We start from the raw sequence: 115343 nt of genomic DNA, 5'->3' as shown, positions 1-115343 counted from the left end.
GCTCAGGCAGCCGGCGCATCGCATCTGCTCGTAGGGACGCATGCGCTGATTCAGGAGGGGGTCGATTTTGCCCGGCTGGGCCTGGCGATCGTTGATGAACAGCACCGTTTTGGTGTGGCGCAGCGGCTCGAACTACGCAAGAAAGGCGCGAATCCACATCAGCTCATGATGTCGGCAACACCGATTCCGCGTACCCTGGCGATGAGCTATTACGCCGATCTCGATGTTTCCGTGCTCGACGAGATGCCGCCGGGGCGGCGCCTGGTGACCACCAAACTGGTATCTGATGCACGGCGCGATGAGGTCATTGAACGCGTCCGTACGGTGATTGACGCAGGGCGGCAGGTATATTGGGTGTGTCCTCTGATCGAAGAGTCGGAGAAAATCGACCTGCAAGCAGCGCTCGATACGTATATGACGCTGACGCAGGCGTTACCCGAATGCCGTGTCGGCCTTGTGCACGGCCGCCTCAAAGGCGATGAAAAAGCCGCCATGATGGCCGCTTTTGTTGCCCGTGATATCGACATTCTGGTGGCGACGACAGTGATCGAGGTCGGTGTCGACGTGCCCAATGCCAGTCTGATGGTCATCGAACATGCCGAACGCTTCGGCCTGTCGCAGTTGCACCAGTTGCGTGGTCGGGTCGGGCGTGGCGCGCATGACTCGGTGTGCGTGTTGCTGTATCAAAAACCGTTGTCGCCGACAGCGCGGGAGCGTCTAAAAGTCATTTATGAAAACAATGACGGTTTTGAAATTGCCCGACAGGATCTGCGTCTGCGTGGGCCGGGCGAGTTTGTCGGCAGTCGCCAATCTGGGCTGCCGCTGCTGCGTTACGCCGATCTTGAGGCGGATATCGACCTCATTGAAATGGCGCGGACGGTGGCGGAGCAGTTGCTAAACGAAGCGCCTGCGCGTGCACAGCGCCATTTGCAGCGCTGGTTGGGCGGCCGCGAAGAAATGCTCAAGGTTTAGTGAGAATCACATCATGTCCAGTGAATTTTCCCGGTTATGCGAACGTTTCTTCCGCTATATGCGGCTGATGCGCCTGGATCGCCCCATTGGAATTTTGCTATTGCTTTGGCCGACGCTCTGGGCGCTGTGGCTTTCCGCGCATGGCTGGCCGGATGGGCGGGTACTGTGGGTTTTCCTGCTGGGCACTGTACTGATGCGCTCGGCCGGCTGTGTAATGAACGATTTGGCTGACCGTGATTTTGACCCGTATGTTGCGCGTACCAAAAATCGTCCGCTGGCTACCGGCGAAGTTTCGACCAAAGAGGCATGCATCCTCAGTCTTGCCCTGGTTTTTCTCGCCTTTTGCCTGGTGCTGGCGTTACGCAACTGGCACTTGCTCGGCTGGTCGGTGATCGCCCTGTTTCTCGCCGCCACCTACCCGCTGACCAAACGCTTCCTGGCCATTCCGCAGGCGTATCTTGGCATTGCGTTTGGCTTTGGCATTCCGATGGCCTTTATTGCGCAACATGGCGCAGTGCCTCCAATCGCCTGGGAACTTCTGTTAGCCAATGTGTTCTGGGCGATAGCCTACGATACGGAATACGCCATGGTTGATCGTCCTGACGACCTCAAGATCGGCATCCGTACCTCAGCAATTACTTTCGGCCGTTTTGACGTGGCGGCTGTCATGATTTGCTACGCCCTGACGCTCGGGCTGATCGGCTGGGTGGGCATTCAAGCCGAGATGGGCGGGGCGTTCTATACCGGTCTCGCCATTGCTGCGGCCATTGCCGTCTACCACTTTACGCTGATTCGCGGGCGCGAGCCGGCTAAGTGTTTCCAGGCCTTTATGCACAATAACTGGCTGGGACTGAGCATTTTCATCGGGATTGTTGTGGATTTCTCGCTTTCTGGCGGATGAATGGCGCATCTTGGGCGCGCGCGTTTTTATTTTTTACCTTTTCTGCCTGCCAATAAAAAAGCCCGCTAGACGCGGGCTTTTGCATGTGGATGAAATATCCGGCGGGCGCTTGAACTGCAAAAATTGACCATGCCCCCATGATGTGAAGCGCTTACTCTTCCAGCAGGCTGCGCAGCATCCAGGCTGTTTTTTCGTGAACGTCAAGGCGTTGGGTCAGCAGATCGGTGGTCGGCTGGTCGTTGGCTTCGGTGACCAGCGGCAACAGGTCGCGCGCCGTGCGAGCCGTGGCTTCCTGCGCGGCAACGAGGAGGGCGACCATTTCCATCGCCTTCGGTGTGCCGACGGCGCCCGGAATCGTGCTGAGCTTCTTGTACTCGTCATAGCTGCCCGGCGCGATGACGCCCAGCGCGCGGATGCGTTCTGCAATGACATCCAGTGCATTCCATTGTTCGGTGTATTGATCCATGAACATGGTATGCAGGGTGTTGAACATCGGTCCGGTGACATTCCAGTGGAAATTGTGCGTCATCAGATACAGCGTAAAGCTGTCAGCCAGCAGTTTGGACAGCCCCTTGGCAATGGCGATGCGATGTTCTTCGGAAATGCCGATGTCGATCTTGCGTACGTCGATTTTCGTGTCTTTCATTACAGTCTCCTGAACAGTGATGGAAAATGTCCGATCTATCTATTGCCACAGGCGTGGCAGCGTGACGCTATCGGGCGGTTTGCTTTGATCGGAAAGCATGTGCGCAGTGTACGTTCTCACCTGCCATAAATCCAATTGAAAGTGGCAATGTGTTTGATAGCGAAGGTTTATCAGGCAGCCTGGCCTATAATTCATTCGCTTTTCTATGGACCCGACCTGTCATGCATGATCACGACCTTCGCGATTTCATCACGCGCCTGGAAGGCATGGGCGAACTCAAACGTATCCGTGCAGAAATCGATCCCTATCTGGAAATGACAGAAATTTGCGACAGGGTATTGCGTGCGGGCGGCCCGGCCATTCTGTTTGAAAAGCCCAAAGGACATGACATTCCTGTGCTCGGCAACCTGTTCGGCACGCCGCGCCGCGTGGCGCTTGGCATGGGCGCGCAATCCACCGCCGCCTTACGCGAAGTCGGCCGGCTGCTGGCTTATCTCAAAGAGCCGGCGCCGCCTGCGGGGCTGAAGGATGCCTGGAAAAAATGGCCGATATTGAAGCAGGCGCTCCATATGGCGCCCAAGATTCGCACATCGGCGCCTTGCCAGGAGATTATCCGGGAAGGCCAGACAGTCGATCTCTCGTGCTTGCCGATCCAGCATTGCTGGCCAGGCGATGCGGCGCCGCTGGTGACCTGGGGGCTGACGGTGACGCGCAGCCCGCAGGGCTTGCCAACCTCGAAATCGCGCCAGAACCTGGGCATTTACCGGCAGCAGGTGATCGGGCGCAACAAGCTCATCATGCGCTGGCTGGCGCATCGCGGCGGCGCACTCGACTTTCGTGACCATTGTCTGGCGCATCCTGGCCAGCCCTTCCCGGTCGCCGTTGCGCTGGGATGCGACCCGGCAACGATTCTTGGCGCGGTGACGCCGGTTCCCGACACCTTGTCCGAATACCAGTTTGCCGGCCTGCTGCGTGGTGCGCGTACCGAGCTGGTCAATTGCCTTGGCGACTTGCAGGTCAAGGCGGGGCTACAGGTGCCCGCCGCGGCGGAGATCGTGCTGGAGGGCGTTATCCAGCCGGACGAAACGGCGCTGGAAGGCCCTTTCGGCGATCATACCGGCTACTACAACGAACAATCGATGTTTCCGGTTTTTACCGTCGAGCGCCTCACAATGCGTAAAAATCCGATTTATCACAGCACCTACACGGGCAAGCCGCCCGATGAGCCGGCCATGCTGGCCGTGGCGCTCAATGAAGTGTTCGTCCCGATTCTGCAAAAACAGTATCCCGAAATCGCCGATTTCTACCTGCCGCCGGAAGGCTGCTCGTACCGGCTGGCGGTGGTCAGCATCCGCAAACAGTATCCCGGTCACGCCCGCCGCATCATGTTCGGTATCTGGAGCTTTCTGCGTCAGTTCATGTACACCAAGTTCATTATCGTCGTCGATGACGACATAAACATCCGTGACTGGAAAGAGGTCATCTGGGCGATGACGACACGCGTCGATGCGGCGCGCGATACCCTGATCACCGAGAATACGCCGATCGACGCGCTTGATTTTGCATCGCCGGTGGCGGGCCTCGGCAGCAAGATGGGCATCGACGCCACCCATAAATGGGCGGGGGAGACAACCCGCGAATGGGGGCGTCCGCTGGTCATGGACGAGGCAGTCAAGCGGCGCGTCGATGCGCTCTGGGATTCCCTCGGTCTATAGTTTTGGCTGCTGGCGTTTGGCGAATGCCAATCACTCGAGGCCGTTTGCGGGCATGATTGAGGGGATTCAAACCTGCGTCTTTTCAAGGCCGCGTCTGTAACGTGATCGTTGTGGCCTCACATTGATGCCATTACCGACAATAAAAATGATATTGCTTAAATTACTCAAATACCTGCTGATATTCGGCATGCTCCTTGCCGGTGCCGTGTATGCCTTTATCCGTTTTCATCCCGTGTTCGGCGGCACGCCCGATGCGGCGAGCATGGCAAAAATCCGCGCCAGCCCAGCGTTTGACGGTGAGCGGTTCAACAATCTGGAACCGACGGTACTGCTGACCGCCGACCACAAACCTTCATTGATCGATTGGGTGGTGTCGATGATGACGGCACCCGCCGATAAAAACCCACAACAGCCATTGCCGTCCGAACCATTCGATGCCACGCAGCTACAGGACGGAAAATTCGTCTGGTTTGGGCATTCCACCCTACTGTTTCAGACGGCGGGGCAACGCATCCTGACCGACCCGGTGTACTACCGCGCCTCCCCCGTGCCCTTCTTCGGCGGCAAGCCCTTTGCCGCAGTGCATACGCCGCATATTGCGGACCTGCCGGCCATCGATGCGGTGCTGCTCTCCCATGACCATTACGATCATCTCGACTATTACACCATCAAGGAAATCAAGGACAAAGCCGCGCATTTTTACGTTCCGCTGGGCGTCAAGGCGCACCTGCAACGCTGGGGCGTGGCCGATGCAAAAATTACCGAACTCGACTGGTACGAAAGTGCCAAGCTAGGCGACGTAAGCTTCACGCTCGCCCCGGCGCGCCATTTCAGCGGCCGTAAGCTGGACAACCGCTTTTCCACCCTGTGGGGAGCGTGGGTGATCAAATCGCCCGATCTCTCGCTGTTCTTCGGCGCGGACGGTGGGTACGGCCGCCATTTTGCCGACATTGCCAGGCGTTATGCACCGTTTGATCTGGTAATGCTGGAAAATGGTTCCTACAACCAGGACTGGGCGCAGGTTCATGAGATGCCGGAAGAAACGGTCCGGGCGGCGCGCGACTTGGGCGTCACTCGATTGATGCCGATACATTGGGCGAAATTCGACCTCGCCTACCACCCCTGGACGGAACCGATCGAACGCCTGGAAAAAGCCAGCGCAAATGCGCCCTATACCCTGATTACGCCCAAGATCGGCCAGGTCTTCGACCTACAGAATCCACCGCAGGAACGATGGTGGAAACAGGTGAAATGAGGCTGTCCAAAAAGATCGCCGCAACAAACGGCCGAGCGTGTTCCCGATGCCGCTATATGCCGCTATGTGCAGGGTTTGCCGGCACCGTGCCGTCTGCCTTGACAGGGTGGTGTGTGGGTGTGTCGCCTGCTCCGTTCGCACGCTTACGCCGTCGTGCTCGGCTTCTTCCGGAAAATTGCGAAAAACGCGCGGATGCCCCGCCAGATTTTGGGCAGCAGCCAAAGCAGAAGAAGGATAAAAAGGCCGAGCAGAATCAGGAAAAGAATCGGGTGTGCCACAGCGATCCATAATCCCGAGGCCGTCAGGACATCTTCGCCGAGCGAAGCCGTGACGTTGGAAAACGGTTCGGGTGACGTATTGATCAGCGCACGGCCGCCGGCCTTGGCGGCAAAGGTGCCGGCCGTCAGCGTGCCGCCGAGCAGCCCAGCGGCGACCATCAGCGCTGGGTCGTGTTCGCCCATGGCCAGTGCGGCCAGCAGCGCCCCGGCCGGGATGCGGATAAAGCCCTGGAGAGCATCCCAGAACGAATCGACGGCAGGCACCTTGTCGGCGAGAAATTCGATGCACAGCAAAACGCCGGAAAGGCCGATGATCCACGGATTTTCGAGCACGCTGAGCGTCGCGGGCAGTTGCAGATAGCCAAGCCGCCCCAACAAACCCGCCAGAAAAACTACGGCATATAAGCGCATGCCGCTGGCCCAGGCCATGCCGCCAGCGAGCGCTAAGGATTGAAGGATATCCATGTCGGGAAATGCGGATGAGGAAAAAGCCGCCTATCAACGGGGGAACGGACGCCCTGCGGGGGAATGAGCATTGTACGGAAAAGTACGGAAAAGAAATGATCACCAGATATTGCGGGAGGAATCATTCCAGTGCCGCCGGCGATCCCATTTTATTTTTGGCGGATCTTGCCGTAAATCACCAGCAGGACGATGGCGGCAATAACCGAGGCAATGAACCCCGCGCCCTCGCCGGCCTGATACCAGCCAAGTGCCTGGCCGACGACGCCGGCGGTAAACGCACCGCCGATGCCGAGCAGCACGGTCATGATGAACCCCATGTTTTCCTTGCCTGGATGCAGCAGCTTGGCGATAAGACCGATGATGAAACCGAGAATGATCGTCCAGATGATACCCATGAGATAACCTCCAGAAATAACGGCGATTGCGGGTGATTCAGCGTTGAAGCGCCGTCAGGTTGAATGTGCGAAGCGCGCAACGCACAGGGGAAGAGGGAAAGTCTCGTGCAGAATCAAGTTCGCTTTCAGTCGTCGATGACCACGCTGGTGTAGACCTCCTGCACGTCGTCCAGGCTTTCCAGCGCATCGAGCAGCTTTTGCATTTTGACGGCCTCTTCGCCGCTCAGTTCAGTTTCGTTTTCCGCCTTCATCGTGACCTGGCCGAATTCCGCCGTAAACCCGGCTGCCTCCAGTGCATCCTTAACCGCTATGTAATCGTTTGGCAGCGTGATGATTTCGATGGAGCCGTCATCGTTGGTGATCACATCATCCGCGCCGGCTTCGATCGCAGCGTCCATCAGCTTCGATTCATCGACGCCGGGCGCAAACAGCAATTGGCCACAATGCTTGAACTGGAAGGCCACACAGCCGTCCGTGCCCATGTTGCCGCCGTGCTTGGTAAAGGCGTGGCGCACATCGGCCACGGTGCGCGTCCTGTTATCCGTCAGACAGTCGACCATAATTGCCGCGCCGCCGATGCCGTAACCTTCGTAGCGAATTTCCACATACTCGACGCCTTCCAGCTCGCCTGTGCCTTTTTTGATCGCGTTTTCGATCTTGTCCTTCGGCATGTTGCAGGCCTTGGCCTTGTCGACGGCCAGCCGCAGGCGCGGGTTGAATCCGGGGTCGCCGCCGCCCATCTTGGCGGCGACGGTAATCTCTTTGGCGACCTTGGAAAAGGCGGCGCCGCGTTTTTCATCCTGGCGTCCCTTGCGGTGCTGGATGTTGGCCCATTTGGAATGTCCGGCCATGCTGTATTCTCCGACGTACAGTTGCGCGCGATGGGGCTTGCCTACCGGCGCGATGCATTGGTTGATTGAGGGTTGATAAATGCTTGATAATCAGGGCAGCTATTTTATCATTCCCGTATTTGCATTGATTGCTCGCCTGCTTTGGCGGATTTCCGGGCATTGCTGATTGATTATTTTCGACTGGAGTTTGTTATGGCTGAACCGCTTGTTGTCGCCCGCCACGGGCAAACCGATCTTGCCCTGCTGCCGGCGTTAGCCAATCGCCACGGCCTGATTACCGGCGCGACAGGCACGGGCAAAACCGTGACCTTGCAGGTCTTGGCCGAGCGCTTTTCCTCCATCGGCGTGCCGGTGTTCATGGCCGACGTCAAAGGTGACCTGTCCGGCCTGGCCGCGCCGGGCGCAGACAGCGACAAGCTCAAGCAGCGCCTGCAATCCCTGGGCATCAACGACTGGGCGCCGGAACGGTTTCCTGTCACCTTCTGGGACGTCACCGGCGAGCAGGGGCACCCGGTGCGGGCGACGGTTTCCGACATGGGGCCAGTTCTTTTCTCCCGCCTGCTCAAGCTCAACGACATCCAGTCGGGGGTTCTGCAACTCGTCTTCAAAATCGCCGACGACCAGGGGCTGCTCCTGCTCGACCTCAAGGATTTGCGGGCGATGGTGCAGCACGTCGGCGATTGCGCCAAAGAGTACACCACCGAATACGGCAACGTCTCGGCCGCCTCCATCGGCGCCATCCAGCGCGGCCTGCTGGCGCTGGAACAGCAGGGCGGCGAGCGCTTCTTCGGCGAACCGATGCTCGATATTGCCGATCTGATGCAGACCGACGGCGCACAAAACGGCAAAGGCGTCATCAACATCCTCGCCGCAGACAAACTGATGGCCTCGCCTGCGGTGTACTCGACCTTCCTGCTTTGGCTGCTCTCCGAACTGTTTGAAAGCCTGCCGGAAGTTGGCGACCCGGAAAAACCGCGGATGGTCTTCTTCTTTGACGAAGCCCACCTCCTCTTCAACGACGCGCCGCCCGCGCTGCTGGAGAAAATCGAACAAGTCGTGCGCCTGGTGCGCTCGAAAGGCGTCGGCATCTACTTCGTGACACAAAACCCGCTCGACATCCCCGACAAGGTACTCGGCCAGCTCGGCAACCGCGTACAGCACGCACTGCGCGCCTTCACCCCGCGCGACCAGAAAGCCGTCGCTACGGCAGCGCAGACGCTGCGGCCAAACCCAGCCTTCGACGCGGCCGCAGTGATCACCGAACTGGGCGTGGGCGAAGCACTCATCTCCTTCCTGGACGAAAAAGGGCGGCCGCACATCGTCGAGCGCGCCTTCATCCTGCCGCCGGCCTCGCGCATTGGCCCCTTGACAGCTGCGGAACGGCAAGCGGTCATCCAGGCCTCACTGGTCTATGGCGTGTACGAAAAAACGGTAGACCGCGAATCGGCCTTTGAAAAGCTCAAAAACGCCGCCCAGGCAGCGCCGCAGGCCGGGCAACCGACGGCGGGCGCCGCATCGGGCGGCTACGGTCAAAAGCAAGTCGCCACGCCGGCGCAGAATGCGGGCGGGCAAACGACCGGGCAGGCGGGCGACGGCGGCGGCCTGCTCGGCAGCCTGGGCGACATCTTCGGCAGCAAAACCGGGCCGCGCGGCGGCCACCGCGAAGGCATCGCCGAATCCCTGGCCAAGAGCGCCGCGCGCGCCATCGGCTCGCAGGTCGGCCGCGAAATCATCCGCGGCGTCCTCGGCTCAATCCTCGGCGGCTCAAAGCGGCGCTAAACCGGCGGGCCTTGGCTGTATATTTAAAAGGCAGTGGTCATGTCAGGCGTTGGCGCGCCGCAATCCTTGGCGACAGTTCCCGACGACGGTAAGCGTCGGCGGCGCTAAACCGGCAGGTCGGCAGTCCGCGTGTTTCGGGTATTCCAGCAAAGGGCGCCTGAAACCCGCATGAATAGGGAAACGTAGCGATGCCTACCCGCCAGCCCAGTGTTGACGCGGGCTTCAGAGGTGCCTGCCTGCAAACGCCGTAAATACACGGGCTGCAGCGGCATATGCCCGAAAACGCCCTAAATACGCGGGCCTTAGGGGTATGTCTAAGAACGTGTTCATAGTCTCTGCTGTAAAGTATCGTTATGAACAGAAAAGCCTACCCAAGCGATATAAGTCGCACACAATTTGCTACTCTTCTTCCTCTTTTGGAAAGTGCTCGCAGACGCACAGCACCGCGCAAAGTGGACTTGTACGATGTCTTTTGTGCCATTCTCTATCTTCTACGCAACGGCTGTGCCTGGCGTGCCTTACCGGGCGATTTTCCCAAATGGCGCACCGTTCATTCCTACTTCCAAAGATGGAGTGAGCCCCGGGAAAGTGGCATCAGTCTCTTTGAGGAAGCGTTAAAAAAAATCAGGTGGCCGCAGCACGTCGCAAGCAGGGGCGCCATGAAGCAACCACTTTCCTGATTATTGATGCGCAGAGCGTGAAGAACACGGATACCGCCATGGAAAAAGGCTACGATGCGGGCAAGAAGGTTAGCGGTATCAAGCGACATATAGCGGTTGACACGCAAGGTTTGCCGCATGCCCTTGCGGTAACGACGGCGGATGTTACGGATAGAAAAGGCGGCCTGGTGGCATTGGAACGTGACAGAGATAATCTTGGTGCGGTACAAAAAGTCCTTGCCGACGGAGGTTACACGGGTCAGGCATTTGCTTCGTCGGTACAGGAGTTGATTGGTGCGGAAGTAGAGATTGCCAAACGAAACGAATTGCAGCGTTTTGCGGTATTGCCAAAGCGATGGGTAGTAGAGCGCAGTTTTTCCTGGTTGGAAAAGAACAGACGGCTTTGGAAAAACTGCGAGCGTAAGTTGAGTACCAGTCTGCAAATGGTAGTTTTGGCTTTCTTGGGAATCCTGCTACGAAGACTATGAACACGTTCTAAGGCGCGTAGCGCCGCCCTCGTCAAAAAATGCGCGCAGAAGGACGCTGCCGCCTGCTACGAAATGGCGATGCGCTACCAATTCGGCAAGCAGGGCGTCATGCGCAACCGCCTCAAAGCGCAAGGCTATTTCGACAATGCCTGTGCGTTGGCAAACGGGGCGCTGAAAGAAGCCGCCTGCCTGCGCAATGCCGCCGCGCTCGAATCCTTCGCCAGCGGCGAATGCCGCAGCCTGGTCATCTACGACGCGCTCTGTGAGGGTGGATCGCCGCGCGCGTGCCAGAACCTGGACAGAATGAAACGCGACGGCTGGCACCCCAAAGAGCAATGCAGCGATGCGGTGGTTACAAAATTCGGCGACGGCACAGCCAGGAGGGATTAAAAAGGGGTGCCCGCAAACCCGCGTGGATAGGGCATCTCTGGGCATCTCCGGGCAACTCCTCGCAAACCCGCATGGATAAAGGATCTCCGGGGGCCACTTCTGAAACGCCCTGTTTATAAGGGTTTCCGGGCGCCTCCTCTGAGATGCCCGAAATACGCGGGCTTCAGGGCATCCCTTTGGCGATGCGCTGACTACACGCGCGGGCGGGGTGCCGCGGATTACCGGCGAAGTGGCGTAAAATTCGACTCCTTGCCAAGGTCCTGGTTTCTCTTCGCTTTCTGACTTTTTATGCAATTTTCTGACCGTTTCGACGTGATCGTGGTCGGCGGCGGCCATGCCGGCGCCGAGGCGGCGCTTGCCAGTGCGCGCATGGGAGTGAAAACGCTGCTGCTGACGCACAATCTCGATACGCTTGGCGCGATGAGCTGTAATCCGGCGATTGGCGGCATCGGCAAGGGGCATCTTGTCAAGGAGGTCGACGCACTCGACGGCGCTATGGCCGCCGCAACGGATGAGGCGGGCATCCAGTTTCGCATTCTCAATGCCTCGAAAGGGCCAGCGGTGCGCGCCACGCGTGCGCAGGCCGATCGCATCCTGTACCGGCAGGCGATCCGCACGCGGCTGGAAAGCCAGCTAAATCTCACCCTGTTTGCGCAGGCATGTGATGACCTGATCGTCGAAAGCGGATGCGTCACCGGCGTGGTGACGCAGGATGGCATTCGCTTTGCCGCGCGCGCCGTGGTGCTGACGGCCGGCACTTTCCTCAATGGCAAGATCCACGTCGGCCTGTCGCATTCGCCGGGCGGGCGTATGGGCGATCCGCCGGCCAATGCGCTGGCGGCGCGGTTGCGCGAGTTGCAGCTGCCCGTCGGGCGGCTGAAGACCGGCACGCCGCCGCGCCTGGACGCAAAGACCATCGACTTTTCAGCGCTGGCCGAGCAGCACTCGGACGAGCCGCTGCCCGTGTTTTCCTTCCTCGGCCGGGCGGAGCAGCACCCGCGCCAAATGCCCTGCTGGGTGACGAATACCAATGCACGCACGCACGAGATCATTCGCAGCGGTCTCGACCGATCGCCGATGTACACTGGCGTCATTGAAGGCGTCGGGCCGCGTTACTGCCCGTCGATCGAAGACAAAATCCATCGGTTTGCGGCCAAGGAAAGCCATAATGTCTTTCTTGAGCCGGAAGGGCTGACGACGTGCGAAGTCTATCCAAACGGAATTTCAACGAGCCTGCCGTTTGACATACAGCTGGCGCTGGTGCGCTCGATGAAAGGGCTGGAGAACTGCCATATCCTGCGCCCCGGTTATGCCATCGAGTACGATTATTTCGACCCAACCGGCCTGAAGACCTCGCTGGAAACCCGAGCCATCAACAACTTGTTTTTTGCCGGCCAGATCAACGGCACGACGGGCTACGAGGAGGCAGCGGCGCAGGGCTTGCTGGCGGGGGCGAATGCGGCCCTGCGGGCGCAGGGAAAAGACGGCTGGTCGCCGCGTCGTGATGAGGCGTATCTCGGCGTGCTCGTCGATGATCTCGTTACGCGCGGCGTTTCCGAACCGTACCGTATGTTTACCAGCCGTGCCGAATACCGGCTGTCTCTGCGCGAGGATAACGCCGACCTGCGTTTGACCGAGCAGGGGCGGCGGCTTGGGCTGGTCGGAGATGTCCGCTGGGCTGCCTTTTGCGTCAAGCAGGAGGCCATCGCGCGCGAGCTGGCGCGCCTGCGCGCGACCTGGGCGCACCCGGCCAAGGTTGATCAGACGCGCGTCGAGCGTCTGCTGGGGCAGCCGATTGAGCGTGAATATACGCTCTATGACCTATTGCGCCGCCCGGGCGTCAATCATGCCGGGCTGATGTCGCTTGGCATCGGCGCGGAAGCGGTCACGGACGATCCGCAGGTGATCGAGCAGATCGAGATTCAGGCCAGATATCAGGGGTATATCAACCGGCAGGCCGAGGAAGTGGCGCGCAGCCTCGATCAGGAAACAATGCCCCTGCCCGAGGATCTCGATTACGAGACCGTTGGTGGGCTGTCTGCCGAAGTGCGCCAGATCCTGATCCGGCGGCGGCCGCAGACCATCGGCCAGGCCTCGCGTATGCAGGGCATCACGCCGGCGGCAATTTCTATTTTGTTGGTACATCTCAAACGTCTGGCGTCCATCGCGGCATCTGACGCCGCGTGTGCGCGGTCATGACGCCGGCGGCATCGCTTGCCGAAGGGCTGCGTGCATTGACGATCGACGTGCCCGCCTGCGCGCAGGAGAAGCTGCTGGCATATCTGGCGCTGCTCGACAAGTGGAACCGCACGTACAGCCTGACCGCGCTGCGTGCGGCGGACAAGGCAGTCAGCCATCATTTGCTCGATTCGCTGGCTATTCTGCCTTTTCTACCGCTCCCGGCGGACGGATGCTTGCTCGATGTGGGCAGTGGCGGCGGCATGCCGGGAATCCCGCTGGCGATTGCCTGCCCGGCGCGATCCGTTATGCTGCTCGACAGCAATGGCAAAAAAGCGGCCTTTCTCCGGCAGGCGGTGATTGAACTGGGGTTGCCCAATGTGGCGGTTCACGCCGGGCGGGTTGAACAGTATCATCCACAGCACGGCTTCGCTGTAATCGTTTCGCGCGCTTTTGCCAGCCTGGCCGATTTTGTCGCGCTATCGGCGCCTCTGCTGGCGCCGGGTGGAGCCTGGCTGGCGATGAAAGGCGCTTGTCCGCAGGCGGAAATCGCTCGCCTGCCGGCGGGCGTGGGCGTCGATGCCGTGCATCGGCTGACGGTGCCGGGCGTCGAGGGTGAGCGGCATCTGCTCGTCCTGCGCAAAACCTTGGATGAACCGCCGCAGGCGGATTCGGAGAAATGAATTGGCAAGAATACTGGCAGTAACCAACCAGAAAGGCGGTGTCGGCAAGACGACGACGGCGGTGAATCTTTCGGCGTGTCTGGCAGCGTTGGGTCAGCGCGTGCTGATGATCGACCTTGACCCGCAAGGCAACGGCACGACGGGCTGCGGTATCATCAAGCGTGAGGCGTTGCCGACGGTGTATCAACTGCTGATCGGCCGTTCGACGTTGGCGCAGGCGCGCCTGAAGACCGATTTTGGCTTTGATATTCTGCCCGCCAACCGTGAGCTGGCCGGCGCGGAAGTTGACCTGATCGATATGGCGGGCCGCGAGTACCGGCTGCGTGACGCCCTGGCGCCGGCGTTGGGCGATTATGATTTCATCCTGATGGATTGCCCGCCAGCGCTGAATATGCTGACCGTGAATGGATTGACCGCTGCCGATGCGGTCATGATTCCGATGCAGTGCGAATATTATGCGCTGGAAGGCTTGACCGACCTTGTGGCGACGCTGAAAAAAGTGCGCGTGCATCTCAATGCACGGCTGGAGATCGAAGGGCTGCTGCGCACCATGTTCGATCCGCGCTCGACGCTGACGCAGCAGGTATCAGGCGAACTGGTCGAGCATTTCGGCGACAAGGTGTATCGCACGATCATCCCGCGCAATGTACGGCTGGCGGAAGCGCCGTCCTATGGCAAGCCGGTGATCGCATTCGATCGTCTGTCGAAAGGGGCGCAGGCATACTCGGCGCTGGCGCAGGAGCTGCTGGATCGTCAGGCGGCGATGGGCGCCACGACAGAATTGGCGGGGGCGTCTGGACAACCGGCGAAAGGAAGATTGGTATGAAAAAGAGGGAAAAAGGACTCGGCCGCGGCCTGGATGCTTTGCTGGCGGGGGATCGCGGCGTCGGGCAGGAGCAACAGCGCGCCCTGCCGGTTGCCTGTTTGCAGGCAGGGAAATATCAGCCGCGCACGCATATGGACGCAGCCTCGCTCGAGGAGCTGGCGGCCTCGATCCGCGCCCAGGGGTTGATGCAGCCGATTCTCGTGCGGCCGCTCGGTGACACCGGCGATCGTTACGAAATTGTTGCCGGCGAACGGCGCTGGCGGGCGGCGCAGCTTGCCGGCCTGACTGAGGTCCCGACGCTGATCCGTGAAATTCCGGATGAGTCGGCGCTGGCAATGGCGCTGATCGAGAACATTCAACGCGAGAATCTCAACCCGCTTGAGGAAGCGCAGGGTTTGCAGCGTCTGGTCGATGAATTTTCCATGACACACCAGCAAGCGGCCGATGCTGTTGGCCGTTCGCGCCCGGCGGCGTCGAACCTGCTGCGCTTATTGCAGCTCGCCAAACCCGTACAGGCGCTGCTGATGGCGGGGCGGCTCGACATGGGGCATGCGCGTGCGCTGTTGCCATTGCCCGCTGACGTACAGATACAGTTGGCGCAGCGCATTGTGCAGAAAGCTTTGTCCGTGCGTGAAGCGGAGCGGCTGGCGCAGCAAACGCTGAAACCGCCCAAAGTGCCGACTGACGCGCGGCCGGACCGTGATCTGTTGCGCTTGCAGGAGGAGCTGGCTGATCTGCTGGGCGCACCGGTGGAAATTCGCACCAACAAAAAGGGCGCCGGCCGTATACAGATTGGCTTTGGCAATCTGGATCAACTGGAAGGTATTCTTCAGAAACTGAAATGATGGGCAGGGCTTTCCCCCGGTAATCCGCCTTAACCCCGAATGCTTGCGGCGTGAGGGGTACGGTTTGGCGTAGTGTGAAACAGCGCCGCCATTTTTGTGGAATTTGCCAAACCGCGAATGTGGGTATCGGAAAACCGCAGTAGTTTGTTTTTTTAGGCTATGTTATAAAGCCGCCTGTTACAAACAGCGGGCGATCATCCTGTCGTCCTAGGCAAGCGTATCGGGGATATGGCGAATGACCGATGGGTGCAAACTTTTGGGAATAAGCCATGTTTAGGTTCATCCTGACGCAAGCTGCCGTCGTTGTCATCACCGCTATTGTCATGGGCGTATTCTTTGGCTGGCGGAGTGCTGTATCGGCGGGAATAGGCGGGGGTATCTGCGTGTTGCCGAACTTTCTTTTTGCCCTGCATCTGAAGTTCACGGCACACAGGTTCGCTACAGGCGGGGCGGCGGGTTTCTTTATTGGCGAGTTCGTCAAGGTTGCGCTAACGCTCGGTTTGTTGGCTGTAGCAATAAAAAAATACGCCGATCTGCATTGGCCTTCACTGTTGGTCGGTATGGTGCTTGCTTTGCAGGCGGGGTTATTGGGTTTCTGGAAAAAGTCCTGATATGGCGACAGGTCATGAGGTAGCTGCTGGCAATCCGCCCAGTGCGGGAGATTATGTTTTGCACCACCTGGGGAATTTCAATTCTGCCGGGCATCCGCAAACTGCCATCGTCGATTTCAGTATCTTCAATTACGATACCTTTTTCTTCTCACTTGTGCTGGGGGCGGCTGCCTGCCTGGTGATGTGGCTGATTGCCCGCAAAGCCCGTTCAGGTGCGCCGGGACGCGCGCAAGCGGCGTTGGAAATCTTGGTCGAGATGGTTGATGGGCAGACCAAGATGATTGTGCATAATGAACAGTCGCGTCGATTTGTCGGGCCGTTGGCGCTGACTGTTTTTATATGGGTTTTCCTGATGAATTCGATGGATTTCCTGCCGGTCGATCTGTTGCCGACACTGTGGCAGAAAATCTCTGGGAATGACCATGCCTATCTGCGCGTGGTGCCGACGGCCGACCTGAGCGGCGCGATTGGTTTGTCGGCGGGCGTTCTGCTGATCTGTTTTTTCTACAACATCAAAATTAAGGGGCTGGGCGGCTGGGTGCATGAACTATTTACTGCGCCATTCGGTAACAGCCCTCTGTTTTATCTGCCTAATTTTGCTATGCAATGCGTTGAGTTCGCCGCTAAAACCATTTCGCACGGCATGCGGTTGTTCGGCAATATGTACGCGGGCGAGCTGCTGTTTCTGCTGATTGCGCTGATGGGCATGTTCGCCCCCGCCATGTCTACGTCAGGCGGCATCATGATGTGGTTGGGGCATGTGATCATCGGTTCGTTCTGGGCGCTTTTCCATATCTTCATCGTTGTGTTGCAGGCATTCATCTTCATGATGATGGCGTTGGTTTATGTTGGGCAGGCGCACGAAAGCCATTAACGGATCGGAGTTTGTTTGGGCAGTAAGTTTTTTGATCGTCAATCCTATCTTGAGGAGTAATTCATGGAACAAGTCTATGCATATGTCGCTATCGCTTGCGGTATGATCATCAGTCTGGGTGCGCTTGCGGCCTGCTTTGGAATCAGCTTGATGGGCGGGAAGTATCTGGAAGCCTCGGCCCGTCAACCCGAGCTGATGAATGATCTGCAAGTCAAGGTGTTCATCCTTGCTGGTCTGATCGATGCGGCGTTCATCATTGGCACGGGCGTTTCCGCCTGGTTCGCTGTCTCGACCTTCCTCAAGTAAAGGATTCGTCCCGGTTTCCCACCGATTTGGGAGACTTCGTCTACTTTGCTTATGGAAAGGTACCTGACGTGTATCTGAACTCTACTTTATTTGCACAGATCGCGGTTTTCATCGTTCTCGCGCTGTTTACGATGAAGTTCGTCTGGCCGCCGATTGCCAAGGTGCTTGACGAGCGGGCGGCGAAAATTGCCGAAGGGCTGGCGGCCGCAGAGCAGAGTCGCAACGCTCTTAAGTCTGCTGAAAAACGTTCTGCCGAAACGGTGCGCGCTGGGCAGGAAAAAGTGGCCGAACTACTGCTGCAGGCGGAAAATCAGTCGCAGCGGATCATCGAAGCGGCCAAGGCGCAGGCGCAGATTGAGGCCGAGAAAATTATTCTCGGCGCCAAAGCCGAAATCGAGCAGGAGGCCTTACGTGCCCGCGAGGCCTTGCGCGAGCGAGTGGCCGATCTGGCCGTGGCGGGCGCTGAGAAGATTCTGCGCCGTGAAATCAACGCTGGCATACATGCTGATCTGCTTGCCCAGATCAGGCGGGATTTCTGATGGTTGAGGCGATCACTATTGCCCGGCCTTATGCCCAGGCGGTATTTCGGCTGGCCAAGGATACCAGGGCGCTAGATGCCTGGTCGGCGCGCCTCCGGCGTTTGGCCGAAATTGCCCAGGACCCACAGATGGCTCGGGCGATCGATAATCCGAAATTTTCACCGACGCAGCTTGCCGAGCTGTTTGTTTCGCTTTCCGGTGAGCCGGGCAATGTTGAACTGGCCAATTTTGTTGGCATGCTGGCAGAAAACGAGCGTTTCGGCATGCTTCCCGATATTTGGGCAGCGTATGAACAAGCCAAGATGGCGGATGCGGGTGTCAAGATTGCGCTTATTAGCAGCGCTTATCCACTTGACGATGCGCAATTGAAAAATTTGACCGGGGAGTTCGAGGCGCATTTCGGTGTTCGTCTGGAAGCACAGGTTTCTGTCGATCCAAATCTGATTGCCGGCGTCAAGGTGACTGTCGGTGATCAGGTTCTCGACCTCTCCGTGCGCGGCAAGCTGGATGCGATGGCCGCAGCGCTCAAGAATTAGGAGAAATGCATGCAATTGAATCCTTCCGAGATCAGTGAACTGATCAAGAGCAAGATTCAGAATCTGGATATGGGTTCCGAAACGCGGACGCAAGGAACCGTTGTTTCGGTGACCGATGGTATCTGCCGGATCCACGGGCTGGCTGATGTCATGCAAGGTGAAATGCTTGAGTTTCCTGGCGGCACTTTCGGCATGGCGCTCAACCTGGAACGCGATTCTGTCGGCGCAGTGGTGCTTGGTGAATACGAGCAGATTTCTGAAGGCGATGCCGTGCGCACGACCGGGCGCATTCTTGAAGTGCCGGTTGGCCCGGAACTTCTGGGTCGTGTGGTTAATTCACTGGGCCAGCCAATTGACGGCAAGGGGCCGGTGAATGCCAAACTGACTGACAAGATCGAAAAAGTTGCGCCGGGCGTCATCTGGCGCAAATCGGTATCGCAGCCGGTTCAAACGGGCCTGAAGTCGATCGACTCGATGGTGCCGATTGGCCGGGGGCAGCGCGAACTCATCATCGGTGACCGGCAAACCGGTAAGACGGCGGTGGCGGTCGATACGATCATTAACCAAAAGGGCAAGGATCTGTTCTGCGTCTATGTGGCGGTCGGGCAAAAAGCCTCCACGGTAGCCAACGTCGTGCGCAAGCTCGAAGAGCACGGCGCCATGGAATACACTATCGTTGTTGCGGCCACGGCCTCGGAATCGGCGGCGCTGCAATACATTGCCCCCTATGCGGGCTGTACGATGGGCGAATATTTCCGCGATCGCGGACAGGATGCGCTGATCATCTACGACGATCTGACCAAACAGGCCTGGGCATATCGCCAGGTCTCTTTGCTGTTACGTCGCCCGCCGGGGCGCGAAGCCTATCCGGGCGACGTGTTTTATCTGCATTCGCGCCTGCTTGAACGCGCCGCGCGTGTCAATGAGGAATACGTCGAGCACTTTACCCAAGGCGAAGTCAAGGGGAAGACCGGCTCGCTGACGGCGCTGCCAATTATCGAAACGCAGGCGGGCGACGTTTCTGCGTTCGTGCCGACCAATGTGATTTCGATTACCGACGGCCAGATTTTCCTGGATACTGACCTGTTCAACTCGGGTGTGCGTCCGGCTATTGACGCCGGGATTTCCGTGTCGCGGGTGGGTGGCGCAGCGCAGACCAAAGTCATCAAAAAATTGGGCGGCGGCGTGCGTCTGGCCCTGGCGCAGTACCGCGAACTGGCGGCTTTTGCACAGTTCGCCTCTGACTTGGATGAGGCCACTCGCAAGCAGCTCGATCGTGGCCGTATGGTGACTGAGCTGATGAAGCAACCGCAGTATTCACCCATGTCTGTTTCGGAGATGGCCATCACGCTGCACGCTGTCAATCAAGGGTTCTTCGATGATGTGGACGTCAAGAAAGCGCTAGAGATTGAAAAACAGATGCATGCTTTCATCAAGCAGAATTACGGCGATCTGGTCGATGCCATCGAAACCCGGAAAGACCTTGATGCCGAGGCCGAGAAGGCTTTGACTGACGCGATCGGCGCATTCAAGGCTTCCATCGCCTGAGCGGGGAATCGATATGGCGAGCGGCAAGGAAATCCGCAACAAGATCAAAAGCGTCGAAAGCACACGCAAGATCACCAAGGCGATGGAGATGGTCGCCGCTTCGAAAATGCGTAAGGCGCAGGATCGCATGCGGGCGGCACGTCCCTATGGCGAGAAGATTCGGCGCGTGGCCGGTAATCTTTCCAATGCGTTGACCGAATACAGCCATCCTTTTCTTGAACCGAGGGAGACGGTCAACAACGTCGGCCTGATTGTGGTGACCTCCGACAAGGGACTGTGTGGCGGCCTAAACACCAACGTTCTGCGCTTGGCGCTGAGTCGGATGAAAACCTGGGATGCCGAGGGCAAACGCCTGCAGGTTTCGGCGATCGGCAACAAAGGTTTCAATTTTATGATGCGTGCCGGCGCCAATATCGTTTCACACTTGATCGGCCTGGGTGATACGCCGCGCCTGGAAGCGTTGATCGGTCCGGCCAAGGTGATGATCGACGCCTATCTGAACGGCGAGGTCGATGTCGTTTATATCGCCTACACGCGCTTCATTAATACGATGAAACAGGAGCCGGTCGTCGAACAGCTACTCCCGTTGTCGGGTGATCTGGCAGAGGGGAGCGGAAGCGGGGCGTTGTGGGATTATCTTTATGAGCCGAATCCGGAAGAAGTCGTCGATACCCTGCTATTGCGCTATGTCGAAGCGCTGCTCTATCAGTCGGTTGCCGAAAACATGGCCTCCGAACAAAGTGCGCGCATGGTGGCGATGAAATCGGCGTCCGACAACGCCAAGAGCGTGATAGGCGAACTCCGGCTGATGTATAACAAAGCGCGTCAGGCGGCAATTACCAAGGAGCTTTCGGAGATCGTCGGCGGCGCTGCAGCCGTCTGATCGCAGGCCGATCGTACACAAACCGGTTTATTGATTGAGGACAAGACGATGAGTCAAGGAAAGATTGTTCAGTGCATCGGCGCCGTGGTCGACATCCAGTTTCCGCGCAATGCCATTCCCAAAGTTTATGACGCGCTCGAACTCGATAAATCCGAGGAACACGCGGGCTGTGAGGCTGACCTGGTCTTCGAGGTGCAACAGCAGCTTGGTGATGATGTGGTGCGCACGATTGCACTGGGGTCATCTGACGGTCTGCGCCGTGGCATGAAAGTCAACGCAACTGGCGCACCTATCTCGGTGCCGGTGGGTGAAGCGACGATCGGCCGTATTGTCAACGTGCTGGGCCGCCCGATCGACGAAGCGGGGCCGATTGCGACGGAAGAGCGGCGTTCCATTCACCAGCCCGCACCGAAATTCGACGAGTTGTCGCCTTCGGTCGAGTTGCTCGAAACAGGCATCAAGGTCATCGACCTCGTTTGCCCGTTTGCTAAAGGCGGTAAGGTTGGCCTGTTTGGCGGCGCGGGCGTCGGCAAGACGGTCAACATGATGGAGTTGATCAACAATATCGCCAAACAGCACTCCGGTCTGTCGGTATTTGCCGGTGTCGGTGAGCGCACCCGCGAGGGCAACGACTTCTATCACGAAATGAAGGATTCGAACGTGCTCGACAAAGTGGCGATGGTCTTCGGCCAGATGAACGAGCCGCCCGGAAACCGCCTGCGCGTTGCGCTGACCGGTCTGACCATGGCCGAACGTTTCCGCGACGACGGTCGTGACATCTTGTTCTTTGTTGACAACATTTATCGTTATACGCTGGCCGGGGTCGAAGTCTCGGCGCTGCTTGGGCGGATGCCTTCAGCAGTCGGCTACCAGCCGACGCTGGCCGAAGAAATGGGGCGTTTGCAGGAGCGCATCACCTCGACCAAGGTCGGTTCGATCACCTCGATTCAGGCGGTGTATGTGCCTGCTGATGACTTGACCGACCCGTCACCGGCGACGACTTTCCTCCACCTTGATTCGACGGTCGTGCTTTCGCGCGATATCGCCGCACTCGGCATCTATCCCGCTGTCGATCCGCTTGATTCGACTTCGCGTCAGCTCGATCCACAAGTCGTCGGCGAGGAGCATTACAAGGTTGCGCGTGCCGTACAAATGACCTTGCAGCGTTATAAGGAACTGCGCGATATCATCGCCATTCTCGGGATGGACGAACTGTCGCCGGATGACAAGCAGACCGTTTACCGCGCACGCAAAATTCAGCGTTTCCTGTCACAACCGTTCCATGTAGCCGAAGTCTTTACCAATGCGCCGGGCAAGTATGTACCGCTCAAGGATACGATTCGCGGCTTTAAGATGATTGTCGAGGGGGAATGCGACAATATTCCCGAACAGGCCTTCTATATGGTGGGCAGTATCGAAGAAGCGCTTGAAAAGGCCAAGACGCTGTAAGGCAAGAAGCGACTATTCAAGGAGCGATCACTTATGTCATCACAAAGGCTTCATGTCGATGTCGTCAGCGCCGAAGAGCAGATTTTTTCGGGTGAGGCCGAATTCGCCGTTTTTCCCGGCGTGCAGGGCGAGATCGGCGTTTATCCGCGGCATACGCCGCTGTTGACGCACCTGAAGTCGGGGACTATCCGCCTCAAACTTCCGGACCGGAAAACGCCAGAACTGGTCTATGTCTCCGGCGGCATTCTCGAAATCCAGCCGGAGCTGGTGACGGTGCTGGCGGATACGGCCATTCGCGCGCGCGATCTGGATGAGGCCAAAGCCATTGCGGCTCGGCAGAACGCCGAAGCGTTGGCTGAAACACGGCAGACCAACGTTAATTACGCAGCGGCGGAAGCTGAGCTGATGCAATCGGTCGCCCGCCTGAAAGATATTTCAAAGCTTACCGGCAAGCGCCGCAGCGGGTACTCGTAGCATACAATGCGGGCTGTTTTCTGCGCGTATATAGGGACAAGCCTGACCCAACCCGGATATCGAATATCACATAGCAGATAAACAGATATCTACCCGTGCAGTATTCTGAAAATGTAAAGCCCCTTACTGGTTGCGTAAGGGGCTTTCGTTTTTAATTAAACTTTTCTGTACCGTTCATCATTTCTCAAATGTGATGGAATGCCGCAGCCCGTTTTCCTGCTGCGGTTTTCTGCTACAGCCTTTTGCCTTGCCGCAACTGGAGCAGGCGCAGCCCTTCTTGATAAAGAATTTGCGCCACAAATAGAGGCAGGCAATGGCAGCGATGGCGATCAGTATTCCCCACTCCGTCCAGTCCAATGTGGTTTCTGCGCTTAGATCAATCGAGGGTGTCATGGTGATTTTTCTCTCGGGTATCAAATGTCAAATCGACCTGCCCGCAAACCCCCGTAAATCATGGGCTAGCGAACAGGAGGCTTATCAATGTTCATCCATGCCGTTTCATGAAGAATATTCCGGTTGTCCCAGATGAACGCCAAAAGGCCGGCGGTATAGCCCGACGATCAGCAACAGCGCCAGACCAATGAAATACACCGCCGAGAAGGCCTGGATGCCGCTCAAGCCCAGCGCACTGCCTAAAGTATAGACGCCGCTGGCAACGAGCAGCCCCAGCGTGGTGGGGAAAATCATGGAAAACAGCATCCATTTGTAGGAGCCCGTCTGCACGCGAATCATGATGGTCGTTGCCAGGCAGGGCGGGTAGAGGGCAAAAAACAAAATCAGCGCAACGGCGGTGAGTGCATCGTAGCCATGAGCCTTCTGTTCTTCACCCATGCGCTCTTCCAGCGTGCGATTTTCTTCGTCATCCTGGCCGAACAGTACGCCCAGTGTTGCCACGCTACTCTCACGCGCCGAAAAGGAGCTAAGGAGGGCAACATTGATTTTCCAGTCAAAATTGGCAAATCGCGTGACGCTTTCCAGGCTGCGCCCGACGCGCCCCAGAATACTGTTTTGAATGCGGATTTCCTTCATTTCGCGGCGCATGTCTTTGCGGGCATCGTCCAGCTTTTTCAGGTTGCGCGCGGCCTTTTTAGCCATTACATCCCCGCCGCGTTGTAGGAAAGGATAGAAACCGGGATATTTGGCCGCGTAATCCTGGTCAAGCTGTTTGGCCGCTTTCGGGCCGGAGACATTGAGTTTCTGCGCGCGGTAGCTGTTATAGACATTGACCAGATCAATCAGTTTTTTCTGATCATCGACAGCGGCCAGGTGCGGATTGCCTTGCATGCCTTTGTAGAACGCGGCAATGGCTGCTTCGGCCCTGCCGCGGTACTCTGCATCCTGCTGCGGAGTGAGACCAGGAAATTGCAGCAGAATGTACACCACCGTGGCGACGGCAACGACGATCGTGCCCACTTTCTTGATATACAGCCAGGTGCGATCAAATGCACGGCGCAACACGCTCTTGATGCCTGGCAGATGATAATGGGGCAGCTCCATGACGAAAGGTGCTGTCTCCATGTTGCGTAGCACCGAGACCGTGAGCAGCTTGGAAACGAGCAGCGCAATGATGATGGTGATGGTGGAAATGTAGAACAGAATCAGTCCCTTGTCTTCCGCAAAATAAATGTTGACGAGTAAGACATACAGCGGCACTTTGGCCAGACAGTTCATAAAAGGTACGGTAAGAATGGTGGCCATGCGCGCGCGCGTATCGGGAATGCCTTTGGTCGCCATGACGCCGGGCACGGCGCAGCCGCCGGCGAATACGCCCGCCAGTATCAGCGGTAACGTGGACTGGCCGTGCATCCCAAAGCGGTGCAGGATGCGATCGAGGATAAAGGCGATGCGCGCCATGTAGCCGCTGTCTTCCAGAATAGCGATGAGTGCAAACAGAATCAGGAAGATAGGCACGTAATTGAGCAGGGTATTCGCCGAATCGACCATCCATAGCCCCATCGAGCGTAATTGCGGATCGACCAGAAAGCCGGCGTCAGGCAGGATCGACGCCACCAGGTTGCGCAGACCGGCGAGAAGCGGCCAGGTGATTTTAGTCAGCTCATAACCCTGTACGATGGAAAGCTGGTAGATCAGCCAGATCGTCAGGATCAAAAATACGGGCGCAAATATGCGGTTCAGCAAAACCCTGTCCAGCCGTTCGGTGAAACCGATCTTGTTCGGCGTGTGCTGCTCCACCGCCGCTGTACAGGCGGCTTCGGCCGCTTCATGGCGGAGGCGGAGTGCGGCATCGGCAAACGATTGCCCGGTGCTTTGCGTGTATTCTGTCGATAAGGCATCCGCGCCTTTTTTCAGGTTTTGCCATACTTCCGGCAAGGCCTGATGTGCGGCATTGGCCAGGCTTTCATCATTTTCCAGCGTCAATACCGCTGCCCATCGGCGCGGATAGCCAGGCAACAATTCTGGGTGCTGCGCCCAAGCCTCCGTTTGCGCGTGGACGGCGCCTTCCCATTCGCCATAGGGAAAAGACGGCGCAATTTGATTCCCTGTGGAAATTTCAGCAATCTTGTTACGCAGCGCCTCGATACCCTGCCCTTTGCTACCGATGGTTGCAATCACGGGAATGCCCAGGTGCGCTTGCAGCTTGTCCGCATGGACGGCCAGCCCCAGCTGCTGCGCTACATCGACCATATTCAGCGCCAGCACAATCGGACGGTTGAGTTCCATGAGCTGGAAGGTCAGATGCAGGCTGCGTTCCAAATTGGCCGCATCAACGACATTGATGATGACGTCCGGCGCTTCGCCAAGCAGAAAGTCCCGGGCGACGCGTTCTTCCGGGGAAAATGAAGTCAGCGCATAAGCGCCCGGCAGATCCACGACTTCTACGCGCTGTCCGTCATGGCGGTAGAAGCCGCTTTTTTTGTCGACGGTCACGCCTGGATAATTGGCAATGTGTTGCTGCAAGCCGGTCAGGGCATTGAACAACGTGGATTTTCCTGAGTTTTGCTGGCCGGCCAGAGCGACGAGCAGCCTGTCTTTCTTTTCCATCATTTTATAAAGCTACGGCCTCGATCAGATCCGCTTCCGATCGGCGCAGAGAGACAAAAGAATTCCCCACGCGGATTTCAATGGGGTCGTTCAGTGGGGCGACACGCAGCAGCGTGATTTCGGCATCAGGAAAGATGCCCAGATCCATGAGCCGGCGACGCATGATGCCGCTGCCGCCCACCGTATGGATACGGCAACGTTGCCCTGCGGGCAAATGGGATAAAGTTTGCCACGGAGCATGAGCCGCGCCCTCGCACCCGGATTGGGTTGTGGAGCGGTCGTCTGCAAAACCGGCGGGCGTTTCGTCGGATCGTTCCGTCATGTAAGCCTCGTCAAAAACCAAAAACCTCCGCATTGCTGGCAATGCGGAGGTTCGCATCGGGAATCGCACTGCCTGTCCCGGCCGGAAAACGGTTGGCCGAGACGATGCTGCTTACCTTATTCCATTTTGTCGGCACGGATCCAGATAACCGCATCCTGGCTGAGTGCCTTGCCTTTGTATTCTTTTTGCGGTCCGGCGCCCAGCGCGGCAAAGCCCCAGAAACCTTCCTTGGGAATACCGAACGTAAATACGCCGTTAGCATCGGTTATGGCAACCAACGCGCCTCCCTTGGCCGAAGCTGATTTCTTGGAAGACGGACGGTTAGCCTTCACGTCAGGCGGAGCTGCGAGATATTCGATCTCGATTTCCACGCCAGCAGCCGGTTTGCCCTCCATCAGCACCTGTCCTGAAAATGTGGAGCCGACCAGTACATTGGTGGGTTTGTTGAGCGGCACAATCTCGACCGGTAAACCAACGGGTTTTTCCCAACCAGAAGGAATGCCGCCCTTATTCACATAAGACTTGGTGATTTGCTGGATGTAGGTATCCTCACTTTTTTCATAGTAAGGCGCCGGTTGCAAAACGAAGAGGTAATCTCCGTTACGGCGAATGTTAACCTCCGCCTCAAAGGCTTTGGCCCGGTTGTCTTTTCCCGCAAAGGAAATTGGTTTCAATGCCTTGGACAGATCGACCTTTTCACCTTTAAAAACGTAGAAAAACTGTTCGGGTTGTTCCATATCCATGGCATGGCCGTTCTCCATCGGATGCCAGAATATCAGTTTGACGGGAATGTTTTTCGGCTTGTCGAGATTGACTTCCGGCGTATATACCAATTGGAAATGGGCATGCGCCGCACTTGCAGACAACGCCAACAGCAAGGCTGAAGAAAGGGAGGCCAGAAATTTTTGGCTCATAACGCACTCCTAAGAAATCATTAAACCTATCGATTATTAGTTGATCTTTTCACCAGGGATAGTGATTTGATGCCCTTCACCGCCGTCGAACTGTACAGAATACTTGCCGGCTGGCTTTTTGAACGTGAACATGCTGTTTTTATCCATTTTGCCCTGCAACACGACCTTACCGCTGGCGTCCATGACATTCATCTTGACACCTGCGGCGGAAGAACCGTCCGAAAAGCCGCCTTCGCATTCCACCGTGCCGTCGCCGTTATCGCTGCAATTGCACAATGGCGTATGGGCCAGTGCCGTACCTGCCCACAAGCATCCGGCAATCAGTAAAGCAGACGTTCCCAATTTGTATGTCTTCATTGCAATTTCTCCTTTGAGTAAGGCAGGCGGCGCATTATTTTTGTGGCGTCGGTACTGCCGGTGACATCTGATAATTCCCTGAACAGGCCGCAGAGCGCCTGAAACAGACGGCAAAATAATACTCTTAGATAATGATATTTACTAGTATCAGCTGTGGGTGTTCATTGTGCGTGGATGCCAGGCGCCTCCAGCATTCCGGCATCTGGGGCGCATATATTCGGCATGGACGGAGTTTGTCCTGACGGTACGGGAGGGTCTGAATGGGCAGTCTTGTGATCGATTCATGCAACGCCAGGTTGCGACCAGACACCCTGTGCGACTAATTGCGCGCTGGCGGCTTCCGCCCAGCCGCGGTTGGCGGCCGGGTTGGCCGGGCTGGGATGCAGGATTTTACCGATGCGCAGCGGCATGCCCTGAAGCGCAGTTCTGGCGCGGGCTTCGGCAAAGCTGCCGACGCCGATGACCCACGCCGGCGCCAAGGCCGTGACGACTTTGCGTAGGTGCGCATCACAAGCAGCGTAGAGTGGCGTGGTTTCCGTGTTCGGCAACTTGTCCGGCGTCAGATTACGGCCCTGGTCGAAAAAAGCAAGCGGACAATAATTGGCGACAAAATGCTCGGCGAAAAAGGCTTCGGCCGTGCCGAAACGAGTACGGAACAGCCCCCATAAGCGGTGGCCGCTGACCTCGGCGCGCCGGCAGGTAAACCCTTCGATCGGGCGCTTGGGGTTCTCGCGCTGTGGTTTGCCGACGGGGGCGTCGATGCCCAGCCAGTCACGCACGGCGGCGATTTCTCCAAAAGGTACGCCGCATTGCACCATGCCGAAAGGGCCGGGATTCATGCCGAGAAAGATGGCCTGCTTGGTTCCGTTACCAAAACGGCGCAGGTAAGTTTCGTGCGGCGCCCAGGCGTAATCGAGCGGGTTGTAGACATGTGAGACGGGGGGCGAGAAAGTGAGCCGGCCGACGTCGGCCGAGAGCGTTTGTGCCGCCGCAATCAGACGTGCGGCAATCGAAATGCTATCCATGACGAGAATCTTGTGCGGTGCCCGCCGATGAATTTTGCGAAAGCGTGATGAGCGGTACTTTCATCCGCCAGGTCATGACGACGCCGGGCAGTGCGATGACTACTGAAAACAGATAGAACGCCTGCCAGCCGATGCTTTCCGTCAAAACACCGGCGACCGGGCTGACATAGATACGCCCAACAGCGGCCAGTGCGGAGAGCAGGGCATAGTGGGTGGCAGTGAAGCGGCTGTTGCACAGCGCCATCAACAGGGCGACCAGCGCCACCGTGCCCATGCCGCCGGTGATGTTCTCAACGGCGATGACGGTGAGCAGCAGAAAGTCAAGGGAAGCGCTTTCGCGCAGTGAAACGAAGACCCAATCGAACGGCGGTACGGCAACGCTGCCCCAGGCGCCCTTGCCGAGTACGGCAATCAGATAAAAGCCGAAGTTCGAGACCAATTGCAGAATACCGAACAGGAGCAGCGCTCGATAAAGGCGCAGGCGCAGCATCAGCGCGCCGCCGACGATCGCGCCAAAAATCGTCAGCCAGATGCCGATGATCTTGTTGGCGATGCCGACCTCGGCTTGCGAGAACGCCAGCCCTTTAATCAGAAAGGCCGTCGTAAGGCTGCCGGCAAAGGCATCTCCCAGCTTGTAGAGAACGATCAGCAGCAGAAACGAGGCGGCGCCTGGCTGTGCGAAATAACTGGACAATGAGGCGTTGAGCGTTTCAAAGCGCGCCAGGCGGGCGAACCACCAGGCCAGCGGCAACGCGGCGGCGATCTCGGCCAGAACGAAAAGTAACTGAATCCAGTGATTGCCGCTGCCCGGATCGAATCCGAGTAAAGATAGCAGGCCGCGGGCCAGATAGTAGCCGGAAAAGACGCCGACTAGCATTGCCGCGAATCCGGCGATTTCCCTGACAGGGCTGGAGGCCAGCGGTTTCGATTCGCTGCGCACCGGCGGCAATAAAAACAGCGAGAGCGCGGCGGAGATGCCCATGATCGTTCCCATCAGTGCATAGACGCGCGGCCAGGACGACCACTGGTCGGCCCAGATCAGCGCGATGCCGCCGGAAACGATCATCGCCAGGCGATAGCCAAAAACGTGCAGTGAAGCGCCGAGGCCGTGTTCAGCCTTGTCGTTGAGCGCATCGGCACGGTAGGCATCGACGACGATATCCTGCGAAGCCGAGAGAAACGCGAGCAGTACGGCCCATTGGGCAAAAAGCGTCGGCTGCCGGCTGGGCGAGAGGCCGGACATGATCAATAACGTCAGCGCCAGGCCGCCCTGCGTGAGCGCCAGCCAGCCGCGCCGCCGACCAAGCCAGGGCGGCTCGAAGCGATCCATCAGCGGCGCCCAGAGAAACTTGAAGGTGTAGGGGGCGCCGATGAGACCAAAGAAGCCGATCGTTGCGATATCGACGCCGTCAACAGCCAGCCAGGCCTGTAAGGCCTGACCGGTCAGCGCCAGCGGCAACCCGGAAGCGAAACCGAGGAAAAGCACCGCCGCCAGACGATGGCTTCGACCCAGGAAATGCATCGGACTATGCCCGGCCGAGCCGGTAAAAAGCCAGGCTGCCGTTCAGGTTCGGATCGTCGATGACGGGCTGGCCGTTGTCATCAAAGGCGCGGCGTTCGCGGATTTCGATATCCAGCCGGCTGCACAGCGCCTCAAAATCGGCAATCGTGAAGAAGCGGACGTTCGGCGTGTCGTACCATTCATAAGGCAGATCCTCGGATACTGGCACGTGGCCGCGGACAATGGCCTCGCGGTTAATCCGATAGGCAAAATTCGGAAAACTGACCACGGCCTCACGCGCCACGCGCAGCATTTCGTTCAGGATGCGCTCGGTTTCCAGCATGGTCTGCAGGGCCTGCGAAATGATGGCGTGATCGAATGATTGGTCTTCAAAACTGGACAGTCCCTGGTCGATATTCATCTGAATGACGTCGATGCCGTTGCGGATGCAGGCCAGCACCTTATCGGGGGCGATTTCGACGCCGTAGCCGCTGATTTTGCGCGTCTCGCGCAGGTAGCGCAGCAGGTTGCCATCGCCGCAGCCGAGGTCAAGCACACGCTCGCCGGCGGGAATCCAGTCGGCAATGACGGCAAAATCGAAGCGTTCGCGTTCGTGCTTGCTAAGTTGGTTGAGATTCATACCGCAATATTCTCCAGGTACGCGCGCAGCACGGCGTGATAATGCGCATCGTTGAGCAGGAAGGAATCATGCCCGGCGACGCAGTCGATTTCCGCATACGCCACACGGCGCCGGTTCTTGAGCAACGCAAAGACGATTTCGCGCGAACGTGCGGGCGAGAAGCGCCAGTCGGTCGAAAAGCTGACGACGAGGAAATCCGCACGCACGCGCACCAATGCAGCCGCCAGATCACCGCCGTAGGCATAGGCCGGGTCAAAATAATCGAGCGTCTTGGTCGTCATCAGGTAAGTGTTGGCGTCGAAAAAACCCGCAAATTTGTCGCCTTGATAGCGCAGATAGGATTCGATTTCGAAGTCGACATCATAATTGTAGGTATGCTGGTCATAGCGCATCTGGCGGCCGAATTTCTCATTCATCTGATCGTCCGACAAATAGGTAATGTGACCGATCATGCGTGCCAGCCGCAGGCCGCGTTCCGGCACGACGCCGTATTCAGCGTAGTGGCCGTCATGGAAATCCGGGTCGGAGAGAATCGCCTGGCGGGCGATTTCGTTGAAAGCGATGTTTTGCGCCGAGAGTTTTGGCGCCGAGGCAATGGCGATAGCGTGACGGATGCGCTCGGGAAACTGCAGCGACCACTCAAGAGCCTGCATGCCGCCGAGGCTGCCACCGATGACGGCCGCCCAGGCCTCGATCCCTAGATGGTCGGCCAGGCGTGCTTGCGCGGCTACCCAGTCTTCCACCATCACCAGCGGGAAATCGGCGCCGTAGTGCTTTCCGGTTTCCGGATTACGCGAGAGCGGCCCGGTCGAACCAAAACAGCCGCCCAGATTGTTGACGCCAACAACGAAAAATTTTCGCGTGTCAAGTGGCTTGCCCGGGCCGACGAGATTGTCCCACCAGCCGAGATTTTTCGGGTTGTCGCTGGCGATACCTGCAACATGGTGGTTGCCGGAAAGTGCATGGCAGACCAGCACCGCGTTGCTGCGCGCGGCGTTGAGCGTGCCATAGGTTTCGAAAACGAGTTCGAAGCCGGGTAACTGCGCGCCGCTTTTCAGCGTCAGCGGCACATCGGAATAAAAGCGTTGCGGCGCTACGACGCCGACGGAATTATCTGCAATCATCGTATGCGTATCGTGCATGTTGTACAGAGCGTACCAAAATAAATAACGCCCAACCGGCTTGGCAATGTCCGGAAGAAGCCGGACAAACACCTGATAAGCGGGCTGGGCGAATACGCTTTAGCCGAATTTATCGAGCGCCCGCAAGCTGATCCTCAAATCGGCGCTGGCTGGAAAATTAATGGCGCCGCGGGAAAATGTCAAGAAACCGTCGATGCGTATAAGACTCGCTGAGTGTTGCCGGGTTCCGGCAGCTTGGATATTAGATATGCACGCCAGAACAAAGCGGATGCTTCAGAATTGTGAATAATCGAAATACGCAGAAAAGAGTTAAGTCATCTAAACACGCCGTGCCAGGCGATGCCGATCGTGTGTGTGGGAATGGTATTTGACAGCACAAAGAGTTGACTTGCCAGCTAGGGAGCACGTGTTTTTATTGACTAGCCTGTTTGCCCGGGGGATAGTTCCGGACGGGATCAGTATTCTTAAATAGCAGACAGGGAGGTCGGTTATGAATGAGATCCTTGGCGGTATTTGCTATGCCCAATCCGGCGCCAGATCAGACCATGCTGACTGGCAATCTCTACAAAGCCACGAGTACAAAGTCGGCGAGATGGCGGCTGCCTTTGCTGCTGCCTTCGGTGCGGAACAAATTGCCCGCTACACCGGGCAGCTGCATGACCTTGGTAAATACACACCGGAATTCAATGCGCGTTTACACGGCGGTCCGCGTGTTGATCATGCTACTGCTGGTGCAAAAATCGCCTTTGAACGCTGGGGAAAAATCGCCATCGGCAAACTGATGGCATTTTGCATTGCGGGGCACCATGCCGGATTAGCAAATGGAAACGGTGAAGGTGATAACCGCCGCACGTTAAAGCAGCGTTTGGCTTTGCAATTCGGCGCAGATATTCCCGCTCTCGATAACCTGTGGCAACAAGAAATCAAGCTCCCCAAAAACCTGTCTGCACCGCCACTTAAAGCCGATGCGCATCATCCTTTTTTCTCCTACGCCTTCTTCACCCACATGTTCTATTCCTTCCTAGTGGATGCCCATTACTTTGATACTGAAATGTTTGTATAAGACTGGAAAACAAGTCGATTATGTGTAAAAGCTATCAAAACTATTTTGTATAGTGCTGTTGCATCTGTTTTTAGGATGTTGGTAATTATTGGAATAGTAAATCTTGGAGAGATATCTTGAATACTAACTACATCGCTCATATCCGTAAAACAGACAAACAGCCGCAACTCCTGCAAACCCATCTAACGGAAACGGCTGCTATTGCCAAAGCTTTAGCAAGCAAGCTAGGTTTGGGGCCGGTAGGTGAACTCCTTGGTTTAATGCATGACTTTGGCAAATATTCCCAAGATTTCCAAGACTATATCAAAAGCGTATCCGGTATTAATCCCGATACGGACGATTATGTTTTGCCCAATGGTAAAAAAATCGACCACTCTACCGCTGGTGCACAATGGGTTTACCGCGAATTGAGAAAATTCGGTGCGGCGCAGGGCATTGGCGAATTGTTTGGGCAAATACTGGGTTTGTGCATTGCATCGCACCACGGCGAAGGCTTGATTGACTGTTTGGACAATGTAGGCAACGCCGTATGGAAAAAGCGGTTTGAAAAGGTTGATGCACTGACGCATTTGGAGGAATGCAAGCAATATGCCGATAAAGCTGTTCTGCAAAAAGCACATGAATTGGCAGGGGGAAATCTGGTTCGCGGCCTGCGGAATGCGGTGGAGCCGATTCTTTCCGACTCAACGACCAACAGCAAAATCAAAGAATTTTATCTCGGCTGTCTGACCCGTTTCCTGTTTAGCTGCCTGATTGATGCCGACCGTATTAATAGTTCGGATTTTGAACGGGAAGCGCAAAAAGAAGCCCGCCGTTTGACCGAAAAACCAGATTGGCAACCGGCGATTGATAAATTGGAGACGCATTTGGCGGGCTTTGAAAACCGTTATCCTATTGACGAAATCCGCCGCAAAATTTCAGACGAATGCTTAAAAAGAGCGGTTGATTCTCAAGGCATTTATACACTCACAGTGCCGACCGGCGGCGGTAAAACATTGGCTAGTCTGCGCTACGCTTTACATCATGCGAAAAAGCACAATCTCGACCGCATTATCTACATCATTCCCTATACTTCCATCATCGACCAAAACGCGGAAGAAGTTCGTAAAATTTATTGTTTAGATTTGAAAGAAGATGACAATGGTGAATTTCATTCATGTAGAGAATGTTCAGAATGTGAGAAGTGGGTGCTCGAACACCATTCCAATTTAGAACCTGAAAAACAAAGCTGGCAGGACAAACTGCTGTCCGAAAACTGGGATAAGCCTATTGTGTTTACCACAATGGTGCAGTTCTTGGATGCCTGGTTTGGCGGCGGTACGCGCGGCGCACGCCATATCCACCCGATGACAAATAGCGTCTTGATTTTTGACGAAATCCAAACCCTGCCCGTGAAATGCGTGCATTTGTTTTGCAATGTGCTGAACTGGTTGACAGCATTCGGAAAAAGCACGGCGGTTTTGTGCACGGCGACGCAGCCTTTGCTTGGCGAATCGGGTTTGCGGAATTTCCCAGAAGGAAAAAGGGAAAGCATTGCCACACACGGTTTGTTAAGGCTACCTGAAAACGCCGAAATCATGGGCAAGCATCAGGATTTGGACAAATTATTTGCCGATTTATCGCGCGTGGAAATCCGATTCAACGAAAAAGCAGGCGGCTGGAATGTGGAAGAAGCAGGCGTGTTTTTGCTGGAACAGTTTCAGACGACCCCAAGCTGCCTATTTATCGTCAATACCAAAAAATGGGCGCAAGAGCTTTATCAATATTGCCAAAGGCAGAACGTGCCGCCCGAGGCCTTGTTTCATTTAAGTACCAACCAATGCGCGGCGCACCGCAAAGCGATTTTTGACACCATCAAAGCTCGTCTGGAAAACAAACAATCCGTTATCTGCATCAGCACCCAGTTGATTGAAGCCGGTGTGGATATTTCCATGGCTTGCGTGATTCGTGCCTTAGGCGGATTGGACAGCATTGCCCAAGCAGCAGGACGCTGCAACCGGCACGGCGAGAAAGAAGGCAAAGGGCCGGTTTGGGTGTTGAATTTGCAAGAGCAAGATTTTTCGCGGATATTGCCCGATATTCAGGCAGGCAAAACCCATGCCGAACGCGTGTTTTGCGATTTTGCCGGACAGGATATTTTGCAGCCAGAAGCGATGAAGCGATATTTTGAATACTATTTTTACCAGCGCAGCGATGAAATGTCGTATTCCGTCAAAAACAGCGCAACGGGTTCACTGCTGGATTGGTTGAGCGATAACGCGCTGAATCCTTATGGCGAAAAAAACAATAAAAGAAGCAAACCGTTGCCGTTGCTGATGCAATCCTTCAAAAGTGCAGGACGTGCCTTTCAAGCCATTGAGGCACCAACTCGTGCTGTGATTGTGCCGTATGGCGAAGGAGTGGAATTGATTGCCAAACTCTGTGGCGCATGGAATCCGAAAGAGATGTACCGCGCTTTGCAAAAGGCTCAGCGTTACAGCGTGAATGTTTTCCCAAAAGTTTGGGAACAATTACAAGATGAAGATGCGATTTATGAAACTATTAAAGGTTCGGGCATTTATTATCTAGATGAATGTCATTACAACAATGAATTCGGCTTGTCTTTAGATAAGACAAGCGAAATGACTTGCTATATATCTTAAGGAGCAATATGGACAGCAAAATCAGTTTCCGCGTATGGGGGCGGCAAGCCTTGTTTACCGACCCCGTTACCAAAATCGGCGGCGAAAAATTCAGCTACCAAGTGCCGACATACGAAGCCATTAAAGGTATCATTAAAAGCATCTATTGGAAACCTACGTTGATTTGGCATATCGACCGCATCCGCGTGATGAAACCCATCCGGACCCAAAGCAAATCCACTAAACCTCTGGACTGGAACGGCGGCAACACTTTGGCGATTTACACCTTTTTGCAGGACGTGGAATACCAAGTGGAAGCCCATTTTGAATGGAATGAGCATTGGGAAGAATTGGCAGGCGACCGCAATTTCGGCAAACACATCGCCATTGCCAGAAGAATGTTGGAACGCGGTGGGCGGCAGGATATTTTTCTCGGCACGCGCGATTGCCAAGGCTATGTCGAGCCTTGCGAGTTTGGCAGCCCAAGTCGAGATGGAAAAGCAGGCTTTTACGATGAAATCGACAACTTGGATTTCGGTTTAATGTTCCATAGTTTTGGCTATCCCGAAGAAACAGGAAAGCCCGAATTGGTCAGCCGTTTTTGGATGGCAAATATGAAAAACGGCGTGATTGAATTTCCCAGTGTAAACGAAAGTGCAGGCTGCCTGAAAACCCGGTTTATCCGCAAAATGCAGCCTGAAAAACCGTTCAAACGCGGCGAAAACGTCAAGCCTGTGGAAGATGAAGCCAAGGAGCTGGGATTATGAGCTGGATGCAGAAACTTTATCGGACTTATGAAAGCATTTTGGAACAGGGTGTTACCGATGATACTGAGCCACTGACACCGGTCGGGCATACCATCCAAAACGCGCACATCGTCATCGTGATTGACGGACAAGGCAATTTTCAGACGGCACGCGTTATGCCGCCAAAAACGGCGATTCTGCTGCCTGCCACCGAGTCGTCTGAAAACCGAACCAGCGGCGAAGCCCCGCATCCACTTGCCGACAAAATTCAATATGTCGCCAGGGATTACGTCGATTACGGCGGCGAAAAGAAAGCCTATTTTGATGGCTACCTAAAACAACTCAAAGCATGGTGCGAATCGCCTTTTGCCCATCCTAAAGTGCAGGCTGTGTTGAACTATGTTGCTAAGGGGCGGGTAGTTGCCGATTTGGTGGAAGCTGGCATATTTCAGCTCGATTCCGGTAACAAAGTGCTGAACAAATGGGAAGCCGAAGGCGATGCACCGTCGATTTTCTCAGCGTTGCCCAAAACCAAAGGCGAAATCGAATTCGGTTCGGCATTGGTTTGCTGGCAAGTGGAAATTGCGGGCGACGTACACAGCCAAACTTGGACGGACAAAACCATACAGCAATCTTGGGCGGATTACGCCGCTTCGGAAAAAGCCGAAAAAGGTTTTTGCTTGGTGCAGGGCGAAGAAGCCGTCATTTCCACCATGCACCCCGCCAAACTGCGCCACACGGGCGACAAAGCCAAGCTGATTTCTTCCAACGATACGGCGGGCTACACCTTTCGCGGACGTTTTGCCACCGCCGAAGAAGCCGCCAGCGTATCGGCAGACGTGTCCGCCAAGGCGCACAGCGCGCTGCGTTGGTTGATTTCCCGCCAAGGCATCCGAAACGGCGACCAAGTTACCGTCGCATGGGCAATCAGCGGCAAACCCGTTCCGTCGCCGATGAAAGACATTTCCAGCGAAATTGATTGGGATAATCTGGATCTAAGTGCGGTTGAAAATCCCGATGAATTTTCATCGCAAGCATCGTCTGAACAGCCATCCCTTGATTGGTCTATAAATATCGGGCGTGCTGCTGCGCAAATCATCAAAAAGAAACTGCATGGCTATCAGGCAGAATTGAAAGCCCACGAACAAATTTCCCTGATTATGCTCGATTCTGCCACGCCAGGGCGTATGGCACTGACCTATTACCAAGAATTTCTGCCTACTGACTATTTCGCCAATTTAGACGCGTGGATTGACGATTTCTCTTGGTATCAGCGTTACAGCATTGAAATTCCAAACGGCAAGAAAATCGACAAGCGCACCCAATGGCGCTTCATTCCGCCGTCGCCTTACAGCATTGCCGATGCCGTGTACGGCAAATCCCTATCCGACACGCTCAAAAAACAACTTTACGCCCGCCTTCTGCCTGTTATCGCAGGCGGAACATCCGTGCCGATTCCTGGAGATTTGGTGCGTCAAAGTTTTCAGGCAGCCTGCAATCCTAATGGCTGCGAAAACTGGGAATGGCAAAGAAATATCGGCGTTGCCTGTGCCCTATACAAAGGCTGGCGCGCTCGTCATCACGATTTATCACAACGGAGAACTTACCCTATGAGTTTGGATACCCAGAACCGCTCGCGCGATTACTTATACGGCAGATTGCTTGCCGTTGCCGAAAACACCGAATCCTACGCCTTGTATTTGGCGGGCGAAAAACGCGCCACCACCGCCGAACGCTATATGCAGCGTTTCGCTGAACATCCGTTTGCCACATGGCGCAATATTGAGCTGGCGTTGAAACCCTATCAAGAACGCCTGCGCAATAACGGCAAAGATACCGGCGCACAGGCAATCAGCGAAATTATGGAATTATTTGCCATCGATGATTTCACCTGCGACGACAAATTAAGCGGCGAATTTCTCTTGGGCTACCACTGCCAAAAAATGGAAATCGCTCGCCGTATTGCCGAGCTTTCCGCCAACAAATCCAAAACCCACGAATAACCCATTTAAAGGAAAACTAAGATGAGCTTAACCAAAAAAATCGACTTTGCCTTAATCCTGAAAGTTACCAATGCCAATCCTAACGGCGACCCCTTAAACGGCAACCGCCCGCGTGCCGATTTCCAAGGCTTTGGCGAAATGACCGACGTATGCCTGAAACGTAAAATCCGCGACCGCCTGCAAGACAGTGGCGAGAGCATTTTTGTGCAATCGGACGAAAAGAAAACCGACGGCATGACCAGCCTGGCCAACCGTGCCAAAGACAAAGATGTCGGCTTGGGGGCGGATGCTTTTAATGCCAAAAAAGCCAACAAAGACGACACCGCCAAAAAAGCCTGCGAAAAATGGCTGGATGTACGCAGCTTCGGACAGGTCTTCGCATTCAGCGGCGACGGCAGCAGCGGCATTTCCATCGCCGTGCGTGGACCCGTTACCATTCAATCCGCATTCAGTGTCGAGCCGATTAACATCACCAGCACACAAATCACCAAAAGCGTCAGCGGCGAAGGCGACGGCACGAAAAAATCTTCCGACACCATGGGCATGAAACACCGCGTCGATCACGGCGTGTACGTTGCCTTCGGCGCGATGTCGCCGCAGCTTGCCGAGCGCACCGGCTTTTCAGACGACGATGCCGAGAAAATCAAAGCCGTACTCACCAAACTCTTTGAAGGCGACGCATCATCCGCCCGCCCAGAAGGCAGTATGCAGGTGCTGAAACTTATCTGGTGGGAACATAACAGCAAAGCAGGGCAATATTCTTCCGCCAAAGTACACGGCAGCTTGAAAGTGAATGCCGACAGTAACTATGAACTGGAAAACCTTGATGGTTTAACTCCGCAGGAAATCGACGGCTTCTAAAAATATTCAAAAAAATACTCATAAATCACTTATGTGATTTATTCGCTCCTTAGGAGCCGTTGGCGTAGCCAACGTTCAAAAAACGGAGTTTTTTGTGACCGCACTTTCAACCGAAAGCCAAGGGGAAAATCAGGACACGCGCCTGATCCCCCTTTCCGCTCTGCAACACTTCGCCTTCTGTCCGCGCCAATGCGCCTTGATTCACAACGAGCAGGCGTGGGCGGAGAACTATTTGACCGCGCAGGGCAAGGCGCTGCATGAGCGGGTGGATTCGGGCGAGCCGGAAACGCGCAAGGGCGTGCGCTTTGAGCGGGCGGTGCATGTGTCGGCGGAAAAGTTGGGTATCAGTGGCGTGCTGGATTTGGTGGAAGTGGAAACGAAAACAGGTCGTCTGAAACCCGTGGAATACAAACGCGGCAAGCCCAAACCCGACCCGATGGACGAAATTCAACTCTGCGCCGAAGGCTTGTGCTTGGAAGAAATGACGGGGCAAACCGTCTCTGAGGGCGCGCTGTGGTATATGCAAACCCGCCACCGCGTCCCCATCACGTTTTCAGACGACCTGCGCGCCCAAACACTCGCTACCATCGCCGCCGTACGCGAACTCCTAAACAGCGGTCAAACTCCGCCACCCGACTACGGCAAACGCTGCAAAGCCTGCTCGCTGGTGGAGATTTGCCAGCCGGAGTTGCTGGGAAAACGGGATAGGAGTGTGGGGTATGTGGCAGGATTTTATACAATAAATAATTAAGGAACTTTACAGATGGCTTGAGATGGCTTATTATGGACTCCTGTAAATCTTGCAACAGGAGAAAATAAAGAATGGCTAATCGAAACAAACATAGCTGGAAAATTCGTCTAGAAAAGAAAGGTGATGATGAGCTTTTATTTTGTGTTAAGGGTTTAAGGCAGATTATTCACCTTCCAAGGTTGGCAATCTTGACGTTTGTCTATTGGGTATATGAACATCTCCGTATACTTTTTTGAATCCAAAAGATATATTAATGATTAAGTTTAGTATTTTTCTTTTTAAAGGAGGTGGTATCTAGGAATATAATTTTATGAATTCAGGTATTTTATATCTGTGTGTTGAAACCTTAATTATTTCTTGTTTGATTTTGATTGAGTGGTACTGCCTCTTTTTAGGGGCGGTACTTACTTTTATTTGGTCTATGTGGCAAGAGTAGCAACTGTATTTTTGCCCGATGGGGTGAAAAATACAGTTGCTACCTGCTGTTTTCAGGCAGTCTGCACGATCTGCGTGAGTCGGATTCAAGACTCCGACCTACCGTTTTTCAGGTAGCCCTCCCCTATTAAACGCCCCAAAACTGCGTTCAAACCCAAGGAATTTCCCCATGCGCAAACTGCAAAACACGCTCTATATCACCACCCAAGGCAGTTATCTGCATAAGGAGCGGGAAACGCTGGTGGTGGAGCTGGAGCGCAAGAAGGTGGCGCAGTTGCCGGTGCATTCCATCGGGCATATTTTCTGTTTTGGGAATGTGCTGGTGTCGCCGTTTTTGCTGGGTTTTTGCGGCGAAAATAATGTGAATTTGGCGTTTTTTACCGAAAACGGGCGTTATTTGGGGCGGCTTCAGGGACGGCAGAGCGGCAATGTGCTGCTGAGACGGGCGCAGTATCGGGTGTCGGAGCAAAATCCCGTGCCGATTGCGCGCAATATCATTGCGGCAAAGATTCAGGCGGGTAAGCGAGTGCTTCAGCGGCAGATTCGCAATTACGGCGAGAATGCAGCGATTCAAAGTGCGGTCGATGCTTTGAACATTTCGCTGCGGCTGTTGAAGGGTGCGGCGGAGCTGGACGTGGTGCGCGGCATTGAAGGCGATGCGGCGGCACGTTATTTCGGCGTGTTCGGGCAGCTTTTGAGCGAAAAAAGCGGCTTTTCTTTTGACGGGCGCAACCGTCGTCCGCCCAGAGACGGGGTGAATGCGCTGCTGTCGTTTGTGTACAGTCTGTTGGGCAAGGACATCAGCGGTGCACTGCAAGGCGTGGGGCTTGACCCGCAGGTGGGCTTTCTGCATGCCGACCGACCGGGGCGTGATAGTTTGGCACAGGATATTTTGGAAGAATTCCGTGCGTGGTGGGCGGACAGGTTGGTGCTATCGCTGATTAACCGCGGGCAAATCAAACCGCAGGATTTTGTTACCGAGGCAAGCGGCGCGGTGAGCTTGAAAGCCGATGCGCGCAAGCTCGTGTTTCAGTCTTTGCAAGCGAAGAAGCAAGAGAAAATTGTGCATCCATTTTTGGGTGAAGAAGTGGAAATCGGTTTGCTGCCGTATATTCAGACAATGCTGTTGGCGCGCCATTTGCGTGGGGATTTGGCGGAATATCCGCCATTTTTGATGAGATAGTGCGTATTTTCTAAACAAGTCTTTGTAATTAAACCGTCTGAAGAGTATTTGAAGGGATAAGGAAGGATTTAACGGTGTTAAATCATTATTTTGTTTTAGCTTGTAGAAAATGATGTTTTATATCAGAAACTTCTAGGTCTTTAAGAAGGCCATTTTTCGATATAAGATGGAAAGCTCAGAAAATATAAATAGCACGGCAAAACGCAGCAACGTTATTACGGAAAAATCAATGCATTTACTATATTTGAAGAAATGCTGATGAGAACGATATGTTAATGCTGATTACTTATGATATTTCGCTTGAAGACAGGGAAGGACAGGCAAGGCTGCGGCGCGTTGCCAAATTGTGTCTGGATTACGGCGTGCGTGTGCAATATTCCGTATTCGAATGCGACATTGCGCCCGATCAGTGGGTGAAGCTGAAAGCTGGTTTGCTCGATATTTTCAAGCCCGAGACGGACAGCCTGCGCTTTTATCATCTGGGCAGCAAATGGCGGGGCAAGGTGGAGCATCACGGTGCGAAACCGGCAATGGATATATTCAAGGATTCATTGGTTATTTAGCTTCGCTGACCGCTGGTTCTCGTAAAAATGCGGGCAGGTTAGCGAACGCTGTGGGTTCTTTCACAATTGGGTTATTTATATGGTTTGTATGGCGTAAATGCGGGCGCTATACTAACCAGACTCTTTGCCATTGAAACAGGTTAGCGAAAAGTAGATGGTATCTATTTGATTTTTCGTGAGTTTTTAGGCACGGAGCAGCCGCCTTCGGGCGGCTGTGTGTTGAAACTATAATCACGGCGTTTTTTACAGGAAAAAGCCACACGCAGCCGCCTTCGGGCGGCTGTGTGTTGAAACTGCCGAGGCGCGCGGTAACCGATTCGGGGATCGTGCAGCCGCCTTCGGGCGGCTGTGTGTTGAAACACGACGACCTAACGCCATGGCTGCCGTACATCCAGGGCAGCCGCCTTCGGGCGGCTGTGTGTTGAAACTGGCCTCAGGCTTGCGGCTGCGCAGCACCAGGGCATGCAGCCGCCTTCGGGCGGCTGTGTGTTGAAACTGTAAATCACGCGATAGTAGATATGATCCGGGGCGGCAGCCGCCTTCGGGCGGCTGTGTGTTGAAACTTAAAAACCGCTGCCGCTGCGGCCAGCCCGGCGCCGCAGCCGCCTTCGGGCGGCTGTGTGTTGAAACGGGGAGTAGGCGCGATGCCGGCACCGGCGTCGGCGGCAGCCGCCTTCGGGCGGCTGTGTGTTGAAACTGCCGAGGCGCGCGGTGACCGATTCGGGGATCGGCAGCCGCCTTCGGGCGGCTGTGTGTTGAAACTTTTTGACCAGTTCATAATATGAGTTGAACGCCGCGCAGCCGCCTTCGGGCGGCTGTGTGTTGAAACCCGAAAACTTTGTCGAGAACAAGGTCGTTAAAATGCAGCCGCCTTCGGGCGGCTGTGTGTTGAAACGGATCATTGGCATCTTGCATCGGAAAATAGATTTGCAGCCGCCTTCGGGCGGCTGTGTGTTGAAACGGTCTTGTTTACGGAGACGGCATGCTGCGGCTTGTGCAGCCGCCTTCGGGCGGCTGTGTGTTGAAACCATCAGGACGACGCGGTGATGGTGCAGGCGGTGGCGCAGCCGCCTTCGGGCGGCTGTGTGTTGAAACTAAGAAGACCATCCACCAGAATTGCCATCTCAGCGCAGCCGCCTTCGGGCGGCTGTGTGTTGAAACTGCAAGTAAGCATTCGGTCGCCCGGAGTGTGAGCGCGCAGCCGCCTTCGGGCGGCTGTGTGTTGAAACACCAAGAAGTTGTCATTGACGCCGCGCGCGCCGGGCAGCCGCCTTCGGGCGGCTGTGTGTTGAAACAAGTGGTTACGAATTAGACCTGTCGGATTGCCGGGCAGCCGCCTTCGGGCGGCTGTGTGTTGAAACGTTGGCTGAATGATATTACGGCCAGCCAGGCTGAGCAGCCGCCTTCGGGCGGCTGTGTGTTGAAACTCGGTTTGTACTGTAATAGTCGGAAGTTCCTTGTAGGCAGCCGCCTTCGGGCGGCTGTGTGTTGAAACGTTGCCGGTAAGGGTCACGAAAAAATCTCGATTGAGAGCAGCCGCCTTCGGGCGGCTGTGTGTTGAAACCACTTAAAAACTAATATGCCGCCCGGCTCCAGTAGCAGCCGCCTTCGGGCGGCTGTGTGTTGAAACTCCGTGCCCAGCCTGCCGTTGATCAGGCCATCGAGCAGCCGCCTTCGGGCGGCTGTGTGTTGAAACTCTCAGGCCGAGTTTGCCCTGTTTATTGAGGACAAGCAGCCGCCTTCGGGCGGCTGTGTGTTGAAACGACCTATATGCGCTTGATAGCGGCAGTGTGGAGGCAGCCGCCTTCGGGCGGCTGTGTGTTGAAACCTGATGGTTTTGTAGATTAATCATCGTAATGAGGCAGCCGCCTTCGGGCGGCTGTGTGTTGAAACTAAATTTTTGCAGCCAAGCAACGGTCAACCAGTGCAGCCGCCTTCGGGCGGCTGTGTGTTGAAACGATATTGCTCAGGCGTGCCACGAGCGCATCCGCCAGGCAGCCGCCTTCGGGCGGCTGTGTGTTGAAACGCGCTATGGCCGATATTGTCGCCCCGCATTTTGGGCAGCCGCCTTCGGGCGGCTGTGTGTTGAAACCACTGGATGGGTTGCCGCCAGTTTTGCGCGGACGCAGCCGCCTTCGGGCGGCTGTGTGTTGAAACCTGCAGGTCGAAAAAGCGCCATTCCGACACGTCGGCAGCCGCCTTCGGGCGGCTGTGTGTTGAAACGTAGCGCACCGCCACATTCGGACGCGCAGATGCTGGCAGCCGCCTTCGGGCGGCTGTGTGTTGAAACGGAACTGCAACCACTGCGCCGCCAATCAACCTCGCAGCCGCCTTCGGGCGGCTGTGTGTTGAAACAAGCAATGGGGGATGTGGGCGCCAGCAGAAGCCGCAGCCGCCTTCGGGCGGCTGTGTGTTGAAACTCCGGATGCCGAACTGCTGCCGGACATCAGCCTGCGCAGCCGCCTTCGGGCGGCTGTGTGTTGAAACATGCAACCGCGCCGCCTCATCGCGGATTTTTTCGGCAGCCGCCTTCGGGCGGCTGTGTGTTGAAACAGCCAGAACGCCGTCGAGAATTTGCGGCTCTTCCGGCAGCCGCCTTCGGGCGGCTGTGTGTTGAAACGCTGATGCCGAACAGGTATTCGCCGGCCCAACGGTGGCAGCCGCCTTCGGGCGGCTGTGTGTTGAAACCGCGAGTATTCCGCAACTAACTCTGGGAGTTGCTGCAGCCGCCTTCGGGCGGCTGTGTGTTGAAACCCGAACTCATCGCCTGCCTGATCATTGGCATCACGCAGCCGCCTTCGGGCGGCTGTGTGTTGAAACGATGTGACCGAGCCATGCGACTGGGTTGAAGCGTGCAGCCGCCTTCGGGCGGCTGTGTGTTGAAACGCTTCAGGGTAGCGTCTGCCAGCGGGCGCTTGCGTGCAGCCGCCTTCGGGCGGCTGTGTGTTGAAACTACATGGACCCACCCTACTGGCAGACGGAAGGCGCAGCCGCCTTCGGGCGGCTGTGTGTTGAAACTCCGGTTAGTATCCATTCGGCATTAACGCCAAGGGCAGCCGCCTTCGGGCGGCTGTGTGTTGAAACTGGCGGCTCGTCCAGATACCGCCGCAAAAGCGGGGCAGCCGCCTTCGGGCGGCTGTGTGTTGAAACCCACACATGGCAAGCAGCGGGAATGCCGCCCCATCCGGCAGCCGCCTTCGGGCGGCTGTGTGTTGAAACTTTGGTTTCTGCTGTCAGGAAAAACCTTCCGGCTGCAGCCGCCTTCGGGCGGCTGTGTGTTGAAACCCTTATGATTTAACGCTGCCCCGCCGCCCATGCCTGCAGCCGCCTTCGGGCGGCTGTGTGTTGAAACAAGTGGCCGGGCGGCCCAGGAGACCTCAGCCCCCGCAGCCGCCTTCGGGCGGCTGTGTGTTGAAACGGTGACGCCTCTCGCGGGGATCCACGAGAGGACGCGGCAGCCGCCTTCGGGCGGCTGTGTGTTGAAACGTCGATGAGCGCTATGCATTCCTGCAGGTCGAAAGCAGCCGCCTTCGGGCGGCTGTGTGTTGAAACTCATCAATAGTCAGCGCGCCGTCGGCCACGTCCCGCAGCCGCCTTCGGGCGGCTGTGTGTTGAAACAGGTCGCGATCCGCCGCGCTTTCCCTGGCCTTGGCCGCAGCCGCCTTCGGGCGGCTGTGTGTTGAAACTTTACGTCCCGCCGCACGCTGATCGCCAGCCGATGCAGCCGCCTTCGGGCGGCTGTGTGTTGAAACTTCCGATTTCGGCGTGATGAATCGTCTCTTGAAGGGCAGCCGCCTTCGGGCGGCTGTGTGTTGAAACTTTTATAACATCGCCAAAACAATAACAAACGGAAGCAGCCGCCTTCGGGCGGCTGTGTGTTGAAACTGTTATAGAATTCGACCGAGATGATATTGTGCGCAGGCAGCCGCCTTCGGGCGGCTGTGTGTTGAAACTACGTCTCGGCGAACTGCTACTAAGTCGAGCAAAAGCAGCCGCCTTCGGGCGGCTGTGTGTTGAAACCTTACCCAAACCTCACAGCGATTGCAAAAAATGAGCAGCCGCCTTCGGGCGGCTGTGTGTTGAAACTGTAATATTGCAGCCATGCAAACACCTCAAACCTTGCAGCCGCCTTCGGGCGGCTGTGTGTTGAAACATTGAGCATTGCCGAGCTTACATTGGAATTCGTCGCAGCCGCCTTCGGGCGGCTGTGTGTTGAAACTTCTACTCCGGAAATAACACCCGATGTCATGCCTTGCAGCCGCCTTCGGGCGGCTGTGTGTTGAAACTACGTCATTCATGGCATATCCTCTGTCATAAACACGCAGCCGCCTTCGGGCGGCTGTGTGTTGAAACGACTTTCCACAGTCGGCCGAGGGAACGCCGCAGATGCAGCCGCCTTCGGGCGGCTGTGTGTTGAAACACGGCAAGGCGATGAAACAGCCGCATTACGCAGGCAGCCGCCTTCGGGCGGCTGTGTGTTGAAACTTGGCTGACGTAGCCGCGCTCAAGGTGACGTTCGAGCAGCCGCCTTCGGGCGGCTGTGTGTTGAAACCTGTGTTGCGCTGACGGGCAGGCCCAGCGCAGCAAGGCAGCCGCCTTCGGGCGGCTGTGTGTTGAAACCAGCGATTTGCGAAGCGCGTGCTGGCGGCGCACGCAGCCGCCTTCGGGCGGCTGTGTGTTGAAACGACCAGATCGGCACGTTTGAGCGTATCAATATGGCAGCCGCCTTCGGGCGGCTGTGTGTTGAAACAGCACGGGGTAGCCGTTGGTTTTGCCATTCGGCCGCAGCCGCCTTCGGGCGGCTGTGTGTTGAAACTCCCTCTGCGTGAGCCACTCGTCCACCTTACCCAAGGCAGCCGCCTTCGGGCGGCTGTGTGTTGAAACAAAAATTGTGGCGGGTACTTGCTCTTCACGTGCGGGCAGCCGCCTTCGGGCGGCTGTGTGTTGAAACAAAAATTGTGGCGGGTACTTGCTCTTCACGTGCGGGCAGCCGCCTTCGGGCGGCTGTGTGTTGAAACGAAAGGAAACGTCATGAAAACCAAGCAAGCCAAAGGCAGCCGCCTTCGGGCGGCTGTGTGTTGAAACTCCGCGGGGTCGGCACGCCCCGGTTTGCGTCCGGCGGGCAGCCGCCTTCGGGCGGCTGTGTGTTGAAACTCGTGCGGCCAGCGCTACGGCCAGCATTTTGCTGGGCAGCCGCCTTCGGGCGGCTGTGTGTTGAAACATACAATGGTCGTTGTGGTAAACGGCTTGCTTAGCAGCCGCCTTCGGGCGGCTGTGTGTTGAAACCCGTCTGCGCAAATGGTATCGGCGTGTCGCCGGCGCAGCCGCCTTCGGGCGGCTGTGTGTTGAAACATTTAAGGCGTAGTGCCTGCACAAATGAATGTGTGCAGCCGCCTTCGGGCGGCTGTGTGTTGAAACATGCCGCTGGTCGAAGCGCATCGCAGCGGCAGTCGCAGCCGCCTTCGGGCGGCTGTGTGTTGAAACCTCATGCCCGTATACGGAAAAAACGGCGAGGGCAAGCAGCCGCCTTCGGGCGGCTGTGTGTTGAAACGGACATGATCGTGTTCGTCAATTCGGCGCTGGGGTGCAGCCGCCTTCGGGCGGCTGTGTGTTGAAACTCCGGCCATCGCCACCGAAAACGGCACGCTGGCCAGCAGCCGCCTTCGGGCGGCTGTGTGTTGAAACCCCTTGCCCGGCAGTGCCTTGATATACCCCGCCAGCAGCCGCCTTCGGGCGGCTGTGTGTTGAAACCCGAAAAACTGGATTAGCCACGATCCGGCTGTCGCAGCCGCCTTCGGGCGGCTGTGTGTTGAAACGTCGCGTCCAGTCAAAGGGCGCAAGAAAACCCGTAGCAGCCGCCTTCGGGCGGCTGTGTGTTGAAACTCCAGAAAGGGCGGTTCGCCGTTGGCATAATCAAAGCAGCCGCCTTCGGGCGGCTGTGTGTTGAAACAAAACAACGTTGAATTCCTGCGCCGCCACAGGGCGCAGCCGCCTTCGGGCGGCTGTGTGTTGAAACCCGCCGAGGAACAGGGACTTGATCGATACGCCAGCGGGCAGCCGCCTTCGGGCGGCTGTGTGTTGAAACAGCACGATGGCCAGCAAAAGATTACGAAGTGAGCGGCAGCCGCCTTCGGGCGGCTGTGTGTTGAAACATATGTGGACGGAGCGGGTCGTGTTCGAGTTGGGCAGCCGCCTTCGGGCGGCTGTGTGTTGAAACATCAAGCAGAATGGGTTCGACCCGGCGCGTGACGCAGCCGCCTTCGGGCGGCTGTGTGTTGAAACAACACGGCCGTTAATGCGGCCATTGAATCAGTAGGCAGCCGCCTTCGGGCGGCTGTGTGTTGAAACTGCAAGAAGACGGAAAGATGAGAATTTGCACGGAAGGCAGCCGCCTTCGGGCGGCTGTGTGTTGAAACCGGCCTGGGCAAGCTAGGCGCAGTGGGGGCGGCCGGCAGCCGCCTTCGGGCGGCTGTGTGTTGAAACTTCGAGGCGCCGTACCGTGAGATCGCCCAGGCGCGCAGCCGCCTTCGGGCGGCTGTGTGTTGAAACAGTTCGTGTGTGTGGAATCCGGCAAAAACGCGGCGGGCAGCCGCCTTCGGGCGGCTGTGTGTTGAAACATGCCCAAAGGTGTGAAAGAGGCACCCGAGGAAGGCAGCCGCCTTCGGGCGGCTGTGTGTTGAAACCGGCGGTTGGTAGGACATTGAGCCGACAAAGGGAGGCAGCCGCCTTCGGGCGGCTGTGTGTTGAAACTAGTCCTGGCGCCGTTTATTATCTTCGGGTTGGCGCAGCCGCCTTCGGGCGGCTGTGTGTTGAAACCAATCAACAAAGAACGTACCTTCCGCGACTATAGCAGCCGCCTTCGGGCGGCTGTGTGTTGAAACCATGAACGGGTTGCCCCCGCGTTCCTGCACCCAGGCAGCCGCCTTCGGGCGGCTGTGTGTTGAAACTGCCAATGCTGCACCTACCGCCGCGCGGATATCTGCAGCCGCCTTCGGGCGGCTGTGTGTTGAAACGGTTGTTGTTGCCACCGCTCTGAAGTTATTGCCTGGCAGCCGCCTTCGGGCGGCTGTGTGTTGAAACGATCCGTGGCCGGGTTTTTTTTACGCGGCAGACGATGCAGCCGCCTTAGGGCGGCTGTGTGTTGAAACATCGTCCGCTTCCGGCGCATCTTCTTCCTTGGCTTGCAGCCGCCTTCGGACGGCTGTGTGTTGAAACATGAGCAATGCTGCTGACCGGCCGTATCTGCAGTAGCAGCCGCCTTCGGGCGGCTGTGTGTTGAAACTGCTCGTTGGTGAGCGAGCGCCGGTGCATGTTCTGCAGCCGCCTTCGGGCGGCTGTGTGTTGAAACTTACGAGGCTAACCGCAAGCTCGCAGCCGACATGCGCAGCCGCCTTCGGGCGGCTGTGTGTTGAAACTTCGACAGCGTCGGATAATTCCGCGATGATTTTTGCAGCCGCCTTCGGGCGGCTGTGTGTTGAAACTCTTAATTCCTTGATGTAGGTGCGGCTGCCATCATGCAGCCGCCTTCGGGCGGCTGTGTGTTGAAACGTGCTTGCGGCGGTGCTGCGCAAGCTCGACGTGCGCAGCCGCCTTCGGGCGGCTGTGTGTTGAAACTGTTTGTCAAGTCTTTTTATTGTTTTTAGCGTTTGCAGCCGCCTTCGGGCGGCTGTGTGTTGAAACCGTAGGCGGCGGACGATAGTCATGCTGGCACATGGCAGCCGCCTTCGGGCGGCTGTGTGTTGAAACATGAGCAAGCCCTGCGCTGTCCGATGTCGGTCTAGCCCGCATTTCTCACAGATAGAAGGTGCATCGCGGCCGGAGATATAAGAAAGTTTTTTTGCGAGAACGACTTAACCATATCTCTGAGGAAGCCGCGATGCCGACACAGTGTACCGTAGTCAGCCCATGCGCGAAGCGTATTGATGGCCGCCAGGTGGCGGTGGATTTCGACGGAGGGCAGATCAGTTCGGATGCGGGCGCGCTGTTGCTGCGCGAGGTCGATCGCACCTTGCGGCTGACCGAACGGGTGGCGGCCTGCTTCGAGGATGGGCGCGATCCGGAGCTGATCGAACACACGGTGCACACGTTGGTGATGCAACGGATCGTGGGGATCGCGCTGGGCTACGAGGACCTGAACGATCACGATCAATTGCGCCGTGACCCGGTACTGGCCACGCTGGCCGGTAAGCTCAGCGCTCGGCGCAAGGGCTGCGAGCCGCTGGCGGGCAAGTCGACCTTGAACCGGCTCGAACATGCCCCCGACACCAAGGACGGTTCGCGCTATCACAAGATCGCTCACGATCCGGCGGCCTTCGAGTCGCTGTTCGTCGCGTGCTTCATTGAGGCGCACGAGCAGGCACCTGACGAGATCATCCTCGATCTGGACGCCACCGACGACCCGCTGCACGGCCAGCAGGAAGGGCGTTTCTTCCATGGTTACTACGGCGGCTACTGCTACCTGCCGCTGTACATCTTCTGCGGCCGACATCTGCTCGCCGCCAAGCTGCGCCGGGCCAACACGGATGCCTCGGCGGGCAGCATCGATGAACTCGAACGCATCGTCACCCAGATCCGCCGCCACTGGCCGGAGGTGCGCATCGTGCTGCGTGCCGACTCGGGCTTTGCGCGCGATGCCTTGATGAGTTGGTGCGAGCAGACGCACATCGACTTCGTCTTCGGGCTGGCCAAGAACGACCGGCTCAAGGCCCAGATCGAAACCGAGATGAGCCAGGCGCAGGCCGAATGCACCCAGACCGGCAAGCCCGCACGGCGGTTTCGCGACTTCACCTACCGCACCCTTGACAGCTGGTCGTGCGCCCGGCGGGTCGTCGGCAAGGCCGAGCAGCTGCCGGGCAAGGCCAATCCGCGCTTCATCGTCACCAGCCTGGACGCTCAGCGCTGGCCGGCACGCGAACTGTACGAGGCGCTGTACTGCGCCCGAGGCGAAATGGAGAACCGCATCAAGGAGTGCCAGCTACACCTGTTCGCCGATCGCACCTCAACGGCGACGATGCGGGCCAATCAGCTGCGGCTGTGGTTCGCCTCCTTCGCCTACGTCATGCTCGAAGCGCTGCGCCGCATCGGGCTGGCTGGCACCGAACTGGCCGAGGCCACCTGCGAGAGCCTGCGCCTGAAACTGCTCAAGATCGGCGCACGGGTCAAGATCAGCGTGCGCCGCATCCATGTCAGCATGGCCAGCAGTCATCCGTTCCAGACCACCTGGCGCCTGGCCCAGGCCAGACTCGCCCCCGGCTGATCCGCCACGCCACCGTGGCCCTGCTGATCCGATCGCGCTCCCGTTCGCGCGAGGCGGTCTCATGCCCAAACAGCGCCGCTTGCCCCCTCAACGCACCTGACCGCCCGCAGAACCTCACCCGCCTGCACTCCATTGGCCGCTCGCGGGCCTGAATCCTCGCGGTCACGGCAACGCGTGAAGGAAAAAGCCGCGCCAACGGGGGCCGAACCGTGAGAGTGTGAGAAATGTGGGCTAGGGCAGCCGCCTTCGGGCGGCTGTGTGTTGAAACTTAAAAATCGCCATCGCTGCGCCCACTCCGGCGCGCAGCCGCCTTCGGGCGGCTGTGTGTTGAAACATTGGGTAATGATCGTGATGAGGATGTCTGTACGTGCAGCCGCCTTCGGGCGGCTGTGTGTTGAAACAACAACGATTCAATCGAAGTCGTTGTAAAAACGCTCGCAGCCGCCTTCGGGCGGCTGTGTGTTGAAACCGGGGGCGTGAGTATGGCACATCCCCCGGAAAAGGCAGCCGCCTTCAGGCGGCTGTGTGTTGAAACAAGGAAGACTGTTGGTACGATCAGGCCAAGGGCGTGCAGCCGCCTTCAGGCGGCTGTGTGTTGAAACGTCAGATTGCCGCAGAGATTGGCGCGGATACCGAGGCAGCCGCCTTCGGGCGGCTGTGTGTTGAAACGCGCGAATGACCGCTATTTGGGCGTTGCAACCTATCTAAATCCAGTTACGCCCGAGCTTAGAAACGTAGCGGAGGATAAAACTTTGCTGTTGACCTCTTACCCTAAAGAGGTGAGATCCGCGCGGTGCAGGTTAACGGCAGGGGTGCAAACGTAACGCCGCTGAGCGAGCGCGACTCGCTACAAAATCACCGCGCCTAAGAGCGACAAGGGCGAGTTGGTACTTAGCTACCGCACTTCAAACGATCTGAATGCCACGATGATATTTCGTAAAATTTCAAAGTCGATGTATTGGTATCCGCAGATCAATCTGAAAAATTAAAGGAGAGAAAATGGGCTACGACATAAGCTACCACGCGATCGGCAAAGAGGAGATGGAACAGTGGTATTTCGAGCCGCTAAAGCGCGCGCAAAAGGGCAATTTTGAGAGCATTGCCAAAATCGCACGCCCAAGCGGGATGAATGAATTTTATGTAGAAAAATACACCGATAGCTTCCGCTCGGCGCTTGAATACGGCGTAGACAGCATTTTTAATAAAACGCACGGATTTCATATAGCCGTGGCACAGGGCTATTTCAGAGAATATTTTTACACGCGCGGTACGGCGTTTAGCTTTTTGGCAGAGCAAAATTCTAAATTTAAGCCCTACATAAGCGATTGGCGCGAGGTTTTGCCGGTGGAATTTCTAGCGGAATTTAGCGGGCAGATTCACAACGAGATCATCGAGAGTTACTGCTGCGGTGCGTATCTGGATGCTGCTAGCGTGCAGAAACTGCTACGCGATTATGAAGCGGGCGGAGAGATAAAAGAGGCGATCGACCAATTTTATGTGCAGAATTTACCCGTGTTTTTAAAGGCGCTAAATTTAGCGCGCGAGCTAGGGATAGGGTTGCTTGAGGCTACCGAGGTCGTCGAGCCTAATCCGTTTGATCTGAATAAGTCCGAGTCGTTTTCAAATCTTTTTAATTGCGATACACAAGGCGCGCTGATCTATGCGGAAATTGCCGCGCAGCAAGTTAGCGAAGCAATAAAGCGAGATAAGGCGGCGCACGGTGGGGGTGAAAAACATAGCGACGAGAATCCTGACTCGCATAGTGGCAGTAAAAAATTTCTTTTTGATAAGATCAAAGGGATTTTTAAATAATAAATTGAATTAGTAAATTTTGAAATAAATTTGTGAAGTAGATCTTAAAATTTGCGCTGCGAGTAAAGCGTGTCTTTAAATTTACGAATAAAACTGTGCATTTTTACCCGAAAGATACGATAGGCAAGGAATTGCGCAGTGCCTATGCTCGCCTTGTGCAAGCGAAATAAAATTTTGCCGAACAAAAGCGATGACCTATCTAGAATCGTCGCTTTTATTCGGGATCAGCAGATCTTGCAGTTCTTGTCGCACCGAGATTTTCGCGCGCGAGTCTAAGATATGCGAGTAGATGATGAAATTTGCGAGTACCTTTTTTCTGATATTGTTAGCTAAAAAGGGTGTAAATTGCATTACCCCAAGGGTGTATGAGGTAGAAACGGCGCTTGGGATAAAGCGGCTCTTTTGGCACAAGTGCTAAAATAAGCGCCTTGCGGTGATTGTCACCGTCACCGATATACTCCATAAACGGCATCGGATAGAAGTTGTCCTTACCGTAAGCTGTCTATTTAATATTTAAATCTCTGTAATTACGAAATCACTTTTGAAAGAACTACTAAATATACCGTTTTTCATTTTTTTCTATTAAATGAACTTGCTCAGATAAGAATAAGGTTTAATTGCTTGATATGCGATGTGGCTTGAGTGATAGGGCTTTGAACATCGATTGGCGATCATTTATGTGATCCATGTGATTTTTGCGGCACTTTGCTCAGAGACTCTGTGCGGATGCTTATGTAAATGATGAAAATCGTCGGACAATATCCGGAAGTGTCTGGTATGCCGGGTTCTATGAATATTCGAGGAAGAGACGTTATGCATGGCGATACCGTTTTGTGTGCTATTCAGGGCGATATTACGCGCCTGGAGGTCGATGCCATCGTGAATGCAGCCAATTCGACGTTGCTGGGCGGCGGTGGTGTTGATGGCGCAATACATCGTGCGGCAGGGCCGGATTTGCTGGCCGAGTGTAGAACACTAGGCGGTTGCCAGACGGGTGAGGCGAAGATGACACAGGGTTATCACTTGCCGGCGCGTTATGTCATTCATACCGTCGGCCCGGTTTGGCGTGGCGGTGGGCATGGTGAGCCGGTATTGCTGGCAGCCTGTTACCGGAATTCGTTGTTATTGGCGGCAGAACGGCGGGTGTCGAGTATTGCTTTTCCCTGCATCAGTACGGGTGTGTATGGGTATCCTTTTGAGGCGGCTGCCGATCTGGCACTGGCGAGCGTGCGCGCAACTTTGCTGGAGATAGATGCCATGCCGAAAATGTCGAAAATCTGCAAAGTTGTATTCTGCTGTTTTTCGCAGTCAGATTATTTGTATTACGCGCGCTGCCTGGGTATCGGTACGGATTCTCGAAAGCAGGGAGATGCGCTATAGTCAATCCGCTCCCGCAGCTCTGAGCCTGCGGCGCACGTCCGGATTCTACGGGTGATTGCGTTATCTGCCTAACGATCTGGGCGGGTGATTTCCATGAAAAATTTGTCGCTTCCTTACTCATATCTATCGGGCAAAAAAACAGGATCGTCAGGGTAGAAATACCCGGATGCGCCGCGTTCAGAAGGTTTGGGTTCGGGAAGGACGGGGAAGCGCTCCTGAAACCCGGGTGTTTAGTGGGATGTCTGGTGAAGTGTTTGTCGAGATAATTATTTAGTGGAGGGGTCATGAAAGAACTTGTTTATCGATGGGCGGCAATCGTTCTATGCGGGCTGTCTGCTTCGCTGGCTTTTGCGGCAGAGGGCAGTGCTGCGGACGAAGTGCGCAAGGCGTGGCTGACGGGTAAGCTGTATGGAAACGATAACGATGGCGCTTCCCTGCGGCGGGTTACGATCAGCGAAAGTTCGCCGGGCAGTTTTTCCGTGCAGATCGACAATCAGTTCGGTTTTCAGTGTGCGCTAGTTTTTGGCGACGATGGGCATCCGCGGCAGTTGTCGGACTGTACGTCAAAAGGCGTTCGTGAAGGGAACAAGAATGATGAATGGTTCGTCAAGGAGCCGCAGGTCATTGATCTGAACTGCGCTAAACTGGCCAAAGAGATCGTATGCAAAGGACGCTACGTGCTGGCTTCGGGAAATTTCGTGCTGGGCCCTTCGGAAATGACCATCGCCATGCCGCGTACGGCGCTGCCGCAGACCAAGGCGGGGTTGATCAACCAGCCAACACTGGCGTATTGCACAGCCAGCAATGTCAATGTGCGGAGCGAACCTTCCACGACGAGCGATGTTGTCGGGCAGCTTGGCGCCGGGCGCGTGGTGTTGATCAGCTCGTGGAACGGAGAAAATGGCGCTTGGTACAAGGTGGATTTGCCCGAGGAGAAAGGTTCAGGCTGGGTGTTTGGCGAGTACCTGACCCTTCCCGATGCTCCGATGCCGTATCTGGCGCAGATTCTGCTCGATTTTGGCAATACGCCGGCCAAGGCGCAGGCCTTGTTTGGGCCGCCTGCCAAGGTCGTGCAAACCACGCTGGAAGCCGAGGGTAAGCACGTTAATCAGGAAACCTTGTTCTATCCTGAGCATCAGGCCGTGTATGTGGGCGGTGCGCTTTCCCGCATTGTTCTTGAACCAGAAAGCTCGTTGACGCTGGGTCGCTGGAAACTCGGGCAATCGACAGCATCTTTGGCGCCATTGGGTGATGCCGAGAAAAAAGGGGGGGAATGGTCATTCACCATTTCTCCTTCAGATACGCTTCGCTTCAAAATCCGGCAAAATAAAATTGCTGGCGCGGAGTACGTGAAAACCCCGGGTGATTAAGCAGAAGACGGGGCAATGCGCAGACATCCGTTGAACACGTATTGGAAATACATCGCTATGCTATGAAAACCGCTATTTCAGGATTACGGGCAATCACGCTCTCTTTTGCCCTGCTGTTGGGGGTATATCTTCTCACGGCGTTGCTGGCGAATATCGTCAGTCTCGCGGATGCTGCGGATCGCGTGCATGGTGGCAGCGGCGTATTCATATTCTGGGGGTTGCTTTCTCTGTCGTTCTTACTGCTGGTTGCGCCTTTTGCACTCTTTTTCCGTTTGCCTAAAGCGCTGACGCCGCCACCCAGTGTCGATGATCCAGCGTATGAGGCATTTTTACAGGCATTCATTGCGCGTCTGCGAGTCAATCTACTGCTTGCCGGGATGGCGATTAACAATGAGGCGGATGTGGTTAGCGCCTGCGCCAAACTGGAAAAGACCGTCGATGAATTGATCAAGGAAACGGCCAGTACGGTATTTGTCAGTACGGCGGTCATGCAGAACGGGCGACTGGACGGGTTGATCGTATTTTTTACGCAAATCCGTCTCGTTTGGCGGATTGCGCAGGTATATACGCAGCGTCCGTCGCCGCGCCAGATGCTGTATCTCTACAGCAATGTTGGCATGAATGCGTTGGTGGCAGAAAATCTTCAGGAGATCGAGTTCATGGAGATTGCTGCCCCGATCGTGACAGCGATTGTTCCTTCGCTGAAAGGCGCTTTGCCCGGATTTCAGGGGGTTTCGACGCTGCTGGTCAATAGCCTGGCAAGCGGCTGTTCGAATGCGTTCCTAACGTTGCGTGTTGGCCTGATGGCGCGGGTGTACTGTGCGTCTCTAACCCGACCGGAACCGTCTGCGCTCAAGAAAAATGCGACCGTTCTGGCCATGGGAATGGTTGGCGGCATTGCCAGAACGCAGGGCGAACGCGTGGTCAAAAGTTCATGGCATGCCGTTAGCCGAGCAGTTGGCTCTGCTATGGATGCTTCGGTTGAGACAGTAAAAAGCACAGTCGGCCAGACTACTGATGTTGCCGTGGAGGCGGCCAGGTCGGTTGGCGGCGTCTTTAGCCGTTCCTGGGAATCACTAAAATCTTCGTTATCGAAGAAAACGGACAGAGAACCAGAATCTTCAGAACGCCGATAAAAAAATCCCGCGTCGGTTTGACGCGGGATAAATCTCATCATTGCGATGAGTCAGGGAGGGTCAAATGTTGCCAGCAAGGAGTGCTAAGACAACGCTTGCAGTATAAGGCGGAAAAGTGTGTTGTTGGCTTGCTGTCTGCGGCAAATACGCATGAGTTATACATATGTTGGGTAACTCCGGTTTGCCGTTTGTGCCATACATGGATCCCGGCACTGTGTTTGAGTCATCCGGCGTAGAATCGTAATGATTCTGTGTGAAAGTTAGGGAAAGGGCGGCGATGCGTGCGCGTGCAATCAAGTTGATGCTGGGCATAGGATTGATGGCGGCCAGTCTTTCCCTATATGCCCAGGGTGTGTATGTGACGCGGGGTGCCAACGGGCCAGTATTTTCCGACAAGCCACAGCCCGGTGCCAAGGAAATGCGCTTGAAACCATTGAATGTGGTGCCGGCGCAAAAAGTACCGCAGGAAAAGACGGCATCTGGCACGTCAGCCGGTACGCTGCAAGAACGTGCGGGAAAGCAGGCAGTACCTGAAGATACGCCTTATCGAACATTCTCGATCTTGTCTCCGGAGCAGGATGGTAGTGTTGTTGCCAATACCGGCAGTTTCACGGTGCGGCTGGCGGTCGATCCGCCATTACGGCTTGGTGAGGGGCACGCATTTGTGATCAGCCTCAACGGGCAGCCTGTCGGGCAGCGTTTTACTGCTACTGAATTCATGTTTCCGCCCGAGTTCTGGGGAGGCGTACCGCCCATCAATCAACGTGCCCAGCTCGACGTCAGTATCGTGGATAGCGCCGGGCGAATCATCATGCATGCGCAGCCTGCGGTATTTTTTATGCGTTATACAACGGTGCTACAACGGCCTCATTCACTGCCTCCACCGTATCCGCCACCTCCTCCGTATCCCATGTACCCGCCGCCTCCACGGGGTAGGCCGCCGATGTATCCGCCACCGGCGTCTCATCCGCTTCCCCCCCCATCTGCACCGGCGTATATCCCGCCGTGGAAGCCGGCTTATCCCCGTCCGCTGTTTCCTGGCAGCCGTGTGGTCGAAATGCCGCCCGGCACACCGCCACAAACACCGGACAATCGCGGAAATCACAGAGAGCGCTGGAGCAGATAGCGTGAAATAGCGTGAAGTAATTTGTAGCGTGTGTAGCGTGGAGCCTGCGGTTCTGCGTATCATGGCAATGAAGGTCTGGAAGGCTGTGAATGCGGAACACCTACAAATACAGGACGTGAGCGTACCGGCGAATACTTTTATTACAGGCATTGCCGGTATCGGCGGCTACCTGCCGCTGCCGTTAGTTGCTTTAGTTTCCCCCTTTGTCTGGCTCGCGGATTCCCCTGAACATATGAAGTAGGGAGGCGTTGCGGTGCGCTGAACGCTTCTGCCAGGTATGCAATTTCCGTTTGCGATGAAGTGATTGCATGCCGCTCGCGGTTTTCCAGCTTGCCGGAAAGCGTGTTCGGCTTATAATACGCGCGCTTTATCCAGCCCGCGCCCCTGTAGCATGAAGGTCGTGCAGTTGATTTGTAATCATCAGGTCGTGGTTCGATTCCGCGCAGGGGCACCAGGGCGAAGCAAAACAGCTGTTCAAGAATATTCAGCATGCTTTTATTTCAGCGGCGCGGTAAACGTAGGCAGTGTGGTGCGGCTGTGCTGAAGTGTAATGCGCCATGACCAAACTCAGGCAGACCCGGCAGATGATCGACGCGGCCATGGCGGACGCACAACGGCCGGCGTTGGCGCTTTCCGGTGGTAAGGACTCGCTCCTTTTATTGGCTTTGTGCAAACCGTATCGTAAGCGTTTGCATGTCGTCTGGGCGCGGACAAGCGAAACGTTTCCGCACATGGTCGATTTTATGCGCGAAGCAACGCGCGGTTGGGATTTCCAGGAACTGGTCAGCGACCAGTCTGCTTATTTTGCGACGCACGGTTTCCCGTCGGCGCTGATTCCAGTGCGGCACCGACCGCACGAGAAAAATCCGGGAATCCTCATTCAGTCCAACGGGTATTGCTGCAAGGCGCTCCAGTACAAACCCTTGGCGCGCTATCTCAAAGAGTACGGAACCGATCTGGTCTTGCACGGGCAGACGGCCGAAGATCTGCTGAATCATAAAACCTCATTTCCAGCCATGCTGAGCCCTTTGCCGCGTAGGCGGATTGTGGCGCCTTTGCGTAACTGGACGGCTGAGGAGGTACTGGCCTATTGCCAGCGACGGCGTGTGCCATTGCCTGAGCAATATGCTACGGGCTTGGCCGATTCGCTGGAATGCTGGAACTGTACCGTGCGTATCGATCTGGCTCGTTTTCGCTGGATGCAGGCGCATTACCCGGTACTGGCGGAAAAACTCGGCGCTTTGTTGGGATCGGTCTATGGTGCGGCGATTACCGATTACGAAACGCACATCGCCCCGGTGCTCGATGCCGCCAGAAATAAGGAAAAAGATCAGAAAATCAAGGTGGCCACGGCCTAGCGGCAGGTTTGGGTCGAATGCCGGTATGTGCGCACCGCATCTGCCCAGCAGTTGGGTGTTTCGTAGAGCCTGACGCGTTCTAGCCGCAGATGGTTGCCAAAGTTGTCGCAGAATATGCGGTCAAGAATGGCAAAAGCAGTTTCGGCCAGATTTTCTGCCGTCGGAATACATTCGAGAACGACGGTTTTGTGGCCGGGCAGCGTTTTCAGGAATTCGACGACGGCCGTATCGCCGGCATAAACGAGAAAAGCATGATCCCAGTGGTTGACCAGATGCCGTTTTGCCAGCGTCTTGATGTCGGCAAAATCCATCACCATACCGTTGGCTGCATCGCCGTCATGGCGGATGATGTTGCCGGCCAGGGTGATTTCGAGAACGTAACGATGACCGTGAAGATGACGGCAATGGCTTTTGTGATCGGGGATACGGTGGCCAGCGTCAAACTCCAGGCGGCGAGTGATGAACATGGGGAAATCCGGAGGAAAAATCAGCGCGCTGATTATATCGGAATCGCCATGACTGTTTTTGAAAGCGCATGTGATCTGTAGGCGTGTATGACGGTGCGTGCAAGCATCCGACTATCCGACCATCGACTATCATTACATTTTTGATTACCCCGTAATATCTGTCACATACCATGCTGACCGTCTCTGACCATCGCCGCGACAGCGCCGGAATGACTTATGTATACCCTGTCGTTTCCCGCCGCGCGGGCGGTGTTTCCGTCGGCATCAACCTCAATACGAATAACGCCTGCAACTGGGCGTGCCTGTACTGCCAGGTACCGGAGCTGAAGCGGGGCGGGCCGCCGCCGATCGATCTCGACCGGCTGGAAATGGAGCTTCGCTGTTTTTTGCGGGAAGCCGTGCATGGGGATTATCTGGTGCGTAACGCGCCGCCAGAAGCGCGCCGCCTGGTGGATGTGGCGTTTTCCGGGAATGGTGAGCCAACCAGTGCGGTCGAGTTTGCCGATGCCGTGTTGCGGCTGGAACGTGTATTACAGGATCTATCCCTGCTCGGCGTACTCAAGGTACGCTTGATTACCAACGGCAGTTTGATGCATCGTGAAAACGTGCAATTAGGCCTTGCCCGTATCGCCCGGCTGGGCGGTGAAGTTTGGTTCAAACTGGATCGGGCGACGGCTGCGGGCGTGCGCCGTATCAACGGCGTCGGCCGTTTTTCATCAGCACGGCTGTGCGCAACGGTACGTCAGTGTGCGCAACTTGTGCCCATCTGGATTCAGACGTGCTGGTTCGCGCTGGACGGCGAAGCGCCGTCGGCGCTGGAACAGGACGCCTATTTGGCGTGCATTGACCTGCTGCGGCCGCATATTCAGGGGGTGCTGCTTTATGGGCCGGCTCGCCCTTCCTTGCAGCCTGAATCGTTTCGCATCTCTGCGGTGCCTCCGGCGATCATGCAGGGTGTTGCAGACAGGATCAAGGTGCTTGGCGTTAAGGTCATCATGACGCCCTGAATGTGCGTGAACATGAAGTCGCGTAATAGTTAATGTAAAACGCAGGCATCGTAAAAAATCAGTTTTGGGCATCTGCCCCGTGATGGAATTCGGGTAGAATCCCTTGCGTTTATTGATAGGGAATGGATCAGGAATGGCATTAATCGTCCAGAAATTTGGCGGCACTTCGGTAGCAACGACCGAACGTATCAAGAATGTGGCAAAGCGCATTGCCCGCTGGAAGAAGCGGGGCCATGATGTCATCGTCGTCCCGTCGGCCATGTCCGGGGAGACGAATCGCCTGATTGCACTGGCTAAAGAAATCTCCGCCTCGCCCGATCCGCGTGAACTGGATGTGATTGCCTCAACCGGCGAGCAGGTGACGATCGGTCTGCTCTCCATGGCGTTGCAGGAACTGGGGCTGAAAGCCAAGAGTTATACCGGTCCGCAAGTCAAGGTATTGACGGATAGCGTATTTACCAAGGCGCGTATTCTGAAGATCGACGACGCGTTAATCCGTAAGGATCTGGACGCGGGTTATGTCGTCGTTGTGGCTGGTTTCCAGGGAGCGGATGCCGAAGGCAATATCACGACGCTCGGCCGTGGCGGTTCCGATACTTCGGCGGTGGCGTTGGCAGCTGCACTGCATGCCGACGAATGCCAGATTTATACCGACGTGGATGGCGTCTATACAACCGATCCGCGCATCGTCCCGGAAGCGCGCAAACTCGATGCCATCACCTTCGAAGAAATGCTGGAAATGGCCAGTCTTGGCTCAAAAGTACTGCAAATCCGCGCTGTCGAGTTCGCTGGAAAATACAAGGTTAAGCTGCGTGTGCTTTCCAGCTTCGAGGACGAAGGTGAGGGGACCCTGATTACTGTTGAGGAAGAAAAAACAATGGAACAACCGATTATTTCTGGCATTGCCTCCAACCGTGATGGCGCCAAACTGACCATTTTTGGCGTGCCCGACAAGCCCAGCGTCGCGTACCAGATTCTTGGACCGATCGCCGACGCTAACATCGACGTTGACATGATCATCCAAAATGTCAGTCAAGAAGGGCTGACGGATTTCTCATTCACCGTCAATCGCAGCGACTACGCCAAAGCCAAGGCAATTCTCGAACAGAGCGCAGCCGGACTTGGTGCACGCGGCGTGACCGGCGACAACAAAACCTGCAAGGTTTCCATTATTGGCGTCGGCATGCATTCCCACCCGGGTATTGCCAGCCAGATGTTCAGTGCGCTAGGCGCGGAAGGCATCAACATCCAGATGATTTCAACCTCAGAAATCAAGCTTTCTGTAGTGATTGAGGAAAAATATCTGGAACTGGCTGTCCGCATTCTGCACCGGACATTCGGCCTCGATAAAGAGTGAATAATTTCGTTGAATTGACCGAGCGCAGCTAAACGGCTATCATCGCGCCCTTCCGGAGACGTGGCCGAGAGGTCGAAGGCACTCCCCTGCTAAGGGAGCATGCGGGCAAAACCTGCATCGAGGGTTCGAATCCCTCCGTCTCCGCCAAACCCAGTAAAGACGGCCTTTCCGGCCGTCTTTGATTTTCTGGGCTATTTTCTTGTTAGATTATTCCAAAAAATATAAGTAGAAACCGTTATGTGAGATATTGTGTGAGATAACTAATAACTACGGAAATTATTCGTATACGAATCTATCTTTGGGATAGTTAAATAAAACGCCTCTTAATGGTGATTCCAAGGTTCGGAAGCTACTTATTTTCAAGACACTACCTATTTCGAGCTGTTTCTAGTACTCAAGAATGATGCGTATAAATTAATGATCTTCTACTCAGCCAGTCCATTGATTTTAATCGTATCTGGCTGTTTAGATAGCGGCGGAGAATAAAAATAGCGCTAGTTTCTTTTACCGCATTAGTCTTGTATTAGGCTGGGTATTGGAGCCTAGTTTCTTGAGTTATTTTTCATTTAAGCGGCTGCATAGTGCTATCTAACATACTACTAAAACCATTAATCTAATTTTGCGGAAATTTATGCCGCATCATATACGTCAAAGATAGGGGAATCGTTGCCGCAGTGTTTGCCAGGTTTCCCAGATGAAGAAACTGCGCCGTGCCAGCCGAAATACGCGGCGACCATTCAGAATAGTCAACGTGGTAACGGCAAGTCCAGCGAGTAGCGGGTGACGTTTGACGTAGCTGATACCCGTATTGATGTACATGCGTGCAACATCAATCCGGTTGAGGGCGACTTGTACCGGTTGCGTTTCCGCGGACAGGAAGTAGCGCTGTGTTGTAATGCGTTCAAGCAGCATGCCCCGCTGCAGCTGGATGTCATTCAGCCGGCGCATCGTGTTGCCCTATCGCAGCTTTCAATTGACGGAGATCCTCTTCCAATTCGGAGAGGCTGGCGTCAAACATCCGCCTGGGACGTTGCACGGCCCGTTTCAACCCGAACGCTAGCCAGATACTGGCACCCAGAAATGCTGCGCAGGAAATTCCCAATATAAGTACCCGGCTTTCCCAGAATGCCACCGTCAGAAACAAGACCAGCATGAGGAGGCCGATGCTTAGGCAGAAAGCCAGCCCAAGGGCTAGCAAAAAGAGCTGGAATGCCCGTAATTTTTCCTCTTCCAGCTCATTGCCCAACAATTCGAGGCGTGTTCTGCCGCTCGCCAGCAATGTGGCCGCCAGATTTTTCAGGGCGGAAAACAGGCTGCCCCGGTAGCCAGGCGTGGTACTCATGAAATTCCGCGCAAAAAATCCCAGAAACTTCAGATTCAACGACGGCTAGCGAAAATCCCGATCAACAAGCCAATGCTGGCGGCAATGCCGACGGCCTGCCAAGGATTTTCCTTGACATAGACATCTGTGGCGTGCGCGGCGGCTCGCGTTCTGCCGATCAGTTCATTTTCAACATCAATGAGCCGCGTCTTGGCGTCTTCCAGCCGCTCGCTGATTTGCCCGCGCAGTTCGACAACTTTTTCACCCGCCAGGTCGGCGGTGGCGCGCAAGATTTCCTCGGCGTCGGTAATCACAATTTTCAGATCTTCGACGAGCTTCTGCTTGCTCAGGTTAATCGAAAATTCGGATTCACTCTGTTTGGACTTGGATTGTCTGGGCATGATGATTTCCTTGCGTTGAGTTAAGTAAAAGTCAATCGGAGTTGCTCTGGGCGCCGTACTATCTATCGCCAAGGCATGCTGGGATGCCTTTCATGACACATAAATTCGTATACGGCATTCAGATGCAGGGTAACGAATTTGGCGTTTTGAATCAATTAAAATTCATTATGCGTAATCATAGTCGATGCGTAACGGGGCATGATCGGAAAAGCGTTCGGCTTTATAAATTTCTGCGGAACGCGCCCTATTGGCTAGTTCGGGTGTTGCCAATTGATAGTCGAGCCGCCAACCGATATTTTTAGCCCAGGCCTGACCGCGATTGCTCCACCAGGTGTAGCAGGCGTCTGTCGCATCCGGATGCAGACGACGATAAACATCGACCCAGCCTGCTTCGTTGAGCGTTTTGCCGAACCAGGCACGCTCTTCCGGCAAGAATCCGGAATTTTTCTGGTTATTTTTCCAGTTTTTGAGATCGATTTCCTGGTGGGCGATATTCCAGTCACCACAAACGACGATATCACGCTTTTCACGTGCTAACTGGGACAAGATGGGATAGAAACCATCCATGAACCGAAATTTAGCCGCTTGTCGCTCAGGCGAACTCGATCCGGAAGGCAGGTACAGTGAAATTACCGACAACCGGCCGATATCCACGCGCAGGTAGCGGCCTTCAGCGTCGAACTCAGGGATGCCGATACCTTGTTGAACCGCATCCGGCGGGTGGCGACTCCAGATGCCGACACCGCTGTAGCCTTTTTTCTCAGCCAGATGATAGTGTGCGTGCATGCCGGCAGGAGAAAGCATATCAGGCGCCAGATCGGCGGCCTGCGCCTTGATTTCCTGCAGGCAAACGACGTCGGCGTTCTGGCAGGCTTGCCAGGGAGCAAAGCCTTTGCGCCACGCCGAGCGAATTCCATTGAGATTTAGGGTAATGATGCGTAACATACAAGCCGTGACTCAGATAATGCTTGGTATTTCATGGATTTTCGTCAGGAATTCATAGAATTCGCCCTGAACCTGAATGTACTGCGTTTCGGCGAATTCAAGACTAAGGCCGGCCGCCTGTCACCGTACTTCTTCAATGCCGGGCTATTTAATGACGGCGCGGCGCTCGACCGACTTTCGCAATTTTACGCCAAGGCGATCCTTGCCAGCGGTGCATCGATGGACATGCTGTTCGGCCCCGCCTATAAAGGGATTCCGCTAGTTGCCGTGAGCGCTTTGGCACTTGCGCGCGCTGGTCGTAATGTGCCTTTTGCCTTCAATCGCAAAGAGGTGAAGGATCATGGCGAAGGCGGCCATATCATTGGCGCGAAACTGGCAGGGCGCGTGTTGGTCATCGACGATGTGATTTCTGCCGGTACCTCTGTGCGCGAATCGGTCGAGATCATCCGTGCTGCTGGGGCCGAGCCATGCGGTGTCGTGATTGCGCTCGATCGCATGGAACGGGGGACGGGCACCCTCTCTGCCGTGCAGGAAGTCGAACAGGATTTTGGAATTCCGGTTGTCGCCGTGGCGACGCTCAATGACCTGATGGCTTTTCTGAGCCATCATCCGGAATTTAAGGCGCATGAAAATGCGGTTTTACAATATCGTCGTCAGTATGGTGTCAATTAGTATGTCAAAAAAACTGTTTACGAATCTTGCCATTTTCGGCACTTTGTCTTTATTTGGCGGTGCGGTGTTCTCTGCTGGCAAAACGACCGGCCAGTCGTCAGGCGCGGTGTATTGCTGTAATGATGCGGGTGGGCGGCAGGTTTGCGGCGATCTTTTGCCCCAGGCGTGTTTTGGCCGTGCCTACCGCGAGGTTGGCCGTAGCGGATCGACCATCCGTAAGGTTCCTGCGCCGCTGACCGCCGAACAGCGTGCGCAGCGGAAAATTGAGGAAGAAAAACGCAAGATCGAGGAAGAAAAACGTAAAGAGCAGGATCTGAAAGATCGGGCTTTGCTCAATACCTATGGTAGCGAAGCCGAGATCGATGCGATGCAAGCGCGTGCCGAGAAGGATATTTTGCAGTCGATCAAGAATGCCGAAGCCAAAATAGAAAGCGCCAAACAGGCGCGTAAGAAATATGAAGAAGAAGCCGAGTTTTATAAGAAAAAGCCTATGCCACCTGAAGTGCAGAAGGGACTAAAGGAAGGTGACGTCGAAATCAATGCGCAAACGTCACTGATTGAGGCCAAGAAAAAAGAGCTGGAAACTATTCGTGCCAAATATGGCGAGGAGAAAGCGCGTTTCGTTGAGCTGAGCAAGCGTCCGCGTCCTCGTTGATCTTGTATTGTTTCTGATCGGCCGCAATTGACCGTACGCTAAGGCAGGCGCCCACATACAAGGCGCGGCATGAGTCGCGTAGCGCCTTGCCTTTGTCCTCTTGGTTAATCTGTCAATTTGCGTCGCAACAGCTCATTGACCTGTTGCGGGTTGGCTTTACCCTTGGCGGCTTTCATCGTTTGGCCGACCAGCGCATTGAATGCTTTCTGCTTGCCTGACTTGAATTCGGCAACCATGACTGCATTGGCTGCGAGCACATCATCGACCAATTTTTCGATGGCGCCGCTATCGGTAATCTGCCGCAGGCCGCGCTGTTCAATGATGGCGTCGGCACTGGCGCCTTCTCCGCTCCAGAGGGCTTCAAAAACCTTCTTGGCAATGGCGTTGGAGATTGTGTTGTCGGCAATGCGCGCTGCCAGACCGCCGAGCTGCGCGGCACTGACGGGCGATTCGACGATAGTTTTGTCTTCTTTGTGTAGACGTGCGGCCAGATCGACCATGACCCAGTTGGCACAGATTTTAGCGGCAGATTTTCCGGCAACAGCAACCGCAGCCTCGAAATAGTCGGCCATTTCAAGTGATGCGGTGAGCGCAGCGGCATCATAGGCAGAAAGGCCATAGTCTGCGCTGAAGCGTTGTTTCTTGGCATCGGGCAATTCCGGCAAGGCGGCGCGTTCGCGCTCGATCCAGTCGTGGTCAATAAAGAGCGGCAGTAGATCGGGGTCAGGAAAGTAGCGATAGTCGTGCGCGTCTTCTTTGGATCGCATGGCGCGTGTTTCGCCGCTGCCCGGATCAAATAGCACGGTGGCTTGGCGAATGGCGCGGCCTTCCTCGATTTCGGCGATTTGCCACTGCACTTCGTAATCGATGGCCTGTTGCAGGAAACGGAATGAGTTGAGATTCTTGATTTCGCGCCGCGTGCCGAATTCCTGATGCCCCAGCGGACGTACCGATACGTTAGCGTCGCAGCGGAATGAGCCTTCCTGCATGTTGCCATCGCAGATGCCGATCCAGCGCACGAGTGCGTGCAGGGCACGCGCATAAGCGGCGGCTTCCGCCGATGATCTCAGATCAGGTTCGCTAACGATTTCAAGCAGTGGGGTGCCGGCGCGGTTGAGGTCGATCCCCGAAGCGCCGTGAATCCCTTCATGGATAGATTTACCGGCATCTTCCTCCAGATGCGCGCGCGTCAGGCGGATTGTTTTCTCCGTTGTCTCCTCGCCTTGACCGAGCCGGATGCGGACCTGGCCGCTGCTGACGACGGGTAGTTCAAACTGGCTGATCTGATAACCTTTGGGCAAATCCGGATAGAAATAGTTTTTGCGGGCAAATACCGATTTGGGCGCGATGTTGCCCCCGACGGCCAGACCAAAGCGAATGGCGCATTCCACCGCACCGCGGTTGAGCACCGGCAGCACGCCCGGCAAGGCGATATCGACGGCATTAGCCTGCACGTTCGGCTCGGCACCGAAGGCGGTCGAACTGCCGGAAAAAATCTTTGAACGGGTCAGCAGCTGGACGTGCGTTTCAATGCCAATGACGACTTCCCATGATTTCATTGTTTATTTCTCTCTATATTCAGGCACAACGACCATTGCGCGGATTGACCAGGATCGGCCACAGATAATCGACAGCGTCGCCGCTGCATTGCGCACGGCAATTATGAAAGGCGATCGTGACGCCCTTGTTTTGCTCCCATAGGCGAATCAGGCAGGCATTGGCCGGATTGTGCAATTCGACATTGGGCATGCGGGATGTTTGTGTGAATGCGGGCAAGTCGAAGCGACAGACGCCGTGTTTAGGAATGCCGATTTCTGCACTCAGGCGCTTGACTTCGGCGTGTTCCACCAATAGATCAAGGCGGCCCTTGCCGCCGTTGACGTCCTTGAACGTGCACGCCGCCTTGACATTCAGCGCCCGGTCGTGAATTTGCTGCATCTTTCGTCCGCGCAGCCGGCGCAGGGTTTGCGGGCTGATTTGACCCGTCTGGATATGCCCAGAGGCCGATGTTTCTTTTTTAGCCTTATCGCCAGTGGCCTGATCGGTGGTTGCACACGCTGCCAGCAAAGTTGTCAGCATGGCGGCAAGGCATAGGCGCTGTATGCCGGGAATTCTTCCGGCGTAGCCAGCATGCCGTCTGTTTCGGGAAATTTCGGCCATCGTCAGAAACATGTGTTTTTCTCCAGTCAAACCCATGCTGTTAGTAACTTTGTGTTGCGGCGTTTGCCTCGTTATGCCGCAAGTGCCGGCGGCTGGTGCAGGTGCCAGTCGGTGGCTTGCTGATAACGGTGCGCGATATTGAGTAGCCGCGCCTCGCTGAAATAGTCGCCGATCAACTGCAGCCCGACCGGCAATGGGGATGTTTGGCCGGAGAAGCCGCAGGGGATCGACATGCCGGGCAGGCCGGCAAGATTGACGGCCACGGTGTAAATGTCCGACAGATACATTTGCACCGGGTTGCCGATTTTCTCACCCAGTCTGAACGCTGGGGTTGGATAGGTTGGCCCCATAATGACGTCGCAGTGTTTGAACGCTTCGGCAAAGTCTGCCGCAATTAGGCGGCGGACGCGCTGAGCTTGCAGATAATAGGCATCGTAGTAGCCATGCGACAATACATAGGTACCGATCAGAATGCGCCGCTTGACTTCGATGCCAAAGCCTTGCGAGCGGCTTTTTGCATACATATCGTTAAGGTCGGCGTATTTCGGGGCACGATAGCCGTAGCGGACGCCGTCGTAGCGCGACAGGTTGGTGCTGGCTTCAGCCGAGGCAATGACGTAATAAGTGGGTACCGCCAGTTTCAGGTTCGGTAGACTGACTTCCACGGTTGTCATGCCCAGTTTTTGGTATTCGGCCACGGCGGCTTCGACGCGCGCCATGACCTCGGCGTCGCACCCCTCTCCATAAAATTCCTTGGGTAGGCCGATTTTTAGGCCGGCCAGAGGTTTATCGAGATCGCGTGTGTAATCTTCGGCCGGACGGTCAAGGCTGGTCGAATCGCGCTCATCGAAACCGGCCATGGCGTTGAGCAACATGGCACAATCTTCCGCCGTATGCGCGATCGGCCCACCCTGGTCGAGCGAGGATGCATAGGCAATCATGCCGTAGCGTGAAACCGTGCCGTATGTTGGCTTGATGCCGCTCAGATTGCAGAGTGCCGCCGGCTGACGGATCGAACCGCCTGTGTCGGTGCCTGTCGCCGCGGCCGCCAGCAGGGCCGCCACCGCGGCTGCCGAACCGCCCGAAGAGCCGCCTGGTGATCTGTCCGTATCCCAAGGATTGCGGGTTACACCGTAATATGAAGTCTCGTTCGATGCACCCATGGCAAATTCGTCCATATTCGTTTTTCCCAGAGTGACCACGCCGGCGGCGTTGAGCCGTTCAATCACCGTGGCGTCATAGGGACTCACGAAGTTACCCAGCATCTTTGAGCCACAGGTCGTCAGCCAGCCCTTGGCGCAGAAAATGTCCTTCTGCGCCAGTGGAATGCCGGTCAATGGTGTGGCCTGACCGGCGGCAATACGGGCATCTGCCGCCGCTGCCTGCGCCAAACTTTTTTCCGGAACGATGGTGATATAGGCATTGAGTGCCGGATTGATGCATTCGATTCGGTCGAGATAGCTGCGGGTCAGTTCAACGCTGGAAATTTCTTTGTTCGCCAGCGCCGCGGCCAGTGATTTGATGTCATGCGGAATCATTCGATCACCTTTGGCACGATAAAGAGTCCGGCTTCGGTCTGCGGTGCGATTGCCAGAAAATCTTCGCGCCGGTTGCTTTCTGTGACGATGTCAGGACGCAAACGCTGGCCGAGGTCGAGTACATGCGCCATTGGTTCGACGCCGTGTGTATCGACAGCCTGGAGTTGTTCGATTAGTCCGATGATGTCATCGAGCTGTGCGCGAATCGTTTCGTTTTCGTCGGCGCTGATTTCAAGCTGCGCCAATTGCGCTACGCGCTTTACGTGTTCATGGGTGATCGACATAGAAAAGTAGAAAAAAGACAAAAAATAGTGGGAAAAATCAAAAGGTCAACTCATCAAAATAATGGCCGTATAAGGTATCATAAAAGCTTTACCAGCCGCAGTATGGCGGCGTTTTTGGATACTTAGGCATGTTCAGTTTCTTGCGCAGTTATTTTTCGAACGATCTTGCCATTGATCTTGGTACCGCGAATACCCTGATTTATATGCGTGGCAAGGGCATCGTTCTCGATGAACCTTCAGTGGTCGCCATCCGCATGGATGGCGGCCCAAACTCCAAGCGGGTGATTCAGGCGGTGGGGCAGAGCGCCAAGGAAATGCTTGGCAAGGCGCCCGGACAGATTACCGTCATCCGGCCGATGAAAGATGGGGTCATTGCCGATTTTACGTGGACCGAGCAGATGCTCAAGCAGTTCATCCGCAAGGTGCACGACTCGCGCCTGCTGTCGCCCAGTCCGCGTATTATCGTTTGCGTGCCGTCCGGCTCGACGCAGGTGGAGCGCCGCGCTATCCGTGATTCGGCCGAGAATGCGGGTGCCCGCCAGGTATTTTTGATCGAAGAACCGATGGCGGCGGCAATCGGTGCCGATCTGCCTGTCGCCGAAGCAACCGGTTCGATGGTCGTCGATATTGGCGGCGGCACGACGGAGGTCGGCGTGATTTCGTTGGGCGGCATGGTGTATTCCGGTTCGGTGCGTATCGGCGGCGACAAACTCGATGAAGCGATCATTAACTATATCAGCCGTAACTACGGCATGCTGATCGGCGAGAATACAGCGGAAAGCATCAAGAAGCAGATCGGCTCGGCTTTCCCCGGTACCGAAGTGCAGGAAATGGAGGTTTCCGGTATCAATAAGGCCGAAGGTATCCCGCGCAAATTTACGATTTCCTCAAACGAAATTCTCGAAGCATTGACCGATCCGCTCAACAGCATTGTCTCTGCCGTCAAGTCAGCGCTGGAGAAGACGCCACCCGAGTTGGGCGCTGATATTGCCGACAAGGGACTGGTGCTGACCGGCGGCGGCGCGCTTTTGCACGATCTCGACCGCTTGCTGATGGAAGAGACGGGGCTGCCGGTGATCGTTGCCGAAGAGCCGCTGACCTGCGTTGCGCGTGGCTGCGGAATCGCGCTCGAGCGCATGGACAAGCTGGGCAGCATTTTCGCTTCGGATTGACCGGGGTGGATCATCGTGGATGCGCGCCCGGCTAATTCGGCGCGCGCCCACAGTGCGTAGCGCGGTTTTGATCCGTCCGTTTGCCGGCGTGATTCGTTAGCGGAGTGGTCAGGATGACCGGAGTGATCTGCCCGGGTGCATACTGTTTTTTCAGTCATTTTGCTATTGCTGAAGTTTTTTCTCGAAACTTTGCATGGATCATCAGCCACCGCCATTTTTTAAACGAGGCCCCGCTCCGCTAGCGCGTTTGTTCTTTTACGTGACCTTGTCGCTGGTGCTGATTGTGATCGATGCGCGCTTTCATACGCTGGATCTGGCGCGCCAGAGCCTTTCCCTGATCACTGATCCGTTACAGCGGGCGGCGCAGATGCCTGCTGCCTTGTTGGTTCAGGCACGCGCTTATCTCTCTAGCGTTGCACGTCTGCAAGAAGAAAATTTCCGGATGAAGCGCGAGCAGCTTGATAATGCCGCCAACCTGACGCGCACCGAGCAGCTTGAGCGTGAAAATGCCAGACTGCGCCGCTTGCTGGAGCTTCGTGAGCGCGAGCATCCCAGTGGGGTCGTTGCGCAGATTCTGCATGCCGTGCGCGATCCCTATACCCAGCGTATCGTCGTCGACAAAGGACAGATGGCGACGGTTACCGCCGGGCAGCCGGTCATCGATGACGTGGGTGTCATCGGCCAGGTGACGCGCGTTTTTCCTTTTGCCGCCGAGATTACATTGCTGACCGACAAAGATCAGTCGATTCCCGTCCAGGTTGTGCGCAACGGCCTGCGTTCGATAGCGTTTGGTTTGGGCGACGGACAGTTGGAGCTGCGTTTCATGCCTGCCAACGCCGATATCAACAATGGCGACCTGATCGTCACGTCCGGCCTGGACGGCGTGTTTCCGCGCGGTTTGCCTGTGGCACGGGTAACGCATATCGAACGCAATGCGTCCTATGCGTTTCCGCGGATCTTCTGTAAACCGTTGGCCGGAGTGGAAAATTACAACGAAGTCATGGTGCTGGCCGTGCGCGAGCCGGTGGCGATTCCAGAAGAACTGCGGACTCCGCGCCCGTCGGCGGGTGGCAAGTCCGGGAAGAAAAAACGACCCAAAAGGGGCTAATGTATGCAAGCGACTCACGCCTCATCGCGTATCCTACAACCGGCCAATCCCTGGTTTATCCGGTTGAGCCTGCTGGTTGCGCTGTTACTGAATTTTATGCCGACGTCTTCCTGGCTGTGGATACCCGACTGGGTCGCCTTGACGCTTGTTTTCTGGTGTGTCCGTGAGCCGCGTTACGTTGGGATGGGATACGCCTTTCTTTTTGGGTTGGCGATGGACGTGGCCGATGCCAGCCTGATGGGGCAGCACGCCCTGGCGTATGTCATCATCGCCTATCTGGCCATGTTGCTTTCGCGGCGTATTCTCTGGTTCTCGCTGGGGCAGCAGGCGCTGCATGCCTTGCCGCTGCTCCTGATTGCGCCCGCCGTCCAGTTGGCTGTGCGTCTTCCCCTCGGCGTCGAATTTCCGGGGCTGCCGTATTTTGCTGGCCCATGCATTGCCGCCGCGCTATGGCCGCTGCTGACTTTTATCCTGCTGTTGCCGCAATATCAGCCGATCGAACGCGACGCCAACCGGCCAATCTGAGTCGAGGATTTTCTCTTTGTTCAGCGATTCCCGCTATTTCATTCCGCAGCATTTTACGGATAGCGAAGCCGGGCGCTTCCGCTTTCGCATCTATTTTGCGGCGGGCGCGGTGCTGCTGGCTTTTTCTCTCTTGACGGCGCGTTTCGTCTATCTGCAGATCTTTCGGCATGATTATTACGTTACCCGCGCCGAGGATAATCGTATTGCGCTGATCCCTGCGCCGCCCAATCGCGGCCTGATTACCGACCGCAACGGTGTCGTGCTGGCACGTAATTATTCGGCGTTCACATTGGAGATAACGCCGTCCAAGGTCGATGACCTGGAGGCGACAATCGAAGGACTGGCTGAGATCATCGACATCCAGCCGAAGGACAAGCGGCGTTTCCGCCGTCTGCTCGGGGAGAAAAACAAGTCCTTTGAAAGTCTGCCGTTGCGCACACGTCTTAGCGAAGAAGAAGTCGCACGTTTTGCCGTCAATCGCTATCGCTTTTCCGGCGTCGAAGTCAAAGAGCGGCAATTCCGTGAATATCCGCTGGGGCCGGTGGCTGCGCATGCCATTGGCTATATCGGACGCATCAACAAGGATGACCTGAACTATATCGACAAGAAGGAGCAGACGGCCAATTACAAGGGCAGTGACCACATTGGTAAGATTGGCCTCGAAAAATCCTACGAATTTCATTTGCACGGTCAGACGGGTTACGAGGAAGTCGAGATCGATGCAGGCGGGCGGGCGCTGCGCAGCCTGGCGCGCACGCCGCCGACGCCGGGCGGCGATCTGACGCTGACACTCGATACCGGACTTCAGGCGGTCGCGGAAAAGGCTTTTGGTGACCGGCGCGGCGCGCTGGTTGCCATCGAACCGTCGACGGGTGGCATTCTGGCCTTGGTCTCGATGCCCAATTTTGATCCCAATCTATTTGTCGACGGCATTCGCCAGGAAGACTGGGAGGCGCTCTATAAATCGCCGGATCGGCCGATGGTCGATCGTGCGTTGAACGGCGCGTACCCGCCGGGTTCGACCTTCAAGCCGTTTATGGCGCTGGCAGCGCTGGAAAGCGGCAAGCGCACGCCTGGCCAGACGACGTTCGATCCCGGCTATTTCCGGTTTGGCGGGAATACATTCCGCGACAGCAAGCGGGGCGGGCATGGCGTGGTGAATATGCACCAGTCGATCGTCCATTCCTGCGATACCTATTACTATGCGCTGGCCAACGATATGGGGATCGACACGATCGCCCGTTATATGGCGCAGCTGGGCTTTGGGCAGAAAACCGACATCGACATTGAAGGCGAGTCGACGGGCGTACTGCCTTCACCGGAATGGAAGCGCAAGCGCTTCCGGCGTCCCGAGCAACAAAAATGGTACGCCGGCGAGACAATCTCGATCGGTATCGGACAGGGATATAACGCTTATACGCCGTTGCAACTGGCGCAAGCGACAGCGACGCTCGCCAACGACGGTGTGATGTACCGCCCGCATTTAGTCAAGCATATCGTCAATGCCCGAACGGGTGAAAAGACGCTGATCGAGCCGGAGCCACTGCGTAAATTGCCGTGGAAACAGCGGCATTTCGACATCGTTAAAAAAGCGATGATGGGCGTCAACAGGGAAGGTACAGGGGCGCGTGCGTTTGCGGGCGCTCCGTACACCTCGGGCGGCAAAACAGGAACGGCGCAGGTGTTCAGCCTGAAAGGCGGAGAATACCGGGCTAGCCGTATCCGGCGAGAACTGCGTGATCATGCGCTGTTCATTGCTTTCGCGCCGGTTGAAGCGCCGAAAATCGCCCTGGCCGTATTGGTCGAAAATGGTGGTTTCGGTGCACAGTCCGCTGCACCGATTGCGCGTGCGGTGCTCGACTATTACCTACTCGGCAAAGCCGCGAAAGGCGCTGTCAAGGAGGACGAGGATGCCCACGAGGACGATGATGTGCATGAAGGGTCCGAAGAACACGAAGAGGTGCGGGATGCGCGCGATGGCGGCGAGAAAGGCGAAGATGAGGCCGCGGTGACGCACGCCGATCCGAAGCTCGCCGCCCCATCGGCGGCAGGTCGCCCTCATGGGACATTGATCGATGCCGGGGCAATGGAGCCGCATGATTCGATCCGTCCCGGCCATCCCGCGGCACCAGGCATGCCGGCTGACCCGGCCCAACCGGCGCCCCCAGTGCGTGCAGACGGCCAGGAGGGATGAACGATGTTTGGTGAATATGTCCGCCGTTTTTTCAGCCGGCTCCTGGCCAATATTGACCTGGGTCTGTTCGGCATCGTTCTGCCGCTGCTGCTGATCGGCCTGGCCACGGTTTTCAGCGCTACCTATGATACGGGCAGCCGGGTGTTCAGCCACCTGCTCAACATGGCGGTCGGCCTGGGGGTCATGTGGGGAGCCGCCCAGTGTCCGCCGCAGCGATTGATGCGTTTCTCCTTGCCGCTGTATGGCGTGGGCATCATTCTGCTGGTGCTGGTTTTTCCGCTGGGCGTCGTCGTCAACGGCGCGCGCCGCTGGCTCTCACTGGGCATCATCCGCATTCAGCCCTCGGAAATTTTCAAGATCGCCACACCGCTGATGCTGGCCTGGTATTTCCACAAATATGAAACGGTGCTCAGCCTGCGCCATTACGTTGTTGCTTTCCTGCTGTTGCTTGTCCCGTTTGCGCTGATCGCCAGGCAGCCCGATCTGGGCACCGCTATTCTGGTCGGCGCCGCCGGCTTTTATGTGATTTTCTTTGCCGGCCTGCCCTGGAAAGTGATGGGCGGCATGCTTGCCGCCGCCGCCGCCGCCGCGCCATTCTTCTGGAGTGTGCTGCATGACTACCAGCGCAGGCGGATTCTGACGCTGCTTGATCCAACGACCGACCCGCTCGGTGCGGGCTACCACATCATCCAGTCAACCATCGCCATCGGTTCTGGCGGGCCGTATGGCAAAGGCTGGCTGGATGGAACGCAGACGCACCTTGAATTCATTCCAGAGCGCCACACAGATTTCATTTTTGCCGTTTTCGCGGAAGAGCATGGGCTGCTGGGAGCGGTCATTCTGCTGACGCTCTATGCGTTGCTGATCCTGCGCGGACTGATGATCGCAGCCAACGCTTCGACCCTGTTTTCCCGCCTGCTGGCCGGTTCAATCACGCTGAGTTTCTTTACCTACGCATTCATCAACATGGGCATGGTCAGCGGCATTCTGCCCGTCGTCGGCGTACCGTTGCCGTTTATGAGCTATGGCGGTACGGCTTTGGTGATGCTGTTTCTGGGCATTGGCATTTTGATGAGCATTCAGTCGCATCGCTCGCTCAACCGCAGATGATTGAAAGGAGGTGACGATGATCCGTCAAATATCGGCGCTAGCAGCCCTGACATCTGTATTGCCCGCATTCGTCGGCGTGGTTTTGCGTAGGTTTTTCATTCTGGTGCTGGTGCCATGCCTGCTGGCTGCCTGTGGCGGCGGGGAGCGCGTACGCGGCGGAAGCGGGACGGATGCGGTCGCTGCCTCCGGCAAGGCAGAGAGCGGTGACGCCCGTTCTACCCGGCGTGGCGGCGGCTACTACAAGGACGATGGCCCGGGCGACGAAATTCCCGACAATCTCGATGACTTGCCCGACGCCGTGCCGCGTCAGGAGCCGTTACATCGCTTTGCTAACCGGCCGTACAACGTTTTCGGCAAATACTACACGCCTGCTTCCCACGTGCGGCCGTTTCGCCAGCGCGGCGTTGCCAGCTGGTACGGCAAGAAATTCCACGGCCAGAAGACTTCGACCGGCGAGCGCTACGACATGTTTGCGATGACCGCCGCGCACCCGACGCTGCCGCTGCCTTCCTACGCGCGTATTACCAACCCGGCCAACGGCAAGAGCGTCGTTGTCCGCGTCAATGACCGCGGCCCTTTTCATTCCAACCGGATCATCGATCTTTCCTACGCGGCAGCGCATCGCCTCGGTTATATCAAAACGGGCAGCACGCTGGTCGAAGTCGAAGCGATTGTGCCGGGCAAAAATGATGGCATGAGTCGTCTCAATGAAGCCCGCCTGGCCACGAGCGCGCCAGGCGCCGTCTATGCCTACAATCAGCCACCATCGCAGTCTTCCATTTCCCGCCTTCCGTCACCCGTTGCCGACGAACGCGACGACATCGCCCGGATCATGGCGGAAAAGGACAAAGCGCGCGACGCGGCTGCCGCAGACGATGAGGCGCCCATCCGCGCGCCCACATCCGGCATTTATTTGCAGATCGGCGCCTTTGCCAGCGGCGACAATGCTGAAAGCTTGCGCGCGCACCTGGCGCGTGAGCTGGACTGGCTCAATGGCGTGATTCACGTAATTCCCAGCGGCAGGCTATACCGCGTTCAGGTCGGCCCCTACGCCCAGCGCAACGAAGCCGAACAGGCCGCTGAAAAAATTCATAGGACGTATGGGGGACAGAAACCGCGGCTCGTGACCTATAACCGCTGAACCCGGCGTCCTGGGGGCTTTCCGTTGTGCACCCGTCGTCGCGTAGCAGGCGGCGGATAGGTCGCAGCGGCAGTTCTGCTGCACAGATGGCTTGCAGATGAACCGCAGTGGCCGGGCAGCGGCCACGTTTTCATGTTTTCCCGGCCATGCGCCGTCTTCACGCGGAAATGCGGCGCTATGGCCGTCGATGATCCGCCTTGGGCACCGTCGGGCTGCAAGGCGGTTTTGAGTATGCCGTGCGGCTAAGGGGTTTCATCGAGCAGATAGTGCTGCGCGATCCAGGCCTGGCCGAGCGCCAGATTGCCGTCGTTGGGCGGCGCGCGGCGCGCTTCCAGCGTTTGCAGGCCGCATTCACCGATGCGGAAACGCAATTCCCGGGCAAAAAAGCGGTTTTGCAGGCATCTGCCGCTGAGGGCGACGCGGCTGTTTGCCGGCAGCAGCTTGCGCAGCCAGTCCGCCAGCGCGGCCGCCGTCGTCGCAAAGTACAGCGCCGCGCCCCGCCGCGCATCCGATTCCGAGCGCAGGTGCAGAAACAGCGGGGAAAAATCAAGCTGCCCCTCCGCCGTGATCCGCCAGCCGCTGGCTAGCGGCTCGATTGTGCCGAAGTTCTCGGCGGCGCCTTCCATCAGTAGTTCGGCGTGTGACGGGAAGGCCGATGTCTGCGTCAGCCCGAGGAGCGCGGCCGCTGCATCGAACAGGCAGCCGAGACTGCTCGAATCCGCTTTCTCGGCATCGGAATCCAGTTGTGCCGCCAGGCGCGGCGCTTCTGCCTGCGCGGCGAAGCGGCGGGTGATTTCCATGTTGCAGCCGATATGGTGGAGAACGGCCGCCGCCAGCCGCCACGGTTCATGCGCCGCTTCGCTAGTGCCCGCCAGGCCGATGGGGACAAGGTGTGCGCGCCGCTCGAAATGCGCGCCGTCGACCCACAATAGCTCGCCGCCCCACAATGTCCCGTCGACGCCGGCCTCGCCGCCATCGAGCACTAGGCCGCACATAGGTTCGTCCAGCTGGTGTTCCGCGAGAACGGCTGCCACGTGGGCGTGGTGATGCTGCACCGCAAGCATCGGTATCACGCGCTGGCGCGCCATATCGCGTATCGGCGCATACGAAAAGACATCCCGATGCAGATCGTGGGCAATGAGCATCGGCGATACGTCCAGCATTTTGAGGAGATGCCGGATCGTTTCCTCGAAACCGGCAAGCGCCGCCGGATTCGACAGTTCGCCCAGATGCTGGGAGAGAAATGCTTCGTCACCGCGCGTGATGCAGACGGCATTGCCGGAAGGTCCGCCGACCGCCAGTACCGACGGACCGGGGTGCGTCAGCTTGACAGTCGCCGGCGCATGGCCGCGTCCGCGCCGGATCAGCTGCAGACCGCCCAGGGCCGAATAGGCGATGCTGTCGTCGCAGCGCGTCACAATGTCGGCATTGTCTATGAGATAGGCGTCAGCAATGCCCGCCAGCCGTGCCAGCGCCTCGTCGTTACCGATGACGATCGGCTCATCGGGAGGATTGGCGCTGCTCATCAGCAATGCCAGTTCCTGATCCTGTTCGAGCCAGGCCGTTCCGGCCGGCCGACCGGCGGCCTCGTGGAAAAGCAGATAGTGCACCGGCGCAAAGGGCAGAATGACGCCCAGTCGCGGCAGATCGGGCGCAATGCCGGGCAGGCGCTCATCGCATTGCGGCCGCTTGTCGAGCAGGATGATCGGCCGCTCCGGAGAGGTCAGCCAGCCAGGTTCGCCGACCTTAAACTGCACGTAAGGAATCGCCGAGCGGGAATTGGCGAACATGACCGGAAAAGGTTTGACAGGGCGATGTTTGCGTTCGCGCAGCCGCGCGACGGCTTTGGCGTTGCGGGCGTCAGCAAAAAGGTGAAACCCGCCCGTGCCCTTGACGGCGACAATCTCGCCGCGTTGGATGGCTTGCCAGGCATGGGCGATCGCATCACCGGCGACTTCATTACCGGAGGCATCGAGAAACCGGAGCTGCGGACCGCATTTCGGGCAGCACAAAATTTCCGCATGGGCGCGTCGCCCGTCCAGGCGGCGGTATTCGGCATTGCATTTGCGGCAGGGGGAAAACAGCTTGTAGCTGGTGTGTTCCCGCTCAAACGGCAGGCTGTTGCATACCGAGTAACGTGAGCCGCAGTGCGCGCAGTCGGTCAGCGCGTAACGCCAGCGGCGGTTTTCCGGATCGAACATCTCGCTTAGGCAGTCGCGGCAGACGGCGATGTCCGGGCCGATCATCGTTGCGGCGCGCCCGCCCAGACTATCGAGAATGAAGAAATCTTCGGAGACCGAAACCGATCCGGCAAAGCGAGAGGTGATGGCATCGATGCGCGCCATGGGCGGCGCATCGTGGCGCAGGCGCTTGATCAGTGCCTCGATCTGGTCCGGCGTGCCGCAGGCTTCGATTTCGACGCCGCGCGGATCGGTGCGCACCCAGCCGGTCAGGCCAAGCGCCTTGGCCAGCCGCCAGACGGTGGGGCGGAACCCGACCCCCTGGACGATACCGCTGACGCGGATGCGCTGACAGGTGAGTGACGGAGGCAGCGGATGGCGCGTTGTTTGCACGGGAACGACTCCTGAAATCCGTTGGAGGGTGGGCAGTATGGGCAAAAGCGGAAAAATCCGCTGTCGGCCTTGAGCCGAGGCAGCACGCCGGTTATGCGCCGACGGTCATGGTCGTCGATTCTAGCCCAATCCCGGTTTCCCTGATATTGCAGACCGATCCATGCGGTTACGCTCTCGTTACCGGAGCGCTTGGTTATCGACAGGGCTTTGTATCGTTTTGACGTCCCCACAGAAGTGCCTTTCCAGGTGAGCGCTGATGCGTCCCTGAATCATGATGCCGAGCTTGGCAAACTCGGTAAAAATCTCACATTGCGGTGGCAGGGTCATACGAGAACTCCGGGAAAAGGCGGCGTTAACGAGAAGCATAAAAGCTCAAATCGGCGGCTGTTCGGGCTGGGCCAGCTTGCCCGCGTCGTAGGCGCACTCCATCATGATCTGGGAGAGAATCGCGGAAGATTCGCGGGTGAAGTCTTTGCCTTCCGGCGAAAGCGCGAACTGGAGATAGGCGTTCAGTTCCGCTTCCGACAGGTTGCGATAGGCATAGGCCATGCTGCTGAGCATCGTTTGCGACATGGCGCTGGCAATGGCGAACTGCTGGGACTCTAGATTTTTCTGGATCTCGGCCAGCGTCGGCCGGTTCTGCATTTCAAACTGGCCGGAAAGCAGGGCGGCATTGACGGCCATAGCGGTGGAAATAAAGCTTTTGACCGCATTCGGCGTCAATTCCAGCGCCTGGTCGAGCGATTGGTAAAGCGCCAGGCGCGTCGTATTGCCGCCCAGCTCGGCAATCAGCTTGGCCGCGTTGGCCTGGATTTCGGCAAAAACCTTCGGGTCCTGCCAGCGTTTTTCCTGTTCGACGATGCGTCTGCCCAGTGGCGAATCGAGAAAAACCAGGATCTTTGCGCCCAGTTCCGGTGGAATTTTTTCGGAAAGGCGCTGGAAGAACATCGCCTTCGTTTTTTCCGGTGCATAGGCCGTGTCGATGACCGCGTACAGCCTGCGCAACTGCTCGACATCCGGGCGTTTCGGCGCTTTCTTGAGTGCTTCGTCGATGCCCCGCTTCATATTTTCCGGGACGGCATCCAGGGCGGCGCTGGCGCCTGATTTTTCCATCAGCACCCGTAGCTGGGTGGATTGTGCATCCGCTGTTGCCGCACGCTCAGCCGTGGTGGCGGGCTTTGTCCGGATGGCGGATTCCGCACGCGCCTCCAGTACGTTCAAACAGAATAGGCCGGCCGCAATCCACAAGCCGACGGCCAATCGGGCGTATTTCGGCGGAGTTTGCACGCTTGTATCAGTGTGTCGCATGAGTTTTCTCCTTAAGGTTTTGCAGGTTCCTGCCATCCGGTGAAATTCCGGCAATCCGGCCTTATTCGATTCCCGGGGGCGGAGGAACGATGCCGCGCCGCAGGAAAAATCGAACTGCTGCTTCGCCATGCCGGTATAGCGGATTTCGCTCCACGAGCGTACCGGCATCGAATCGGTGAAACGCCCGAAAGCGTCGATTTCCGCACCGCAGGCAAGACTGCCTGCCCCGATGCCCAATGTGACGAAGCAAATGCGCACTCCACGGTATCTAGGCATCGCGCGTACGCCCCGCTACTGGCAAAGAAAGCGCTCCAGCGTGGGTGCAGCAAACAACAGAACGATACCGGTGCCCGCAATTGACGGTATCAGGAATCGGCAACCGGCATAAAGGCTGGCGCTCATGGGTGTTATCGGCAAATATGTTGCGCTAGAGGGCGGATGAACGGCTGGACAAACGCGAAGCATGCAATGATCAGGAAGAACTCCATTTCCGATACTTTCAGCATTTTGCGCCATGCCCGCCCCCGGAACGTGCCGACCAGGATGGCCATTGCCAAACAAAAACCCAAGCCGAGGCCGATGGTGACGGGAGAATGGCACCAGCCCCAGTCAGCAGCAACCTCCATCAGCAATCTCTCTCGCCATCACGATCAATGCTTTGTAAGCTAAAGCATTCAACTCCCCGCCTCACCAAGCCTCCTACCATGCCTGCATAGAATCCCACTTGGCTTGAGAGAATGGCTTTTCCGACCCATCCGCTAACTGGACCTCCAAAAAAACCACCGGCCGCACCGATAGATGCTGCTTCTGCAAAGCCTGCCCATGAACCTTGCTCGCCCGACATCATGACTGCACCGGCATATGCCGCGCTAGATCCAACTGCACCGATTATAGCGCCCTCTCTTGGGCGCGAAATCTTCGATCTTGAATGGAGAGTCCGACTCCCTGCGCTCGTCAGCATGTACGGTTCCAGTAAGGGACAGGCATGCTAAGCATAGGGCAGTACCTAGGGAACGAGGATATAGAAAAAAAGTTCGGGGGGTTAGTAGCATTCTGAAACCATAGACGGGACGGACGGTTACAAAATCAAATAGTATTGAGATTTATTCTCAAACTTTGGTAGTTGATTGTCAATAGTCTTGATCGTTTTTCGTGCGTTTTGTCCAGTGTGCGGTGCGGCGTATGGAGTGAGAATCCGGGTCGTGCTGTTTTGCCATAATCGTCGGCATATGTTTTTCTGATTACAGGCGCAGTAAGCGGATGCCGCGACCCGAAGCGAGATTGCGGCTGGAAGCGGGTCTGGGCTGGATTAATATACACTTACTTCCTTCTGCATTTGTTAGGTGCTAGCTGCTTTGTCGCGCCGGTCGTGTCGCTTGAATTGCTCAGCCCATACGGCCCCGCCATCCGTAGCGGACAGTGGCGCATTTTCGTGATTTTGCTATTTGATTTCTCTGATTTTCCTCATGCTCGACGTTTTCGGCCTGGAATGCATTCGCGGCGGGCACCGTCTATTCCGCGACTTGTCCTTTCGTCTGACGGACGGCGAATTGCTACAGGTGCAGGGAGACAACGGCAGCGGAAAAACGAGTCTGTTGCGCCTGCTGTGCGGGCTGTTGCTACCGGTGGCTGGTGAAATCCGCTGGCGGGGCGTGCCGATTGCGCGGCTGGGCGTGGATTTTCGCCGTGAGCTGTGCCTCATCGGCCATCGGGATGCCCTCAAGAATGAACTGACGCCGCTGGAGAATGTGCGGATGGCGGCGCATCTGGCCGGAATCCGGCTGGATGGGGCGGCGGCGCGTGATGCCCTGGCGCAGCTTGGCCTGACGGGGGAAACGGAAGAAATTCCCTGTGGCCGCTTGTCGCAGGGCCAGCGGCGGCGTGTGGCGCTGGCGCGGCTGGCTTGCGCGCGGCAGCCGCTCTGGCTGCTCGATGAACCTTTCGCCGCGCTGGATGCTGCGGCCACGGGGTGCGTCGCGGCATTGATCGGCCGCCATGTGCGATGCGGCGGCGTGGTGGTGCTGACTACGCATCAGACCGTCGATATGCCCGTAACGGCAGCCAGGCGGCTGACGCTGGGGGCGTGAGATGACCGGCTTCCTCTTTTCACTGATCCGGCGCGACCTGCGCCTGGCGCTGCGCCGGCGGACCGACGCGGCGCAGACGCTGTGTTTTTTTATTGTCGTCGTCAGTCTGTTTCCGCTCGGCATCGGGCCGGAACCAATGCTTTTGCGCCGGATGGCGCCCGGTGCGCTGTGGGTGGCGGCCTTGCTGGCGGTGCTGCTTTCTTTGCCGCGCCTGTTTGCCGAGGATTTTCGCGATGGCACGCTGGAACAGCTGGCGCTGCTGCCGCAGCCGCTGGCGCTGGTCGTGCTGGGCAAAACACTTGCGCACTGGCTGGTTTCCGGGCTGCCGCTGAGCCTGCTGGCGCCGGCGCTGGGCGTGCCGTTCGGCATTTCCCCGGAAGCTTCATGGACGCTGACGCTTTCGCTGTTGATCGGCACACCGGCGCTGTCCGCCCTCGGCGCCATCGGCGCGGCGTTGACGCTGGGCGTGCGCGGCGGCGGTATTCTGCTCTCGCTGCTGGTGCTGCCGCTCTATGTCCCGGTGCTACTATTTGGGACGGGCGCCGTGGAGGCCGCCGTGTCCGGTGTCGGCGCCAAAGCGCATCTTTCGCTGCTGGCGGCCTTGTCGCTGGGCGGCGTGTTTTTTGCGCCCTGGCCTGCCGCCGCCGCTGTCCGCATTGCTTTGGAGTCGCCGGATTCATGCTGAAAGGCTTCAATATTGACTGTTTGATGAGTCCGCAAAGCGTTTATCTGCTCGCTGGCCGGATGATTCCGTGGTTTTGGGCGCTGGCGGCGCTGTTCGGTATCGCCGGTCTGGCGGTCGGTTTTCTGATCGCGCCGGCTGATGCGCAGCAGGGCGAGGGCTATCGCATCATTTTCCTGCATGTGCCGGCTTCGTGGCTGTCGATGTTCATCTATCTGGCGATGGCTTTCTGGGCCGGACTGGGGCTGGCTTTCAACGCCCGCCTGCCGGCGATGATGGCTCAGGCGCTGGCGCCGACGGGCGCGCTGTTCGCCTTTCTTTCGCTGTGGACGGGGGCGCTGTGGGGCAAGCCGATGTGGGGAACGTGGTGGGTGTGGGACGCCCGCCTGACTTCGGAACTGATCCTGCTGTTTCTGTACATCGGCTTCATTGCGCTCCAGGCCGCTATCGACGACCCGCATCGCGCCGATCGGGCGGGCGCAATTCTGGCGCTGGCGGGCGTGGTGAATATTCCGATCATCTACTTTTCAGTCAGGTGGTGGAATACGCTGCATCAAGGGGCGACGATCAATCTCCAGAAATCTTCCCTGGCCGGTGTGATGTTCACCGGCATACTGCTCTGCGCGCTGGCTTGCTGGATGTATTCGCTGGCCGTCGCGCTGATGCGTGTGCGCAGGCTCATGCTCGAACGCGAGCCGCATGCGCCGTGGGTGCGCGAGATGCTGGAGTACGATTTGTGACAACAGGCCGGAGGATGCAAGGTAATCGCGCACGCGCAGTGAATGCGTGGGCTGTACGCGGTTTGGGGATTCCGGGCATCCGGGATGTCGGGTCGGCCGGCGGTGGAGATAGGAAGACGCGGGAAAGCACGGCGGCAAAAACGGTGGCAAATACACAACGGCCGGGAATATGGAAAATGCGGAAAGCACGGAAAAAACCGAATAAACATACGGGATCGGGGAAGGCATACACGGAGCGCGGATATGCACTGGCATAGTTTTGCCGATTTTCTCGCCATGGGCAGGCATGGCGTTTACGTTTGGGGTTCATTCGCCGTCATGGCGCTGGTCATGACGCTCGAACCGCTGCTGCTTGTGCGCGCCCACAGGCGCTTGATCGCCCGTCTGCGCCGCCACTGGGCACGAGGAGGATCAGGACGCGAAGCTGCGGCCAGCGGCTATCCCGACGTTCGTATTGGCATTTCCAGACCGCAGGCCGGCGGGCAATCCCCATCTTCCACCGGCGAGGCGCACCTTTGAATCCGCGCCGGCAACGCCTGCTGCTGATATTTGCCGGTCTGGGCGTGCTCGGGCTGATCGCCGCGCTCGTGCTCAATGCCTTGCGCAGCAACCTCGTCTTCTTTTTCTCCCCCTCGCAGGTGATTGCGGGTGAGGCGCCAGGCGGCGGGACGTTTCGTCTCGGCGGTCTGGTCAAGGAAAAAACGCTCCGGCGCGAGGCCGATGGCGTGACGATCTCTTTCGTCATCACCGATAGGACGCACGATGTGCCTGTGCGCTATCAGGGCATCCTGCCCGATCTGTTCAGGGAAGGAAAAGGCACGGTCGTTCAGGGGCGGCTCGATGGCGGGGTATTGGTGGCGTCCGAAGTGCTCGCCAAACACGATGAAAATTACACGCCGCCGGAAGCCGCACAGATCATGGGCGGCGGGCAGATGCCGCGCGAGAAGGCCGGGCAGACCTTGCCGTCGGTGATGTCCCCATGAAGCGTGCGGGCGAGCGCGGCAGGGATGCGCCAGATACGCGGAAGAACGCACCGGAGCCGGGCATTTCCCTGTTTTCGGAACCGGCAGGTTCCGGAAAGGCTGGCGCGCGGGCGGGGAGCACCGGTTCAGCGCAGGCGGTCGCCCGCCGCTGCCGCTGCTTTTATGCCGGCCTTTCTGGCGGCAATTTACCGGGCGTTGTGCCGAAGCGGCGGTTGGTGGCGGGGGCGGCATGATCCCGGAGTTTGGGCACTTTGCACTCATTCTCGCGCTGTGCACCGCCCTCGTGCAGGGGACATTGCCGCTCCTCGGCGCGCAGTACGGGCGGGCGGACTGGATGGCATTGGCGCGGCCGGCGGCGCAGGTGTTGACATGGCTGTTGCTGATTGCGTTTGGCTGCCTGACGGCCGCGTTTGTTTTCAATGACTTTAGCGTCGCCTGCGTGGCGCAGCACTCCAATACGCGCCTGCCGCTGCCGTATCGTGTCGCGGGCGTCTGGGGCGGGCATGAAGGCTCGCTGCTGCTGTGGGTGACGATGCTTGGCCTGTGGGGCGGCGCGGTCGCCCGTAGTGCGCAGCGCCTGCCGGCGGCGATGGCCGCCCGCGTCATCGGCGTGCTGGGGCTGGTGATGGCCGGATTCCTCGCCTTCACCCTGTTCGCATCCAATCCGTTTGTGCGCCTGCTGCCTGCCGCCGCCGAAGGGCGTGAGCTCAATCCGCTGTTGCAGGATCCGGGACTGATCCTGCATCCGCCGATGCTCTACATGGGCTATGCCGGCTTTTCGGTTGCGTATGCTTTTGCGCTTGCCGCACTGCTTGCCGGACGGCTCGATATGGTCTGGGCGCACGGGTCGCGGCCGTGGACGCTCGCCGCCTGGGTCTTCCTGACGCTCGGCATCGCACTCGGCTCACGATGGGCGTACTACGAACTCGGCTGGGGCGGCTGGTGGTTTTGGGACCCGGTGGAGAATGCCGCACTGATGCCCTGGCTGGCTGGCACGGCGCTACTGCACTCGCTGGCTGTGACGGAAAAAAGCGGCGGTTTCAGAAACTGGACGGTTTTACTGGCGATTTCAACGTTCTCACTCGCGCTGCTCGGCGCCTTCCTCGTCCGCTCCGGCGTGCTCAGTTCGGTACATGCCTTCGCGATCGATCCGCGCCGCGGCGTATTCATCCTGGCGCTGCTCGTCATTCTGACCGGCGGCGCGTTGGCGCTGTTTGCCTGGCGTGCGCGCAAGACCGGGTCGGCCGGTGGTTTTGCGCCATGCTCGCGCGAGTCGCTGCTGCTGATCAACAACGTGTTGCTCACGGCCGCCTGCGGCTCGGTGCTGCTCGGTACACTTTACCCGTTGCTCGCCGATACGCTCGGGTGGGGCCGAATTTCCGTCGGGCCGCCGTATTTTGAAGCGGTTTTTGTCCCGCTGATGATGCCTGCGCTCTTTCTGATCGGCGTGTCACCGTGGGTCCGCTGGAAGCGCACGCGCGTGGCCGATCTGGCGCGTGCGCTGTGCGCCCCGCTGGCGGCCTCGGCGGTGTTCGCGCTCGCCGCCAGCCTGCTGGCCGCGCGGCTGGGCGGCGGCGCAGCGCCGTGGAAGCCGTGGGTGGCGCTGAGCATGCTGCTGGCGGCCGGGATCGTCATGACCGCGTTGCTTGATATCGTGCAGCGCTTCCGTGCCGTGCGTGCCGCGCATGTCGCGCGTACCGGGCCTCTGGCGCTGCCGGCCGCTTTTCTCGGCATGCATCTGGCGCATATGGGCGTTGCGGTATTCGTCGTCGGCGTGGCGTTGGTCAATGGTTATCAGATCGAGCGTGAAGTCCGCCTGACGCCGGGTGAGCGTGTGGCCCTGGCGGGCTACGAATTTCGCTTTCAGGGTGTTCGTCAAGTCCCGGGCGAAAATTACCAGACGCTGGCGGGCGCGGTCGATCTGCTGCGTCATGGCCTCGTGTTCCGCCGGCTTGCGCCGGAAAAGCGTTTTTATCCGGCTTCCGGCATGTGGATGACGGAAGCGGCGATCGACTCGGGTTGGCTGCGCGACGTGTATGTCTCGCTGGATGAGCCGGTCGAACGCGGGCAGATCGACGGGGCCTGGGTGCTGCGCATCCAGTACAAGCCCTTCGTCAACTGGATTTGGGGCGGCTGCGTGCTGATGGCGCTCGGCGGTTTGCTGGCGATACGCGATCGCCGTCACCGTGTCGGCGGCGAGCCGCGCTGTCCCCGGAAAACACGGGCGGGTGGGCGATGAACCGGTGGGTCGGTATCCTCGCCTGGCCGCTGTTCGGCTTCCTCGTGCTTGCCGGGCTGCTGGCCGCTGGTCTGAAGCACGATCCGCAGGCTGTGCCTTCGCCGCTGATCGGCCGCCCGGCGCCGGATTTTTCGCTGCCGAGGCTGGGCGGCGGCGAACATTTCTCGCCGCGCGCCATGCGCGGCAAGGTCTGGCTGCTCAACGTCTGGGCGACTTGGTGTTCCGCCTGCCGTCAGGAGCATTCCGTGCTGCTCGATATGCGCCGGCATCGGGCGCTGACGCTGGTGGGATTGAACTATCAGGAGGTGCGCGGCGATGCTGGCGCCGATATGAGCACGATGACGCCGGCTGCAGAAGCGGCGCTGGCGGCGACGCGCGCCACTGACTGGTTACGGCGCCACGGCGACCCCTATGTGCTGTCCGTCCTCGATCTCGACGGGCGCGTCGGCATGGACTACGGCGTATATGGCGTGCCGGAAACCTACGTCATCGACAGGGCGGGCGTTATCCGCTTCAGGCACGCCGGCCCGCTGACGGCGGCGGTTCTTGCCGACAAGATTTTGCCGCTGGTCGAGGCGCTGTCACGATGAGCGGCCGATCGATGCGGCATGATTGCCTGCGCTCCTTATGCCTTCTGCGTTCATTCCTGCGCCTCCTGCGTCCATTCCGCCGCGGCGCCCTGTTTTGCGCCGCATTATGCTGCGGCCTGACCGCATCTGTCGCGTATGCTGCCTATGCCCATGCCGCGGATGCCGGCGCATCGGCGGCCGCCGTGCCAAGGGCAGAACGGAGCGCCGCGGATGCGGCCGAAGAACGGCTGGCGGCGATTTCGTCCGGACTGCGCTGCCTCGTCTGCCAGAACGAATCGCTGGCCGCGTCGCAAGCCGGTTTGGCCAGGGATCTGCGCCGCGAAATTCTGGCCATGATCGCGGCAGGCAAGAGCGATGGGGAAATCGTCGATTTCATGGTCAGCCGTTATGGCGACTTCATTCGCTACCAACCGCCGTTCAAACCCTCGACCTGGCTGCTTTGGGTGGGGCCGTTTCTGTGGCTAGTGGGCGGGCTGGGCCTCTTGCTCGTTGTGCTCCGCCGTCAGCGGCATGCTGCCGAAGCGCCGCTGAACACCGCCGACCGGCAGCGCGCCGACCGGCTTCTGGCCGATGAAGGCAGTGATCGCGTGGAGAAAGAACGATGAGCGCCGTTGTGCTGTTTATTGTGCTGACGGCCGCACTGACGCTGGTGGTCGTGGCTGTTCTGTTGCGCCCTTGGGCGCGCTTGCCGGAGCGGGCGTCAGAGCGGACGTCAGAATCGGCGCCGGCGGGCCTCGAAATTTACCGCAGCCAATGGCAGGCGCTGGCGCGCGACCGGGCTGCCGGGCTGCTGAGTGCGGAAGATTTCGACCCGGCGCGGGAAGATTTGCGACGGCGTGTATTGGCGGAAATAAATGAAACGGATGAAATGGATGCGACGGCTGCAACGGCCGTCGGGGCGGCGCCTGACGCCGCATCGCGCGGCCTGAGCGGGCGCAGTGCGTGGGCGCTTGCCGCGGCGATGCCGCTGGCGGCGGTGTTGATCTACGTAGGGATCGGTAATCCGCAGGCATTGACGCCGCCGCCTGCCGCGCGGCAGGATACGGCAGCGCTTGCTCGGCGCGTCGCGCAGCTCAAGGCCAACCCCGGTGATGCCGAGGGATGGCTGGCGCTCGCCCGCGCCTACGAAGTGCTGGGGCGTTTCCCCGAAGCCGCCGAGGCTTTTGAAAAAGGCCGTGCGCGGGTCGATGGCGACCCGGCGCTGCTTGCCGAGTATGCCTATGCGCTGATCCGGGCGGAGGGCGGCGTGGTCGGTTCGCGCGCCGAGGCGCTGATCGACGCCGCGCTCAAACTTGACCCGCAGCAACCGCAGGCTTTGTTCCTGGCCGGTCTCGCTGCGAACGAGCGTGGCGATTTCGCAGCGGCGATCGCGCACTGGCAGCGCCTGCTGCCGCTGCTTGAAACCAGCTCGGACGAGGCGGTCATGCTCGAAAAATCCTTGCAGGCCGCACAGGAGAAAATGCGGCAGGCGGCAAATGCAACGTCGCCGGCGGCTTCGGATAAACGCCCACATCCCTCCAGGTGGGCGCCCCTCTGAAACCCGCGTGGATAAAGGGCTTCAGAGCATCCACCTTGGAGATGCCCTAAATACGTGGGCTAGCGGGCAGGTATCCTGAAACTAAAAAATAAGAATTACTAAAGCATGCGTACTGACTTCCACCCACGAGACTTCTCTTGATGCCGTTGCGCTGAGCGGCAGCGCGCCCCGCTGACTTTCCTACCTTTTTTCCTTATCTCGCCAAAGAAAGTCAGCAAAGAAACGCGACCCCAGGCGCAGACGACTCCTTGTCGCGGGTTGGAGTGGTACTTGTGCGGCGGGCTTGATTAACTCGCTTACGCTCAGACAATCAAGCCCTTATTTCCGCCAAGCCGCCCCGCGCCACCCTGAAATAACGGCTTCCTTTGCCAAAATACGGCGTTGCTGTGTTGGCCTTGCCTTGCCGTACTACTCGTACTGTCAGCGGCTTACCGCCTTGTCTTTGGCAACGTCGAGCTATAGCGGCTTCCTTCGCCAAAATACGGCGTTGGCTCGCCTTGCCGTACTGCTCGTACTGTCTGCGACTCGCCGCCTTGTCTTTTGGCAAAGTCGAGCCGCTATAAATTGTCTGGCTTTTAAAAAGGGCTGCCAGCAACCCCGTGTGGATAGGGCGTTTCCGGGCAGGTGCCTCTGGAACACTTATAAATAAAGGGCTCCAGGGCAGGGTGCCGGGAGATGCCCTGTTTATAAGGGGTTCAGAGGCGCCGCCTTCAGACGCTCTCAATACTCGGAGATGCCCCCAATATCAGGACTGGCGAGCTGCCTCGTGCCGAAAAGCGCGCGGCGGGCATTCGCATGCCGTCGCCCAATTGATCTTGCATAAATTCACGAGGATAATCAGGTGAAAAAAGGGAGGACGATGTGGCCGATGCGGCATCACAAAACTGGTACGAAATCCTCGGCGTCCCGCCGGATGCGGACGCGACTGGAATTCGGAATGCCTATCGCCGCGAGGCGATGCGCTGGCACCCCTCGCGTCATGTGGGAGAAGGCCTGGCCGAGACGGAGGAACGCTTCCGGAGAATCGGTGCGGCGTATAAAACGCTGTCTGATCCGGCGCAGCGCGCGGAATACGATGTCTGGCGGGCGACAGGACAAATTTCCGGCGCAGCCGGCGCGCGCGGCGTGGGCCGGCGCGCAGACAAGGTGCTCGCTTTCAGCACGGGATTGAAGGAATCGGAGGCTGCGCGCCTGTTTTTTGAACAGATGCTGACTTTGTCGGCGGAACTCAAGCATAAAGGTTATCGCGGCAGCCAGCGCCTGAAAATACTGGAAAGCCTGGGTTGCCCGGGCAGCGTCGTCAGGGCGGTTGACGAATATACGCGGCAAAAACGCCGCCAGCACAGCCAGAACACCGAAAATCAGCAGAATGTTACGAGCGACCGGCTGCGCTATTCCCGGTCGTCGGGGGCGGAGCTTCCCGAGGCGATCGAGCTGGCGGAATGGTCGCAGATCAAGCCTTATTATGTGGCGGTGATCGGCGGCCGGTCTGCCGATGCGCACATGGATGAAGCGACTTATCAAAAACATCTGGCGCGGTTTAAAAAGAGCCTTTCCGGCTATGTTCTGGCGTTTGTTCTGTTGCTCGTCAGCTTCCTGTTTCCCCGAGGCGGTTGGCTGCTCATCGGCGGCGTGGCTGCCCTGATCTTGACGCTGGTCTGGCGCCTGCTGCTGGGCGAAAGCTGGGCGTTTCACCGCGAAAGAGCGATGCGCCGTTATCTGTCGGCCTTCAAGCGTTTTCACAATGACCCTTCCGCCGCCGGAGGGTGGCGTTTCAATTTGGGCGGGTTCTTTGGCGGCATCCTCTGGCTGGCGTATCGGCGTATGTCGCGCTACATGCTGATCGCTATCGCGGCGGCGGTGCTCTTTGACTGGATTCAGATCTTCGCCGAATTGAAATTTGGTTTCCTCATCAGTGACAAGCTCTGGACGGCTATCGCTATTCCCATAGGATTCTTCGCTGACCGCATCTACTTTGAACATGCGCGCCAGCGCATCAGAAAGGTGCTGCTCTATCCGCGCCGGCAGGCGCTGGCGCAACTGCGTGAGGATGGCGGCGCCAGCTGGATGGGCTGCCTGGGCTACCTCCTTTTGTTTATTATCTTGTCGCTGCCTGGGGCGCTTTATGAACGCAGCGTCGAAATGCGGCAGGCCATGCATTCGCAGGACGCACCGCTCTCCGAACAGCAGAGGGCTGATCAGGCGGCGCGCCAGAAGCTTGTCGCCGAGGCGGCGGCGCGCTCGATGCAGATCAGAAAAGAGCAGTTCGATGCGGTGGTCGCCGAAACGCAGGCGCGCTACCCGCAGCTCGATCCTCGGCATCCGCGCTATGACCGCGAGCTGGCCGAGCGCGTCAATGTGCGCACGCAGAATTACATCCGGCAGGGGCGCGATCCCGTTCGCGCCCGCCGGATGGCCGCAGCGGAAATCGACGCGGCGGGATCCGCGAGGCAGTCAAAGTCATCGAAGTAATCCGTCAAGCGCCTGACACTGGCGTCCCGCCTGCGCCCTGCTTATACTGCGCTGCGGTTTTATCCTTCACATTGTCATCACAAGGAGAGCGTCATGAGTACCCGTACCGAGCACGACACGATGGGTGAAGTTCAAGTGCCTTCCGAGGCTTACTGGGGCGCACAGACTCAGCGCAGCGTCGAGAATTTCAAGATTGGCGGCGAAACGCTGCCCAAGCCGCTGATTTATGCGCTGGCGCTGATCAAGAAAGCCGCCGCGCAGACCAACGCCGGGCTGGGTCGCATCCAGCCGGAACAGGCGGATTTGATCGTTCGCGCCGCCGATGACGTGCTCGCCGGCAAGCTGGATGCGCAATTCCCGCTTGTCGTCTGGCAGACCGGCTCCGGCACGCAGTCGAACATGAATATGAACGAGGTGTTGGCCAACCGCGCCAATGAGCTGGCCGGCACCGGCTTTGCCGCTTACAAGCCGGTGCATCCGAACGACCATGTTAATCACGCGCAATCGACGAATGACGTTTTTCCGGCCGCCATTCACGTTGCCGCCGCGCAGGAAATCAACCGCCTGCTCATTCCGGCCGTGAAAGCATTGCGCGATACGCTCGATGGCAAGGCGAAAGCCTTCGCCGGCATCGTCAAAATCGGCCGCACCCACCTGCAAGACGCCACGCCGCTGACCCTTGGCCAGGAATTTTCCGGCTACGTCAGCCAGCTTGACCACGGCCTTACCCGCCTGCAAGATGCGCTGAAAGGGCTCTATGAACTGCCGCTCGGCGGCACCGCCGTCGGCACTGGCCTCAATAGCCACCCCGATTACGCCGTCAAAGTCGCCAAGCAGCTCGCCGATCTGTCCGGCCTGCCGTTCGTTACCGCGCCCAACAAATTCGAAGCGCTCGGCGGGCGCGATGCCGCCGTCTTCGCGTCCGGCGCGCTGAAAACGCTTGCCGCCAGCCTCAATAAAATCGCCAACGACGTGCGCTGGCTCGCGTCCGGCCCGCGCTGCGGCCTCGGTGAAATCAAGATTCCGGAAAATGAGCCGGGCTCGTCCATCATGCCGGGCAAGGTCAACCCGACCCAGTGCGAGGCGCTGTCGATGGTTTGCTGCCAGGTCTTCGGCAACGACGTCACCATCAACCTGTCGGGCGCTTCCGGCAATTTCGAGCTGAACGTCTATATGCCGGTCATCGTTTATAACCTGCTGCAATCGATCCGCCTGCTTGGCGATGCCTGCAACAGCTTTAACGAGAACTGCGCCGCCGGCATCGAACCCGTGCCGGAGCGGATCGACTACTTCCTGCATCACTCGCTGATGCTGGTCACCGCGCTGAACCGCAAGATCGGCTATGAAAACGCGGCGAAAGTGGCGAAAACCGCGTACCAGAACGCAAAATCACTGCGCGAGACCGCCATCGAGCTGGGCCTGCTCTCCGGTGAAGAGTTTGACGTGCTGGTCAAGCCCGAAGAGATGGTGCATCCAAAATAAGCCGTGGAATGATGGAATGACGGAATGATGAAATGGGGCGGATGACCGCCGGATTTTTTCCGGCGGCGTCTGCGCCCAAGCTGTCCGTCAATGCTGTGCCAAAGCATCAAGTGCAATGTCATGCAATAGGGGAAAGCCAGCTGCGGTGACCTGAATGAGCGGGCACATACTGCAAACCAGGGAGGGAGAATCGTGGAGACGCGGAGCGACCTGCTTCCGGATTTGGCCGAGGCCCGGCGAGAGTTTCTATCTTCCGGCGACGAAGATCGTTTACCGATCGTCGACGCGCACCATCATTTCTGGGATCTGCGCAACCCCCATCCCTGGCTGACGCAGACGTCGCGCATCCCGTTCCGCTACGGCGATTACGCGGCTATCTGCAAAAATTTTCTGCCGGAGGATTACGCGCGGGCGTGCGGCGCCCACCGCGTGCTGCGGCATGTGACGATGGAAGGCGAATGGTCGCCGGACGACCCGCTCGGCGAGGCCCGCTGGATGTTCTCGCTGGCGCAGCGATGCGGAAAGCCGCAGGCGCTGGCGGCACAAATCTGGCTCGACCGCGATGACGCCGAAAGCCTGATGCATGCCTACACGGAGCCGCCACTGCGCGGGTTTATTCCGAGCGTCCGCCACAAACCGCGCAGTGCCCGGCGGGAGGAATATTCTAGCCGCTGGCACGTGCCCGGTTCGATGCGCTGCCCGGCATGGCGCCGCGGATACGCATTGCTGGCGCGCTACGGCCTGATGTTTGAATTGCAGGCGCCGTGGTGGCATATGGCGGAAGCGGCCGAGCTGGCGCGCGATTTTCCGGCGACGACGATCATCGTCAACCATGCCGGCCTGCCGGCGGTTCGTGATGCGGAAACTTTGCGCCAGTGGCGCGCGGCGATGGCGCCGCTGGCCTCCTGCGCCAATGTCCGGGTGAAGATTTCCGGACTGGGTGTGCGCGCTACGCCGTGGACGCCGGCGCAGCAGGCGCCCGTTGTCGACGCGCTGATCGCCGATTTCGGCGTCGATCGCTGCCTGTTCGCCAGCAATTATCCGGTTGACGCGCTGGTTGCGCGGCTGGCGGACATCTGGCAAGGTTTCAAGACGCTCACCCGCCGCTTTTCTCCCCGGCAACGGCTGGCGCTGTTTTGCGACAACGCGCTGGACTTGTATGGGTTGCATTGATTCAATGAAATTTTGACGACGACAGGAGGTTTCATGGGAATGCTGAGAATGACGATGCTACGCAGTGCGCTGCTCGTTGCTGCCGCAGGTACGTGTCTTGTCGCGGGCGCAGCCATGGCGCAGGAAATCAAGGCCCGTTTCGGCACCTCGCTGCCCGATGAGCATCCGCAGACGCTGGGGGCGCGTAAATTCGCCGAGCTGGTCGGCGCCAAAAGCAAGGGCCGAATCAAGATCACGGTCTATTCTTCCGCCCAGCTGGGCAGTGATCAGCAGATGCAGGCGGCGCTGCGCGGCGGCACCCAGGAATTCACCGCGCCGTCTACGGCGACGCTGGCGAATCTGGTCAAAGAGTTTGGCGTCTTCGGCCTGCCGTTTTCCTTTGCCAGCGAAAAGCAGGCGGACGCCGTGTTCGACGGGCCGTTCGGTCAGCGCATTCTGGCCAAGCTGCCCGAGCGCGGTCTAATCGGCCTGGCTTACTGGGAAAACGGCTTCCGTAATTTCACCAACAGCCGGCGTCCGATCGTCAAGGCGGAGGATATGGCCGGACTGAAAGTGCGCACGATGCAGAACAACATGTACATCGATCTGTTCAACGGGCTGGGCGCGAACGCCGTACCGATGCCGGTCAACGAGCTGTTCGGTGCGCTTGAAACCCGGGCGGTCGATGCCCAGGAGAATCCCTTTACCGTCGTGTATGCGCAGAAGTTTTACGAGGTGCAGAAATACCTGTCGACGACTTATCACGCTTACGACGCCCAGGTGCTGATTGCCTCGAAGAAATTCTGGGATAGGCTGAGTGATGCGGACAAGGCGCTGATGCAGGAAGCCGCGCGCGAAGCGACGCTATACCAGCGCCAGGCGAGCCGCGACCTGAACGCCAAAGCACGTGATGCCCTGGTCAAGGAAGGGATGCAGGTCAACGAGATCAGCGATGCCGAGCGGCAGCACATGCGTGAAAAACTGCAGAGCGTCGTTGCCAAATATCAAAAAATTGTCGGCGAGGAAACCGCCAAGGAATTCTTTGCCGCCATCGCCAAGGCGCCGAAATGAGCCGTTGATTTCGCCGCCGTATTCCCGCAACCTGAACGTTTCAAACCCTTGGAGAAATCGCCGTGAAAAAACGACGGACATTTGCCCTCTTTGCCGTTTCACTCGGTTTGCTGATGGCTCCCGCCTGGAGTCAGGCAGCGCCAGTCAAGCTGCGCTTTTCGCATTCGCATAACACTTCGGATTCGCAGCACATCGCCGCCGTCGAATTTGCCAAGAAGGTCAAGGAACGCACGCAGGGTGGCGTTGAAATCCAGATTTTTCCGAACAACCAGCTGGGTAACGATGTTTCAATGGTCTCCGGCGTACGCGGCGGCACGGTCGATATCGGTGCGACGGGCACGCCGTTTTTGTCGGGCATCGTGCCGCGCCTGAATGCGCTGGATACCCCGTATATTTTTGAGAATCCTCAGCATGTGGCAAAGGTGATGGACGGAGCCATCGGCAAATCGCTGCTGGATGAGCTGGGTAATTTCCAGATCAAGGGGCTGGCTTTCTGGGAAGTCGGTTTTCGCTCGCTCGCCAACAGCCGCCGTCCGGTAAACAAGGCCGAGGACATCAAGGGACTGAAAGTGCGGACGACGCCGAACCCGGCTCACATCAAGGCATTCCAGCTACTAGGCGCGGCGCCGCAGCCGATGCCTTATGCCGAGGTGTTTTCAGCGCTGGAGACCAAGGCCGTAGATGGGCATGAGAACCCGCCCAATGTGATGCTTTCCTCTAAGATGTTCGAAGTGCAGAAATATCTTTCGCTGACGCGCCATGCCTACACGGCGCTGGTCGTGTTCATGAACAAAAAGAAATTCGAGTCACTCAAGCCGGAGTATCAGAAAATTCTGCTGGAGGAAGCGGCCGCTGCGGCCATTTTTCAACGGAATCTGAACGCCAAGGACGAGGCCGCGACGCTGGCCGAATTGCGCAAGCAGGGCATGGAAATCAACGAAAAACCGGATGTTGAGAGCATCAAGGCCATCGTTAAGGATGAAACGCGCAAGCTGTTCATCGACAAGCACGGTGATGAACTGATCAAGGCGATTGATGCCGCTGCGCGCTGATTTCCCGGAGCGGACGCCGTGACCGATCTGCCCAATGACCGCCTGCCGGAAGAGGCCTTGCCCGAGGCTATCGTTGATTCTCACCACCATCTGTGGGATTTGGCGCGCCTCTCATATCCGTGGCTGGGCGATGCCTACGATGCGTCGAGTTTCATCCTGGGTGAATATCGGCCGCTCTGCCGGAATTTTTTGCCCGCGGATCTGCGCGCCGCCTGGGGCGGCCTGCCCGTCGTCGCCACCGTGCATATTGAGGCCGAGTGCGCGCGCAGCCAGGCGTTGGCGGAAACGCAATGGGTCGCGGAGCAGGCGTGTAGCAGCGGCCTGCCCCAGGCCGCCGTCGCTTATGTCGATCTGCTGGCGCCGGACGCCGATGAGCGTCTGGCTGAGCAGGCCGCCTGCGCGCTGGTGCGCTCAATCCGCTTCAAGCCGACGACATCGCGTGCGCCTGGCGAGGAGGTGCGCGATTGCCCCGGCGCCCTGGCTGATGGCCGCTGGCCGCAAGCGCTGGCGCGGCTTCAGGCGCATGGTCTGGCGTGGGATTTGCGCGTGCCTTTCTGGCATCTGGCAGAGGCGGCGGCCGTGCTGCGCGACTTCCCGACGCTGCCGGTCGTCCTGGAGCATACCGGGCTGCCGTGGGACCGCAGCGAGCGCGGGCTGGCGGCGTGGCGGCAAGGCATGGCGGCGCTGGCGGCGCTGCCCAATGTGTACGTTCGTCTTTCCGAACTCGGTTTGCGCGACCGTCCCTGGCGTCTGGAAGATAACCTGCCCGTCATCTGCGATGCCGTGGCGATTTTCGGCTGGCAGCGCTGCATGTTCGGCAGTAATTTTCCGGTTGCCGGGCTGCGCATCGGATATCCTGATTTAGTGCGCGCGATGGCGCAGGCGCTTTCGCATCTCGATGCGCGTGCGCGCCAGGCGATCTGGCACGACAACGCGCTTGCGTTTTACCACATGCGGAACGCGCCGGATGGCGCGTGCGTTGCGGCAATGTTGTAGAAGACCATTGATAAGGAGAGCATCATGAAAGTTGCAATCACAGGTGGTGGCGGTTTTTTGGGTTATCGGCTGGCCCAGGCGCTGCATAAAAAAGGCAGCCTGCCGGACGCCGAAGGCCGGCAGCAGCCGATTTCCCAGATCACCCTTTTCGATATGGTTTTTCCGGCCGATGCCGACACGAGTTTCAAATATGTCCAGGGCGATCTGAACGACGAAAAAGCCATCGATGCGCTGCTGGGCACGGATACCGATGCCGTTTTCCATCTGGCCTCCGTTGTCAGCGGCGGCGCCGAAGCTGACTTTGACCACGGTTACAGGGTCAACCTCGACGGCACCCGCACCCTTCTCGCCGCCTGCCGCCGCCAAAAGGCGCCTCCGCGCCTGGTTTTCACCAGCTCCGTTGCCGTCTTCGGCGGTGATATGCCCGCCGTGCTCGACGATACGACGACGCCCAATCCGCAAGGCTCTTACGGCGTCCAGAAGGTCATTTGCGAATACCTCATCAGTGACCATACCCGCAAAGGGTATCTCGACGGCCGCGCCCTGCGTCTGCCGACCATCGCTGTTCGCCCCGGCAAGCCCAACCTGGCCGCCTCTTCCTTCGCCAGCGGCATCATTCGCGAACCGCTCAATGGCCAACCGGCCATCTGTCCGGTCGGGCGTGATACCGAAATGTGGCTGCTCTCGCCGCGCAAGGTCATCGAATCGCTCGTTCACGCCTACGAACTTCCCTCCAGCGCCTGGGGCATTCTGCGCGTGGTCAATCTTCCCGGCTGCACGGCCGTCATCGGCGACATGATCGACACTCTGCGGCGAATTGTCGGCGATCGGGTGGCCGATCTGATCGAAGTCAAGCCCGATCCGCGCATCGAGCCGCTGGTGCGTTCCTGGCCAGCGCGTTTCACCAACGAACGGGCGCATCGGCTGGGGTTCTCCGCTGACCCGGATGTCGAGTCGATCATTCGCGCCTATATCGAGGATCAGGGTATCCGTGTATGAGAAGCGCACAGGGCACGCAGCGCGCGCCGGTGGCGTATGAATCATGCGGTCATGCTGTAGAGGGGGCGCCGTGCCGTACGCAAGTACCGCATTGGGGAAAATAGGGAGGGCGATGATGAAAAAGGAAAAACCTGTCTGGAACCGGGATAACTGGCCGATTGCCGCGGCAATGAACGGTTTTCCCGGCATCTTGCCGGATGGCAGCCTGGTGCAGAAGCAGTCGGTCGATCAATGGGCGGCGACCTTGCAAACGGTGGTCGATGCCGGCTTCTCCGAATTCGACCCCAGCGACAGTTGGTTGCGTGTGGCGGATCTTTCGCCCGACCGGCGGCGCGAGTTCATGTCGCTGGTCAAGGCGCTGGGGCTGAGCATTCCGGCGATTTCCACGACGCGCAAGAGCAGCGTGATCGACCCGGTTCATGCTGATGAATATCTTGCCTACAACCACCGCGTGATTGACACCGCGGCCGAGATCGGCGCGCAGTCGGTGACGTTCGGCCTGTTTGGGGAATTGACGGAAGCGCAGCAAAAATCCCTCTGGTTCTGGACGGCGCAGGGCGTCAAGAATCCGGACGACCCGGACACTTACCGCAAAGCGGTGGCGCGCATCCGCGAACTGGGCAAGCATGCTGAAGAATGCGGCATTGAGGTGTCGCTCGAAATGTATGAAGATACCTATATCGGCACGGCGGATGGCGCGGTGCGCTTCGTCAATGACGTCGATGTGCCGGCCGTCGGCATCAATGCCGATATCGGCAACCTGGTGCGCCTGCACCGGCCGGTCGAGCATTGGTCGTCGATGATCGACAAAGTGGCACCCTACGCCAAGTACTGGCACGTCAAGAATTACATGCGCGTTGAAGATCCGGAGAAAGGCTTGATTTTCTCGTACCCGACGCCGCTCGCGCTGGGCATCATCAACTACCGCGCCGCGATCCAGAAATTTCTGGCGCATGGTTTTTGCAGCGCCTTCCTGTGCGAGCATTACGGCGGCGACAGCCTGAGCATTTGCGCGATGAACCGGGTTTATCTGCGGACGCTGCTGCCGCGCTGAGGCGGTACGTATTGGGGTTTTGATGTGGTTGTTTCTGGCTGACAGGGCAAATCGCGGCGCCGCGGTTTTTGCCCTTCTTTGATCGGGAGATCCTCATGATGCATACCCACAAGTTTTTGGTCGTATTGGCCACTGCCGCACTGGCCTGTCATGGAACGCAGGCGGTGGCGCAGAATGCCAAAAAGCGCAATATCCGCCTGGGACACGGAATTGCGGCCGAACATCCGCTCGGGCAGGCGTCCGTTAAATTTGCTGAAATCATGAACCGCCTGAGCGGCGGAAAAATCAAGGTCAAGGTTTATCCCGCCACCCAGCTGGGTTCGGAAACGCAGATGATTGCCGCCGTGCGCGGCGGTGTTCAGGAGATGACGATCGTTGCTTCGGCGCCGGTCGCGACGATCATCAAGGAATACCTGCTTTTCGATTTGCCGCTGCTGTTCCAGAACGAGAAGGAGGCCGACGCCGTGCTTGACGGCAAACTGGGCCAGCGCCTGCTCGATCTGGCGCCGGGTAAAGGCATGGTGGGACTGTGCTACTGGGAAAACGGCTTCCGCCAGGTGACGAACAGCAAGCATCCGGTGGTGAAGATGGAAGATTTGTCCGGACTCAAACTGCGTGTCATGCAAAATCCGGTGTATATCGATTCGTTTAAAGCCTTGGGCGCCAACGCGATTCCCATGCCGTTTACCGAGCTGTATTCGGCGATGGAAACCAAGGCGATCGATGCGGAGGAAAATCCCATCCCGATCATCCACGCGAGCAAATTTTATGAGGTGCAGAAATATCTGAGCCTGACCAATCATGCCTATGCACCGTATCTGGTGCTGGTCAGTAAAATCTTTTGGGACAAGCTCACGCCTGAGGAGCAGGCGCAGCTGCGCACAGGCTGTTATGAAGGGCGCGCGTTCCAGCGCCATCTAAACCGCAAGATGACTGCCGAGCTGGTCGAGGAGCTCAAGAAAAGCGGCATGACGGTCACGCCGGTTTCCGAGGCGGAGACGGCAAAGATGCGTGAGCGTCTCAAGCCCGTCATCGAGCGCTATACGCAGGATATCGGGCCGTCAATCGTCGAACAGGCGCAACGCGAAATTGCCGAGGTGCGCGGCCACTAGCCTGTCCTGACGATGAGGCCGGGCCTGGCTCCGGTCAGGCCGCTGGCCGGAGAGCGTTATCTAGGCTGTCGATGGGTGGTTTCTGAAAAATGAGGCGCCGGTGCGATGGACGGTGCCGTCCGGTGGTTCTGGGAAGGTATGCCGGAAGGTGCAGATCGATAAAAACGTTGCGAGGTGGATATGAAGTGGCTTGATGCTTTGATTGGATTCGTTGAATGGGTGCTGGTCGTGATGTTCGGCATCATGGCGATTCTGGTATTCGGCAACGTGGTGCTGCGTTATGGCTTTAATTCCGGCATCGTTTTCTCGGAAGAGGTGTCGCGCTTTCTGTTCATGTGGCTGACCCTGATCGGCGCACTGATCGTTATGAAAGATCATGGCCACCTGGGCATGAACAGTCTTGTCAGCCGGCTTGGTGAGCGCGGGCAGCGCATCTGCCGTTTTCTGGCGGATTCCCTGACCCTGGCGTGTTGCTTGCTGCTGGTGCATGGCACCTGGAAGCAGGTGATCATCGGCATGGACGACCATGCGCCGGTGACCGGAATTCCGATGGGCATTGTCCAGTCTGCGCTGCTCATTTCCAGTATCGGCATGGCGCTGGTGCTGGCCTATGGCCTCTGGCGGCTGGTGACGGGGCGGATGAGCAAAGAAGAACTGGTGCCCTCCGGCGATAACGCCGCAGAATAACTAGGCCGGGAGATGCCATGACAATCGCGACCTTTCTGATTGCCCTGCTGGGCGCCATGGCGCTGGGGGCGCCCATTGCCTTTGCCCTGCTCATCTGTGGCGTTGCCCTGATGGTGCAGATGGATAATTTCGACACGCAGATCATCGCCCAGAACCTGCTCGAAGGCGCCAACAACTATCCATTGATGGCCGTTCCGTTCTTCATGCTGGCCGGTGAATTGATGAATGCCGGCGGCCTGTCGCGGCGTGTCGTCGAAGTGGCCGATTCGCTGGTTGGTCATGTGCCGGGCGGGCTCGGCTACGTGGCCGTGATTACGGCGGCCGTCGTCGCCAGTATCTCCGGCTCGGCGGTTGCCGATACGGCGGCAGTGGCCGCGCTGCTCATCCCGATGATGCGCAATGCCGGTTACAGCGTTCCGCGTTCTGCCGGACTCATCGCCGCCGCCGGCTGTACGGCGCCCGTCATTCCGCCGTCGATTCCCCTGGTGGTGTTTGGCGTGACCACGCAACTGTCGATCACCAAGCTGTTCATGGCCGGCATTGCGCCCGGGTTGATGATGGCGGCGGTATTGGCGATGACCTGGCGGCTGGTTTCGCAAAGAGAGTCCAGCCATCTGCACCCCTTTGATGCCAGGCGTGTGCTCCGGGCGCTGCGCGACGGCGTGTGGGCGCTGGTGTTGCCGGTCGTCATCATCGGCGGCATGCGCGCCGGCATCTTCACGCCGACGGAAGCGGCCGTCGTCGCCGTCTTTTATTCGCTGTTCGTCGGCCTGTTCATTTACCGTGAGCTTCAATTCCGCAAGATTCCGCACCTGATGCTGATTGCCTTGAAGGTCTCCAGTACCATCATGTTCCTGGTTGCCTGCGCCATGGTGTCTGCCTGGCTGATCACGATTGCCGACATCCCGTCGCAGACCATGCATATTCTGGAACCGTTCATGGGCAGCCCGACGCTGCTGATGCTGATCATCATGATTCTGGTGGTGGTGGTCGGCACGGCGCTCGACCTGATGCCGACGGTGCTCATTCTCGGCCCGATTCTGGTGCCGGTCGTCAAGCAGGCGGGCATTGACCCGTATTATTTCGGCGTGCTGTTCATTATGAACAACGCCATCGGCCTGCTGACGCCGCCTGTGGGGACGGTGCTCAACGTGGTCGCCGGCGTTTCGCGGGAGGGGCTGGACAGCGTCATTAAAGGCGTCTGGCCGTTCTTGCTGGCGGAAACGCTGCTCATGTTCCTGCTCGTATTGTTCCCGGCGCTCGTGATCGTTCCCGCCAGGTGGCTGTATTAACGGCAGATCATGAACCAGCAGTGCCGGAAGCTGTGTTGTTGTCGGTGTAATGGACAAAACAGATATTTTTAGGGCAGCCACTTGGGGCGGCCTTTTGGCGAAAATTTTTTATACGCCGCAACGGGCTCTCCTTTTTCAAGCATGAAAGCATGAACGCCGATGGCGGCGTTTCAAACAAAAGCATTGAAGAAAGCAGGCCGGAGATGTCCAATGATGCCCAATCTACGTGGGTGAGCGGGCAGCCCGATGCATCGGGCTGCGGCAGCTGCCCGCAAGCCCGCGTCCTTTGGGCGTTTCAGACAGGGCAGCGCTGGAACCCGCGTCAATCGGGCGTTTGCGGGCAGGCACCCTGAAAACCCTTATTCTACGCGGGTTCCCGGCCTGCCTGACCGGAGATGCCCGTTTTACGCGGGCTGGAGGGTGACGATGGAGCGGTGCGCCGAGCGCGGCGGACGCTGGAGAGAATGCGCCAAGGGCGTTGAGTGCGTGTAGTGGCTGGTGGCCGCGCGCTGAAACTTGTAGCGACCGGACGAACGACCGGCCGCAAGCCCGCGTCCTTTGGGCGTTTCAGACAGGGTAGCGCTGGAACCCGCGTCAATTGGGCGTTTGCGGGCAGGCACTCTGGAAACCCTTATTCCACGCGGGTTTCTTGGCTGCGCCAGGCCGGTTGCGGCAATATGCCGCCCGGAATGTGGCTGCTGCCGGTCAATCGCCGGTTTTGGCGAGCAATGTACTCTGCCGGAAGATGTTCTTGAGTTCGCCGGGAGAAAGCGGTTCCGCAGAAAGCTGATGGTTGCCCTTGACCCGGCGGAAAATCGGGCCGTCCCGGATTTCGGATAATGACAGCCAGATCCGCAGGGCGGCGACCGGGCAGAAACGGGAGGTGTTGGACGGTAGAGCGCGCCGCTGCCCGCCCAGCACGATGGTCATGGCGGCTGCATCCAGGGCAATGTCAGTGCGGCGCAACCGGCTGACTTCTGCCAGATCGGTGATACAGAAGTAGTTGAGCAGCACGAAAGCGCGGTCGCGGGTGAAGCGCAGCAGCGCCGGAAAGTCGTTTTGCGCCGCGGCGGCGGCAATCTGGTCGCCCAGCCAGTCGGCCGCCGCCCGGATGGACGGCGGGATGGCGATCTCCCACAGGGCAATTTCCGGGGCGGTGGTCGTCGTGCTTGCATCGCCCGACACGGGCGCAGGCGATAGCGAAGAAGAAACGCGCGTCAGATCCGCTGACGCGCATTTTCTTCTGCTGTGCGGTGCGTGGCGTTTCATGCAGCAGGCGCTCGGTCAGTGCGAATCACTGATAGTCGTAGCGCAGGCCGATATAGAAGCTGCGGCCGGCGCCCGGGTAGCCCCAGTACATTTCGTTGGCGCGGTCGAACAGGTTGTTGACTTCGGCACGCAGGGTCAGCGTATTTTTCCCCCAGTCGGCAATGCCCTTATCGACACTCAGATCAACCACGGTCCCTGAGGGGCGCTCAAAGTAAGGCGCCGGGAATACGCCCCGACTCCAGTCGACGGTGAGCAGCTTGCCATAGGTCACGGCGTTGATGCGGCTCTTGAGCTTATACCCGGGATGCGAGAAATCCACGCCGTAATTGAACATCCATTCCGGCGTGTTCGGCAGGGTGTTGATCTTGCTGCCGTTATAAGTGATGAACTGTGTTTCGTCACCACTCTTGCGCGTTTTCAGCCAGGTAAAGCCGAGGTAGGGCGACAGGCTCCAGGGCTGGGCGAAGGCTTTGCCGAGATCGGCGCGCAGATTGCCCTCCACGCCGGCCAGGGTGGCCGTTTTGAGGTTCTGGAATTGGTATCCGCGCGGCATGCCCATGACCGACATGCCGACGATCTTGTTCTTGTAGTCGGAATGGAAGTACGTCAGACTGGCCGTCAGCGCGCGCCATTCCAGATCGGCGCCGATTTCCCAGGTGTCGCTTTTTTCCGGTTTCAGGTCGGGGTTGGGGGCATACCACATGCTGCCACCGACTTGCCGTGGCGAGGGCATCTTGAAGCCTTCGGCGTAGTTGGCGCGCAGCTTCAGCCCTTCGACTGGCAGCCAGGCCAGGCCGTAAGAACCGCCGAAGTGATCATCCGAATAGCTGGCGCCCTCGTCAGTCGTATTCTTGTATTTGTCGTAACGTCCCCCCAGCGAGAAAATCAGGCGCTCGTCAAGGAGGCGCAGCTTACCGGAGAAATAAACGCCGTTGTCCGCCATCTTGGGTTTTCTCGTCGCACTGCTTTCATAGTGGCGGTATTCGAGTGCATCTGCGCCGAGCGAAAGCGAAACCATCTGGCCGTTGTAGTTCCCCTGCGCATTCATTGTCCGATTTTCAATGAAGTTGGTATAGCCGTAGGCTTTGTATTCATTGTCTTCACGCCCGGTCGTATAACTTGCCGACCAGTCGAACACCTTGTCCTGGGTCTTGCCGGTATAGGAAATCGCCGTGTTTTTGAATTTCTTGTGATAATCGTTGTAGAAAGCGGAAGGCGTATTCTGGCTGAACGGACGGATGCCGCCGTTATTCGTTGGCAAGCTGGAAACGGTATCGCCAAAATGGTAACTCAACCCAATGCGGTGATTTTCCGCGAAGGTGTAACCTAAATCGAGGTTCGCTGTCGTGTTTCGATCGATATCGGTGTGATACCAGCGCCCGCCTTCGGCAGTCGTTACGTCTTGGCGTGAAAAATTGGTCAATCCCAGCGAAAGGTCGAAGCCGCTGAATGCGCCGCCAAGCGCCAGTTTTTCGCGCACCAGGCCATCGCTGCCACCACCTGCTTCGACGGAAAAATACGGTTTGTCTTCCGTGCCCCGTTTCGTAATGATATTGATGACGCCGCCGAGAGCCGAGGAACCGTATTGCACGGCGGATGGGCCGCGGATGATTTCAATTCGCTCGACATTGGCCAGCCCCATGATACCTAGATTGGCAGTACCGATGCGGCGTCCATTGACCAGTGTGAGCACAGTATTTTCGGGTTCGTTGCTCATGCTCAAATTACCATAGCCGCGAATCTGGACGTTGCTCGTATCGCCCGTCGTGACGACGAAGAGCCCATGCTGTTGCGCCAGACCGGCTACCGTCGACGCGGGAGATGCCTTGATTTCCGCTTCGTCGATGATGGTTACATTGTTGCTCAGTTCCCTTTTCAACTCCTGGGTGCGGCTCGCGGTGACCACCACCGTGTCCATCGTTCTTTCGTTCGCCAGCGCCGTGCCGACCAGCATCAATGCGGCCGGAATGGCGGCTAAGGTCATGGGGATGTTTCTTGTCATGGGTCTTCCTTCCTGATCGATTAAATGAATGATTACCTAAAAAACCGTAAGCATCGGCGCGCCTGCGAACGGGCGTGCCGATGCTTCCCTGGCGTGCGTTGCCGCATTTCATGTGATGCCGTGAAAATCGTCACCCCGACCTCCTCGGCGGTCATGTCCAGTGGAAGCGTAGTGGAGGTCGGAATGGCATTGATCGGTTGAGCCGGTGTGTCTCCAGCGCAGCAGGCGCTGGTCTGGCGGAAAAGTATCGGAGCGCAGGGCAGGCGGGGAGGCAGGCAGGGCGATGACGATGGCGCCGATAGGCGCGCTGCCCGCTGGATAGGCACGGGCGTATCCGCCACTGGGCGGAGTGGCAGATGAGATAAGGAAGGCATGAACCGCGATGTTTGGGGCGCGCGGGATTTACGCTGCGTTGGCGCAGGATAAAATGGCGTATGAGCACACCATGACCACGACGACCATGCTGCCGCCTGCCATGCGGGGTAATCTCCCGCAAAGGCGAGCCGCCTCTCATGCGTCTGTACTGTATGCCTGTTTGCTTTGACACGCATCCTGCCGGTTTCCCATCTTTCCTGTTTCTGGTCGCTCGCAGCGTCCGCACGTACGTTGGCGGATGCCCTGCGGGTATTGCTCAGGATGTCGGATGCGTCGTCCGGTCGATGCGTTTGGCTTGCCGAGCACGTCAATGGCAGCAACCATCGTGCGCGTATAAATAAGCTGGGCGTGGCCACATTTCGACAGAACCTTTCCCTTCACCCCGAGGATTGGTACTGCGCCTGCTTCAGGCCGGTCTTCTGGCTCGCCTTCTTCCTCCACCAACGCCTTCCCATGCGCTTTCCTTCGCACAGTGGCTTTCTGCCGGCTTCGTCTGGCTTACAGCAGCGGGGGGCTGCACCGGCTTATTTGCCCGTACCATCCAATCGCTTGGGCATTGACACCGGTTTCCCGTTTCACCTTCCCTTAAACAGGGCGAGGCACCTGAAAGCGTCGCTATCATATGCTTTATTTGCCGCTTTCACAATGCGAATTCGTGCATAAATGCACAGAATCCGGGCTGGGTAGGCGTCGCTCTGCCGCTAGGCGGAAGCGTTGCCGGATTGCTGCGGAACCGGTGAATGCCACCGGGCGCCTGCCCGGAGCGCTTTGCCTTGCCGTACTGTGTGATCTGTCTGCGGCCCGCCGCCGTGTCTTTTGGCAAAGTTGAACCGCTATAAAAAGAGGCGGCCTGAAGCCCTTGTATTTAGGGCGTTTCAGAGGAGGTGTCCGGAAACCCGTGTAAACAGGGCATCTCAGAAGTGGGTGCCCGCCAGCCCTTTATTTATGCGGGTTTCAGCGCACCTACCCGGATCGCCTTTATCCACGCGGGTTTCCGGGCATGTCTTGCAAGTGCCGCTTCTGCGAGGCCCGCAGGTTGCTTCAGGCTTTGACTGTGCTCAAGCGGAGCATCAGCGTCATCGGGTGCAGTGGTGATTCCTGAAAGCCATAGTGCGTGTAAAACTGTTTGGCGCGTGCATGCAAGGCGTGGACGAGTAACGCGCGGACGCCCGCGTTCTGCGCGACATGCGCCGCGCGAGCGACCGCATCCTGCAATAAGGCGGCGCCGAGCCTGATGCCCTGCGCACGGCGGTCGACGGCCAGCCGCGCCAGCACCATCACAGGCACGGGGTCGGGCATGTTGCGCCGTACACTGCCGGTTGCCATTTGGTGTGAAACCGCGCCTGCGGCCATTGCGTAGTAGCCGTAGACGCGCCCTTCCTCATCGGTGACGACAAAAGTGCGGCTTGCGCCGCGCAATTGGTTGGGCAATGCGCGGCGCTTGAGCCAGCCATCAAGGCTGTCTTCTCCACAGAAAAAATCGTCCAGGATGTGGGTGGCAGCAAGCGGAAGCGGCGCGTTGAGTTGCAAGCTCATTTCGTGCTGCTTTTCCAGGGCGCTTTGACGGCCATCAGGTGTTCCAGCCCAGGATTCGCCGCAGGAGGCGCGTCAAGCATTGCGGTGAATTGCTTGAATTTGTCCGCGTCCAGGTTAAAAAAAATCTGATCCAGCACCACAGCCTGAGCACGGTCGCATGCCGCTTCAAGCATGAAATCCGAGCGGTTCTTGCCGAGCAGATTCGCAGCGTGGTCGATCAGGTCACGCTGTTCGGGCAAAGCGCGCAGATTGATGGCGGCGTCACGCATTGGTTTCTCCTATATCCGCATATACGATAGATACACAAATTTTTGCGCAGCGTATAGTTGTTGTCAATACACCGCAAAGCCACCTGCCCGAAGTGCCTTGCCTTGCCGTACTGTGTGGTCTGTCTGCGGCGTGCCGCCGTGTCTTTTGGCAAAGTTGGGCCGCTATAAACAGAGGCGGCCTGAAGCCCTTGTATTTAGGGCTTTTCAGAGGAGGTGTCCGGAAACCCGTGTAAACAGGGCATCTCAGAAGGGGTGCCCGCCAGCCCTTTATTTATGCGGGTTTCAGCGCACCTGCCCGGAGATCCTTTATCCACGCGGGTTTCCGAGGAGGTGCCCGGAGATGCCCTATCCCCATCAGGGGTTCCGGGGTGCCCCGTTGAGGCCGTCGCGCAAATAAAAATCCCCCGCGATGCGAGAGAAAGAAATAAGGGATCAGGGAAGAGTGGGAATGACAAGAAATGCTGGCGCGCCCGAGACGATTCGAACGTCCGACCCCTGCCTTCGGAGGGCAGTACTCTATCCAACTGAGCTACGGGCGCGCGGAGGCGTGGAATATAGCTTTTTTAACGGTGCGCGTCCATCGTTTCGCCGTTGCCGTCGGTTCGCTCCGCCTTGTCGGCCAGCGTCAGCACGGTGCCGACGATGATGAGCGCCGGCGGCTTGATGTGTTCGGCGCGCGCCGTGGCGGCGAGGGCTTCCAGCGTCGTGGTGACAAAGCGCTGCTCCGGTTGCGTCGCCTTGTAGATCAGCGCAGCCGGCGTGCTGGCCGGCAGCCCGTGTGCGATCAGCTCGCGGGAGATGATCGCCAGACCGTTGATGCCCATGTAGAACACCAGCGTCTGGCTGGGGCGCGCCAGCATCGGCCAGTCGAGTTCGATGCTGTCATCTTTCAGATGGCCGGTGACGAATACGCAGCTCTGCGCATGATCGCGGTGTGTCAAGGGGAAGTGGCAGCTCGACGCGGCGCCCAGCGCGGCCGTGATGCCCGGCACGATATCAACGCCAAAACCGGCGGCGATCAGTTCTTCCATTTCCTCGCCGCCACGCCCGAAAACGAAAGGATCGCCGCCTTTCAGGCGGACGATGTGCTTGCCGGAGCGCGCCAGATCGACGAGCAGATGGTTGATGCCGTCCTGTGGCAGCGTATGTTTGCCGGCAATCTTGCCGACATAGATGCGCTCGGCGCTCGGCGGAATCATGTCCAGAATCGGCGCGCTGACGAGGTTGTCGTAAACAACGACATCGGCGGAGCGGATCAGGCGCGCCGCCTTGAGCGTCAGCAGTTCCGGATCGCCCGGGCCAGCGCCCACCAGAGTGATGGTGCCCATTTTTTCGGTCGCGTTCATTGCATTCGTTGCGCTCATTGCGATGTCCTTGGAGTTGCCGCCGTCGGGTCAAACAGCGCCGCTGTTGCTTCAGGGTTGGATGGAAAATAAAAATGGAAATACGAGGCCGTCAGCCGCCGGCGTCGCCAGACGGGTTCGCCGGGGCGACCGTCGAAAGTTTCGGCATTCGCCAGCGGCGGCAGGTCGGTCTCGCAGCGCGAATGGTGGAAGGCATGGCCGCGCAATGCGCCTTCGGGCAGCGCGACCTGCTGGGAACCCAGTGCCGCTAGCCGTTTACCCATCACGGTTCGGCCGGGGAGCAGGCCGGCCATCGGATGCGCCTGGCCGTCGAGGTCGATGAGCTGCTCGAACAGGAACATCATGCCGCCGCATTCGGCCAGCAGCGGTTTGCCGGCTTCAACATGCTCTGTCAGCTGGGCGATCAGGTCGCGCTGCGCCGACAGACGTTGGCCATGCAGTTCCGGATAACCGCCAGGCAGCCAGAGCGCATCGCAGGTCGGTAAAGGCTCGCCCGCCAGCGGCGAGAAAAAAACGATCTCCGCGCCCAGATCGGACAGCAGCGCCAGATTGGCGGGATAAAGGAAGCAGAAGGCCGCATCGCGGGCAACGGCGATTTTTCTGCCCGCCAGCCGTTGCGGCAATGGCGCGGCGGTGGGGATGGCAAAAGGAAGTGCAGGCGGCAGTTCGGCGAGCGGCGTTTCAGCCAGCGCGTCGGCGAGGGTGTCGATGCGCGCCGACAGATCGGCGATCTCCGCAGCCGGCAGCAGGCCGAGGTGGCGGCTGGGCAGCGCGGCGGCTTCCTGGCGCGGCAGCGCGCCGCACCAGCGCACCGTCTCCGGCATTGACGCCTTCAGCATCTCGGCGTGGCGCGGGCTGCCGACGCGATTGGCGAGTACGCCGTAAAACGGCAGGCCGGCACGGTAATTCGCCAGTCCATAGACGAGTGCGCCGAACGTTTGCGCCATGGCCCGCGCATCGATGACCGTCAGCGCCGGAATGCCGAAACGCTCGGCAATGTCGGCGCTGCTTGGCTGGCCGTCGAACAGTCCCATGACGCCTTCGACGAGTATCAGGTCGTTTTCCTGTGCGGCGCGCGCCAGCCGGGCGCGGATGTCGTCTTCGCCGCAAATCCATAGATCAAGGTTGTCGCACGGCTGTCCGCTGGCTACGGCGTGAATCTGCGGATCGAGAAAATCCGGCCCGCATTTGAACACCTTGACCCGCCGTCCTTGCCGCGTATGTAGGCGGGCCAGGGCGGCAACGAGGCTGGTTTTGCCGCTGCCGGAAGCGGGGGCGGCAAAGAGCAGGGCGGGGCAACGGGCGGTGTCTGCCGTGCCGGTCGCGTGGGTGACGGGAATAATCGTCGTCATCTCAAAACTCCATGCCCGGCATGGCCGCGATGCCGTTGCGGAAAGCGTGCTTGACCATGGCCATGTCCGTCACCGTATCGGCAGCGTCGATCAGCGCCTGGGGCGCGGCGCGGCCGGTGATGATGACGTGCTGCATCGGCGGGCGTGCCGCCAGATCGGCGAGCACGGTGTCGAGGTCGAGCCAGCCGTATTTGAAGGCGTAGGTCAGCTCATCAAGGATCAGCAGGTCGATGCGCGTATCGTTCAGATAGGCGCGCGCCTGCGCCCAGGCGCTTTGTGCCGCGGCCGCATCACGCGCGCGATCCTGGGTTTCCCAGGTAAAGCCTTCGCCCATGACATGCCAGCTGACCTGGGGGCAGTTGCGGAAAAAGGCAATTTCGCCGGTATCCGTGCGGTTCTTGACGAACTGGACGACGGCGGCGTGCATGCCGTTGCCCAGCGCGCGCGCCATTACGCCGAAAGCCGCCGACGATTTGCCTTTGCCGGTGCCCGTATTGACCAGCAGTACGCCTCGGCGCGCGGCAGCTTCGGCGATACGCTGGTCAATCACCGTTTTCTTGCGCTGCATGCGATCCTGATGGCGCGTGCCGGCGGTGTCTGCGTCGATGGGGGCGGTGGCAGCCATCGGCTTATTCTCCGGCAGGGGTTGTCTCGTCGCCATCGTCAGCCTCCAGCGGATGCGCCAGTGCGGAGCGGATGTAGGCTTCCGGCAGATGGTAATCGGCCGCCAGCTGTGCGGGTGTCCGGTCGCTGGCCTGAATTGCTGCCAGCCAGCCGTTGAGGCCGGAGGAAAGCGAGATCCCCCGCCGTTCGCCGGTGCGCGCCGAGCGCTTGCCGGAAACCACGTCGTATTTGTTGGCGTAGCCGCGCGGCGTAATCATCAGGCCGTGTTTGACGTAGGTGTTGGAGTTGCCGATCAGCACCGTCGTCAGCATGCCGATTTCGGCCTCGGTCATTTTTTCCAGCGTGGTGAACTGGATGCGCTGTTTCGGACGGAAAGCCGACTTGACGATGGCGACCGGCGTCTGCGGATCGCGGTATTGCAAAAAGATGCGTTGCGCTTCCTCGATCTGCCGCGTGCGCCGGCCGCTTTTCGGGTTGTAAAGGGCGACGACAAAATCGGCATAGGCGACGGCATTGAGCCGGCGGGCGATGGTCGGCCACGGCGTCAGCAGGTCGGAGAGCGAGATGGCGCAGAAATCGTGCGTCAGCGGCGCGCCAACGAGCGCGGCGCAGGTGTTGATGGCCGAGGCGCCGGGCACGATCTCGACCTCGATGCCCGAATCCGGCGTCCAGCCGGCCTGGAACAGCACCTCGAACGTCGGGCCGGCCATGCCGTACACGCCGGCGTCGCCCGAAGAGATGATCGCCACCTTCTTGCCGAGGCGGGCGCGTTCATAGGCTTCGATGGCGCGGTCAAGCTCTTCCGTCATCGCTTTCTTGACGACCTCCTTGCCGTCGAGCAGATCCTTTACCAGGCGGATGTAGGTCACATAACCAATGACGGTGTCGGCTTCGGCGATGGCATCGCGCGCGCGGCCGGTGAGCGTATCGTGGCTGCCCGGGCCAAGGCCGACGAGCATGATTTTGCCGCCGGCGGTACGGGGAGTTTCGCCGTGGGCGGCCGGGAGGGTGTCGCTTTGATTCGGGCTGTCGTTCATTCTGGGATCCTTGCAATGGAAACGGTGGCATTGCGCCCATCCGGGCCGCGATGCGAGAGTTTTTCGATGATCAGGGCGGATTTGTCCGCGCCAGCGGCCAGCAGCGCCGCCGCTTCGGAGACGGAAGGCGTGCCGGTGTATTTGCGCACGGTTTCGGAAGGGTTGGGGACGTCGACGGTGGCCAGTTCGGCGGCGGGATAGAAGCGGATGCGCCAGCCGCGTTCGGCGGCCAGTTCCAGCATGGCCGGCTCGTCGGCTTTCAGGTCGATGCTGCCGACGGCGACGACATCCTCGATCCGCGTGCGGCTGATGGTCAGCGCCGCCGTCAGCGCCAGGCGCAGTGTCTCGGTTGGCGTATTGCGGTCGCAGCCCAGTCCCAGTGCGATTTTCATGGGGCCTCCGTCGGGCGGTAGATGACGCAGCGGCCGCGCCAGGCGGCCGCGCAGGTGGTAGGCAGCGATCGCTGGCTGATCCAGAGGAGGGCGGAAAAATGCCCGGGATCGACATCCTCAATGCGTTCGAACAGCCTCAGGTTGGCGGGCAGTGGCGCGGTGCGGCCGTTGGCATGGCGCGTCCACCAGTCGAGCGAACCATCTTCCTGCACGAGCGCCACCGGCTCGTCATTGACTACGGCGGCGCTGGCATGCACCAGCGCCGCGTGCGTGGCTTCCAGTGTCCAGCCCAGCTCGCGGCCGAGCAGATCGACGGCCAGCGTTTCACGCACGTCGGAAGCGGTCGTCAGCACCGGCGTGGCGCCCAGCGCATCGGCCAGCCTGCCGGCTAGGGCGTTGGCGCCGCCCAGATGGCCGGACAACATGGGGATGACGAAGCGCCCCTGTTCATCGAGCACGATGACGGCCGGATCGCTGTCTTTGGCCTTCAGGTAAGGGGAGATCAGGCGGACCAGCGCGCCGAGTGAGACGATGCCGACGATGCCGTCGACCCGGCCGAACAGCGCGCCCAGGGCGTCTCCGGTTTTGCCCGCATAGGTTTGTGCGCCGGGGGCGGCCCGTTCAGCCTCGGCGGCGAATTTTTCCGGTGCGTAAAGGCGTGCGTTCGGCAGTGCCCGGACGACTTTTCCCGCCAGCACGATGCCGTGGCGGGTGATGGCGACGACGGCGATTTCACCCGCCGGCACCGCCGCTGCGGCCGTTTTCTGCGCCGGTATTTCAGGCATGGGCGGCCGCCTCGCGTTCCTGACGGCGGCGGCAGCCGCGCCGCAATTCGCCGCGCTGCCGCTTGGGATTCTTGACCAGCAGCAGCGACAGATAATTGACCGTTTCGCCTTTGAGCGAGGCCAGATCGCGGACGATGCGCTCTTCCGGCGAGCCGACCTTTTCGATGAAGCAGCTCGTCGCCAGCAGGCCGCGCCGTTCGAGCAGTTCGATCACATCGTCAAGCAGCGGCTTGACCTTGAGCAGGATCAGCGTATCGAATTCGTCGAGCATGTGGTCGATGACGCCGATGCCGTACGCCGTCGGGATGACCGCCAGCGTTTCGTCTTCCTCGGCGAGCGGCAGGCCAGCCGTTGCGGCAGCGGCGGTGAAGGAAGAAACGCCGGGGATTGTTTCAACCGCGATCGACGGCGCCTGTTCGCGGACGACGCGGGCAAGGTGGCCGAAGGTGGCAAAGGTCGAGGCATCCCCTTCGACGAGAAAGACGACATCGCGCCCTGTCGCCAGCAGTTCGACCGTCTGCTGCGCGGCGCGCGCCCAGGCTTTAGCCAGTGCGTCGGCGTCGCGCGTCATGGGAAAAACCAGTTCGACGGCATCGGCGGGGATGCGTAAGCCGCTGCGCTCGACGATGGCGAGCGCATACGAAGCCTGCTCGGCTTTTTTGACCGGATACACCCAGCGTGCGCCCGATTGCAGTACGTCCCAGGCGCGGCGGGTAATCAGTTCCGGGTCGCCGGGCCCGAGCGAAGCGCCGATGAGTTTTCCGTAGCGTATTTCTTGTGTCATACAAAAGCTTTCGGTTGAAAAGGAATGAAGACAGGGGTTATCCGACGCGGCTACCGGCTCGGCAGGGCGTGCGATGAGCGTCCCCATGATTGCCGGGCAGCGCCACAGGCGGAAAAGTGAGCGAAGTGACCGTCGTGCGCCCATCCGCGCGCTCCGACACGATCGGCAGGCAATGTCGCAGGAAATATCCCATGACTGTCGTGCCGTACAGCATCGCAGCCGCTGCCTGCGGAGCAGAGAGAAGCTGCTGGCGTAGCGGCCGGTGCGGTATTTTG

The 115343-nt window shown here is 58.1% G+C and carries 104 protein-coding genes, 3 tRNA genes, 2 CRISPR repeat arrays and 1 riboswitch (2 of these 110 cut by a window edge); of the genes, 68 read left to right on the top strand and 39 right to left on the bottom strand.

The genetic code is table 11. The features are described 5' to 3' along the window. Together recG and ubiA are read left to right on the top strand one after the other, a co-directional pair. On the top strand, window positions 1–972 hold the 3' portion of the coding sequence (gene recG / locus ABCS64_RS11945; RefSeq protein WP_418892118.1) for an ATP-dependent DNA helicase RecG. Its footprint begins 1089 nt before the window's first position; 972 of the gene's 2061 nt are visible here — the last part of the coding sequence; its start codon lies beyond the left edge, outside the window; the stop codon is at window positions 970–972. A 13-nt stretch (window positions 973–985) separates the two neighbouring features. Continuing rightward, complete coding sequence (gene ubiA, locus ABCS64_RS11940) at window positions 986–1873, top strand: 4-hydroxybenzoate octaprenyltransferase (protein WP_418892117.1); 888 nt, start codon at window positions 986–988, stop codon at window positions 1871–1873. Window positions 1874–2024: 151 nt separating this feature from the next. On the opposite strand, the gene ABCS64_RS11935 is transcribed toward ubiA, so the two are convergent. Beyond that, complete coding sequence (locus ABCS64_RS11935) at window positions 2025–2519, bottom strand: Dps family protein (RefSeq protein ID WP_418892116.1); 495 nt, start codon at window positions 2517–2519, stop codon at window positions 2025–2027. A gap of 221 nt (window positions 2520–2740) precedes the next feature. Between ABCS64_RS11935 and ubiD the strand changes: the two genes are divergently transcribed. Together ubiD and ABCS64_RS11925 are read left to right on the top strand one after the other, a co-directional pair. Further along, entirely contained in the window at window positions 2741–4234 is a 1494-nt protein-coding gene (gene ubiD / locus ABCS64_RS11930; protein WP_418892115.1) for a 4-hydroxy-3-polyprenylbenzoate decarboxylase, read from the top strand. A gap of 145 nt (window positions 4235–4379) precedes the next feature. Next, on the top strand, window positions 4380–5489 hold the full coding sequence (locus ABCS64_RS11925; RefSeq protein WP_418892114.1) for an MBL fold metallo-hydrolase: 1110 nt from the start codon (window positions 4380–4382) through the stop codon (window positions 5487–5489). 143 nt (window positions 5490–5632) lie between these two features. Here the strand turns inward: ABCS64_RS11925 and ABCS64_RS11920 are convergent, their stop codons facing one another. The 3 genes from ABCS64_RS11920 to ABCS64_RS11910 all read right to left on the bottom strand — a co-directional run bounded on the left by ABCS64_RS11920 (window position 5633) and on the right by ABCS64_RS11910 (window position 7478). Next, complete coding sequence (locus ABCS64_RS11920; protein ID WP_418892113.1) at window positions 5633–6232, bottom strand: DUF4126 domain-containing protein; 600 nt, start codon at window positions 6230–6232, stop codon at window positions 5633–5635. A 149-nt stretch (window positions 6233–6381) separates the two neighbouring features. Next, on the bottom strand, window positions 6382–6627 hold the full coding sequence (locus tag ABCS64_RS11915) for a GlsB/YeaQ/YmgE family stress response membrane protein (RefSeq protein WP_418892112.1): 246 nt from the start codon (window positions 6625–6627) through the stop codon (window positions 6382–6384). 125 nt (window positions 6628–6752) lie between these two features. After that, a complete protein-coding gene (locus tag ABCS64_RS11910) occupies window positions 6753–7478 on the bottom strand; it encodes a YebC/PmpR family DNA-binding transcriptional regulator (RefSeq protein ID WP_418892111.1) in 726 nt (241 codons plus the stop codon). 192 nt (window positions 7479–7670) lie between these two features. Here ABCS64_RS11910 and ABCS64_RS11905 point away from each other — a divergent pair, with 192 nt between their 5' ends. The 16 genes from ABCS64_RS11905 to ABCS64_RS11830 all read left to right on the top strand — a co-directional run bounded on the left by ABCS64_RS11905 (window position 7671) and on the right by ABCS64_RS11830 (window position 22546). Continuing rightward, complete coding sequence (locus ABCS64_RS11905; RefSeq protein ID WP_418892110.1) at window positions 7671–9257, top strand: helicase HerA-like domain-containing protein; 1587 nt, start codon at window positions 7671–7673, stop codon at window positions 9255–9257. 353 nt (window positions 9258–9610) lie between these two features. Further along, window positions 9611–10404 (top strand): IS5 family transposase gene (locus ABCS64_RS11900; RefSeq protein ID WP_418891373.1). Its coding sequence is split into 2 segments (ribosomal slippage): window positions 9611–9887 and window positions 9887–10404, totalling 795 coding nucleotides; the frame shifts between segments, so codons are not numbered across the junction. A gap of 78 nt (window positions 10405–10482) precedes the next feature. Beyond that, window positions 10483–10794 carry a hypothetical protein gene (locus ABCS64_RS11895; RefSeq protein ID WP_418892109.1) on the top strand — a complete coding sequence of 104 codons (312 nt, stop codon included), beginning with the start codon at window positions 10483–10485 and terminating at the stop codon, window positions 10792–10794. 288 nt (window positions 10795–11082) lie between these two features. Beyond that, window positions 11083–12993 carry a tRNA uridine-5-carboxymethylaminomethyl(34) synthesis enzyme MnmG gene (gene mnmG, locus ABCS64_RS11890; protein WP_418892108.1) on the top strand — a complete coding sequence of 637 codons (1911 nt, stop codon included), beginning with the start codon at window positions 11083–11085 and terminating at the stop codon, window positions 12991–12993. After that, a complete protein-coding gene (gene rsmG / locus ABCS64_RS11885; protein WP_418892107.1) occupies window positions 12990–13655 on the top strand; it encodes a 16S rRNA (guanine(527)-N(7))-methyltransferase RsmG in 666 nt (221 codons plus the stop codon). Before mnmG ends, rsmG begins: the two co-directional genes overlap by 4 nt. 1 nt (window position 13656) lies before the next feature. Further along, window positions 13657–14481 (top strand): ParA family protein, encoded by an 825-nt coding sequence (locus ABCS64_RS11880; protein WP_418892106.1) that lies wholly within the window; start codon window positions 13657–13659, stop codon window positions 14479–14481. After that, window positions 14478–15326, top strand: a complete 849-nt coding sequence (locus ABCS64_RS11875) for a ParB/RepB/Spo0J family partition protein (protein WP_418892105.1) — start codon at window positions 14478–14480, stop codon at window positions 15324–15326. The genes ABCS64_RS11880 and ABCS64_RS11875 overlap by 4 nt, the downstream gene beginning before the upstream one ends. Window positions 15327–15595: 269 nt before the next feature. Next, a complete protein-coding gene (locus ABCS64_RS11870) occupies window positions 15596–15937 on the top strand; it encodes an ATP synthase subunit I (protein ID WP_418892104.1) in 342 nt (113 codons plus the stop codon). Between the two features lies 1 nt (window position 15938). Further along, complete coding sequence (gene atpB / locus ABCS64_RS11865) at window positions 15939–16811, top strand: F0F1 ATP synthase subunit A (protein ID WP_418892103.1); 873 nt, start codon at window positions 15939–15941, stop codon at window positions 16809–16811. 63 nt (window positions 16812–16874) lie between these two features. Next, a complete protein-coding gene (gene atpE / locus ABCS64_RS11860) occupies window positions 16875–17117 on the top strand; it encodes a F0F1 ATP synthase subunit C (protein WP_418892102.1) in 243 nt (80 codons plus the stop codon). Between the two features lie 68 nt (window positions 17118–17185). Further along, a complete protein-coding gene (locus ABCS64_RS11855; protein ID WP_418892101.1) occupies window positions 17186–17656 on the top strand; it encodes a F0F1 ATP synthase subunit B in 471 nt (156 codons plus the stop codon). Beyond that, a complete protein-coding gene (locus ABCS64_RS11850; protein ID WP_418892100.1) occupies window positions 17656–18192 on the top strand; it encodes a F0F1 ATP synthase subunit delta in 537 nt (178 codons plus the stop codon). Before ABCS64_RS11855 ends, ABCS64_RS11850 begins: the two co-directional genes overlap by 1 nt. Window positions 18193–18201: 9 nt before the next feature. Continuing rightward, entirely contained in the window at window positions 18202–19740 is a 1539-nt protein-coding gene (gene atpA, locus ABCS64_RS11845; RefSeq protein WP_418892099.1) for a F0F1 ATP synthase subunit alpha, read from the top strand. 13 nt (window positions 19741–19753) lie between these two features. Further along, window positions 19754–20623 (top strand): F0F1 ATP synthase subunit gamma, encoded by an 870-nt coding sequence (gene atpG, locus ABCS64_RS11840; protein ID WP_418892098.1) that lies wholly within the window; start codon window positions 19754–19756, stop codon window positions 20621–20623. A gap of 48 nt (window positions 20624–20671) precedes the next feature. Continuing rightward, complete coding sequence (gene atpD, locus ABCS64_RS11835; protein WP_418892097.1) at window positions 20672–22072, top strand: F0F1 ATP synthase subunit beta; 1401 nt, start codon at window positions 20672–20674, stop codon at window positions 22070–22072. A gap of 33 nt (window positions 22073–22105) precedes the next feature. Beyond that, window positions 22106–22546 (top strand): F0F1 ATP synthase subunit epsilon, encoded by a 441-nt coding sequence (locus ABCS64_RS11830; RefSeq protein ID WP_418892096.1) that lies wholly within the window; start codon window positions 22106–22108, stop codon window positions 22544–22546. Window positions 22547–22723: 177 nt separating this feature from the next. On the opposite strand, the gene ABCS64_RS11825 is transcribed toward ABCS64_RS11830, so the two are convergent. From ABCS64_RS11825 to metX, 9 genes are all read right to left on the bottom strand, one after another. Then, window positions 22724–22939: a hypothetical protein gene (locus ABCS64_RS11825; protein ID WP_418892095.1), complete on the bottom strand. Its 216-nt coding sequence runs from the start codon at window positions 22937–22939 to the stop codon at window positions 22724–22726. A 105-nt stretch (window positions 22940–23044) separates the two neighbouring features. Next, complete coding sequence (feoB, locus tag ABCS64_RS11820) at window positions 23045–25552, bottom strand: ferrous iron transport protein B (RefSeq protein ID WP_418892094.1); 2508 nt, start codon at window positions 25550–25552, stop codon at window positions 23045–23047. 1 nt (window position 25553) lies between these two features. Beyond that, entirely contained in the window at window positions 25554–25871 is a 318-nt protein-coding gene (locus tag ABCS64_RS11815) for a FeoA family protein (RefSeq protein ID WP_418892093.1), read from the bottom strand. A 116-nt stretch (window positions 25872–25987) separates the two neighbouring features. Next, entirely contained in the window at window positions 25988–26785 is a 798-nt protein-coding gene (locus ABCS64_RS11810) for a DUF4198 domain-containing protein (RefSeq protein ID WP_418892092.1), read from the bottom strand. Window positions 26786–26821: 36 nt separating this feature from the next. After that, window positions 26822–27142 (bottom strand): hypothetical protein, encoded by a 321-nt coding sequence (locus tag ABCS64_RS11805; RefSeq protein ID WP_418892091.1) that lies wholly within the window; start codon window positions 27140–27142, stop codon window positions 26822–26824. A gap of 281 nt (window positions 27143–27423) precedes the next feature. Further along, complete coding sequence (locus tag ABCS64_RS11800) at window positions 27424–28167, bottom strand: uracil-DNA glycosylase family protein (RefSeq protein ID WP_418892090.1); 744 nt, start codon at window positions 28165–28167, stop codon at window positions 27424–27426. Then, window positions 28160–29689 (bottom strand): AmpG family muropeptide MFS transporter, encoded by a 1530-nt coding sequence (locus ABCS64_RS11795; protein ID WP_418892089.1) that lies wholly within the window; start codon window positions 29687–29689, stop codon window positions 28160–28162. Before ABCS64_RS11795 ends, ABCS64_RS11800 begins: the two co-directional genes overlap by 8 nt. 4 nt (window positions 29690–29693) lie before the next feature. Then, window positions 29694–30308, bottom strand: a complete 615-nt coding sequence (gene metW, locus ABCS64_RS11790) for a methionine biosynthesis protein MetW (RefSeq protein ID WP_418892088.1) — start codon at window positions 30306–30308, stop codon at window positions 29694–29696. Next, window positions 30305–31432: a homoserine O-succinyltransferase MetX gene (gene metX, locus ABCS64_RS11785; protein ID WP_418892087.1), complete on the bottom strand. Its 1128-nt coding sequence runs from the start codon at window positions 31430–31432 to the stop codon at window positions 30305–30307. Before metX ends, metW begins: the two co-directional genes overlap by 4 nt. Before the next feature lie 508 nt (window positions 31433–31940). Here metX and ABCS64_RS11780 point away from each other — a divergent pair. The 17 genes from ABCS64_RS11780 to ABCS64_RS11700 all read left to right on the top strand — a co-directional run bounded on the left by ABCS64_RS11780 (window position 31941) and on the right by ABCS64_RS11700 (window position 59114). Further along, the gene (locus tag ABCS64_RS11780; protein WP_418892086.1) at window positions 31941–32513 is read left to right on the top strand and encodes a CRISPR-associated endonuclease Cas3''; all 573 of its coding nucleotides are present in this window, start codon (window positions 31941–31943) and stop codon (window positions 32511–32513) included. A 116-nt stretch (window positions 32514–32629) separates the two neighbouring features. Further along, complete coding sequence (gene cas3, locus ABCS64_RS11775) at window positions 32630–35155, top strand: CRISPR-associated helicase Cas3' (RefSeq protein ID WP_418892085.1); 2526 nt, start codon at window positions 32630–32632, stop codon at window positions 35153–35155. An 8-nt stretch (window positions 35156–35163) separates the two neighbouring features. Further along, a complete protein-coding gene (cas5c, locus tag ABCS64_RS11770; protein ID WP_418892084.1) occupies window positions 35164–35901 on the top strand; it encodes a type I-C CRISPR-associated protein Cas5c in 738 nt (245 codons plus the stop codon). Then, window positions 35898–37883 (top strand): type I-C CRISPR-associated protein Cas8c/Csd1, encoded by a 1986-nt coding sequence (gene cas8c, locus ABCS64_RS11765; RefSeq protein WP_418892083.1) that lies wholly within the window; start codon window positions 35898–35900, stop codon window positions 37881–37883. The genes cas5c and cas8c overlap by 4 nt, the downstream gene beginning before the upstream one ends. Before the next feature lie 21 nt (window positions 37884–37904). Beyond that, entirely contained in the window at window positions 37905–38744 is an 840-nt protein-coding gene (cas7c, locus tag ABCS64_RS11760; protein WP_418892082.1) for a type I-C CRISPR-associated protein Cas7/Csd2, read from the top strand. A gap of 94 nt (window positions 38745–38838) precedes the next feature. Further along, entirely contained in the window at window positions 38839–39495 is a 657-nt protein-coding gene (cas4, locus tag ABCS64_RS11755; protein ID WP_418892081.1) for a CRISPR-associated protein Cas4, read from the top strand. A gap of 604 nt (window positions 39496–40099) precedes the next feature. Further along, a complete protein-coding gene (gene cas1c, locus ABCS64_RS11750; protein ID WP_418892080.1) occupies window positions 40100–41113 on the top strand; it encodes a type I-C CRISPR-associated endonuclease Cas1c in 1014 nt (337 codons plus the stop codon). Between the two features lie 269 nt (window positions 41114–41382). Further along, complete coding sequence (gene cas2 / locus ABCS64_RS11745) at window positions 41383–41676, top strand: CRISPR-associated endonuclease Cas2 (protein WP_418892079.1); 294 nt, start codon at window positions 41383–41385, stop codon at window positions 41674–41676. Between the two features lie 194 nt (window positions 41677–41870). Continuing rightward, a CRISPR array of direct repeats spans window positions 41871–49422; the repeat unit is 32 nt; unit sequence GCAGCCGCCTTCGGGCGGCTGTGTGTTGAAAC. A gap of 130 nt (window positions 49423–49552) precedes the next feature. Beyond that, window positions 49553–50932, top strand: coding sequence for an IS1380 family transposase (locus ABCS64_RS11740; RefSeq protein ID WP_418889980.1), 1380 nt, complete (start codon window positions 49553–49555; stop codon window positions 50930–50932). 236 nt (window positions 50933–51168) lie between these two features. After that, window positions 51169–51601: a CRISPR direct-repeat array (repeat unit 32 nt; unit sequence GCAGCCGCCTTCGGGCGGCTGTGTGTTGAAAC). A 330-nt stretch (window positions 51602–51931) separates the two neighbouring features. Next, window positions 51932–52744, top strand: coding sequence for a hypothetical protein (locus ABCS64_RS11735; protein WP_418892078.1), 813 nt, complete (start codon window positions 51932–51934; stop codon window positions 52742–52744). Window positions 52745–53557: 813 nt separating this feature from the next. After that, window positions 53558–54124, top strand: coding sequence for an O-acetyl-ADP-ribose deacetylase (locus tag ABCS64_RS11730; RefSeq protein WP_418892077.1), 567 nt, complete (start codon window positions 53558–53560; stop codon window positions 54122–54124). Between the two features lie 284 nt (window positions 54125–54408). After that, window positions 54409–55494, top strand: a complete 1086-nt coding sequence (locus ABCS64_RS11725; protein WP_418892076.1) for an SH3 domain-containing protein — start codon at window positions 54409–54411, stop codon at window positions 55492–55494. Between the two features lie 62 nt (window positions 55495–55556). After that, on the top strand, window positions 55557–56630 hold the full coding sequence (locus tag ABCS64_RS11720) for a DUF697 domain-containing protein (protein WP_418892075.1): 1074 nt from the start codon (window positions 55557–55559) through the stop codon (window positions 56628–56630). Window positions 56631–56907: 277 nt separating this feature from the next. Beyond that, window positions 56908–57756 carry a hypothetical protein gene (locus tag ABCS64_RS11715; protein WP_418892074.1) on the top strand — a complete coding sequence of 283 codons (849 nt, stop codon included), beginning with the start codon at window positions 56908–56910 and terminating at the stop codon, window positions 57754–57756. Between the two features lie 61 nt (window positions 57757–57817). Continuing rightward, window positions 57818–57997, top strand: a complete 180-nt coding sequence (locus tag ABCS64_RS11710) for a hypothetical protein (RefSeq protein ID WP_418892073.1) — start codon at window positions 57818–57820, stop codon at window positions 57995–57997. 139 nt (window positions 57998–58136) lie between these two features. Then, a tRNA-Thr gene (locus tag ABCS64_RS11705) sits at window positions 58137–58210 on the top strand. A gap of 103 nt (window positions 58211–58313) precedes the next feature. Beyond that, window positions 58314–59114: a phosphoadenosine phosphosulfate reductase domain-containing protein gene (locus tag ABCS64_RS11700; protein ID WP_418892072.1), complete on the top strand. Its 801-nt coding sequence runs from the start codon at window positions 58314–58316 to the stop codon at window positions 59112–59114. Here the strand turns inward: ABCS64_RS11700 and queD are convergent. Continuing rightward, window positions 59111–59581: a 6-carboxytetrahydropterin synthase QueD gene (gene queD / locus ABCS64_RS11695; RefSeq protein ID WP_418892071.1), complete on the bottom strand. Its 471-nt coding sequence runs from the start codon at window positions 59579–59581 to the stop codon at window positions 59111–59113. The two genes, ABCS64_RS11700 and queD, sit on opposite strands and share 4 nt — an antisense overlap. 170 nt (window positions 59582–59751) lie before the next feature. Between queD and ABCS64_RS11690 the strand changes: the two genes are divergently transcribed. The 3 genes from ABCS64_RS11690 (at window position 59752) to ABCS64_RS11680 (ending at window position 62092) form a co-directional block, all read left to right on the top strand. Continuing rightward, window positions 59752–60588 (top strand): radical SAM protein, encoded by an 837-nt coding sequence (locus ABCS64_RS11690; protein WP_418892070.1) that lies wholly within the window; start codon window positions 59752–59754, stop codon window positions 60586–60588. A gap of 133 nt (window positions 60589–60721) precedes the next feature. Continuing rightward, the gene (locus ABCS64_RS11685; RefSeq protein ID WP_418892069.1) at window positions 60722–61945 is read left to right on the top strand and encodes an aspartate kinase; all 1224 of its coding nucleotides are present in this window, start codon (window positions 60722–60724) and stop codon (window positions 61943–61945) included. Window positions 61946–61999: 54 nt separating this feature from the next. Continuing rightward, window positions 62000–62092 (top strand) — tRNA-Ser (locus ABCS64_RS11680). A gap of 501 nt (window positions 62093–62593) precedes the next feature. Here the strand turns inward: ABCS64_RS11680 and ABCS64_RS11675 are convergent. The 4 genes from ABCS64_RS11675 to ABCS64_RS11660 form a co-directional block, all read right to left on the bottom strand. Then, window positions 62594–62893, bottom strand: a complete 300-nt coding sequence (locus tag ABCS64_RS11675; protein WP_418892068.1) for a YqjK family protein — start codon at window positions 62891–62893, stop codon at window positions 62594–62596. After that, window positions 62877–63287: a phage holin family protein gene (locus tag ABCS64_RS11670; protein WP_418892067.1), complete on the bottom strand. Its 411-nt coding sequence runs from the start codon at window positions 63285–63287 to the stop codon at window positions 62877–62879. The genes ABCS64_RS11675 and ABCS64_RS11670 overlap by 17 nt, the downstream gene beginning before the upstream one ends. 35 nt (window positions 63288–63322) lie before the next feature. Continuing rightward, window positions 63323–63667, bottom strand: coding sequence for an ElaB/YgaM/YqjD family protein (locus tag ABCS64_RS11665; RefSeq protein WP_418892066.1), 345 nt, complete (start codon window positions 63665–63667; stop codon window positions 63323–63325). A gap of 165 nt (window positions 63668–63832) precedes the next feature. Next, the gene (locus ABCS64_RS11660) at window positions 63833–64612 is read right to left on the bottom strand and encodes an exodeoxyribonuclease III (protein WP_418892065.1); all 780 of its coding nucleotides are present in this window, start codon (window positions 64610–64612) and stop codon (window positions 63833–63835) included. Window positions 64613–64645: 33 nt separating this feature from the next. Here ABCS64_RS11660 and pyrE point away from each other — a divergent pair, with 33 nt between their 5' ends. Both pyrE and ABCS64_RS11650 read left to right on the top strand, forming a co-directional pair. After that, window positions 64646–65284, top strand: a complete 639-nt coding sequence (pyrE, locus tag ABCS64_RS11655; protein ID WP_418892064.1) for an orotate phosphoribosyltransferase — start codon at window positions 64646–64648, stop codon at window positions 65282–65284. Further along, complete coding sequence (locus ABCS64_RS11650) at window positions 65238–65939, top strand: hypothetical protein (protein WP_418892063.1); 702 nt, start codon at window positions 65238–65240, stop codon at window positions 65937–65939. Before pyrE ends, ABCS64_RS11650 begins: the two co-directional genes overlap by 47 nt. A 104-nt stretch (window positions 65940–66043) precedes the next feature. Here the strand turns inward: ABCS64_RS11650 and gatB are convergent, their stop codons facing one another. From gatB to gatC, 4 genes are read right to left on the bottom strand one after another with little or no spacing between them, the layout of a single operon-like run. Further along, on the bottom strand, window positions 66044–67498 hold the full coding sequence (gene gatB / locus ABCS64_RS11645) for an Asp-tRNA(Asn)/Glu-tRNA(Gln) amidotransferase subunit GatB (RefSeq protein ID WP_418892062.1): 1455 nt from the start codon (window positions 67496–67498) through the stop codon (window positions 66044–66046). A gap of 19 nt (window positions 67499–67517) precedes the next feature. Then, window positions 67518–68111, bottom strand: a complete 594-nt coding sequence (locus ABCS64_RS11640) for a hypothetical protein (protein ID WP_418892061.1) — start codon at window positions 68109–68111, stop codon at window positions 67518–67520. 59 nt (window positions 68112–68170) lie between these two features. Beyond that, window positions 68171–69637: an Asp-tRNA(Asn)/Glu-tRNA(Gln) amidotransferase subunit GatA gene (gatA, locus tag ABCS64_RS11635; RefSeq protein ID WP_418892060.1), complete on the bottom strand. Its 1467-nt coding sequence runs from the start codon at window positions 69635–69637 to the stop codon at window positions 68171–68173. After that, on the bottom strand, window positions 69634–69921 hold the full coding sequence (gatC, locus tag ABCS64_RS11630; RefSeq protein WP_418892059.1) for an Asp-tRNA(Asn)/Glu-tRNA(Gln) amidotransferase subunit GatC: 288 nt from the start codon (window positions 69919–69921) through the stop codon (window positions 69634–69636). The genes gatA and gatC overlap by 4 nt, the downstream gene beginning before the upstream one ends. 128 nt (window positions 69922–70049) lie before the next feature. Between gatC and ABCS64_RS11625 the strand changes: the two genes are divergently transcribed. The 6 genes from ABCS64_RS11625 (at window position 70050) to ABCS64_RS11600 (ending at window position 77171) form a co-directional block, all read left to right on the top strand. Further along, complete coding sequence (locus ABCS64_RS11625) at window positions 70050–71093, top strand: rod shape-determining protein (RefSeq protein WP_418892058.1); 1044 nt, start codon at window positions 70050–70052, stop codon at window positions 71091–71093. A gap of 193 nt (window positions 71094–71286) precedes the next feature. After that, window positions 71287–72201 carry a rod shape-determining protein MreC gene (gene mreC / locus ABCS64_RS11620; RefSeq protein ID WP_418892057.1) on the top strand — a complete coding sequence of 305 codons (915 nt, stop codon included), beginning with the start codon at window positions 71287–71289 and terminating at the stop codon, window positions 72199–72201. Between the two features lie 3 nt (window positions 72202–72204). Beyond that, window positions 72205–72726: a rod shape-determining protein MreD gene (gene mreD, locus ABCS64_RS11615; protein WP_418892056.1), complete on the top strand. Its 522-nt coding sequence runs from the start codon at window positions 72205–72207 to the stop codon at window positions 72724–72726. Window positions 72727–72742: 16 nt separating this feature from the next. Next, complete coding sequence (gene mrdA / locus ABCS64_RS11610; RefSeq protein WP_418892055.1) at window positions 72743–74920, top strand: penicillin-binding protein 2; 2178 nt, start codon at window positions 72743–72745, stop codon at window positions 74918–74920. 3 nt (window positions 74921–74923) lie between these two features. Further along, window positions 74924–76030, top strand: coding sequence for a rod shape-determining protein RodA (gene rodA / locus ABCS64_RS11605; protein ID WP_418892054.1), 1107 nt, complete (start codon window positions 74924–74926; stop codon window positions 76028–76030). Between the two features lie 16 nt (window positions 76031–76046). Beyond that, window positions 76047–77171 (top strand): septal ring lytic transglycosylase RlpA family protein, encoded by a 1125-nt coding sequence (locus tag ABCS64_RS11600; RefSeq protein ID WP_418892053.1) that lies wholly within the window; start codon window positions 76047–76049, stop codon window positions 77169–77171. A gap of 242 nt (window positions 77172–77413) precedes the next feature. On the opposite strand, the gene hypF is transcribed toward ABCS64_RS11600, so the two are convergent. The 4 genes from hypF to ABCS64_RS11580 all read right to left on the bottom strand — a co-directional run bounded on the left by hypF (window position 77414) and on the right by ABCS64_RS11580 (window position 81684). After that, a complete protein-coding gene (gene hypF, locus ABCS64_RS11595) occupies window positions 77414–79744 on the bottom strand; it encodes a carbamoyltransferase HypF (RefSeq protein ID WP_418892052.1) in 2331 nt (776 codons plus the stop codon). A gap of 177 nt (window positions 79745–79921) precedes the next feature. Beyond that, entirely contained in the window at window positions 79922–80071 is a 150-nt protein-coding gene (locus ABCS64_RS11590) for a hypothetical protein (protein WP_418892051.1), read from the bottom strand. 45 nt (window positions 80072–80116) lie between these two features. Next, entirely contained in the window at window positions 80117–81328 is a 1212-nt protein-coding gene (locus ABCS64_RS11585; RefSeq protein ID WP_418892050.1) for a hypothetical protein, read from the bottom strand. Between the two features lie 131 nt (window positions 81329–81459). Further along, window positions 81460–81684: a hypothetical protein gene (locus tag ABCS64_RS11580; RefSeq protein WP_418892049.1), complete on the bottom strand. Its 225-nt coding sequence runs from the start codon at window positions 81682–81684 to the stop codon at window positions 81460–81462. 813 nt (window positions 81685–82497) lie between these two features. On the opposite strand from ABCS64_RS11580, the gene ccmA reads away from it, so the two are divergent. The 20 genes from ccmA (at window position 82498) to ABCS64_RS11480 (ending at window position 103279) form a co-directional block, all read left to right on the top strand. Then, entirely contained in the window at window positions 82498–83139 is a 642-nt protein-coding gene (gene ccmA, locus ABCS64_RS11575) for a cytochrome c biogenesis heme-transporting ATPase CcmA (RefSeq protein ID WP_418892048.1), read from the top strand. Window position 83140: 1 nt separating this feature from the next. Further along, window positions 83141–83824, top strand: a complete 684-nt coding sequence (gene ccmB / locus ABCS64_RS11570; RefSeq protein WP_418892047.1) for a heme exporter protein CcmB — start codon at window positions 83141–83143, stop codon at window positions 83822–83824. After that, the gene (gene ccmC, locus ABCS64_RS11565) at window positions 83818–84561 is read left to right on the top strand and encodes a heme ABC transporter permease CcmC (protein WP_418892046.1); all 744 of its coding nucleotides are present in this window, start codon (window positions 83818–83820) and stop codon (window positions 84559–84561) included. Before ccmB ends, ccmC begins: the two co-directional genes overlap by 7 nt. A 243-nt stretch (window positions 84562–84804) precedes the next feature. Then, window positions 84805–85080 (top strand): heme exporter protein CcmD, encoded by a 276-nt coding sequence (gene ccmD, locus ABCS64_RS11560; protein WP_418892045.1) that lies wholly within the window; start codon window positions 84805–84807, stop codon window positions 85078–85080. Continuing rightward, the gene (gene ccmE, locus ABCS64_RS11555; protein ID WP_418892044.1) at window positions 85077–85544 is read left to right on the top strand and encodes a cytochrome c maturation protein CcmE; all 468 of its coding nucleotides are present in this window, start codon (window positions 85077–85079) and stop codon (window positions 85542–85544) included. Before ccmD ends, ccmE begins: the two co-directional genes overlap by 4 nt. 229 nt (window positions 85545–85773) lie before the next feature. Then, on the top strand, window positions 85774–87783 hold the full coding sequence (locus ABCS64_RS11550) for a heme lyase CcmF/NrfE family subunit (protein ID WP_418892043.1): 2010 nt from the start codon (window positions 85774–85776) through the stop codon (window positions 87781–87783). Further along, the gene (locus ABCS64_RS11545) at window positions 87780–88373 is read left to right on the top strand and encodes a redoxin family protein (RefSeq protein ID WP_418892042.1); all 594 of its coding nucleotides are present in this window, start codon (window positions 87780–87782) and stop codon (window positions 88371–88373) included. Before ABCS64_RS11550 ends, ABCS64_RS11545 begins: the two co-directional genes overlap by 4 nt. Next, on the top strand, window positions 88370–88978 hold the full coding sequence (locus ABCS64_RS11540) for a cytochrome c-type biogenesis protein (RefSeq protein ID WP_418892041.1): 609 nt from the start codon (window positions 88370–88372) through the stop codon (window positions 88976–88978). The genes ABCS64_RS11545 and ABCS64_RS11540 overlap by 4 nt, the downstream gene beginning before the upstream one ends. Next, the gene (ccmI, locus tag ABCS64_RS11535) at window positions 88975–89910 is read left to right on the top strand and encodes a c-type cytochrome biogenesis protein CcmI (protein ID WP_418892040.1); all 936 of its coding nucleotides are present in this window, start codon (window positions 88975–88977) and stop codon (window positions 89908–89910) included. The genes ABCS64_RS11540 and ccmI overlap by 4 nt, the downstream gene beginning before the upstream one ends. An 861-nt stretch (window positions 89911–90771) precedes the next feature. Next, window positions 90772–92382, top strand: a complete 1611-nt coding sequence (locus ABCS64_RS11530; protein WP_418892039.1) for a J domain-containing protein — start codon at window positions 90772–90774, stop codon at window positions 92380–92382. Window positions 92383–92475: 93 nt separating this feature from the next. Further along, the gene (gene fumC, locus ABCS64_RS11525; protein WP_418892038.1) at window positions 92476–93864 is read left to right on the top strand and encodes a class II fumarate hydratase; all 1389 of its coding nucleotides are present in this window, start codon (window positions 92476–92478) and stop codon (window positions 93862–93864) included. Window positions 93865–94056: 192 nt separating this feature from the next. Continuing rightward, on the top strand, window positions 94057–95037 hold the full coding sequence (locus ABCS64_RS11520; RefSeq protein WP_418892037.1) for an amidohydrolase family protein: 981 nt from the start codon (window positions 94057–94059) through the stop codon (window positions 95035–95037). A gap of 33 nt (window positions 95038–95070) precedes the next feature. Further along, window positions 95071–96087 carry a TRAP transporter substrate-binding protein gene (locus ABCS64_RS11515; RefSeq protein ID WP_418892036.1) on the top strand — a complete coding sequence of 339 codons (1017 nt, stop codon included), beginning with the start codon at window positions 95071–95073 and terminating at the stop codon, window positions 96085–96087. A 62-nt stretch (window positions 96088–96149) separates the two neighbouring features. Next, on the top strand, window positions 96150–97139 hold the full coding sequence (locus ABCS64_RS11510; protein WP_418892035.1) for a DctP family TRAP transporter solute-binding subunit: 990 nt from the start codon (window positions 96150–96152) through the stop codon (window positions 97137–97139). Window positions 97140–97157: 18 nt separating this feature from the next. Next, window positions 97158–98135 carry an amidohydrolase family protein gene (locus tag ABCS64_RS11505; protein ID WP_418892034.1) on the top strand — a complete coding sequence of 326 codons (978 nt, stop codon included), beginning with the start codon at window positions 97158–97160 and terminating at the stop codon, window positions 98133–98135. A gap of 24 nt (window positions 98136–98159) precedes the next feature. Further along, window positions 98160–99134, top strand: a complete 975-nt coding sequence (denD, locus tag ABCS64_RS11500) for a D-erythronate dehydrogenase (RefSeq protein ID WP_418892033.1) — start codon at window positions 98160–98162, stop codon at window positions 99132–99134. A 115-nt stretch (window positions 99135–99249) separates the two neighbouring features. After that, window positions 99250–100188, top strand: a complete 939-nt coding sequence (locus ABCS64_RS11495) for a sugar phosphate isomerase/epimerase family protein (protein WP_418892032.1) — start codon at window positions 99250–99252, stop codon at window positions 100186–100188. 95 nt (window positions 100189–100283) lie between these two features. After that, window positions 100284–101300 (top strand): TRAP transporter substrate-binding protein, encoded by a 1017-nt coding sequence (locus tag ABCS64_RS11490; RefSeq protein WP_418892031.1) that lies wholly within the window; start codon window positions 100284–100286, stop codon window positions 101298–101300. 180 nt (window positions 101301–101480) lie between these two features. Next, a complete protein-coding gene (locus ABCS64_RS11485) occupies window positions 101481–101987 on the top strand; it encodes a TRAP transporter small permease (RefSeq protein WP_418892030.1) in 507 nt (168 codons plus the stop codon). 17 nt (window positions 101988–102004) lie between these two features. Next, a complete protein-coding gene (locus tag ABCS64_RS11480; protein WP_418892029.1) occupies window positions 102005–103279 on the top strand; it encodes a TRAP transporter large permease subunit in 1275 nt (424 codons plus the stop codon). A 705-nt stretch (window positions 103280–103984) separates the two neighbouring features. Here ABCS64_RS11480 and ABCS64_RS11475 read toward each other — a convergent pair. The 13 genes from ABCS64_RS11475 to ABCS64_RS11415 form a co-directional block, all read right to left on the bottom strand. Then, window positions 103985–104548 (bottom strand): site-specific integrase, encoded by a 564-nt coding sequence (locus tag ABCS64_RS11475; protein WP_418892028.1) that lies wholly within the window; start codon window positions 104546–104548, stop codon window positions 103985–103987. 25 nt (window positions 104549–104573) lie between these two features. Then, window positions 104574–106550: a TonB-dependent receptor plug domain-containing protein gene (locus ABCS64_RS11470; RefSeq protein WP_418892027.1), complete on the bottom strand. Its 1977-nt coding sequence runs from the start codon at window positions 106548–106550 to the stop codon at window positions 104574–104576. Between the two features lie 767 nt (window positions 106551–107317). Next, window positions 107318–107547: riboswitch (cobalamin riboswitch) on the bottom strand. Window positions 107548–107966: 419 nt separating this feature from the next. Then, window positions 107967–108461 carry a GNAT family N-acetyltransferase gene (locus ABCS64_RS11465; protein ID WP_418892026.1) on the bottom strand — a complete coding sequence of 165 codons (495 nt, stop codon included), beginning with the start codon at window positions 108459–108461 and terminating at the stop codon, window positions 107967–107969. Continuing rightward, window positions 108458–108730, bottom strand: a complete 273-nt coding sequence (locus tag ABCS64_RS11460) for a type II toxin-antitoxin system TacA family antitoxin (protein ID WP_418892025.1) — start codon at window positions 108728–108730, stop codon at window positions 108458–108460. Before ABCS64_RS11460 ends, ABCS64_RS11465 begins: the two co-directional genes overlap by 4 nt. Window positions 108731–109192: 462 nt before the next feature. Beyond that, window positions 109193–109269: transfer RNA gene (locus ABCS64_RS11455), tRNA-Arg, on the bottom strand. A gap of 24 nt (window positions 109270–109293) precedes the next feature. Further along, window positions 109294–110094: a uroporphyrinogen-III C-methyltransferase gene (cobA, locus tag ABCS64_RS11450; RefSeq protein ID WP_418892024.1), complete on the bottom strand. Its 801-nt coding sequence runs from the start codon at window positions 110092–110094 to the stop codon at window positions 109294–109296. Beyond that, the gene (locus ABCS64_RS11445) at window positions 110091–111446 is read right to left on the bottom strand and encodes a cobyrinic acid a,c-diamide synthase CobB (protein WP_418892023.1); all 1356 of its coding nucleotides are present in this window, start codon (window positions 111444–111446) and stop codon (window positions 110091–110093) included. Before ABCS64_RS11445 ends, cobA begins: the two co-directional genes overlap by 4 nt. Before the next feature lies 1 nt (window position 111447). Next, window positions 111448–112071 (bottom strand): cob(I)yrinic acid a,c-diamide adenosyltransferase, encoded by a 624-nt coding sequence (gene cobO / locus ABCS64_RS11440; RefSeq protein WP_418892221.1) that lies wholly within the window; start codon window positions 112069–112071, stop codon window positions 111448–111450. A gap of 4 nt (window positions 112072–112075) precedes the next feature. Beyond that, the gene (cobJ, locus tag ABCS64_RS11435) at window positions 112076–113029 is read right to left on the bottom strand and encodes a precorrin-3B C(17)-methyltransferase (RefSeq protein WP_418892220.1); all 954 of its coding nucleotides are present in this window, start codon (window positions 113027–113029) and stop codon (window positions 112076–112078) included. Between the two features lie 74 nt (window positions 113030–113103). Further along, window positions 113104–113499, bottom strand: coding sequence for a cobalamin biosynthesis protein (locus ABCS64_RS11430; RefSeq protein ID WP_418892022.1), 396 nt, complete (start codon window positions 113497–113499; stop codon window positions 113104–113106). Beyond that, window positions 113496–114284, bottom strand: a complete 789-nt coding sequence (locus ABCS64_RS11425; RefSeq protein WP_418892021.1) for a cobalamin biosynthesis central domain-containing protein — start codon at window positions 114282–114284, stop codon at window positions 113496–113498. The genes ABCS64_RS11430 and ABCS64_RS11425 overlap by 4 nt, the downstream gene beginning before the upstream one ends. Beyond that, a complete protein-coding gene (cobI, locus tag ABCS64_RS11420) occupies window positions 114277–115068 on the bottom strand; it encodes a precorrin-2 C(20)-methyltransferase (RefSeq protein ID WP_418892020.1) in 792 nt (263 codons plus the stop codon). The genes ABCS64_RS11425 and cobI overlap by 8 nt, the downstream gene beginning before the upstream one ends. Before the next feature lie 37 nt (window positions 115069–115105). Further along, a protein-coding gene (locus ABCS64_RS11415) for a hypothetical protein (RefSeq protein WP_418892019.1) crosses the window boundary here: on the bottom strand, window positions 115106–115343 show its 3' portion. The gene runs 20 nt beyond the window's last position; the window shows 238 of its 258 coding nt (coding positions 21–258); its start codon lies beyond the right edge, outside the window — the gene reads right to left on this strand; the stop codon is at window positions 115106–115108.

This window comes from Dentiradicibacter hellwigii (genome assembly GCF_041770905.1).
GTDB classification, from domain to species: Bacteria; Pseudomonadota; Gammaproteobacteria; order Burkholderiales; family Rhodocyclaceae; genus Propionivibrio; species Propionivibrio hellwigii.
The sequence above is the reverse complement of the archived record's forward strand: the minus strand, read 5'-3'. Positions and strand labels throughout refer to the sequence as shown.

What these genes read in the sequence shown, in the direction of transcription:
- ubiA (WP_418892117.1), top strand. Translation starts at nt 986, where the DNA reads ATGTCCAGTGAATTTTCCCGGTTATGCGAACGTTTCTTCCGCTATATG.
- ABCS64_RS11935 (WP_418892116.1), bottom strand. Translation starts at nt 2,519, where the DNA reads ATGAAAGACACGAAAATCGACGTACGCAAGATCGACATCGGCATTTCC.
- ubiD (WP_418892115.1), top strand. Translation starts at nt 2,741, where the DNA reads ATGCATGATCACGACCTTCGCGATTTCATCACGCGCCTGGAAGGCATG.
- ABCS64_RS11925 (WP_418892114.1), top strand. Translation starts at nt 4,380, where the DNA reads ATGATATTGCTTAAATTACTCAAATACCTGCTGATATTCGGCATGCTC.
- ABCS64_RS11920 (WP_418892113.1), bottom strand. Translation starts at nt 6,232, where the DNA reads ATGGATATCCTTCAATCCTTAGCGCTCGCTGGCGGCATGGCCTGGGCC.
- ABCS64_RS11915 (WP_418892112.1), bottom strand. Translation starts at nt 6,627, where the DNA reads ATGGGTATCATCTGGACGATCATTCTCGGTTTCATCATCGGTCTTATC.
- ABCS64_RS11910 (WP_418892111.1), bottom strand. Translation starts at nt 7,478, where the DNA reads ATGGCCGGACATTCCAAATGGGCCAACATCCAGCACCGCAAGGGACGC.
- ABCS64_RS11905 (WP_418892110.1), top strand. Translation starts at nt 7,671, where the DNA reads ATGGCTGAACCGCTTGTTGTCGCCCGCCACGGGCAAACCGATCTTGCC.
- ABCS64_RS11895 (WP_418892109.1), top strand. Translation starts at nt 10,483, where the DNA reads ATGCGCTACCAATTCGGCAAGCAGGGCGTCATGCGCAACCGCCTCAAA.
- mnmG (WP_418892108.1), top strand. Translation starts at nt 11,083, where the DNA reads ATGCAATTTTCTGACCGTTTCGACGTGATCGTGGTCGGCGGCGGCCAT.
- rsmG (WP_418892107.1), top strand. Translation starts at nt 12,990, where the DNA reads ATGACGCCGGCGGCATCGCTTGCCGAAGGGCTGCGTGCATTGACGATC.
- ABCS64_RS11875 (WP_418892105.1), top strand. Translation starts at nt 14,478, where the DNA reads ATGAAAAAGAGGGAAAAAGGACTCGGCCGCGGCCTGGATGCTTTGCTG.
- ABCS64_RS11870 (WP_418892104.1), top strand. Translation starts at nt 15,596, where the DNA reads ATGTTTAGGTTCATCCTGACGCAAGCTGCCGTCGTTGTCATCACCGCT.
- atpB (WP_418892103.1), top strand. Translation starts at nt 15,939, where the DNA reads ATGGCGACAGGTCATGAGGTAGCTGCTGGCAATCCGCCCAGTGCGGGA.
- atpE (WP_418892102.1), top strand. Translation starts at nt 16,875, where the DNA reads ATGGAACAAGTCTATGCATATGTCGCTATCGCTTGCGGTATGATCATC.
- ABCS64_RS11850 (WP_418892100.1), top strand. Translation starts at nt 17,656, where the DNA reads ATGGTTGAGGCGATCACTATTGCCCGGCCTTATGCCCAGGCGGTATTT.
- atpA (WP_418892099.1), top strand. Translation starts at nt 18,202, where the DNA reads ATGCAATTGAATCCTTCCGAGATCAGTGAACTGATCAAGAGCAAGATT.
- atpG (WP_418892098.1), top strand. Translation starts at nt 19,754, where the DNA reads ATGGCGAGCGGCAAGGAAATCCGCAACAAGATCAAAAGCGTCGAAAGC.
- atpD (WP_418892097.1), top strand. Translation starts at nt 20,672, where the DNA reads ATGAGTCAAGGAAAGATTGTTCAGTGCATCGGCGCCGTGGTCGACATC.
- ABCS64_RS11830 (WP_418892096.1), top strand. Translation starts at nt 22,106, where the DNA reads ATGTCATCACAAAGGCTTCATGTCGATGTCGTCAGCGCCGAAGAGCAG.
- ABCS64_RS11825 (WP_418892095.1), bottom strand. Translation starts at nt 22,939, where the DNA reads ATGACACCCTCGATTGATCTAAGCGCAGAAACCACATTGGACTGGACG.
- feoB (WP_418892094.1), bottom strand. Translation starts at nt 25,552, where the DNA reads ATGATGGAAAAGAAAGACAGGCTGCTCGTCGCTCTGGCCGGCCAGCAA.
- ABCS64_RS11815 (WP_418892093.1), bottom strand. Translation starts at nt 25,871, where the DNA reads ATGACGGAACGATCCGACGAAACGCCCGCCGGTTTTGCAGACGACCGC.
- ABCS64_RS11810 (WP_418892092.1), bottom strand. Translation starts at nt 26,785, where the DNA reads ATGAGCCAAAAATTTCTGGCCTCCCTTTCTTCAGCCTTGCTGTTGGCG.
- ABCS64_RS11805 (WP_418892091.1), bottom strand. Translation starts at nt 27,142, where the DNA reads ATGAAGACATACAAATTGGGAACGTCTGCTTTACTGATTGCCGGATGC.
- ABCS64_RS11800 (WP_418892090.1), bottom strand. Translation starts at nt 28,167, where the DNA reads ATGGATAGCATTTCGATTGCCGCACGTCTGATTGCGGCGGCACAAACG.
- ABCS64_RS11795 (WP_418892089.1), bottom strand. Translation starts at nt 29,689, where the DNA reads ATGCATTTCCTGGGTCGAAGCCATCGTCTGGCGGCGGTGCTTTTCCTC.
- metW (WP_418892088.1), bottom strand. Translation starts at nt 30,308, where the DNA reads ATGAATCTCAACCAACTTAGCAAGCACGAACGCGAACGCTTCGATTTT.
- metX (WP_418892087.1), bottom strand. Translation starts at nt 31,432, where the DNA reads ATGATTGCAGATAATTCCGTCGGCGTCGTAGCGCCGCAACGCTTTTAT.
- ABCS64_RS11780 (WP_418892086.1), top strand. Translation starts at nt 31,941, where the DNA reads ATGAATGAGATCCTTGGCGGTATTTGCTATGCCCAATCCGGCGCCAGA.
- cas5c (WP_418892084.1), top strand. Translation starts at nt 35,164, where the DNA reads ATGGACAGCAAAATCAGTTTCCGCGTATGGGGGCGGCAAGCCTTGTTT.
- cas8c (WP_418892083.1), top strand. Translation starts at nt 35,898, where the DNA reads ATGAGCTGGATGCAGAAACTTTATCGGACTTATGAAAGCATTTTGGAA.
- cas7c (WP_418892082.1), top strand. Translation starts at nt 37,905, where the DNA reads ATGAGCTTAACCAAAAAAATCGACTTTGCCTTAATCCTGAAAGTTACC.
- cas1c (WP_418892080.1), top strand. Translation starts at nt 40,100, where the DNA reads ATGCGCAAACTGCAAAACACGCTCTATATCACCACCCAAGGCAGTTAT.
- cas2 (WP_418892079.1), top strand. Translation starts at nt 41,383, where the DNA reads ATGTTAATGCTGATTACTTATGATATTTCGCTTGAAGACAGGGAAGGA.
- ABCS64_RS11740 (WP_418889980.1), top strand. Translation starts at nt 49,553, where the DNA reads ATGCCGACACAGTGTACCGTAGTCAGCCCATGCGCGAAGCGTATTGAT.
- ABCS64_RS11735 (WP_418892078.1), top strand. Translation starts at nt 51,932, where the DNA reads ATGGGCTACGACATAAGCTACCACGCGATCGGCAAAGAGGAGATGGAA.
- ABCS64_RS11730 (WP_418892077.1), top strand. Translation starts at nt 53,558, where the DNA reads ATGCATGGCGATACCGTTTTGTGTGCTATTCAGGGCGATATTACGCGC.
- ABCS64_RS11725 (WP_418892076.1), top strand. Translation starts at nt 54,409, where the DNA reads ATGAAAGAACTTGTTTATCGATGGGCGGCAATCGTTCTATGCGGGCTG.
- ABCS64_RS11720 (WP_418892075.1), top strand. Translation starts at nt 55,557, where the DNA reads ATGAAAACCGCTATTTCAGGATTACGGGCAATCACGCTCTCTTTTGCC.
- ABCS64_RS11715 (WP_418892074.1), top strand. Translation starts at nt 56,908, where the DNA reads ATGCGTGCGCGTGCAATCAAGTTGATGCTGGGCATAGGATTGATGGCG.
- ABCS64_RS11710 (WP_418892073.1), top strand. Translation starts at nt 57,818, where the DNA reads ATGGCAATGAAGGTCTGGAAGGCTGTGAATGCGGAACACCTACAAATA.
- ABCS64_RS11700 (WP_418892072.1), top strand. Translation starts at nt 58,314, where the DNA reads ATGACCAAACTCAGGCAGACCCGGCAGATGATCGACGCGGCCATGGCG.
- queD (WP_418892071.1), bottom strand. Translation starts at nt 59,581, where the DNA reads ATGTTCATCACTCGCCGCCTGGAGTTTGACGCTGGCCACCGTATCCCC.
- ABCS64_RS11690 (WP_418892070.1), top strand. Translation starts at nt 59,752, where the DNA reads ATGCTGACCGTCTCTGACCATCGCCGCGACAGCGCCGGAATGACTTAT.
- ABCS64_RS11685 (WP_418892069.1), top strand. Translation starts at nt 60,722, where the DNA reads ATGGCATTAATCGTCCAGAAATTTGGCGGCACTTCGGTAGCAACGACC.
- ABCS64_RS11675 (WP_418892068.1), bottom strand. Translation starts at nt 62,893, where the DNA reads ATGCGCCGGCTGAATGACATCCAGCTGCAGCGGGGCATGCTGCTTGAA.
- ABCS64_RS11670 (WP_418892067.1), bottom strand. Translation starts at nt 63,287, where the DNA reads ATGAGTACCACGCCTGGCTACCGGGGCAGCCTGTTTTCCGCCCTGAAA.
- ABCS64_RS11665 (WP_418892066.1), bottom strand. Translation starts at nt 63,667, where the DNA reads ATGCCCAGACAATCCAAGTCCAAACAGAGTGAATCCGAATTTTCGATT.
- ABCS64_RS11660 (WP_418892065.1), bottom strand. Translation starts at nt 64,612, where the DNA reads ATGTTACGCATCATTACCCTAAATCTCAATGGAATTCGCTCGGCGTGG.
- pyrE (WP_418892064.1), top strand. Translation starts at nt 64,646, where the DNA reads ATGGATTTTCGTCAGGAATTCATAGAATTCGCCCTGAACCTGAATGTA.
- ABCS64_RS11650 (WP_418892063.1), top strand. Translation starts at nt 65,238, where the DNA reads ATGAAAATGCGGTTTTACAATATCGTCGTCAGTATGGTGTCAATTAGT.
- gatB (WP_418892062.1), bottom strand. Translation starts at nt 67,498, where the DNA reads ATGAAATCATGGGAAGTCGTCATTGGCATTGAAACGCACGTCCAGCTG.
- ABCS64_RS11640 (WP_418892061.1), bottom strand. Translation starts at nt 68,111, where the DNA reads ATGTTTCTGACGATGGCCGAAATTTCCCGAAACAGACGGCATGCTGGC.
- gatA (WP_418892060.1), bottom strand. Translation starts at nt 69,637, where the DNA reads ATGATTCCGCATGACATCAAATCACTGGCCGCGGCGCTGGCGAACAAA.
- gatC (WP_418892059.1), bottom strand. Translation starts at nt 69,921, where the DNA reads ATGTCGATCACCCATGAACACGTAAAGCGCGTAGCGCAATTGGCGCAG.
- ABCS64_RS11625 (WP_418892058.1), top strand. Translation starts at nt 70,050, where the DNA reads ATGTTCAGTTTCTTGCGCAGTTATTTTTCGAACGATCTTGCCATTGAT.
- mreC (WP_418892057.1), top strand. Translation starts at nt 71,287, where the DNA reads ATGGATCATCAGCCACCGCCATTTTTTAAACGAGGCCCCGCTCCGCTA.
- mreD (WP_418892056.1), top strand. Translation starts at nt 72,205, where the DNA reads ATGCAAGCGACTCACGCCTCATCGCGTATCCTACAACCGGCCAATCCC.
- rodA (WP_418892054.1), top strand. Translation starts at nt 74,924, where the DNA reads ATGTTTGGTGAATATGTCCGCCGTTTTTTCAGCCGGCTCCTGGCCAAT.
- ABCS64_RS11600 (WP_418892053.1), top strand. Translation starts at nt 76,047, where the DNA reads ATGATCCGTCAAATATCGGCGCTAGCAGCCCTGACATCTGTATTGCCC.
- ABCS64_RS11590 (WP_418892051.1), bottom strand. Translation starts at nt 80,071, where the DNA reads ATGACCCTGCCACCGCAATGTGAGATTTTTACCGAGTTTGCCAAGCTC.
- ABCS64_RS11585 (WP_418892050.1), bottom strand. Translation starts at nt 81,328, where the DNA reads ATGCCTAGATACCGTGGAGTGCGCATTTGCTTCGTCACATTGGGCATC.
- ccmB (WP_418892047.1), top strand. Translation starts at nt 83,141, where the DNA reads ATGACCGGCTTCCTCTTTTCACTGATCCGGCGCGACCTGCGCCTGGCG.
- ccmC (WP_418892046.1), top strand. Translation starts at nt 83,818, where the DNA reads ATGCTGAAAGGCTTCAATATTGACTGTTTGATGAGTCCGCAAAGCGTT.
- ccmD (WP_418892045.1), top strand. Translation starts at nt 84,805, where the DNA reads ATGCACTGGCATAGTTTTGCCGATTTTCTCGCCATGGGCAGGCATGGC.
- ABCS64_RS11550 (WP_418892043.1), top strand. Translation starts at nt 85,774, where the DNA reads ATGATCCCGGAGTTTGGGCACTTTGCACTCATTCTCGCGCTGTGCACC.
- ABCS64_RS11545 (WP_418892042.1), top strand. Translation starts at nt 87,780, where the DNA reads ATGAACCGGTGGGTCGGTATCCTCGCCTGGCCGCTGTTCGGCTTCCTC.
- ABCS64_RS11540 (WP_418892041.1), top strand. Translation starts at nt 88,370, where the DNA reads ATGAGCGGCCGATCGATGCGGCATGATTGCCTGCGCTCCTTATGCCTT.
- ccmI (WP_418892040.1), top strand. Translation starts at nt 88,975, where the DNA reads ATGAGCGCCGTTGTGCTGTTTATTGTGCTGACGGCCGCACTGACGCTG.
- fumC (WP_418892038.1), top strand. Translation starts at nt 92,476, where the DNA reads ATGAGTACCCGTACCGAGCACGACACGATGGGTGAAGTTCAAGTGCCT.
- ABCS64_RS11515 (WP_418892036.1), top strand. Translation starts at nt 95,071, where the DNA reads ATGGGAATGCTGAGAATGACGATGCTACGCAGTGCGCTGCTCGTTGCT.
- denD (WP_418892033.1), top strand. Translation starts at nt 98,160, where the DNA reads ATGAAAGTTGCAATCACAGGTGGTGGCGGTTTTTTGGGTTATCGGCTG.
- ABCS64_RS11495 (WP_418892032.1), top strand. Translation starts at nt 99,250, where the DNA reads ATGAAAAAGGAAAAACCTGTCTGGAACCGGGATAACTGGCCGATTGCC.
- ABCS64_RS11490 (WP_418892031.1), top strand. Translation starts at nt 100,284, where the DNA reads ATGATGCATACCCACAAGTTTTTGGTCGTATTGGCCACTGCCGCACTG.
- ABCS64_RS11485 (WP_418892030.1), top strand. Translation starts at nt 101,481, where the DNA reads ATGAAGTGGCTTGATGCTTTGATTGGATTCGTTGAATGGGTGCTGGTC.
- ABCS64_RS11480 (WP_418892029.1), top strand. Translation starts at nt 102,005, where the DNA reads ATGACAATCGCGACCTTTCTGATTGCCCTGCTGGGCGCCATGGCGCTG.
- ABCS64_RS11475 (WP_418892028.1), bottom strand. Translation starts at nt 104,548, where the DNA reads ATGAAACGCCACGCACCGCACAGCAGAAGAAAATGCGCGTCAGCGGAT.
- ABCS64_RS11470 (WP_418892027.1), bottom strand. Translation starts at nt 106,550, where the DNA reads ATGACAAGAAACATCCCCATGACCTTAGCCGCCATTCCGGCCGCATTG.
- ABCS64_RS11465 (WP_418892026.1), bottom strand. Translation starts at nt 108,461, where the DNA reads ATGAGCTTGCAACTCAACGCGCCGCTTCCGCTTGCTGCCACCCACATC.
- ABCS64_RS11460 (WP_418892025.1), bottom strand. Translation starts at nt 108,730, where the DNA reads ATGCGTGACGCCGCCATCAATCTGCGCGCTTTGCCCGAACAGCGTGAC.
- cobA (WP_418892024.1), bottom strand. Translation starts at nt 110,094, where the DNA reads ATGAGCGCAACGAATGCAATGAACGCGACCGAAAAAATGGGCACCATC.
- ABCS64_RS11445 (WP_418892023.1), bottom strand. Translation starts at nt 111,446, where the DNA reads ATGACGACGATTATTCCCGTCACCCACGCGACCGGCACGGCAGACACC.
- cobO (WP_418892221.1), bottom strand. Translation starts at nt 112,071, where the DNA reads ATGGCTGCCACCGCCCCCATCGACGCAGACACCGCCGGCACGCGCCAT.
- cobJ (WP_418892220.1), bottom strand. Translation starts at nt 113,029, where the DNA reads ATGCTCGTCGGCCTTGGCCCGGGCAGCCACGATACGCTCACCGGCCGC.
- ABCS64_RS11430 (WP_418892022.1), bottom strand. Translation starts at nt 113,499, where the DNA reads ATGAAAATCGCACTGGGACTGGGCTGCGACCGCAATACGCCAACCGAG.
- ABCS64_RS11425 (WP_418892021.1), bottom strand. Translation starts at nt 114,284, where the DNA reads ATGCCTGAAATACCGGCGCAGAAAACGGCCGCAGCGGCGGTGCCGGCG.
- cobI (WP_418892020.1), bottom strand. Translation starts at nt 115,068, where the DNA reads ATGACACAAGAAATACGCTACGGAAAACTCATCGGCGCTTCGCTCGGG.